The following is a 115,343-nucleotide window of genomic DNA, read 5'->3' on the forward strand; positions in this document are numbered from 1 at the left end:
CTCCAATGGGTGCGCAGCAGCCGCTTCCTCCGCAGATGCCCCCGCAGGCGCCTCCGCAACCGGTGGCTTATCCTCCCGAGGCGTATCCTGCCGCCGCATACCCGAACGGTGCGTATGTTCAGACCGGTCAGGTTCCCGTGGATGCTTCGGGCCGCCCGGTGGATCGTCCCGGTGAAGAGCAGGGGCACCACCTTCCGAGTACCGGCGTTTTGATGCGTCACGTGATGGCGTTGCTGTTCTTGGGCCTGACGCTCTACGGTGCGTTCGTGTTCTTTATTTACACGGCAACCGGTCAGCAGGTGGATGAGCAGGCGTACACCGAGTACGCGCACCAGTTCAAGAGCTACCGCGGCCCGACCCTGACCGCGCTGGATTCTCTTCCTGTGGTTGTCGGCGTGATTGCCGTTTTGGGTCTGGTTGCGGTGCTGATTTGGAAGCACCGGTTCCTGCCCTCGCTGATTGGTGTGCTGGTCGCGGCTGCCGCGGTGACGAGTACGTATCTGCTCAAGCACTATCTGATCGTGAAGCCCGACCTGGGCGTTCAGGAGGCGCTGAGCAACTCGGCGCCCAGCGGCCACACGACATTCGCTGCGGCGGCTGGCGCGGCGCTCTTCCTTGCGGCGCCTCGTTTCTTGCGGCCCACGGTGGCTCTGTGTGCGGCGTTTGCTACCTGCCTGACGGGTGCCTCCACGATTATTAATGGTTGGCACCGCCCGGCGGATGTGGTGACCGCTATCCTGGTCACCGCCATCTGGACGGTTGTGGGTATGGGCGTGCTGCGTTATGTGCGTCCGGCAGATTTTGCGGTGCCGGCGCGTGGCGGTTTGGTGCTGGTGCCGTTGATGACGATTGCGACGCTGTTCCTGTCGTTCTGCGCGGTCATCCTGTATCTGATTGCGATTTTTGCGCCGATTCCCGGTGGCGCGTTTACCGCGGCGACCTGCATGATTATTGCGGTGAGCTTTGGTACGACCGCGTTGATGGTGAACCTGTTGCGCCCGCGTAATAGTAATCGCTCCGCCTATTCGAAGGTGTGGAGTTACCAGTAAATGTTGTTCCCTTCCTTGCTCGGGGTGTTTCAGTTCGGTGTGAGCTGAGGTATTGTCCCGTTGCGGGGAGGGGAATACAATATAACTAATTTAGTATTTTATATACCAAATATAGGGAGGGGGTGCGCGCCCCCTTTCACTCATCCCTGACAAGAAAGGTTTGTACCATGGCAGGTACCCATGAAGGCCGCGTCCTCGTATTTCCCCAGCTCACCGAAGCGCTGACCCCCTTTGACGATAAGCCCCAGGCTCGCAAGATTGTTGATGCCGACGGCGGCAACCTGACCCTCATGGAATTGGCTGCGGGCCAGTCCTGGCACGAGCACCACAGCGTGCACCCCATCTTCGTGCAGGTGCTCAAGGGTGAGGTTATCTTCCACGTGAAGGACCGCGATATTACCCTGGTGCCCGGCAAGCCGATTCACGTGACCGCCAAGCTGCTGCACTCCCTGCGCGCCGTGAAGGACTCCACCCTGCTGGTGACCATGCTGACCGGCGAGTCGCACCCCGAACCCAAGGTCAATATTGACGTCGAAGAGGTCTAAACCACGACCCCTAAACCCCGACCTCAAAACATTAGCTCGCCGCCGTATCCGCACAGGATGCCGCGGCGAGCTTTCTATATGCCGTCCTGCCCTCACATATGTCGGAGAGAATCCCCCCACGCTACGCCCTGAGCTTTCTGCACGCCCGGACGCCGCGCGTGAGCGTACCCTAAGAAGTACCCCCAGCTAACACCTCCCCGCTAACACTGCAGGGAGCAACCCGAGGGGGGGTAACCCGAAAGGGGAGTAAGCCGAAAGGATACGCAATGCCCAAGTCACTGCAACGCCCCGTCGTTCTTCTCACCGGCGCCAGCTCCGGTATCGGCTACGACGTGGCGCCGCTACTGGTACGCTACGGCTACACCGTCTACGGTGCCGCCCGCCGCGTTGAGAAGATTGAAGAGCTCGCCTCCGAGGGCGTGAAAGCGCTCAGCATGGACGTTACCGATGAGGCGTCCATGGAAGCCGCCGTACAGCAGATCATTGACGCAGAAGGCCGCATTGACGTGCTCATCAACAACGCGGGCTACGGATCCTACGGCGCTATTGAAGACGTCCCCATCGACGAGGCACGCCGCCAGTTCGAGGTGAACCTCTTCGGCCTGGCGCGCCTCACCCAGCTGGTGCTGCCGCATATGCGCGCACGGGGTTGCGGGCGCATCCTGAACATCTCCTCGATGGCGGGGCGCATTACCATGCCCCTCGGGTCCTGGTACCACGCCACCAAGTACGCCCTCGAGGCGTTCAGCGATGCACTGCGCATGGAAGTTGAAGAGTTCGGTATTGACGTGGTCATTATCGAGCCCGGCGGCATCAAGACCCCCTGGGGACTCATCGCGGCAGACCACCTGGAGGAATCCTCCCGAAACGGTGTCTACGCTGAGCAGGCGCAGCGCGTTGCGGCAAATATGCGTAAGCTCTACTCGCCCTCCTCCAGCCTCTCAGAGCCCAAGGTGATCTCTAAGGCTATTCTGCGAGCCCTGGAGGCGCGCTGCCCCAAGACCCGCTACCTGGTGGGTTTCGGTGCTAAGCCCTCCGTGTTCCTGCATACCGTGCTGCCGGACCGTCTCTTTGACAAGGTTGCGCGCCGCATCTTCTAGGGCCGAAGTAGCCGCGAACTAGAATATTAAAAAGCGGGCGGTGCTGCGCGAAACAGAATGTTTCGTACAGCACCGCCCGCTACGTTTTTCAAGAGCTAGTACTAGTCTACTACGGCGTGGGTCGGATCGAGCACGCGCGCCAAGAAAGCCTGAGTACGTTCGTGCTGGGGGTTGCCAATCACCTGATCGGCGGGGCCCTCCTCCACGACCACACCATCGGCCATGAAGACGACCTTATCGGCGACCTCGCGGGCGAACGCCATCTCGTGAGTCACCACGATCATGGTCATGCCCTCGTCAGCAAGGTTGCGCATAATGCTCAGAACCTCGCCGACCATCTCCGGGTCGAGCGCACTGGTTGGCTCATCGAAGAGCATCAGATCCGGGTTCATGGACAGCGCACGCGCAATAGCCACACGCTGCTGCTGACCACCGGACAGCTGAGCCGGGAAGCGGTCTTCCTTGCCTTCCAGACCGACCTTGGCGAGCTGCTCGAGGGCAACCGCCTCCGCCTCTGCCTTGGAACGGCCCAGAACCTTAATCTGAGCGATCGTGCAGTTATCCAGAATGTTCAGGTGACCGAACAGGTTGAACTGCTGGAACACCATACCCATGTGGGTACGCACGCGGTTAATGTCTACGTCTGGGTCGGTGACCTCGGTATCGCCCACCATGATGGTGCCGTCGTTCGGCTCCTCCAGCAGGTTCACGCAACGCAGCAGGGTGGACTTACCGGAACCCGAAGGGCCAATAAGGCACACGACCTCGCCCGGCTCGACCTGCATGTCAATGCCCTTGAGAACCTGAACCTTGCCGTAGGACTTGTGCAGGTTAGAAATGCGCACCGAGGAGGCGGCCATGGATGAAGTTGAAGCAGTCATAGTATCTTCCGTAATCCGTATCTGTCGTTGCGCTTACTTGCGGCCGGCAAGCTGGGTGCGGCGCTCAAAGTATGCGGAGAGCTGGCCCAGCGGAACAGTGATAATCAGGTAGCACAGACCCGCAACCACCAGGGGAGTCAGACCCGCGTTAGCGGCGGTCAGGCCCTCACGACCGAACTTCGCCAGCTCGTACTGAGAAACCGTCACGCCCAGCAGGTACACGAGGGAGGAGTCCTTAGTCAGCAGGATAACCTCATTGGTCAGCGGCGGCAGAACCACGCGGAACGCCTGCGGAATAATGATCGAAATCATCGCGCGAGTGTGGGACATACCCAGGGAACGTGCCGCCTCCATCTGGCCCTTCGGAATCGCCTGCAGGCCCGCACGTAGAACCTCACTAATGTAAGCTGCCGAAACCATACCCAGGGACAGGGTCACCGGAATCAGGTTATCCACAAAGCGGATCTTGAACGCCAGAGGAATACCGTAACCGAACGCGAAGAAGACCAGCAGCGCCGGGATACCGCGGAAAAGCTCCACGTACAGGGTCGCAATCCAACGGTAAGGGGCGATGGAGGAAATACGCATGAGCGCCAGCAACAGGCCGCCGGAGAGGCCCACGATGAAGCCCAAGGCGGTGTACAGCAGGGTGTTCTTCAACGCCACGGTGATGACATCGGGGAACTGCCGCGCCGCAACGTCCAGGTTGAATACCTGCTGGCTGAGGGTCTTCCAGTCAGCCAGAAGAATGGCTGCCAGGGCGATAACTGCCAGAAGGGCGTACTGTGCGTAGCGGAAGAGCTTCTGCTTCTGGCGGGGTGAAAGTTTAGAGGACATGCGCTTTCTTATCCGTGTGCTGTTCGGTCAAGAGCGTTGTACACGCTCACAAAGGTAAAGGCCGGAGAATCCCCCAACCCAAAAGTAATAAGGGTACTCCTGAATTAGGGGAGAGGCTAGTGAATTGGGGGAGAAGCTAGCCGGCTAGACGCTTAGGAAGCGGAGGACGAGGCGCTCGCAGAGGTGGAGGAAGTGGCACCAACCCACTTGGCCTTCATCTTGTTGAGTTCGCCGTTTGCCTTGAGCTTGTCGATGGTGGCGTTTGCCTTGGTCAGCAGTGCCTTGTTGTTGGAGGAAACTGCTGCGGCAATCTGCTCGGTGTTCTCGGAATCCTGGTAGGCGATCTTGAAGGAGTCCGGGTCATTGGTCAGTGCCTCGGACACCACGGAGAGGTTCGCTGCGACTGCCTTGACCTGACCGGTCTTCAGCGCGGAGAACATGAGGGAGGTGTCTTCGTACTGGATGACCTCTGCGCCGTTTTCCTTGGCGTAGGTTTCACCGCTGGTTGCCTGCTGCGCACCAACGCTCACGCCCTTCAGATCTGCGGCGGAGGTGATGGAGGAACCCTTGGGGACCAGGATTGCCAGGTTGTCGTCGAAGTAGACGGTGGTGAATTCCATCTTGCTCTTCCGCTCATCGGTCACGCCGATACCCGCCAGGGCGATATCGCACTGACCGGTGGCAAGGCCGGTGCCGGAGTCCAGGCCCTCGAAGCTGATGGAGGTCAGCTGAGCCTTCACGCCCAGGTCAGCGGCAATAGCGTTGGCGATGTCTGCATCCAGGCCGACGATGGTGCCGTTTTCTTCGTATTCGAAGGGCTTGTAGGGGGTGTTTGTGCAGACGCTGAGGGTGCCGGACTTGACGAGGCTGACCTCGCCGTTGGGGTCGGTGTTCTCGTTGGCGGTGGAGACGCAACCGGTCAGCGCCAGGGGTAGCACTGCCAGCAGTGCGAGGGGCTTGAGGGAAGCCTTTTTGAGGATTGAGGTGTTCATGAGGTGCTCCTGTGTGAGGTGTGTTCTATGAAGTCTAGGCTCCATTGTGCGCCCCTATGTTAAAAAATGCAAGCAGACACATAAATATTCATAAATTTTTGCTGAATATGGATAAAACCCACCCCAAAAATTGAATAAAACACCGGATTGGCGGCTCAAAAACAACTCCAGAACGCACCTTAGCGCACCGTGCGACACTACTACGGTTTACCCAACTATCGAATCTGGTAACCTCCATGCCACAATTGAGAGCGTGAACGCAGAGAAGAACACCCGCGCCAACCGCGCAACCCTAGACAAGAAAACCGGCGATATTGCCGCCATGTTTGATACCGTCGCTGAACGCTACGACCTCATGAACGGTATCCTCTCCCTCGGCCAGCACATCTACTGGCGCAAGCAGGCAGTCGCCGCCGTAAACGCGCACCCCGGTCAGAAAGTGCTGGACGTAGCCGCAGGTACCGGCGTCTCCTCCGAACCTTTCGCCGACGCCGGCATAGATGTCATCGCAGCAGACCTCTCCGAAGGCATGCTCGACGTGGGCCGCCGTCGCCGCCCCGACATGACCTTCGTGCAGGCAGACGTCACCGCCCTACCCTTCGACGACGAAACCTTCGACGCAGTGACCATGTCCTACGGCCTGCGCAACGTCGCCAACTACCCCAAGGCACTGAGCGAAATCTACCGCGTACTCAAGCCCGGCGGACGCATCGTCATCCTCGAGTTCTCCACCCCGACCTTCGCCCCCTTCGGCGCGGTCTACAAGAACTACATCATGAAGGCAATCCCGCCGATCGCCCGCGCAATCTCCTCCAACCCCGAATCCTACGAATACCTCGCCGAGTCTATCATCGCCTGGCCCAACCAGCTGGAACTGGCGCAGAAGTTCAAGGAGGCGGGCTTCACCTCCGTGCAGTACCGCAACCTCACCGGCGGCATTGTCGCGATTCACCGCGGTTTCAAGCCCGAAGCGCATAGCGCCTAAACACCGCGTTCACACACCACCGAAGACACCAACACCAAGAAGATAGAAGACACCGTGAGCAACGCAGAGCAGCCCATCGCCGCAACCGACCTGCTGGGAGACCTCGACCTGAAGCTTCCCGCAGGCTTCGAACTCATCGCCGCAGACCCCAAGCTGGGTCCGCAGATTCTCTCCTCCCTCGCGCGTATTGAGGAGCGCCTGGCAGAGGCAATCGCCCAGACCGACCACCTGGCGGATGTCGCATCCCGACACCTGCTCTCCGCGGGCGGCAAGCGCGTGCGTCCCCTGCTGGCTCTGCTCTGTGCAGCCGTAGACGGTGAAATCAACGACGAGGTCATTGAGGCTGCCGTGGTCGTTGAGCTGACCCACCTGGCAACCCTCTACCACGACGACGTGATGGACGATGCCCCCAAGCGCCGCGGCGTGGACAGCGCCCAGATGATTTGGGGCAACTCCGTCGCGATTCTCACCGGTGACCTGATCTTCTCCCGCGCATCGCTGCTGGTGTCCGAGCTGGGCACCCGCCCCATGAAGATTCAGTCCCAGACCTTCGAACGTCTGGTGCTCGGCCAGCTCTTCGAAACCACCGGCCCCCGCGAGGGTCAGGACCTGCTGGACCACTACATTGCCGTCATTGAGGGTAAGACCGGCTCCCTGATTGCCGCAGCCGGCGAGTACGGCTCCCTGCTTTCGGCCGCTTCCGAAGAGGTCATCTCCATGGTCAAGGCGTACGGCGAGCTGGTCGGCGTGGCATTCCAGCTGGCTGATGACGTCATCGACATTGTCAGCGATGGCAAGACCAGCGGTAAGACCCGCGGCACCGACCTGCGCGAGGGCGTGCCCACCCTGCCGACCATCCTGCTGGACCGTGCGGTAGCCGCCGGCGACGAATCCGCTATTGCTGTTCGCGCCCTGCTGGATGCCGACCTGAGCTCCGACGAGGCACTGGAGGCAGCCGTGGAGGCGCTCGCCGCTCACCCGGTCACCCAGGAAGCATGGCAGATTGCCTACGACTGGGCGGATCGTGCAATCGCTGCGATTGCTCCGCTGCCCGAGTCCACCGCGAAGGCTGCACTGGAGTCCTTCGCGCACGCTGTGGTTCACCGCGAAGGCTAAAACCCGCCGTGTAGCGTGTGCGCTGGCGTAAGCGCTGATGCGTCTCATACTTCAAAACCCCCGCTGAATCTGCCCGGATTCGGCGGGGGTTTTCTGTGTTACGGCTAGTCAGCGCCGGTTTTTGGGGTTGCTTGGGGCTGCTCTCACCCTCCGAAAGCTTCCGCATGCTGGGGTCTTCTTGACCGCCATATGCCTTTAAGGTAATCCTTATAGGCATGCCTGAGGTACACATCCACCCCTCAGACCTCTGACGGCTCCCACGCCCAACCCGTGTTGGAGAGCCGTTTACTATTTCTGGACGCGAGCAGAGCCCCACCACCCCGCCGGGTTATTCTCGCACCAACCATCCGCGTCCCCACACATTCGAGGTTTACAACTATGGGAGCATCTACCCCTAAGGCGCCCACGAAGCGCGAAGGCTTCTCTAGCCGTCGCGTCTTCATCTTTGCCGCCATCGGTTCTGCTGTTGGTCTGGGCAATATTTGGCGTTTCCCCTACATCGCATTTGATAACGGCGGCGGCGCCTTCATGATTCCCTACATTGTCGCCCTGCTGACCGCCGGTCTGACCTTCCTGTTCTTTGACTACGCGATCGGTCACCGTGCGCGTGCGTCGTCCCCGCTGGCTTTCCGCCGTCTGAACCGTAAGACCGAGTTCATCGGCTGGTGGCACATGGGTATTAACTTCGTGATTGCTATCTACTACGCCGCTATTGTGGCGTGGGCTCTGCGTTACATGGTTTTCTCCTTCACTAACGAGTGGGGCGATAACCCGAAGGCGTTCTTCCAGGGCGAGTTCCTGAAGGTTGCGAAGGATCCCGGCGTCTCCCTGGACTTCAACATGAACGTCCTGATTCCTATGGTTCTGGTGTGGGGCGTTCTGCTTGCTGTGATGGCTCTGGGCGTTCAGAAGGGTGTGGGCGCAGCCAACATTATCTTCATCCCGCTGCTGCTGGTCATGTTCGTTGGTTTGGTGATTTACTCGCTGACCCTGCCCGGTGCTGTGGACGGTCTGAATGCTCTGTTCACCCCCAGCTGGGACTCCCTGGCTAACCCGGAGGTGTGGGTTGCTGCGTACGGCCAGATTTTCTTCTCGCTGTCCATTGGCTTCGGCATTATGGTCACCTACTCTTCCTACCTGAAGCCTAAGACTGACCTGACCGGTTCCGGTGCTGTGGTTGGTTTCGCGAACTCCGGTTTTGAGCTTCTTGCCGGTATCGGTGTGTTCGCTGCTTTGGGCTTTATGGCTCAGGCTGCTGGCACCCAGGTGAGCGAGGTTGCGACCAGCGGTATTGGTCTGGCGTTCATTGCGTTCCCGACCATTATTTCTCAGGCTCCCGGTGGCGTGCTGATCGGTATCCTCTTCTTCGGCTCCCTGCTCTTTGCTGGTTTCACCTCCCTCATTTCGATTCTTGAGGTGATTATTGCGGGTATTCAGGATAAGTTCGCGACCTCGCGTCTGGCATCTACCACTCTGGTGATTGTTCCGATGGCTCTGATTTCGTTGCTGCTGATGCCGACCACCACCGGTCTGTACGTGCTGGATATTCTCGATAACTTCGTGAACCTCTTCGGTATTCTGGCTGCTGGTCTGTGCGCCATTATCGTTGTGGCGTATGTGGTGCGCGCGCTGCCCGCTCTGGCTGAGCACCTGAACCGTTACTCCTCCATCAAGGTCGGCAAGATTTGGATGATTCTGCTGGCTGTCGTGACCCCGTTGGTTCTGGGCTACTCCCTGATTCAGAGCGTCATTAAGCTTGTGGCAACCCCCTATGAGGGTTACCCCACGGATCTGCTGGCAATCTTTGGTTGGGGCATGAGCGCGCTGATTCTGGTGGGCGCGATTGTTGTTTCTCTTCTGCCCTGGTCGAAGAAGTCTCGTGCGGCTGAAGAGCCTCCGGCACCTCCGGTGATTGCCGGTCAGGTTGAGCACGGCCACGTTGATTCGACCGTTACCCGTTAGGAGCCCTCATGTCTATCTCTGCAATTGTGATGCTCGTTGTGGCAATCCTGATCATTTGGGGTGGTCTGGGTTTGGCTCTGCTGAACCTGCACCGTCATCCGGATCTGGATGCTCTCGATGATGCTGCTGAGGCTCAGGGTTCTGAGCTTTAGCGTGTGAGCGTGATATAAAGTGATGCCCCGTAGGCTAACGCCTGCGGGGCATCACTGTGTTTTATGCACTGTGTTTTATGCGGATTTTGGGAGAGCTACTTGCTCTGTACGTCTTCTGCCTGCACGAGCGGGATTATGCCGGTTTCCGGGTCGGACAGCGCGGAAGCGCGGTAGGAGCGGGAGGCGCGCAACGCATCCACGGTGAAGATGATGAGAGCGATCCAGATGAGGCTCAGGCCCAGCACCTTATCGGCGCTCATCTGCTCGTGCAGAACGGTCAGCGCCAGAACAAACTGGATGGTCGGGCCCAGGTACTGCACCATGCCAATAATCGACAGCGGAAGGGCTTTGGTTGCCGCCGCAAAGAGCATGAGCGGCACAACGGTGACCACGCCGGTGGAGGCGAGAAGCCAGAAGTGTCCGGGACCTTCACTGAAGAGAGTCATCTGTCCCTGTGCGTTGAGAATAAACAATGCTGCGATGCCGAAGGGCGCCAGGATAAAGGTCTCCAGAGATAGCGAAACGATGGGGCTCACGTCGTGGGCAACGCGCGCCTTGAGCAGACCGTAGATGCCGAAGGAGAACGCCACGCCCAGACCCGTCCAGGGTACCTGGCCGTAGATGAGGCTCATCATCAGCACCGCAATACAGGAAATCGCGACGGACACCCACTGCGCCGGGCGTAGGCGCTCTTGCAGGAAAATCACGCCCAACACCACGGAGACCAGCGGGTTAATGAAATAGCCCAGGGACACGTCAATTGTGTGGCCGCTGGTTGTTGCCATCACGTAGATAAGCCAGTTCGCGCCGATGAGGAACGATGCCGCCGTCAGCACCAGCATGATGCGGCGGTCCCGTAGCGCGCGGCGGAAGTCAGCGGTTGCCCGCAAAATCGGTAGCAGCAGGGCGCAGAAGATGAGGGAGAAGACCACGCGCGCCACGACAATCTCAATCGGTCCCGCCGGTGCCATCATCACAAAATACAGGGGGAGCATGCCCCAAATAAGGTAGGTGCCGATGATGGTGATAAACCCGTTGCGGGTAGTGTGCTTCTGCGTTTCTGACATGGTTTCTTCTTCTGACCTGATTCTTTAGTTACGTTCTTCTAATGCTAATCGTCGGGATGCGCCAGCGGGGGCATTGATGCGCGCTGAGGCTACTCTAGCTGCCGGGCACGCCACAGGCGCGGCACCACGAGGATACCGCGCCTGAGGAATGTTGCGTATTCGGTTTAGAGGCCGAAGAAGCGGGAGAAGAAGCCCTTCTTCTTGGGCTGCTCTGCCTCGCGGCGTGCAGCTTCTGCCTGCTCGCGGCGGGCTGCCTCTTCGTGCTCTGCCTGCAGATCGGGAGCTGCACCAGCGTTGCGGATGGGCTCCACGTGCTGCTCCTCGTACTCTGCAGCCTGCTGCTCAACCTCGACGGGCTGCTCAGCAACAGGCTCAGCCGCGACCGGCTCCTCAGCGTGCTCGACGGAAGCCTCAACGGCCTCGTACTCGGGCTGCTCGGCACCGATGGATTCGTCGGTGTAGACGCGAGCCTGCTCGGTCTCTTCTGCCTCGTACTCGCCGGGCAGGGTTTCCACGGTGACCAGGCCGGGCTCTGCGTGCTCTACCGGATCCTGATCGAAGGGAGCCTCGTCGGCGGGGTAGAGGTTCTCGGTGCTCTCAACGCCGGCAACCTCGGTCTCTGCGACCGGTGCGTGCTCGGCAATTTCGACGGCGCGCTCAGCCTCAGCTTCGGCACGTGCGGCGGCGCGTTCTGCCGCCTCCTGCTCGCGCTGTGCGTTCTGTGCGGCTGCCTCAGCGGCTGCCACGCGCTCAATCTCGGCGCGCAGTGCCGCGAGGGATTCGCGACGCTGTGCGGCAGCGGCTGCGCACTGCTCCAGAACCTCGGGGCCAACCTGAGGTTCAGCCTGCTCGATGCCGCTGATGCGGCCCTCGTCGAACCACAGGCGCAGAGCACCGTCGGTTGCGGTCAGCACGGCGGTTGCCTCGGTGTCCCAGGCAATGTGGAAGCCACGCTGCTGAGCGTAGGAGTCCACCGCCAGAACCTGGTTGTGGATCTCTTCGCTCTGCAGGGTCTTAGCAATGACGCGGCCGATACCCTTGTAGGTCGGTGCTTCAAGGGTCAGCTCAGCGCCCTCCAGCAGGGTCCACGCGCGCACGCCAGCGCCGGCGGGCAACGGGTAGTGTGCGTACAGGCCGCTGACGGTCTTGGTCGCCAGGGTCAGGCGGCGTGCCAGGGACTCGGAGAGGGGCAGTTCGTCGGTGATCAGCTCAACCAGGCCGTCACGCTCACCGGTTTCACGCGCCTGAATAGCGGCAGAAACAACGGAGTCGGGGAAGTAGCCCAGCTGCTGCCACGACCAAATCCAAGTACCGCGGTTCTCAGATTCAGTGCCCAGCAGGTGCGGCTTGAGCGAGAGCGGGGGAGTGGTCTCAAAATCCAGAGACTGGGAGGTGAAATCCACGTTCCACTCGGAGGTACCCACGAGCTCAGCGAGTCGAGCCTGGTACTCGGTGGAGATAAAGATCGATGCGTCGATAAGGTCCTGCAGAGAATTCGTCATGCTTCAAGATTAGCAACCTTTTAGCGTTCACTATGCCGTGTATCCCCGGTTTTAGTGTGCACTTTAGGCGTATTGGGCTCTAAGGTGCCTGATTGAGCCGTGTCCAAGAGCTCTGAGGGAGAGATAGAGCATATATCTTTCGGCGTAAACTATCTGCTTTGAGTGCCTGTGTTCGTTAGAATCGAAGGGACGGCTTCTTCCGGCACCCTGTAAGCCGACACTACGACCGAACACGGATGCCTCCAGCCGCGCCGTATTCACACTCAAGGATGTATGAACTATGACTGAACCCCGCCTCCCCGAGACGAGTAGCCGCGCCGCGCGCATCCAGGACGCGCTGAACAACATTGGAAGCTGGCTGCTGGATGTCGTTAGTGTTGACCCCGGCTGGAGTGAAATGGTGCTGGACGTTAAACCTCTGGCAGGTCAGATTTTCGTGCGCGTGCGTGAATTCCGCGACGGTGAAGAGTTCATTGGCACCATCGGCCCGCTCAAGGACGGCTCGCCCATTATTGCTGAGGTCCGCAAGCTACAGCGCGCCGCCTACGACGGTAACCGCGGCACTTGGTTTACCGCCTCCATCGTGGTTGCGGCAACCGGCTGGCCCAACCCGCAGTTCAGCGTGGGTGCCTCCTATAACCGTGACGATGAGCCTGCAAGCTGGAAGAACGAAGGCACCCTGACCGCAACCGACGTGCGTGAGCACCTGGCTGAGTTCCCTCGCGATGCTTCGCGTATCCCGCAGTGGGCTCGTGAGCGTATGGAGGGGCGCGCCCGCCACTCTGCCGCCGCGACGCTGTCTTCGAGCGAGCATGAGATTCCGAACCCGTACCTGGTCGCCGCCCTGGAAACCTTCCGCAACGATGTGCAGGAGCGAACCCTCATTAACGTGGTTCGTACGATGCTCGGTGGTGACGTTCTGCTCGACGCTACCGGCTCCCTGCTCATTCCCTCCGAGACCGACCCGATGGGCCCCGACTCGGTGCTGACCCACCAGGTCATTCGCATGCCCGAGACCGGCATGCAGGCGCTGTGCGTGTTCTCTTCCTCCGAGCATATCGGTAAGAGCTACGTACGTCAGGAATCCGAGGGTGACGAGCTGATTCTGCGCGAACCGGCGATGAAGGTCTTCATTGACTTCCTCAGCAATGAGGCACTGGACCTGATTGTGGTTGACCCGGGCACCGATCACGAGTGCTACATTGAGCGCGCTCAGGTGCACTGGATTGTCACCTCTCCCCGCAATGACGGCGCGAAGATGGCGCTGGTGCAGGACAACATGCAGATGCTGCTCGGCTCGCTGGTGTCCCCGGCGTCCGTACTGCTGGTGGGCGTTGACCCGGCCGACCCGTCCGGCACCTCCTTCGTGTTTGACCCGGATGAGAACGGCAACCCGCAGAGCCTGCTGGTGTTCACCTCGCCCATTGAGATTGCGGCACTGGACCCGCATATTGAGGTGCGTTCGGCGAACGCTCTGGATATTCTGCGTTACGCCCTGGAGATTGGCGCACCGAGCGTGAAGGTGAACGCGATTAACCCGTCCACCGTGCTGACCGCGGCGCAGATTCGCGAGCTGCTGGAGATTGTGGGTTCGCAGCCCCATATGGGTGCCTAAGTTCCTGCTTCATATACCTTAAACCGTTGAGGCGGCGACACGAGTTGTGTCGCCGCCTCAACGGTTTTAAACGCTCATGACCGAGCCTGCCCGAATCCCCGGGCTATAGGGTTATGCCGCTAGGATGCGCGCTGCCGCTTCCTGCTGGGTGCGGGCGAGTGCCGCCTCCTGCTCGGTCTGGCAGTCCACGCACACGCCCTGATAGAGCACGTCTGCGCTGAAGAGCGCCATGCCGTGAAAATCGCTGGGGGTCAGGCAGGGCGCGGAGCCGACCGCGCAGTCCACGTCTTCGACCTTGCCGCAGCGTACGCAGAAGGCGTGGTGGTGGTTGTCACCCGTGCGGGTTTCGTAGAGGGCGGGGGTTCCCGGCGGCTCAAACTTGCGCAGTAGGTCGATATCGGTCAGGTCGGCAAGAATCACGTAGACCGACTGAACAGTGATGGCGGGGATGCGCTCGCGGACTGCCTGCACGATGGTGTCGGCGGTGGAGTGCGGGTGTTCCTGCACTGCGTGCAGTACGGCGAGGCGCTGCTTGGTGACGCGGCGGCCCTTGGCGCGCAGACCGGTGGTCCATGCTTCTTCGAGCTGTTCGGGGCTCATTGCGGAGAGCAGGGGCAGGCCGATGGTGTGGGCGCAGCCGGTATTGTGATGGTCTGGGTGCTGGGTCTTCTTCGTTTCGGAGGTTGTCTTTGCGTCGGTCATAGGTTTAAGTCTACACATTATTATGAGAAATTCATCATTATCTTATGAAAAACTCATAATAAGCCGGTGGGGCGTCCCTTTCATCCACTCTGTGGCACCCCTTCTCGCTCTGGCCTCGGGCGTGAAGAGATGCCGTACAATCAAAGAACCTAGAGTAACCCGCACCGGCGATCACCATCAAGGAGGATAGGGTCATGGTGTATGACTTCACAAACCCCATCTATATTCTGCTGATGATTCTGCTCTTTGGTGTGCCCATCGTGACCCCGGTGATTTACGGTCAGTACCGCAGTACTACCACCGGTTTTGATTTGGAGGGGCAGCTGATGCTCGGCCTGCTCTTCACCCTTTTCCTGGGTGCTTACGGCACGATTCTGCTGCTGGGTATTTTTCCGACTGCTACGGCGCAGGTGCTGGAACAGGTGCCCCTGGTGAATATTCCGGGCGCCATTCCCTGATCCTTCGTGCGCTTTTGGCATATGGGTGACGCTCTGGGTGAATCCGCGCGCCATAAGGTGCGCCGGCGGGTGCTTGCACGTATTCTATAGAGTCAAGTACACGCTGTACGCGCTGACCTATTTGCTCAGGAGGATACCCATGCACAGTCATAACAACGGACTGAAAACTGCCCTGTTGATGGGCTCCATGGTGGGCATGATGCTGCTCATCGGTGGTCTGCTTTCGGCGACCTTCCGCACCTCTTTTTTCATCTGGATTATGGGTCTGGTGAGTTTGGCTTCGGTCGCGTACACCTACTGGAACTCCGATAAGCTCGCCCTGCGCTCCATGAATGCGTACCCGGTCAGCCGTGAAGAGGTTCCGGTGCTTTACGACATTGTGGAGGAGCTGTCTTCCCGCGCGGGTCAGCCCATGCCCGCCCTCTACGTGGCACCGACCATGACCCCGAACGCGTTCGCAACCGGTCGTAACCCGCAGAATGCCGCGGTGTGCTGCACCGAGGGTATTCTGCAGCTGCTGGATGAGCGCGAGATGCGCGGCGTGCTCGGCCACGAGCTGATGCACGTGTACAACCGCGATATTCTGACCTCTTCGGTGGCGGCGGGCATCGCCTCCATTATCGGTACTGTTGCCCAGTTCCTTTCGTTTGGCGCGATGTTCGGTGGTTCCAACCGCGATGGTGAACGTTCGAACCCTCTCGCCATGTTCGTGGTTGCCATGCTGGCTCCCATTGCTACGCAGGTTATTCAGATGGCTATTAGCCGCACCCGCGAATTTGATGCCGACGAGGATGGCGCACGCCTGACCGGCGACCCGCTGGCTCTGGCTTCGGCACTGCACAAGCTGGAGAGTGGCGTGTCCATGTACCCGATGGACCCGAACAACCGCAACGCTGAGGCGGCGAGCGCCATGATGATTGCGAATCCCTTCGGTTCGCTGAAGGATATGCTCTCTACTCACCCGCCGATGGATCAGCGTATTGCGCGTCTGCAGCAGCAGGCTCGTGAGATGGGTCAGTACTAGGCCTTTTCTCGGCTGAACCATTCGGGCGCGCATGTGGCGCTGTGTGAAGTATTGCGCTGCATGAATATGGCGTTGCATGAAATATGACCCGGGGTGACGATTGTGACCCGCGATGACGGGTCGGCAGACAAAAAGTCTTCGGGGTGGCTACTGTGGAAGTAGCCACCCCGAAGACTTTTTGCATGAGGACTTTTGCGTTTCGGCTTCTAGTCGCCTCCCCTCACCCAGTGCGGGGCGGGGGAGGAGGGGCGAGCTTCGCCTGAGCTTAGCGGTAGTTGACGAACTGCAGGTCAACCTCAAGGTCGGCGGACTTGAGCATTGCAATGACTTCCTGCAGGTCATCGCGGGACTTGGAGGAGACGCGCAGCTCATCGCCCTGGATGTTTGCCTTCACGCCCTTGGGGCCCTCTTCGCGGATCATCTTGGAAATCTTCTTTGCCTGATCCTGCGCGATGCCTTCCTTGATGGAGCACTCGATGCGGGTTTCCTTACCGGATGCGTAGGGCTTGCCGGAGTCCAGGGACTTCAGGGAGATACCGCGCTTGACCAGCTTGGACTGGAAAACGTCGAGTACTGCCAGGGCGCGCTCTTCGGCGTTTGCCTTGATGAGGATCTTGTCGCCGGAGTAGTCGATTTCTGCACCAACGCCGCGGAAGTCGTAACGCTGGGAGATTTCCTTCTGCGCCTGGTGCAGCGCGTTGGAAACTTCCTGCTTGTCCACCTTGGACACAATGTCGAATGACGATTCGCTAGCCATGGGCTTTCCTTTCGTGAATGAGGTGCTACTGGCACCGGTTAGTACTAGCCTACCGGGTCGGGGCTCTTGTTCACAGCTAACTACCAGAATAACGGGCCTGTTTTACAGGCGTTACTAACCTAAAAAGAGGACAATAGAAATATGACCACTCCTAACCTGTCCGCAACGGACCTGCGCACGAGCGAGGAAGCTCGCGACCTGCAGACCCTCCTTTTCATCGACCTGCATACCTCTTTGGGTGCTGAGCCCGAGGGTATTCCTGAGGCGGAGCGTCTCAACGAATCTGATCGTCACGATATTCAGCTTGACCTGCATGAGGAAGATACTGAGCCTTCTCCCTTTGACGGTATCGGTATCACTCTGACGGAGCCTTCGCTGGTGGCACGTTTCCGCGGTGTTCGCCGTGACCTGGAACGTGAGATTGCCGGTGACATGTGCACTGTGGAGCAGGCGCGCCGCTACCTGGAGCACCTGGAGATTGTGCTTCTGCTGGAGCAGGATGGCGATACTCCTTCCCGCTCCTTCTAAAACTGCTGTAGGCGCTGGCTTTATTTACAGGCTTTATTCACGGCTTTACTTATAGGGTGAGAGCGCGGGCTGCGATAAATACAACCAGATATATAACCTTCGTCACAAAACCCTATGTGAAGTGTACAAGTTCCTAAAACTGCTGTAGAGTAGTCTCTGTTCGCTTGAGCGAGCAACTAGCACCTAGCTAGGCGGCAGGTTACCCGAGCGGCCAAAGGGGGCTGACTGTAAATCAGCTGGCACTGCCTACGGGGGTTCGAATCCCTCACCTGCCACAAATAGCCCGGTTACGAAAGTAACCGGGCTTTTGTGTATCTAAAACCAGTTTCACGGTGCCTCCCACTGTGGTCTTTCACCGCAACCGCCTTCTACGGTTGCGCTCGTATTTTCCCGATGCTCGCATCGGGATTTTCGTAAGGATGCTGTAGGTGGCCGCCCGGGGCTTCGGGAGCAGGGTAGAGCGCCTCCACCACCCGGCACGGAACCGTTCGCTGGATTAACCGCGACACGCCTAAAACCCGGCGGAACGTACCGCAGAAAGAACCAACTATGACGGCAAGTTGTCATATCTTTCACAATGTTTGAATCCCAGGGCGAACAATTCGCGATTAGGGTCTTGAGGGTGTAGCTTTATCTCATGGCTACTATTGAAATTACTCAGCAGAACCTGACTGCTACCGTCGAGAGCAACGACATCGTCTTCCTGGACTTCTGGGCAGATTGGTGCGGTCCCTGCAAGCAGTTCTCCCCCGTCTACGAGGCAGCTTCGGAGAAGCACAGCGACATTGTTTTCGGTAAGGTCGACACCGAGGACCAGGGCCAGCTTGCTCAGGCAGCAGGCATCACCTCCATCCCCACCATCATGGGCTTCCGTGGCGGTATCCTGGTTTACCAGCAGGCTGGCGCACTGCGTGAAGACCAGCTGGAGACCGTAATCGCTTCGATCCGTGAGCTCGACATGGACAAGGTCCGTGCAGAGATCGCAGCAGCAGAGGGCTCTGCAGAGAAGAGGTAAGCTCACCACCACAAAAGAGCTTGAACGGGGCGCACCCGCCGGCACAACCGGCAGGGGGCGCCCCGTACCCTTTTAAATCCGTCCCCTTTTAAAGCAGAGGCGCCCCGTACCCTTTTACTCTCGTGAGGGTGTAAGAGTGTTAGCGGTTGCGGTGATCCTCAATGCTCATGCGCGCCCCGTAGCGTTGCTTTGAGAAGCCCGAAGCGTGCATGAGCCGCACCAGACGCTGCCGATGCGGGCTGTAGGGTGCCAGCAGGGCGAGCATTCCCGCATCATCGGTGCGCTGACCTGTGAATAGCTCACCGATCGCGTGCGCCAGATGGTAGTCGCCCACGCTGATGGCGTCCGGGTGCCCGCACACGCGTTGCAGAGCCTCGGAAATGCTCCACGGGCCCACGCCGCGCACAGCGTGCAGGCTCCGCGCCAGTAGCGCGATGTCGCCTGTAGCCGCAATGTTTTTTAGAGACTCGGCGGAACGAGCGTAAGCGTACACGGCATCGTAGCGGCTTTTATCAACGCCCGCCCGATGCCAATCCCAGGTAGGAATCGTCGCCAGGGTCCGGGCGGTAGGGTAGACACGCATCCCTTCCGGCTGATGCCCCAACCCGGTCGAAGGGGCGGGGGAGCCGTACTTTCGCAGAACCCAGCCCAGGGTTCTGAACGCTTCGGTCTGGGTGATGCGCTGCTCCACAATGGCGTTGAGCATCTGCCGGTCCAGCTGCCCTGAGGCGCTGAGGCGGAGCCCCGGATTCTGCCGCCACGCCTGCTGAATACGCGGCGGAAGAGACTCAAAAGAAGATAGAGCGCCAAACTGCTCGGCGGGGTCGTGCAACCCCAGCCAGTACGTCATTTCCTGCGCTAACGCCTGAAGGTCGGCTCGCGCCCGCATCTGCTGATCAGCGGCACTATAAGAAACCCAGAGGCGAATACGCACCGGGCGCATCAGCAGACGATGAAGAGCGGCAAGACCCTCCGGAAGCTTAGCTGGCTGCGCCAACCGTTCGGCGTACAGCACCGCCGGGAACTCGTGAAACGGCGTGCGAGCTGTCAACCAGATTCTCTCGGCACCATCCGCACGGCTCAGTGCGCGATACGAAAGATCCTGAGCGCCGCGGCGTAGCGACCCCAACGTCTGCGCCAACTGCACCGGAACATGCGGCTCAATCACAACCTCGCACACCTCCGCACTCAGAGCGCCCGGAAGAGACGAAACAGCGGGGGAGAGAGTACGAATCTGAATGTGCGGTTCGTGAAAATCATCCGCAAGCGCCTGCGCATAGGGCACACCAGCTGCCGCCAAAGGATGCCGGATGCGCCGCGCATCCGCTGCCGGGCGGCTACCGGTAATCGCAACGCCGGGGGTTGCGCCGCTGGGGGTCGCGCCGCCGGGGGTTGAGGAAGGAAACGTACTCACCACACCAGTCTATGCGCCCAAACCGGGCGGCAACATTCGGGGTAGATATTTGAGGAATAAGATACAAAAAGTGCAGGAAGGGCAGGTATGCCACTAATGCGATACTCTAAAAGGTAGAGCGAGAACGAACGCCAACCCCGGCACGACAGCGGCGACGCGTTCCACCCGCTCACCGTTCCACCCGCTCACAAGGGCGCCTGTAGCCCGGATACACACCCCGAGAGAAGGACGCCTATGGCAGCGGAAGCACACGAAGTATCCTCGAAGACGGACGCACCTGAACAGAAGAGTCGCACCGCCACCAGTGCGGGCCGTACTCAGCGCGCCAAGAAACAGCCGCGTCAGTCCCTCACCGAGCGCGTCAAGAGCATCCGCCCCCTCGAACTACTACCCGGTCTGCTGCTTGCCGCCGCCGTCATGGCGTTGTACACCTACTACTCGCTGCAGCAGGTGAAGCACTGGATTACGCCCTCCTGGGACCTTGCGATTTTCACCCAGATGGCGCAGGCGTACGCGCACTTCTCCGTGCCCATCGTGCCCATTAAGGGACCCGACTTTAACCTCTGGGGTGACCACTTCCACCCGATTCTGGTGCTCCTGGGACCCTTTTACGCGCTGTTCCCATCGCCGACCACCCTGCTGGTGGTGCAGAACGCCCTGGTCGCTTTCGCAAGCTTCGCCATTGTGCGCTTCACCCAGCGTGCCTTCGCGCTCGCCCAAAAAACTGAAGATGCGCAGAAGAGCGACCCGGCGCAGAATGCTCAGTCCGCAAAACTTCAGGGCGTTATCCCGACCATCACCGGTCTGCTCCTCGGCGCCGGATTCGCCCTCAGCTTCGGCGTTCAGCAAGCTATCGCCGCCCAATTCCACGAAGTAGCCTTCGCCGTGCCTCTGCTCGCCATGAGCCTCGGCTACCTGGTGCTCGCCTCACGAGTGAGCGGCACCGAACGCGCACGCTACCTCGCCTACGCCTGCTGGTGGGCTCTACCCCTTGCCTTCGTCAAAGAAGATATGGGCATTACTGTCGCAGCCATCGGCCTGATTATCTTTATCCGCACCGGTTGGCTGAGCACCGCCGTCGACATTCTGATGCCGCGCCTCTCCGCAGGCACCCCCGCCCCCATGCGCACCCGCATGCAGCAGCTCTACTCCTCCTGGGCGCGCACCCCTGCCGTCGCCGAATCCACCCTGGTCATGATTTGGGGCGTCTTCTGGTCCGCCGTCGCTATCTACGTGATCCTGCCCTACTTCAATAGCGGCGGAAACTTCGACTACGCCGACAAGGTGAACTTCTCCGCAGCCCTGGGTGACCCCTTCGGTTCGGTGCTGCAGATGCTCAGCAATAACACCAAGCTGGCAACCCTCGGCCTGCTGCTCATTACCGGAGCGGTCCTCTGGGTGATTTCTCCTCTGGCGGCAATTGCCCTGCCGACCCTTGCATGGCGTCTGCTCTCCACCATGGAATCCTACTGGGCGAGCACCTGGCACTACTCGCTCGTGCTCATGCCCGTCGTCTTCCTCGCCCTGCTCGACGCTGTCATGCGGATACGCTACGACGTGGTTCCCGCAGCGATTCCGGTACGCTCGGCTGCGCGAGTAGCCGATAGCGCCCCCGCACAGGAACCTCAGAGCAACACTGAGCCCGGTCGCCTCACCGCCCTGGCACGCCGCATCCCCGTGTGGGCTCTACCCGCCGCGGCGCTCTTCCTTGCCGCATCCCCGATTTTCGTGCCCGGCTCCCAGCAACCCCTCGCATCCCTGGGTAATGCGCAGTTCACCGCCTCCGCGTTGACTACGACTGACCAGATGAAGCAGGACGCCGTGCAGAAGGTACCCGAAGGGGTGTCGGTTGCATCTGACCTGTCGATTCTGACCCAGCTGATTCCCGGCCGCACCGTCTACTGGATTGGCCACACCGGTGAGCCCGCACCCGATTACGTGGTCATTGACCGTAAGAGTAACTCCTGGGGCGGCAACCCGCCGACCAACGCCGCGCAGTACGCGGCTGACCGCTACGGCCACTCCTACGCGAAGTACGCGACCGTCGGCACGATTGATATTGTGCGACGGGTCGACTAGCCCCTCCTAGCCCCTCGGCTCAGCATCTTAATGAGCGCCCACCCCGCAATCGCTGGGGTGGGCGCTCGCCGTTAAGAGATGAGGTTTTAAGCACCTTTTTATAGCCTAGGTGGGCACCCTACTGTACACTGGATAGAACACGGGAACCCCCGATGAAGGTCTTGTGCGCACCCGGCACCCAAGGTGGTGCTGGAATTGTAGGTGCGCCGTACTCACCATCACCGATTGATACGCCCCATAAACTTGCGGTTCACACCGTACACGCGGGCTTCTCTTAACGATCTCTGGTCCAGCGTCTTTGCTGCGTCTGCTGTAACAGACACACCACCGCCGTAGAGCGGGAAGGCGAACCACCAGGAATACGTGACATTGCATGTGAGCATTACCCACCCTGTACACCCCTGAATCACAGGGACTACTGCGCGCCGAGCGTAGAGCACGAACAGGCGTGCGGATAATGTGCCGAGAAATTCAAGACCACCCCCAGCAAAGAGCCGCTACCCGCAGCATCCGCAGAACACCTCTGCAGAATGCGCCGGTAACGGAGGACCCCTGGACGCTCTACTCCCCAGGGGATGATGTGTGGCTGGGCCGTGAAGGGGACACCCGGTAAGCGCCGAAAAGCGTGCGCTATCCACCCCTACCGTATAGAGGAAAAATTGACTGAGAATACTGCTACCCCGGCCGAACTGAACGCCGAGGCAGAGACCGCTGTGACCACTGAGAACATCATCGAGAACACCGCAGAGAATATCGTTGAGAGCCCTGCTGTAGAAGCAGAAGAAACCACTGCAGAAGCACCCGCAGAAGAAACCGCGGCAGAAGAAACCGCCGAAAAGGCTGAAGAAGAGGGCGTACGCTTCACCGACCTGGGCCTGGACGCCCGCGTCCTGGCAGCCCTGGAAGAGGTGGGCTACGAGAAGCCGTCCCCCATCCAGGAACAGACCATCCCCCTGCTGCTTGAGGGCCACGACGTGGTTGGTCTGGCGCAGACCGGTACCGGTAAGACCGCAGCATTCGCGCTACCGGCACTGTCCCGCATGGCTGAACTCGCCGACGTCAACGGCGTCTCCCGTGATACCCAGGTCCTGGTCCTGGCACCCACCCGCGAGCTGGCTCTGCAGGTTGCAGAAGCCTTCTCCTCCTACGCAACCCACATGGAGGACTTCACCGTCCTGCCCATCTACGGTGGCTCCCCCTACGGCCCGCAGCTGGCCGGTCTGCGCCGCGGTGCGCAGGTCGTCGTCGGTACCCCCGGCCGCGTGATTGACCACCTGGAAAAGGGCTCCCTGGACCTGTCCAACCTGCAGTACCTGGTACTCGATGAGGCAGACGAAATGCTGCGCATGGGCTTCGCCGAAGACGTGGAAAAGATCCTCGAAGGCACCCCCGACAGCAAGCAGGTTGCGCTCTTCTCCGCAACCATGCCCAACTCGATCCGCAAGATCGCTCAGCAGTACCTGAACGACCCCGTCGAGATCCGCGTCAAGGCTAAGACCACCACCAGCGCAAACATTACCCAGCGCTACATGCAGGTCATGCACTCCCACAAGCTGGACGCAATGACCCGCGTGCTTGAGGTCGAGAACTACGACGGCATCATCGTCTTCGTGCGCACCAAGAAGGAAACCGAGGAAGTTGCCGACAAGCTGAAGGCACGCGGTTTCGCGGCGGCAGCGATTAACGGTGACATCCCCCAGCAGCTGCGTGAGCGTACCGTTGACGCCCTGCGTGACGGCCGCATCGACATCCTCGTGGCAACCGACGTGGCGGCACGCGGCCTGGACGTTGAGCGCATCTCCCTGGTCGTCAACTACGACATCCCCCACGACACCGAGTCCTACGTGCACCGCATCGGTCGTACCGGCCGTGCAGGTCGCGAAGGTGCCGCAATCCTCTTCGTCACCCCGCGTGAGAAGTACATGCTGCGTCAGATCGAGAAGGCAACCCGCCAGAAGGTCGAGCCGATGCACATGCCCACCGCAGAGGCAGTGAACGAGACCCGTAAGCAGCGCTTCGCACAGCAGATTACCGAGACCATCGAGTCTGAGGACCTGAGCTTCTTCCGCCAGATTATCGAGGACTACGAGAACGAGCACGACACTACCGCTGAGGACATTGCAGCTGCACTGGCTGTTATCGCCCAGCAGGGTCGCCCCTTCTTCCTTGATGAGAGCGAAGATATCGCCCACAAGTCTCGCCCCTTCTCCGACGATGATTCGGATCGCGGCGGCCGCAAGGCAAAGCGCGCGCATAACGACGAGGGCATGGTCAACTACAAGCTGAACGTTGGCCGTTCCTCCCGCGTGACCGCAGGCGCTATTGTGGGTGCACTGGCTAACGAGGGTGGCATTAAGGGCTCCCAGATTGGCTCCATCGACATTCGCCAGCACTTCACCATTGTTGGCCTGCCCGAGGACCTGCCCCGCGACTTCTTCGATCGCCTGCGCGACACCAAGATCGCTGGCGAGTTCATCAACATCCGTAAGGACAATGGTCCCAAGGGCGGCGGTGGCCGCGGCTTCGGTGGTGGCCGTCGTGAGGGCGGTTTCCGCGACTTCGATCGCCGCGAGGGTGGTCGTCGTGAAGGTGGTCGCCGCGAGGGTGGCTACCGCGGTAACCGTGACGGTGGCCGTGACTTCGGCGGTGACCGCGACTTCAAGCGCGGCGGCCGTGACTTCGGTGGCAAGCGCAATGACCGTGACTTCGGTGGTCGCGACTTCGGTGGCCGTGATAACCGCCGTGAGGGTGGCTACCGTGGCAACCGTGATGGTGGCCGTGACTTTGGCGGTCGCGATAACCGTCGCGAGGGCGGCTACCGCGGTAACCGTGACGGCGGTCGCGACTTCGGCGGTCGCGGCAAGCGCTACTAAGATTTCGGCTAAGCCTGGATTCGCGGTATGAGGGGCTTGCTGAGGCTATCGGCTAGCAGCCTTGTCTAGTAGCCTTGTCATCCGCATATGATTCAAAGACCGGCAGGGGAGTGATGAGCTCTCCTGCCGGTCTTTATGTATTTGTGTGTTGATGCGTTTGCATTAGCTGTTGCGGTGGCGCCTGGTCAATGCGATGGTGCCGGGGCAATGTTGGGCTCTCAGGCGGCAGCGTGAAGAACAACCAAACATAAATGTGGCATATGCCATAGCTTCTCCGCTTGCGAGCATTCGTGAAGACCTGTATAGTTTTACCTGTTGCCCCGATAGCTCAGTGGTAGAGCGCCATCTTGGTAAGATGGAGGTCCCGGGATCGATTCCCGGTCGGGGCTCTCTCATTAATTCATGCGAGAGCACGTATTAATGATGTGGCGGTGTAGCTCAGCTGGTTAGAGCGCACGACTCATAATCGTGAGGTCGACGGATCGAGCCCGTCCACCGCTACGCCCCGATAGCTCAGTGGTAGAGCGCCATCTTGGTAAGATGGAGGTCCCGGGATCGATTCCCGGTCGGGGCTCAGATAAGCCTGTCTCTTCGGAGGCAGGCTTTTTTGTTTGCCTAATGTGTGGGCCCCAAGCCCGGTCTGCAAGTGCCCGGCGCACGGCTCGACGCCTGGTAGAAGAGCATGCCGGGTAGAGCAAAGCCCCCGAGAAAAACTCGGGGGCTTCGTCTTTATGCTCTGATCAAAGCGTTAGGAAGCGCGGCGCACCACCGGCAGCTGGGACAGCAGCTCGTAGGAGCGCAGGCGGTCCTCGTGCTCCCACGCCTCGGTCATGACGATGAGCTCGTCAGCGCCCGTGCGCGCCACCAGGTCCTCAATACGAGCCTGAGCGGTGGCGGGGGAGCCTACGATGGCTTCGGCGGTCATGCGTTCAATGTGCATCTTCTCCGCGTCGGTCCAGACGGCGTCCATATCTTCCACAGGAGGTGCGAAAGACAGATTGCCGCGCACCACGCCCAGGAAATGCTGCTGCTGGGTCGTGTACAGGTAGCGTGCGCGTTCGTCGGTATCGGCGAGCATTGCGGTCGCACCCACCATGACGTAGGGCTGCTCCAGGTGTTCCGAGGGCTTGAAGTTCGCGCGGTAGGTGTCCACCGCCTCCTGCAGCATTGCGGGCGCAAAATGCGAAGCGAATGCGTAGGGCAGGCCCAGCTGTGCGGCAAGCTGTGCACCAAACAGGGAAGAACCCAGAATGTACATAGGCACCTTCGAGCCCTGACCGGGAATGGCGTGCACGCGGTGCATGGGGGAGGGCTCGCCCAGGAAACGCTGCAGCTGCTGCACCTCGGCGGGGAAGCTCATGGCGGCAGAATCGTCGCGGCGCAGAGCGGCGGCGGTCATCGGGTCGGTGCCGGGCGCACGGCCCACACCCAGGTCAATACGGCCGGGGTGGAACGCGTTGAGGGTACCGAACTGCTCAGCCACCACGTAGGGTGCGTGGTTGGGGAGCATGATGCCGCCCGAACCCACGCGAATACGCTCGGTTGCGGCGGCAATCTCCGCCATGACCACGACGGTCGCAGAGGACAGCAGGGAACCGGCATTGTGGTGCTCGGCGACCCAGAAACGCTCGTAGCCGTAGGACTCAGCCGCGCGGGCGGCATCGATGGTGTTGAGCATGGTCTGGTGCTGACTCTGATCGGGGCGGTGCGGCATCAGGTCAAGTACCGAAATTTTTACGTTGGAAGACATAACTTTTCCTTCTTGATAGATTGCGAGTACCCGTTCAGACTACGCCTGCTCAGACTGTAAGGGAAGGGGTGCGCGTGCTGCCTTCGCTAACAGGTAAAAATGCGACGAAATACTTCAGAGCTGCACGCTGGTTGCCTGCATGCCGGTTACTTGCACAGTGTTCTGTCCACTCTGTGCGTTCGAGCTGAACACTGTGCACAAGAGCGGTAGACTGAAATCATGAGCATTAACCCTGAGATTGTGGGCAGGGTCTACCCGTCCGAGAACACCTACGTTGTCGGTCGTGAAAAGATCCGCGAATTTGCCCGAGCAGTTCACGCAGAAAACCCCCTCCACCACGACGTTGAGGCAGCCCGCGCGGCAGGGTACGCAGATGTGATTGCCCCGCCGACCTTCGCCATTATCCTGGCGCAGGCAGCTGACGCGGCACTCATCAACGACGATTCCGCCGGTATTGATTTCTCCCGCGTGGTGCACGCCGACCAGCGCTTCACTCATCACCGCCCCATCGTTGCCGGTGATGAGCTGCGCACCGAAGTTCACGTGGACTCCGTGCGCGTGATGGGTGCCGGCGCAATGCTGACCACCCGCGAAGAAATCGTTGACGCGCAGGGCGAGCCGGTCACCACCTGCATTTCTTCCCTGCTGGTTCGTGCTGAGGAGGAGAACTAATGGTGCGTTTTGAAGATCTTGAAAAGGGTCGGGAGATCGGTTCGCGTACCGTGGAGCTCTCCCGCGCTTCGCTGGTGCGTTACGCTGGCGCATCCGGTGACTTCAACCCGATTCACTGGAACGAGCGTTTCGCTCAGTCTGTGGGCCTGTCCGGCGTGATTGCTCACGGCATGCTGACCATGGGCACCGCCGTGCAGCTCGTGAGCGACTGGGTGGGTGACCCCGGTGCGATTGTGGACTACCAGACTCGATTCACCAAGCCCGTTCCCGTAGCGGATGCGCCCGGCGGCGAAAACCCCGACGCCCCCACGAACGCCCTGACCATCAGCGGCAAGGTGGGCGCCCTGAATGAGGAAGAGCGCACCGCCCGCATTGACCTGACCGTCACCGCTCGTGATGAGGAAGGCAAGGAGCAGAAGGTTCTGATGAAGAGCCAGGCTGTGGTTCGTTTCTCGGCATAGAGCTTCTGCGTGTGCGGATAACTGCGTAAAAGCAACAGCGTGAAAGCCCTGGGGCTACCCGATGCGGTGGTGCCGGGGCTTTTGTGCGCTCGGCTGTGTACTCGGATGCGCGCTCGCCGGCGGGTGGTGGTGCTTCTTCTTTGTGGGAGGAGCACCGGAAAATGAAGGCAAAATCACCATAAGGTTTTCGTGACTTTAACGTGTGGCGGGTGTTGACCCCGCACAACGACCGGTATTCTTAACCTATGACTGAAAAGCTGTTGAGCGAACTGACCACCGCCCAGGTAGGCGGCCCCGCCAAGACCTACGTCCGTGCTACCTCCGAGGCAGAAATCATCGAGGCGGTCTCCGCTGCAGACGCCGCAGGCGAACCCGTCCTCATCGTGGGTGGCGGCTCCAACCTCCTAGTTTCCGACGAAGGCTTCAACGGAACCGTCGTGCACATCGCCTCCGAAGGCGTAGAGGTTCTGCCCATCCCCGCATGCGGCGGCGCGAACGTGCGCGTGCAGGCGGGCACCATCTGGGACGACTTCGTGAAGCTCAGCATCGAGAATGAATGGGTTGGCCCCGCGGCTCTCTCCGGCATTCCCGGCACCGTGGGTGCAACCCCCGTGCAGAACGTCGGCGCATACGGCGTTGAGGTGGGCGAGTTCATCGCCTCCGTACGCACCTGGGACCGCGAAAAGAACACTCGGAAGACCTTCGCGAGCGCAGACCTGCGCTTCGGCTACCGCGACTCGGTACTCAAGCGCGCAACCGTCAACGGCTCGCCCCGCTACGTGGTGCTGACCGTTGATTTCCAGTTCACGCTCGGTAGCCTGTCCTCCCCGATTCGTTACGCTGAGCTGGCGAAGAGCCTGGGCGTTGAGCCCGGTCAGCGCGCCGAATCCGCACTGGTACGCGAAAAGGTGTTGGAGCTGCGCGGCTCCAAGGGCATGGTGCTCAACCCCGAGGACCGTGACACTTTCTCCACCGGTTCCTTCTTCACCAACCCGATTGTTCCGCGTTCTACTCTGGAGTCTCTGCCCGAGGGCGCCCCGAACTTCCCGGTGGTTGTGAAGACTTCCCCGTTCACCGCGGGTGTCGAGGACCCTGATCACGTGAAGCTTTCGGCTGCTTGGCTGATTCAGCATGCAGGCTTCGATAAGGGCTTCGGTCTGGAGGGTGAGTCCCGCGAGATTGCTCAGGGCCGTGCAAGCCTGTCGACCAAGCACACCCTGGCCATTACGAACCGCGGCGGCGCCTCCGCCGAGGATATCTTCGCGATTGCCCGCGCCGTGCGTGACGGCGTGCGCAAGCGTTTCGGTGTGACCCTGGTTCCCGAGCCTGTCGTGGTCAACGGCGAAATCTAGATTCTCAACTTCTCGCCTTTCGTAGCGTGAGGACGCATAGAATAAACACTTCAGAATAAACGCTTCGGGCGGTCTCTTCATCGGGAGACCGCCCGAAGCGTTGTATTGACCCGCTGAGCTAGTGGCGAGGCGAAGAGACGCGCGCCTGCCCCGGCAGGTACGGCCTGCGCTTGGGCGCTGTGCGCGTTGCTGCCAGGGGAGCGGCGGGTAGGTGCTCCATCAACACCTGAACCGCCAGGGGAAGCTTCTGCGGCGGGCTGGGGGCGTGGAAAATCGGCTTATGGCGCGTGGGCCGGTAGGGGTAGTATTCCGCGTCCTCGCTGTGGGACCAGACAAGGTTGCCGAACTCGCCGGGGACGGGGGAGAGCACGTTGGCGTAGTAGGCGCGTGCCTGCAGGTCGGTGCGCTCGGAGGCGCCGGTAGATACGCCGCCGGGTACCCGGTCCTGCTCGATGATGAGGGCGCGGACCATGCCGCCTACGGTGCTGACCGCGTTCACGTGCAGGGCGAGCAGGTCCCCGTCCTTGTGATCGACCTGTACCTGCCCGTCCGCGAGGATTCGGGTGTCCATTGTGATACTGCTGGCGATTCCTTCGCAGAGGGCGCGGATGAGTGCCATGCGTGCCGGGTAGAGGTCTGCGATATCCCAGCCGATGAGGGCGGGCGCGGCGGAATTGCCCGCGTATTCCGCGCGGGATTCGTAGGAGGCGACGTCCACGTAGCCGCGGGCGATGGGCTCGCGGTCGTAGGGGCGGCCGTCGCGCTGCTCCCAGAAGCTGAGGGCGGTTGCGGTAAAGACAGCCTGGCCGTCGCGTACGACGACGCTGAGCGTAAAGTCCTGCGGGTAGCCGTTTTTGGTGCGTGGGCGCAGGGTGATTGCGCGGGTGTCTTCGTTGAATTCCTCGGGCCAGTCCAGGTAGTAGCTCATTTTTGCCCCGTCGCCACGGTGCACGGTGAGTTCGCCCGGCAGCAGCATGGCTTCGGGCACGCCGCCGGCGCGTTCTGCGGCGTAGTGTTCGCTCACGGGCCAGGGGCTGAACTCTGTGCGGTAGAGGTTGGAGAGGAAGGAATCGAGCATAGAACGTATCCTCTCATAGTTTGAGGTTGTGGTGCATGGTTAGAGGGCTTAAATGACAAATGAGCTGTCCCTTCTGGCTACTCGGAAAGAGCGTTCAGAAGGGACAGCTCATCGTGTAGGGTGGGCGACTCGTTAGAGAGATTCGCCGCGGCGTTCAGGCAACAGGAACACGGTGGTTGCCGCTACCAGGAACGCGGTGGAGAAGAGCGTAAAGAGCAGCGGGGTTCCACCGAATGCGACCAGCGGCGGCACAATGAGCGGTGCCGCGATGGAGGCGATACGACCAATACCGGCGGCGGCACCGGTGCCGGTTCCGCGCAGGTGGGTCGGGAAGATCTCCGGGCTCAGGGCGTAGAGGGCACCCCACGCACCGAGGTTGAAGAAGGAGAGCATGCAGCCGGCGAGGATAATGAATACCTCGGCGTGCGCCATACCGTAGCCAGCCGCCGCCAGTGCAGAGCCGAGCAGGAAGGCCGCCAGGGTTGCGCGTCGACCCCACTTTTCGATGAGGTAGGCGGCGACCGCGTAGCCGGGCAGCTGGGCGAGGGTCATAATGAGCGTGAACGCGAAGGACTTCACGAGGCTGAAGCCCTGGGCGTTCAGCAGCGCCGGAATCCAGATGAACGCGCCGTAGTAGGAGAGGTTGATGCAGAACCAGATGACGCACAGGGCGATGGTCTTGCGGCGCTGACCGGCAGCCCAGATCGAGTGGATCTTCGCGGATTCTGCGTTGTCGGCGCTTTCTGCCGCGCCATGTACGGAAACGTCTTCGGTCTGCTTCTTGTCGGTTCGGGAGAAGAGCGCGGGGGAGGCCTCGAAACGTTCAACAATCTGGCGTGCCTGATCGTGCTTGCCGACCGACTCCAGGAAACGCACCGATTCGGGGGTTCCCATACGGATTACGAGCGAGTAGATGGCGGGAATCAGGCCGATGGCAAGTGCCCAGCGCCAGCCGTTCGCCTGCGGAACGATGAAGGTGCCGATGAGAGCGGCGAGGATCCAGCCCAGAGCCCAGAAAGCCTCCAGGGCGACCACGACGCGGCCGCGAATAGCGCGCGGCGAGAACTCAGAAATCAGGGTGGATGCCACGGGAAGTTCCGCTCCCAGACCCAGACCGACCAGGAAACGGAAGACGAGCAGCACGCCCAGGGAGGTTGCCAGGGCGGAGGCGCCAGTCGCCAGACCGTACACCAGCAGGGTGAGGGCGAAGATGTAGCGGCGGCCGAGCTTATCGGCGAGTAGACCGCCGAAGGTTGCGCCGAGCGCCATGCCTACGAATCCGATGGAGCCGAGCCAGGAGGCTTCGGTGGGGCTGAGCTGCCATTCCTTGATGAGTGCTGCCATGACGAAGGAGATGAGGCCGACGTCCATGGCGTCTAGAGCCCAGCCGAGACCCGAGATGCCCAGGAGCTTGCCGTGGGCGCGGGTGAAGGGCAGGTTTTCGAGGCGTTCGTTGAGAGTCGGTGCGGCATTGCGTTCAGCAGCGGGTGCAGAGGTGCCAGCGGGCGCAGCAGCGTTGGTGCGGAGTGAGTCCGTCGATGCGGGACGTGAGGAGGACACGGTGGTGGGTCGCTTCCTTAGTGTTTAGGCGTAGTGCCGGGTGAATTGGTCCTTTACAGTGTATAAAGGTACTTTCGACTTGAACACCATTGAAACGAAAAAATTTTAAAGATGACGGAAAAATCTCATCATGAAGAAATCTTTCACAGCCGCAACCCAGCTGTGAATGCTATTCTCTAACCACCGCCGCCCGGTGAAACTCACCTACGGCACGTTTGGAAGGACCACCCCTGAAAACCATTGAAGATGAAGTCAAAGAAAGCGAGACCAGCCGCTTTCACCGCTGGCTCGAAGCCCGCAAGGAGCGCATGCACGCGCATCCGGTCATGCGTCATCTCTACAAGCCCCTCGTCATCGGCGTGGGCGCCTTCTGCTTTATCGCCGGACTGATTATGCTCGTCACCCCCGGCCCCGGCTGGCTGTTCATCTTTATCGGCCTGGGCATTTGGGGTACCGAATTCACCTGGGCACGCCGCGCCAATATTTTCATGAAGCACGTGGTGCTCACCGCCTGGTACCGCTACCGCGCCTGGCGACAGCAACGCAAGGAACGCAAAGCTGCACGCAAAGCAGAACGTAAGGCGGCCGCCGCAAACCAGCGCTAACCCAGCTCTCATTAACCCGGTCCGCGCAAGATATACGCAGACACAAAAGCCCTCGCTCCCATCCGATAAGAATGGTAGCGAGGGTTTTTGTTATAGCTTGTCAGTGAGCTTTAGAGCTTGCCAATAGCAATCTGCAGCATGCGGCGAATCGGCTCAGCAGCACCCCAGAGCAGCTGGTCACCCACGGTGAACGCGCTAATGTACTCGGGGCCCATCGCGAGCTTACGCACGCGACCAACCGGAATCTCCAGAGAACCGGAAGCAGCCACGGGGGTCAGCTGCTCCATGGAAGCCTCACGCTCGTTCGGCACGAAGCGAACCCAGGGGTTGTCCTCAGCGATGATGCGCTCAATCTCCTCGAGCGGCAGGTCCTTCTTAAGCTTGATGGTCAGCGCCTGAGAGTGCGAGCGCATCGCAGCGATACGGACGCACAGGCCGTCCATGGTGATCTTCTCGTCCTCGGAGCGGCCCAGGATCTTGTTGGTCTCAACCTCAGCCTTCCACTCCTCGCGGGACTGGCCGTTACCCAAATCCGAGTCAATCCAGGGAATCAGGGAGCCGGAGAGCGGCACACCGAACTGGGTGGAATCCAGCTCACCGGAACGCTGCTTCGCGAGAACCTTGCGGTCGATGTCCAGAATTGCGGATGCGGGGTCGTTCAGCTCCTCGGAGACCTCGTTGCCCAGGTCGCGGAACTGTGCGAGCACCTCGCGCATGTGGCGGGCGCCGCCGCCGGACGCTGCCTGGTAGGTCATGGAGGTAGCCCACTCGACCAGGTCATTCTTGAAGAGGCCGCCCAGACCCATCAGCAGGCAGGAGACGGTGCAGTTACCGCCGACGAAGTCCTTCACGCCGGATGCCAGGCCGCGGTCGATGACGTCGCGGTTGATGGGGTCCAGCACGATGATAGAGTCATCGTTCATGCGCAGGGTGGAAGCTGCGTCAATCCACAGGCCGTCCCAACCGGCCGCACGCAGCTTCGGGTGCACAGCCTCGGTGTAGCCACCGCCCTGAGCGGTCACAATAATCGAGTGCTTACGCAGCTCGTCAATGTCGTATGCGTCCTTCAGCTCGGACGGCTCAATCACGCCGTCGAAAGTGGGCGCAGCGCCACCAACATTAGAGGTAGTGAAGAAGACGGGGGTAATGCCCTCGAAGTCGCCTTCCTCAACCATACGCTTCATGAGGACCGAGCCCACCATGCCGCGCCAGCCAACAAAACCTACAGAGTCACCGGGATTAAAGTTCATGGTTCCCAGTGTACTCTCAGGTTGGCGGGTGCGGACTGACACCGTACAAAAAATTTGATATTCGGAACGGTCCGGTACCGGCACGTGCGCGAGAGCTACAGACGCTCCAGAAGCTGGAACGAGAAGTACATGGGGTTCTTCGTGCCCGACTCATCGAGCAGGTAACCCTTCTCGCTCTTCTCCCAGGCACTCTCGGAGGTGACCCGCCAGCACCCGTTCGGGGAGCTGCCCTCGCAACTGCCCGCAGAATTTGCAAGCTGCAGTTCGGGCGCTCGCGTATCGCCGGTGATCTCGTTACCTTCCTGGCAGTAGAAGAGGGTACGCTCCACCGTCTCTACCCGACCGAAGGCGGGCAGATCGGTGCGGGAGAGCGCCTCCGCGTACACGGAGCCGCCGCCAATAATCCAAGCATCAACTTCGGCGGTATCTGCGGGGATATCTTCGACCGCTGCACCCGCGGCGTCACGCGCCGCGTACAGCGCCGCATCCAGCGAAGGAACCCACAGCGCACCATCGCGTTCTTCCGCCTCGGCGACCGAACGGCTAATCACAATATTCGTACGACCCGGCAGGGGGCGAAAACGCGGCGGGAACGACTCCCAGGTGCGGCGACCCATAATCACCGGAGCACCCAGCGTCACTTTCTTAAAATGCGCCAAATCTTCCGGAGCGTACCAGGGCATATCCCCGTTACGACCAATGATGCCGGCATCAGTTTGAGCCCAAATAGCGCCCAGACGATACATCATGACTCCTCACAACCTGCAATTAGACCGCAATCGGGGCGGCAATACCGGGGTGGTGCTTGTAATCCACCAGCTCAAAGTCTTCATACTCGTAATCGAAAATAGAAGGCTTCTTGGTCTTAATAACCAGCTTCGGGTAGGGGTACGGTTCGCGCGGCGGGTAGGGGTTGCCCTCCGGATCGGTGCCGTAGCCCAGCTGCTTCTTCACCTGCTCCAGGTGGTTTGAGTAGATGTGGCAGTCGCCGCCGGTCCAGATGAACTCGCCCGGCTCCATGCCCACCTCCTGCGCAATCAGGTAGGTCAGCAGCGCGTACGAGGCGATGTTGAAGGGCACACCCAGGAACATGTCCGCGCTACGCTGGTACAGCTGGCAGGACAGCTCTTTCACACCGTCTGCGCGTTCGTGCACGTAGAACTGGAAGAGCGCGTGGCAGGGCGGAAGCGCCATGTTATCCACCTCAGCGGGGTTCCACGCCGAAACAATGTGGCGGCGAGAGCTCGGGTTGTTCTTCAGCGAATCAATAACCTTCGCAATTTGGTCAATCGTGCCGCCGTCGGGGGTCGGCCACGAACGCCACTGCACGCCGTAGACCGGGCCCAAATCGCCGTTCTCATCAGCCCACTCATCCCAAATGGTCACGCCGCGCTCCTGCAACCAGCGCACATTCGAAGAACCGCGCAAGAACCACAGCAGCTCAATAGCAACGGACTTAAAATGCACGCGCTTGGTGGTAATCAGCGGGAACGACTCACGCAGATCAAAACGCATCTGACGGCCAAACACGCCGAAGGTACCGGTGCCGGTACGGTCGGAACGCTGCGCGTCCGCCGCAATGGCGTCCTTGTTCTCCTCGAGGATTTCGCGCAGAAGATCTTCGTAAGGGGTGGGGATTGCATGAGTCATAAGAAAAACCTTGAATCCTATTTAGTAGGCGTCAGAAGCGGCACAATCAGCCGCCCCTCTATTGTAAAACTCTCGAAGATGTACGGATATAGCAAACGCGCTGAGCATAAAGCCCAGCGCGCTCGCCAGCAGAAGCTAAAAATCTAGCTCAGAAGTCTAGTCCAGGGCCGCGCGGACTCGCTCCACCGAGACAATACGCGGGTCATCGCCCTCAGTTACCTGCAGAACCAGGGCATCGCCGGGCTCCAGGTACGGGTCCTCGGTCGGAAGAACCTCCGCGGAACCCTCAAACAGGTACTCGCGCAGAACATCCATCACCCGAGGCAGCACCGGGCGGTGCGTGCACAGCAGCGAGGAAGAATCCTTATCGAACAGGGACGCCACGGTACGGGCAACACGCGCCGGGTGACGCTGAGCGCCCGCCTCAGACAGGGACTTCTTCTCCTTCACCGACACACCATAATCCACCGAGTACGGGGTCACAGTCTGAACGCAACGCAGCCACGGGGAAGAAATAATGCGGCTCGGAGCCCACGCCGCAAAGAGACGGCTAGAAGCCAGTGCCTGACGCTTGCCGGTCGCCGCGAGCGGACGGTCATCCTCAGCGGCCGCCCAATTCGAACGCGGCTTAGCCTTCGCGTGGCGGGCAATGAGAATCGGGCGGGTACGCAGCGCATCCGCCTCAGCCAGGGCTTCCAGAGATTCCAGAGGCGCCAGGTCATCCTGATTGGTCAGCAGCGCGCGAGCCGCGTCAGTGGTTACCCAGCGCAGCTCATCCACTTCACCCTCATCAGCCAGGGCACGGGCACCATCGGGCAGCTCAGCAGCCCAGTAGAAAACATCCTTCGGGCGGCCACCCACCGGGTAAGACGTCACCGCCAGGGGCACACCCAAAACAACCTGCAGGCCGACCTCTTCGCGGATCTCGCGAATAGCAGTCTCTGCCAGGGACTCGCCCGGATCCTGCTTGCCCTTAGGCCAGGACCAGTCATCGTAGCGGGGGCGGTGAATAATCAGGACCTCAAGCGCACCATCGCGCATGCGCCAAATCAGTGCGCCAGAAGCAACAATATCCGCAGTGTTTGTGGGGGCGCGGTCAATGCTGTTGACCGCATCAAAACGTCGTGCCGAGTAGTAGATGGAGGGGGAATCCAGCGGTGCCATATCTCTCTCTGATCCTCTTCGCTAGGCTGCGCACAATGCCAACGGGCACCATGCTCCGCGTCTAATTGTAGGGGAGAGAAGCGTCAAGTTGTAATCTCAACGTAACCTGTTGTTCACTTTTGCGCTAAGTGCACTAGTCCACCGCACGTTTTTGCACGACACGCGGAAAACCCCGCCTGCCCCACACCATAAAGCGCGAGAACAGACGGGGTTCACCACCAGAAATCACCGGTAGGTCAGCGGCAAATCCTTAGACCTTATCCACCACGTTCTTACGGGAACGCGAGCTCAGGTAGTACGACTGCACATCCTGCAGCGGGTTGCCCTGATCATCGGTGTCGTGGCGGGTCCAGTTACCCTCAGAATCCAGGTGCCAAGTACGCGAAGAATCACTCATGTAGATGGTGAACATGTCACGCAGGTACTTCACGTGGCGCGGATCCTTCACCGGTACCAGAGCCTCAATGCGGCGGTCCAGGTTACGGTGCATCATATCGGCAGAGCCAATGTAGACAATCGGATCGCCACCGTTCTCAAACGCAAACACGCGCGAGTGCTCCAAGAAGCGGCCCAGCACCGAACGGACGCGAATATTCTCGCTCAGACCCTTAACGCCCGGGCGCAGCGCGCAAATACCGCGAACCACCACATCCACCGGCACACCAGCCTGCGAAGCACGGTACAGCGAATCGATGATGGCCTCATCCACCATGGAGTTGCACTTAATCTGAATCTTCGCCGGACGGCCTGCCTTGTGGTTCTCAATCTCCTGATCGATGCACTCAATCAGGCCGCTACGCAGAGTACGCGGCGCCACCAGCAGCGACTGGTAGTTGGTCTTCGGCGCGTAACCAGACAGCTGGTTGAACAGGCGGGAAACATCCTCACAAATCTGCTCATCGCAGGTGATGATGCCCAAATCCTCGTAGAAACGAGCGGTCGACGGGTGGTAGTTACCGGTACCAATGTGCGCGTAACGACGCAGGTGGTTACCCTCGCGGCGCACCACCAGCGACAGCTTGCAGTGAGTCTTCAAACCCACGATGCCGTACACCACGTGCACGCCCGCGCGCTCCAGCTTACGAGCCCAGGAGATGTTGGCTTCCTCATCAAAGCGAGCCTTAATCTCGACCAGCGCCACAACCTGCTTGCCAGCCTCAGCCGCCTCAATCAGCGCATCCACGATGGGGGAGTCGCCACTGGTGCGGTACAGAGTCTGCTTAATCGCCTGAACACGCGGGTCAGCGGCAGCCTGAGCCAGGAACGCCTGCACACTGGTCGCGAAGGAATCGTAGGGGTGGTGCAGCAACACGTCGTGGTCGCGGGCGGCAGCGAACACGTCCGCAGCCTTCGCCGTCTCGGTGGCGTTGAGCCAGCGGGAAGTGTGCGCAATGTGCTTGGGGTAGTGCAGAGCCGGGCGGTTCGCACGAACAATCGCGCTCATGCCGCGCAGATCCAGCGGAGCCGGCAGGCGGTACACCTCAGACTCATCAATATTCAGCTCAGAAATCAGCAGATCCAGGATGGTCGGGTTGATGGTGTCCTCAACCTCCAGACGGACCGGCGGACCGAAACGACGGCGCAGAAGCTCCTTCTCCAGAGCCTTCAGCAGGTTCTCGGCGTCGTCCTCTTCCACCTCGAGATCCTCGTTACGAGTCACGCGGAAGACGTGGTGCTCCACAACCTCCATGCCCGGGAAGAGCGTATCCAGGTGTTCAGCAATGATGTCTTCGAGCGCAATGTAGCGGCTCTCGCGGCCAGCAGTGTTGGCGGCACGCGAACCATCCACAGAGACCATACGGTCCAGCTGATCGGGCACCTTCACGCGAGCGAACAGCTCCTTGCCGGTCTGCGGGTTACGCACCAGCACCGCAAGGTTCAGCGACAGGCCCGAAATGTACGGGAAGGGGTGCGCCGGGTCAACCGCCAGCGGAGTCAGAATCGGGAAGATGTCCTGCATGAACTCCTGACGCAGACGCTGCTTAGCGTCCGTATCCAGGTCGTTCCAACCCACGATACGGATGTTCTGCTCCTCCAGAGCCGGCAGCACCTGGTTGTGGAACACATCAGCGTGACGAGCCTGCAGCTGGTGAGCGCGCTCAGCAATCTCTTCCATCTGCTCCTCGGGGCTCAGACCGGCAGCCGAAGGAACCGCCAGACCGGTCGCAATGCGACGCTTCAGACCCGCCACACGCACCATGAAGAACTCGTCCAGGTTAGAGGCCACAATCGCCAGGAAGTTCAGACGCTCCAGCAGGAACAGGTTCGGGTCCTCCGCGAGCTCCAGCACGCGGGTGTTGAAGTCCAGCCAGCTGCTCTCACGGTCAAAGAAACGCTCCGGACCGAACTCCTCTTCAAGGCTGAAGTAGGAGCGCTTCTCGCCCTTCTCAATGCGGTCACCGCGAGATTCGGCGCGCTCAATCTTCGAAATATCGTGGCCAATGTGAATGACACCGGTCATGGGCGCAGGCTCAGACGGCTTGGGCTTAGGCGCCTTATTCAGGCCATTGGGGGCGGGTACCATACTGTACTTGCCTTTCTGATCGGGGATAAGTCGTGAAGAAGCACGCCGGAGACGGCGCACAGAAAACTAGGCGGCAGGCTCACCCTGCTGCGCGGGAGCGTACATGCGGTCAACCGTCGCCACGCCAAAGCCCAGGGACGTGTAGAGGGCGTAGGCGGCGTCATTATCGGCGTCCACGTACAGGTCGATGGCGCGCAGCGGCTCACCGTTCTCATCCTCAGCGCACGCCAGGTATGCCAGCGCGCGCAGAGTGAGGGTGCGACCCAAGCCGCCTCCCTGCGCCTGCGGGCTCACACCCACCACATAAATCTCGCCGGAGGGGGACAGCTCGCCCTGCTCCTGACCGGTCGGGATCTTCGTCCAAGTGAATGCCGCAATGGCGGAGTCATCATCCACCTCGGAGGCGATGAAGAAACCCTCGGGACGGAACCAGGGGGAGCCGGTGCGCTCGCGCAGATCAGCAAGGGTGAGCTTGCCCTGCTCCGGGTGGTGCGCAAAAGCGGCGGCGTTCACGCGCAGCCAGGGGAATTCGTCCGCGCCGGTGAAGGTGCGCATCCGCAGGTTTTCCGGCAGGGTGCGCGCATCGGAGCGTTCCACGAGCTCTTCGCGGGTCTGTGCGTCCAGGGGCAGAATCATCTTGTACAGCACGCGTACCGGCTCAAAACCGTGCAGGGTCGCGAACGCGTGGGCGGGGCTTTCAATGCCGGTGTCGGTGGCGCTACCGTGAACCCAGAGGCGGTATCGTACGGCGTCTTCACCCAGCTGGCGGACGGCGTGGTCGAAGAATGCGCTACCGGCGCCTCGTCCGCGGTATTCGGGGGCGACGGCTGCCTCAATCACGCCGGTATCTTCGTCGTTGGCGGGGGTGAGCGCCACAAACACGGCGGCGAGGGTGCCGTTATCCTCAGCGACAAAGAAACACGGAGGGGTCAGGGTGCTTTCGTGGAGTGCCTTACTCAGCTCAATGCGGGTCTGCTCAGAGAACGCCGAGACGCCGTCATGGCTGGCAACCTTCTGCGCGAAGGAATCGAAGCGTTCCAACAGCTCTTCGGTGAGCTGCGGTTCCGCGTAAACAAGGGAGCTTTCAGCGGGCAGGGTGGAGGAATCGGGTGTCTGACTGTGTACCATCATCGCCTTCTTTCGTAGCCTTCTGATTCAACTCTACCGGGGATAGTTGCTCTTTGGAGAGTTTGTTCTCCGTCCTGGGCGAATATGACAAGAACCGGAACATTTACGCATTCTGGTACTCGGCTCAGCGGCGAGGCTACTTAAGAACGGGCACACCAAAACAGCGGTTGGCACCGCAAAATTTAGCGGGTGCTGTTGAAGGAATAGCCCACGTTACGCACGGTCGAAATCATCTGCTCGTATTCGGTGCCGAGCTTGGAACGCAGACGACGCACGTGCACGTCCACGGTGCGGGTGCCGCCGTAATAGGAGTCGTAACCCCACACCTCAGAGAGTAGCTGGGCACGGGAGAAGACGCGTCCGGGGTGCTGAGCCATGAACTTGAGCAGTTCAAACTCTTTGAAGGTCAGGTTCAGTGCGGTACCGGAAAGGTGCGCGGAGTACGCCTGGGTGTCAATAACGAGGTTGCCCGCGCGCACGATGCGCTCTTCGGTGTTCTCTTCTTCTGCACCGGCGTCGCTCTTGATGGCGAGGCGCAGGCGCGCATCCATTTCGGAGGGGGACGCCTGGTCAGAAACAATATCGTCAACCTGCCAGGAGGCTGCAACCGCCGCCATACCGCCTTCGTTCAGGAGCGCGATGAGCGGCAACTGTACGCCGGCGGCGCGCAACAGCTGGGCGCATTGGCGTGCCTGTACGAGTGCGGTGCGGGCGTCGACCATGAGCAGGTCGAAAGCCTCGGATTCGAGGGCGGTGTGGGCGGTGTCGAGCGGGAAGACGTGTACCTTGTGGCTGAGTAGACTCAGCGAGGGGATTATATCCTGCGCGGCGGTATCGCTCATGAGCGCAATACGGTACACACCCTCTCCTTTCCCAGTAAAATATTAGGCTCTTTCTAGTGTACTAGCCCGCCTATGCTGCAGCTGTGGAGGCGGTAAAGAGCGGGAGCAGATATCGTATGCCGGACTGTTTACCCACCCCTCTGAGCAGGTCGTTGCCGATAGCTCTGTCCAGTATGTCTTTAGCACCGATTCTGCACCCTTTTCAGGGGGAGTCTATGGTAGGTTTAAGGCATGGAAAACAATCTTATGGCTCTTGAAGCTCTCTTCATGTCGCTGATGGCTATTATCTCCGTGTGCATCGGTATCGGTGCATTCGCAGTGTTGCGTGGCCTCTTCAGCGGTCAGAAGTAATCTTCCCGCACAGAGCAGAAGCATCGCCCACAGAGGGCTTTAGGCGGTTGCCTCATACGGTTCGTACCGCCTCGCCAATGACGGCGTGAACCCCCACCCGGTCCCCTCCGGTTGGGGGTTTTCTTTATGTCGCCCACCGCACCGTTCACTTCACTCTGCAGGCGGCGACGCTACCCCGTGCCGTGGACGAACGAATAGGGCACTGTTTTACCCACGGGTACTAGAATAGAAGGTATGGCTATTGAAATCCCTACTAACCTAACCCCTGAACTTGTTCCCTTCGCATGGCTGCTCGGCACCTGGGAAGGTACCGGAACCATGTGGTACGAAGGCCAGGAAAACACCCCCTTCGGCCAGATTATTACTTTTGAGCAGGACGGTCTGCCCTTCATCGAATACCGCGCTGAGTCTTTCCTGCTCGATGACGAGGGTCAGAAGCTGCGCCCCATCACCGTTGAAACCGGTTTCTGGCAGATTGACCGCCCCCTGACCGACGCCGACGGCGGCTTCGGTATTGTCCCCAAGGATGTTGTACCCGCCTTCCCCGACGCCGAGAGCGTTGAAACCCTGCGCAACGAGGACGACGGCTTCTCCCTGCTGGCGACCATCGCGCACCCCGGCGGCATTAGCGAAAACTACGTGGGTATGGTCAAGGGCCCGGTTATTCGTATGCAGACCGGCAACCTGCTGCGCGACGACATCTCCCACGACTACGTGGGCTCCGTGCGCCTGTGGGGCCTGGTCAACGGTAACCTCATGTGGGACTGGGAGGTTGCGGACGCCGAGGGTAAGCTGCACAAGCACGCTTCCGCTGAGCTGCGTAAGACCTCGTCGATGACCGGTGATTCCCTGGGCACCTCGATGTTCGGTTCTCTGGACGGCGAAGAGCCCACTGGCGAGCCCGGCTCCGAGCCCACCGCCTAATAACTAACGTGTGTCTGCCCCGCTGGTCGGCGGGGCAGACTCTTTGTGTGAAAGGTGCACCTTCCGTGACTGAATCTTCGCTTGAAGCGCCTCAGGGTGAGGTATCCCAGCCCGATGCTACCCGTCCGGCGAGCCCCCTGCTGAGCCTGCACGGCGCTTTTGCCGCCTCCGGGCTGGATGCCAGCGTCGCCGCGCACTACGGCAACCCCATGCTGGAGCAGCGCGCCCTCAGCTTTGACCGCTCCGCAGAAGCAGGCGAACCGCTGGTGCTGGTGGATCGCTCCTCCCTGGGCGTGGTGCGCGTTGAGGGGCCGGACCGCCAGAATTGGCTGACCTCCATCGCCTCGCAGATTCTGACCGGTATGACCGCGGGGGAGAGTCGCGAGTTCCTGCTTCTTTCCCCTCAGGGGCGCGTGGAGTATGCACCCGCCGCTATCGAAGATGGCGAGGCACTCTGGCTGATTGTGGAGGGAAACCAGGCCCAGCCGCTGACCGATTACCTGAACCGTATGAAGTTCATGATGCGCGTTGAGGCGCAGAACCTCAGCGACGAGTACGCCGTGCTGGAGAGCGCCCGCAACCCGATCCTTCAGGACGGTTCGGTGCATCCGGCGCTCGCTGAGGCTCAGCCGCTGGTGTGGGAGGATCCTTGGCACACTCCGGCACCGGGTAGCTACCGTTACGATGAGGCGGGCGATAACCACCCGGGTGCGGACTACGTGCGTTTCTTGAGCATTGTGCCGCGCTCTGTTCTGCCCGCCCTAGCTGAATCTTCGGACGCGCGTTTTGCGGGTCTGTGGGCTGCGGAGGCTCTGCGTATTGAGGCGTGGCGCCCGCGCTACGGCACCGAGGCTGACGATAAGACCATCCCTCAGGAGCTGGATTACACCCGTACCGCGGTGCATTTCGATAAGGGCTGCTACAAGGGCCAGGAGACGGTGGCGCGCGTGCATAACCTAGGTCGTCCGCCGCGCCGTCTGGTGTTCTTGGATATTGACGGTTCGGAGCACACCCTGCCGGCGGCAGGTAGTGAACTGTTTGTGGAGGGCAAGTCGCGCCCGGTCGGTCGCATTACCTCTGTGGCGTTGCATTATGAGGCGGGCCCGATTGCGTTGGCTGTGATTAAGCGCGGCGTTGATCCGCAGGCGCCTTTGCGTGCGGTTGATGGCGGCGACTTCCTGCCCGATGGTTCGCCGGCGCCGGCGACCGAGTACGCGGTGGCTCAGACGACGGTGGTTTCGCCGGAGTCCGGTGAGGTGGCGCGTCGTTCTTTGGCGGGTCAGGACTTCTTGAAGCGCTAGAGCATCTGACTGGGCAATAGCATCTGACTACCTGCATAAAACCGCGGAGGCGGACACTCGTTGCGAGTGCCCACCTCCGCGGTTTTAGTATGCGCGCCCAGCTAATATGCTGAGGCTGCCTCATGTGCTGAGGCTGTGGGGTTTAGCGGCCGAAGAGGACGGCTGCTTCTTCCCAGCGTTCCTGAGGTACGGACTTCAGACCGTCCAGTGCCTCTTCGAGGGGTACGTACTTGATTTCGGTGCCCTGAACGGAGACCATCTTGCCCCACTGCTTCTGAGCGACCATGTCGACTGCGCCCATGCCCAGGCGGGTTGCGAGCACGCGGTCGTAGCCGGTGGGTGCGCCACCGCGCTGGATGTGGCCCAGGATGGTGTTGCGGGTTTCGATGCCGGTCATCTTCTCGATCTCGTGGGTGATGTATTCACCGATGCCACCGAGGCGGGGACGACCGTCCTTTTCGGTACCCTTGTTTGCCATGACGTCGTCGAAGCCTTCGGGGATGAAGCCTTCAGCAACAACAACCAGGGGAGAGCGGCCGCGGTCGTGTACTTCCTTGACCCATTCAGCAACCTGCTCCATGGAGACCTTGACCTCGGGGATCAGGATTGCATGTGCGCCTGCTGCCATGCCGGAGTGCAGTGCAATCCAGCCGACGTGGCGGCCCATGACCTCGGCGACCATGCAGCGGTGGTGCGATTCGCCGGTGGTGCGGATGCGGTCCATTGCCTCGGTTGCGATGGACACTGCGGTGTCGAAGCCGAAGGTGTAGTCGGTTGCGCGCAGGTCGTTGTCGATGGTCTTGGGGACACCGATGACGGGCAGGCCTGCGTCTGCCAGGCGCTTTGCGCCTGCGAGGGTGCCTTCACCGCCGATAGCGACGATTGCGTCGATGCCGTGGCGTTCCATCATGATTTCGATGTTTTCGGGGCCACCGTTGGGACCGTCGAAGGGGTTGGTGCGGGAGGTACCGATGATGGTACCGCCCTGGGATGCCAGGCCGCGGACCTTCTGGCGGGGCAGGTCCATGTAGTCGCCTTCAACGACGCCGCGCCAGCCATCACGGAAGCCGACGAACTCGTAGCCGTACTTCTTGACGCCGTTGAGGACAGCGCCGCGGATGACAGCGTTCAGGCCGGGGCAGTCGCCGCCGGAAGTAAGCAGACCGATCTTCATGGTTGGCTCCTAATGTCTGCGCGTTTTAGGTGTTGTGCGCGCGTGTATATAACTATGACCTCCACAAATTCGGCGCGCGGATGTACACCGGTCGGGAGGTCGTTCTCTTGGTCTCTATTTTAGCGATGTTTGGGTTGTGTGGGTAGTGGTGGAAAGCCGTGGGAACGCCCGTTTTGGTGCTGAAAAGTTCAGGTTTTTGGTACCTGTATGTTTGGGTTTGAAACACAAATAGCCGCCCTTTCCCACCTATGGCACCGAAGAGACGAATGAGGCTTCCTCGCATCTGTAAAGATGCGGGAAGCCTCATTCGTTTTAAAAATATTTTTAAATATTTGTGGGATTCTCGGTTTCTAGGGCAAAAAACGGTCAATAGCCCTGTGATTGATCGTTTTGTGCCGGTTCATCCCACGTCTGAACCGCCGTCCCTACCGAACCGCAGCCTCCATCGAGGTGAGTTGCACGGTTCAGTGAGCGGGGTCAGGGGTAAGGAACTAGTCGCGTGCCTGACCGAGGAACTTCTGCAGGCGCGCCAGGCCCTCTGCCAGGTCCTCATCGCTCAGTGCGTAGGAGAGGCGCAGGTAGCCACTGGGGCCGAACGCCTCACCGGGAACCACGGCGACCTCAGCCTTTTCGAGGATGAGCTCAGCCAGTTCTGCACTGGTCTGCGGGCGTACGCCTTCAATTTCCTTGCCGAGCAGTTCGCGTACGTCCGGGTAGGCGTAGAACGCGCCGGTGGGTACGGGGCAGTGAACGCCTTCAATAGCGTTCAGGCCCTCCACAATGGTGCGGCGGCGGCGATCGAAGGCGGCGTGCATGATTTCCACGTCATCCTGCGGGCCGGTCAGTGCTTCAAGAGCGGCACGCTGGGCGATGTTGTTGACGTTGGAGGTCATGTGGGACTGCAGGTTGGAGGCTGCGGCGATAACGTCGCGCGGGCCAATCATCCAGCCCACACGCCAACCGGTCATGGCGTAGGTCTTTGCCACGCCGTTGAGAATGACGCACAGGTCGGCGAGCTCGGGTACTGCCTTCAGGATGGAGACTGCCTTAACACCGTCATAGGTGAGGTGTTCGTAAATCTCGTCGGTCAGCACGAAAATACCCTTGGACAGTGCCCATTCGCCGATGGCGCGGGTTTCCTCTTCGGTGTAGACAGCACCGGTCGGGTTGGAGGGGGAGACGAAGATGAGTGCCTTGGTGGCGGGGGTGTATGCGGCTTCGAGCTGCTCGACGGTGACCTTGTAGTGCTGGTCGCTACCGGCGAACACCTCGATGGGGTTGCCGCCTGCCAGGCGGATGCACTCGGGGTAGGTGGTCCAGTAGGGTGCGGGCAGTAGGACGTCGTCGCCTTCGTCGATGACGGTTGCGAAGGCCTGGTAGACCGCCTGCTTGCCGCCGTTGGTGACGATAACCTGGGAGGGGTCAACCTCTACGCCGGAGTCGCGCAGGGTCTTTTCGGCGATGGCCTTCTTCAGCTCGGGAAGACCGGAGGCGGGGGAGTAGCGGAAGTTCTTGGGGTCGTTGAGCGCTTCGCGTGCTGCGTCAACAATGTGCGCGGGGGTGGGGAAGTCCGGTTCGCCTGCGCCGAAACCGATGACGGGGCGTCCCTGAGCCTTGAGTGCTTTTGCCTTTGCGTCGACGGCAAGGGTTGCGGAGGGTGCAATGGCACCGATGCGGCTTGAAATACGCGCCATGGGGCTCTCTTCTCTTTCTTCTTGTGCGCTGCCGGCGTGAAGTCGACAAGGAAATAGGTGATGGGAATACGCGTGGGGGACCAATTCGCGCGTGATGGGCGCGGGTGTGAGCGGCGTTCCTTAGTAATAGAATACGGGTCACTAGTGGTGATGCGGAACCCTTCGTCAAGGTATCTCAAGAGGTTTTTCGAAAAAATATTACATTCTGAAGTTGCATCGGCCCCGAAAGATGGTTTACAGTTAGTTCTGCACCCGAAAGGGTGTAATTGTTTGCCCCTCTAAAGCCACGGCTTAGGAGGCAGTGGAGGAGTAAGCACGTGAGAAGCAACTCTCACACCTGAAGTGAAAACTTCAAAGGGTGGTGGCTCAATTGGTAGAGCAGCGGTCTCCAAAACCGCAGGTTGCAGGTTCGAGTCCTGTCCGCCCTGCTTTTATTGCCTCAATAACATCTTCGTACGCCCGTTCCCCGGGCGTACTTTTTTAGACTCAGAAAGGGGCAGAAGAAATGGCATCGTCTGCTACCGCCGAGAAGGCTGTTCAGCCCGGCGCATCGTCGAAGAGCGATAAGAAGCTCGGTTTCTTCGGCCGTATTTTTGCATTCCTCCGTGAAGTTATTGCGGAGTTGAAGAAGGTTACTACTCCCACCGGACGCGAACTGGTTGGTTACTTCTTCGGAGTTCTGTTCTTTGTCGTGGTGATGCTCCTGCTTATTTCTGGTCTGGATTATCTTTTTGGCCAGGGAGCATTCTGGATTTTCGGTAACGGAACGATTCAGCGTAACTAGTACTGGCTGCATCCTTATTCTGGGTGCCCCATCAGTGATTTCCCTCAGCGTATTGGTGAGTGGGAGTCCCCTCTGGATGATTAACGATAGAAAGTAGGAGCGACGTGTCCGAGCAGGAACTGGTATCCGAGATTGAAGAGGTCGAGGTAGCCGCTGCTGAGGCTACTGAGGAGTCTGCGGCTATTGAGCAGCAGGCTGAGGAAGCTACCGAGGCTGTCGCGGCGGCTGAAGCAGCTGCTGAGGCGGCTGAGGAAGTCGACGCTCTGGAAGAATTCAAGTCCAAGCTACGCCGTCAGGCGGGCGACTGGTACGTGGTGCACACCTACTCCGGTTACGAGAACAAGGTGAAGACCGGTATCGAGACCCGCATCCAGAACCTGGAAGCTGAAGATGAGATCTTTGAGGTTCAGGTTCCCATGGAGACCGTGGTTGAGTTCAAGAACACCGTGAAGAAGACCATCCGTCGCGTGCGCGTTCCCGGTTACGTTCTGGTGCGTATGGAACTGACTGACCACTCGTGGGGCGTTGTCCGCCACACCCCCGGTGTGACTGGCTTCGTGGGTCAGGATGCGTACAACCCGGTCCCGCTGCGCATGGACGAGGTCTTCGACATGCTCCTGCCGGTCTTTGAAGAGCAGCAGCAGAGCCAGGGCTTGCCCGTTTCCAAGCCTGTTATCGAGTCCGACTACACTGTGGGCGAGAACGTCCGCGTGAAGTCCGGTGCTTTCGAGGGCATGGACGCTACCGTTTCGGAGATCAAGGGCGAGTCCCAGCAGATTGTCGTGATGATTTCCGTCTTCGGCCGCGACACCCCGGTGACCTTGAGCTTCACCGAGATCGAAAAGATTTAACGCTTTTAGCGTGTGAATATGAGCCTCGCACTTCGGTGCGGGGCTCATATTTTGTGGTGGCGTTATTAGCGGCGGCTGTGCGGACGAGGTTTAACCTTTCTGCTAGCTGGCGCTGGATTAAGTCGCTGATTAACGCTAGAATGTTGGTTTGTGTATGCGCATGTCACGCTTTCATGCGGATGCACGGGTGACCGCGCCACGGTCACCGTCTTGCCGGCGTACGCTCCTGTGCGTCGGTTCCCAGCTAAGAAAAGGACCCTACATTGGCTCCCAAGAAGAAGGTCACTGGCCTCATCAAGCTGCAGATCCAGGCAGGCGCCGCTAACCCGGCTCCCCCCGTCGGCCCCGCACTGGGCTCGCACGGTGTGAACATCATGGAGTTCTGCAAGGCATACAACGCTGCAACTGAGTCGCAGCGCGGTAACATCATCCCCGTTGAGATTACCGTCTACGAGGATCGCTCCTTCACCTTCATCACCAAGACCCCTCCGGCTTCCCAGCTGATCAAGAAGGCTGCTGGCGTTGCTAAGGGCTCCGCTGTTCCTCACACCACCAAGGTTGGTTCGCTGACCGAGGCTCAGGTGCGCGAGATCGCTGAGACCAAGATGCCCGACCTGAACGCAAACGACCTGGATGCTGCTTCCAAGATCATCGCAGGTACCGCTCGTTCCATGGGTATCACCGTCGAGTAATTTCGGTTCGCCGAATAGCCGAGTAATCGGCACCGTAGATTTTTCTACACAGAACTTGTAAATGCCCGTCGTATGGACGGGATGTGGCAGAGCCGAGCGCGGCTCACGAGACCACAACTGCATAAGGAGAAAAGCAGATGGCAAAGCGCAGCAAGGCGTACAAGGCAGCTGTAGCCAAGATTGAAGAGGGTAAGCTCTACACCCCCGCTGAGGCAGTTGCCCTGGCGAAGGAGACCTCTTCCACCAAGACCGACGCAACCGTTGAGGTTGCAATGCGTCTGTCCGTTGACCCCCGTAAGGCAGACCAGATGGTTCGCGGTACCGTGAACCTGCCTCACGGCACCGGTAAGACCGCTCGCGTGGTTGTTTTCGCAGCAGGCCCCAAGGCTGCTGAGGCTGAGGCAGCTGGCGCTGACTACGTTGGTTCCGACGAGCTGATCGCAAAGGTCGCTGGCGGCTGGACCGACTTCGATGCAGCGGTTGCAACCCCCGACATGATGGGCAAGGTCGGCCGCCTGGGTAAGATCCTGGGTCCCCGTAACCTGATGCCGAACCCCAAGACCGGTACCGTGACCATGGATGTTGCAAAGGCTGTTGCAGACATCAAGGGCGGTAAGATCGACTTCCGCGTTGACCGTAACTCCAACCTGCACTTCATCATCGGTAAGGCTTCCTTCACCGCTGAGCAGCTCGAGGAGAACTTCCAGGCAGCTCTGGAAGAGGTTAACCGTCTGAAGCCCTCTTCGGCTAAGGGTCGTTACATCTCCAAGGCAACCGTTGCTACCACCTTCGGCCCCGGCATCCCCGTTGATCCGGCTGCCGTTGCTGCCTAAGGTATGCACCTGTAGCTTCTAGCATTTAGCTAGTAGTCGCCCCCGACGTTTAGGCGTCGGGGGCGATTTTTATGCGCGGATTTATATGAAGAAACACGACGTTACGTGGCGAGCATCGGTTAATGTACGTCATAGACTTCCAGCTTGTATAAGGTTAAAACGTAGAATGAACCCCTGGCTGTGATTGCTTCTTCCGGTATCTGAACCGTTGACGGAAGAAGCCCGTACGCTTCCTTATCACCCCATCCATGACGAGAGAGAGTTTATGTCTTCTTCTACCCAGAATGCGCAGATAGCCCGTCGAGGCCTTAGTGTGCCGGTTAATTATTTTGCGGTGGCGCTGGGTACCGGCGCATTGGGTGCCGCTTGGCGCACCGGTGCGTCGAAGGGAATGGCACCCGATTGGGTGGGCGAGAGCATCCTGGCTTTTAACGCCGTGGTGTGGCTGCTCCTTGTGGGTTTCCTGGTTCACTCGGTGGTGAAGTACCGTGCGTGGGTGCGTGGTTTTTGGGAGCACCCGGCGCGTACCTGCTTCTTTTCGCTGATTCCGGCGACGACGGCGCAGGTGGGTGCGGCTCTCTACCCCTATGCTGAGGCTCCGGCTCTGACCCTGGTTGTGCTGGGAGCTGTGGGTCAGCTGTACTTTGCCTCTCACCGTATCGCCGGCACGTGGCGTGGCGGGTATGCGCCCGAGGCCGCCTCGCCGGTGCTGTATCTGCCGACCGTTGCGACAAACTTTGCGACCGCTACGGCGATGGGTTTTGTGGGGTGGCGCGATATGGCGATGCTTTTCTTTGGTGCGGGCCTGATTTCGTGGTTCAGCATCGAGGCTGTGATTCTGAGCCGCCTGCGCACCCTGACTCCGCTGCCTCAGGGGGAGCGCGGCATTATTGGTATCCAGATGGCACCGCCTTTTGTGGGTGGTAACGCGTACTTGGCGGCTAATGGCGGCACGGTTGACTGGTTCTTCCTGGTGCTGACCGGTTACGGCATTCTGCAGCTGATTTTCCTGATGCGTTTGCTCCCGTGGGTGCTTGAGGGCGGCTTCTCGATGAGCATGTGGGGCTTCTCCTTCGGTATGGCTTCCATGGCGGCGAGTGGTATTCGCTTGACGGCTGCTGGCTCGCTGGGGCTGGTGGGTCCTGTCTTGACGGTGGCGGGTACGGCTTTCCTCATCTTCCTGTGGGCGGGCACGCTATATCTGGCGTTGAAGGGGCGTTTGCTGGTGCGCCCGAGCTAGGGCGCTCACATAAGACTCTGGCGTGAGGTTCACGCACCGTTTTATGACGGCGCTTATCTTCTGCGCCCCTGCCGGATGTGAGTTTCGGCGATAATAGGGGAATGACTTCTGCATCCCACTCTTCTGCCGAGGCGGAGCCCTTTGAGGGCCTACGTATTCGAGGCGTCGCTAAGACCTTTGGCTCCGATACGACGGTTCTGAACGAGATTGACCTGGATGTGCACCCCGGCGAGCTGATTTCTCTGGTTGGTTCCTCGGGTACGGGTAAGTCCACTCTGCTGCGCATTATTGCCGGCCTGGAGGAGCCGAGCGCCGGTCGGGTGACCTATGCCGGGCAGCCTCTGGAGCGCGGCTCGGTGGGTGTGGTTTTTCAGCGCCCTATTCTGTACCCGCACCTGAGTGTGAAGGACAATATTCTCTTCCCGACCAGGCTGGGCGCGTTCTCAGGTGGGGCTGATATGGACTACTACCGTGAACTGCTGGAGGCTTTGAAGCTTGAGGGTTTGGAGTCTCGTAAGCCTTCGCAGCTGTCTGGCGGTCAGGCGCAGCGTGTGGGTATTGCGCGTGCTTTGATTCGTCGTGCTCCGGTGGTTCTTTTCGATGAGCCGCTGGCGAGTGTGGATGAAGAGATGAGCGCGAGTATCCGCGCGGATATTGTGCGTCTGCACGAGCGCTACGGTTTTACGGGTCTGTACGTGACCCATGATCAGAATGAGGCGCTCATGCTGGGTCAGCGGGTGGCGGTGATGGACGCCGGTTACCTGGTGCAGGTGGATACTCCGGAGCGTCTGCTGGCGCATCCGCATACTCTGCAGGTGGCGAAGCTTATGGCGGCGCCCGCGCTGAACCTATTGGCTCTTGAGGATTCTGAGGCTCTTCCTGCTGGGTGCGAGTTGGCTATTCGAGCGACCGCATTGCACCCCGTGGCGGCAGATGCTGCTCATTCCCTGCCGGTGCAGGTGCTCGGTCACCGCCACCTGGTGGGCGGCATGCTGTATCGTGGGCGTCTGCTGGATGCGGTTTCCCTACCTCTGGAATCTCGGCGGGCTTCGGTGGATTCTGAGCCGAGTGACCGAGTGTATGCGCGAGTGCGTGCCGGTCAGGAGCTTGAGTTCTTTATTCCCGATGCGCAGAGCGGCTCCTCCCTAAACGTGGGGGAGCGGGTGCACCTGGGTGTGGCTGCTGAGCGTTGCTTCGTGTTCTCGAATGGAAAGCGTTTTTACCTCTAAAACGCGTCTTTACTGGCTTTTAGCCGGACCTTTCAGGCGGGAGAAAGCGCGGGTTAATCGGCTTAAAGAGGAGCTTTAAGTGATTAACCCCGCTTAATCACGTTTTTAACTTGCGACTCGGGCTTTAACCTGAGATGATGAATAAACCAAAGACCGCCGGTCTAGAACTATGTCCTTTATCGCCATCTCGGTGGAGACGAAGAACAGAGTTCTGATAAGAGCAGATTTCACTAGAAATCGCCGCCCGCGTAGGTAACTCGAAGTGAATAGCCGTTGCCCTCATTCAGGGTGCCGTCTATCGTGCCTCGTACGCCTACGCGTCGGGGCATTTTTTATTGCTTGCAATAAATGCTTCGAGGCTCTACCGGCGACCTTACAAGAATCGGAAGAAGGAACTACCATGGCGACTCAGGAAAAGATCGCTGCAGTATCCGAGCTGAAGGAACTCTTCGAAGCTTCGAACGCAGTCATCCTGACCGAATACCGCGGTCTCACTGTTGCACAGCTCAAGGAGCTGCGCCGCGCACTCGGTGCAGAGACCGAATACGCCGTGGTGAAGAACACGCTGGCTGCTATCGCAGCTAAGGAAGCTGGCATCGACGCATTCGAAGGCCACCTCCAGGGTCCCTCCGCACTGGCATTCATCAAGGGCGACCTGATTGATGCTGCTAAGGGCCTGCGTGACTTTGCCAAGGCTAACCCCCAGCTGATTGTGAAGAACGGTTACTACGAAGGTGCCGCTCTGACCGAGGACGACGTCAAGCGCTACGCTGACCTGGAATCCCGCGAGGTTCTGCTGTCCAAGGTTGCAGGTGGTGCAAAGGCTACCATCGCACGCATCGCACAGGTTGTGGACGCACTGCGCGTCAAGCTGGAGGAGCAGGAAGGCGCAGCTCCCGCTGCTGCCGAGGAGGCTTCGGAAGAGGCATAAGCCCCTTTCGTGCTACTGCACCAGCGCTGAGATACTCAGCAGCGTGAACGCGAACAGCGTGTAACGCACCCTAAATTTGACCGACCCTTTCGGGTAGGTACTGAAGATTTACACCGCGGGCGTCAGCCCGCACCAGATAGTGAAGGAGCCAAACAATGGCTAAGCTGTCCATCGAAGAACTCATTGCAGCATTCAAGGAACTGTCCCTGGTTGAGGTTTCCGAGTTCGTTAAGGCATTCGAGGAAGAGTTCGACGTCACCGCAGCAGCTCCCGTTGCTGTTGTAGCAGGCGGCGCAGCAGGCGGCGACGCTGCTGAAGAGAAGTCCGAGTTCGACGTTGTCCTGGAGTCCGCTGGCGACAAGAAGATCGCAGTGATCAAGGAAGTTCGTGCCCTGACCTCCCTCGGCCTGAAGGAAGCAAAGGACCTGGTCGACAGCGCTCCCAAGGCTCTGCTCGAGGGCGTTTCCAAGGAAGACGCTGAGAAGGCTAAGGAACAGCTCGAGGCTGCTGGCGCAACCATCACCCTCAAGTAATCGACTTCTTCTCGATTCTTACGCGGGGCGGTGCATCCAATGGATGCGCCGCCCCGCGGCTTTTAACGGCACCCGCCGCTTCGCCCCACTATGCTTAGGCGAGGCTGCGGGTTTTGCCGTATCAGCCCTTTTTCTCCTGTAGCAAACGGGGTATGTGCTATCTCCTCGGCAGGTGGCGGTATAAGCCGCTGTGACCGCCCTGTGCCTTGGATGAGAGAAGCTGAGAGCATTGTGGTGCCTCTCTCCTAGAGCCCAGCAGCGGGGGAGAGGTGCCGTATGATGGGATGAGATAACCCAGACATTCCCCATACACGAAAACGGATAGACATGAGCGAGCAGAAGAAAAAGAAGAAGAGCGCAACCGAGCGACCCGCCCGCGACTTGGCTGCTGAAGCGCAGCAGATCTTGGATGCCTTCGGCGCTGGTGTGCGTGAAGACCGCGACTACCCGGCACTGCACCTGGCACCTCCCGTGGGCCGTCTGAACGACCCGAACGGCCTGGTCTTCGACGGCAAGCGTTACCACGCCTTCTACCAGTACTCGCCCCTGCACCCGGAGCGTATGGTCTATTGGCGTCACGCCGTGAGCGAGGACCTGACTCACTGGACCGATGAGGGTACCGCCCTGGTTCCCGACAGCCGCTACGACTCGCACGGCTGCTACTCCGGTTCCGGCATTAAGGTGCCCGGCGGTTTTGAGTTCTTCTACACCGGTAATGTGAAGGATGAAGAGGGCAACCGCGAAACCTACCAGATCCTCGCAACCGCGGGTGAGGACGCGAAGCCGACCCGTCAGCTGCCCCCGCTGATTTCCGGCCCCGAGAAGGGCTATACCGCGCACTACCGCGACCCGCACGTCTTTGAACGTAATGGTGAATGGTGGATGGTCATTGGTGCTCAGCGTGAGGACCTGACCGGCGCCGTGGTCGTGTACACCTCCGCTGACCGCCGCGAGTGGACCTTCCGCGGTGAGCTGGGTATCAAGGATAAGACCCTCAAGGGCACCTACATGTACGAGTGCCCCTCGCTGCTGAGCATGCGTGATGAGCTGACCGGCGAAATCCGCGACGTGCTGATTTTCAGCCCGCAGGGCATGCAGCCCCTCGGTGAGAAGTACAACAACATTTTCCAGAGCGGCTACATTGTTGGTTCGCTGGATAACGAGACCCTCAAGTTCACCGTGGAGACCCCCTTCACCGAGCTGGATGCAGGTTTCGAGTTCTACGCCCCGCAGACCATCTCCGGCACCGGCCTGACCGCCGACCCGAAGGCACCGCACGATGTATGCGGTGACGCCCCGGTAATGATTGCTTGGCTGGGTAATGCTGACCAGGACGACCTGCCCTCGTGGAGCCACCGCTGGGTGCACATGTTCACCTACCCGCGTGAGCTGCACCTGCGTAACGGCAAGATTTTCCAGCGTCCGGTGCCGCAGCTCAACGACGCGATGAAGATGACCCCGCTGTACCGCGAGGAGGAGAAGGGCAAGCTCGTTGAGCTGAAGAATGCCCTGACCTTCCGTCTGCGCGGCCGCGTGAATGTCTCTGATGAGCGCGTGAAGCTGAAGATTAAGGACACCCACGGCGTGGCTCTGAGCATCGTTCTGGATAAGGACTTTGTGCAGATGGACCGTGGCGGTACTCGCTACACCGAGGGTGGTAGCTTGCGCCGCCGTACCCTGAAGCGTTCGAAGATTCGCGAGTTTGACCTGCTCGTGGACGGTTCGGCTACCGAACTGTATGTGGGCGGCAAGCTGATTGCCTCCATGGGCGCTGAGGTTATGACCGCTCGCACCTTCTTCAAGGGCGATAAGCGTCGCGTCCGCCTGACCGGTGGCGAGGTGCTGTCCCTGGAGTATGGCCGCCTCTAAGCCGTTTTCTACGCGTTGGGAGCCGCCTACGCGGGGGCTTTCCGGTAATTTCTGAATATGTCTGAGGGCTCACTCTCCGTATGGAGGGTGGGCCCTCGCTTTTAAGAACTTTCCCGTGATACCATGTTTTACATCTGATATGTCAAACGTATGACATACACATGACATGCACACACAGACATGTCACCCCACCCCATTCACAAAGCATCATACGGTGGTGCTCCAAACAAAGGAGAGCGAGCGTGGACCACAAGTCAGTGGCACAGCGCGTGCTGAAGGACGTCGGTGGCGTCGGCAACATTCTTGCTGCCGCACACTGCGCAACCCGCCTTCGCCTCGTCCTGAAGAACCAGGACAAGGTCGACCAGGCAGCAATCGACAACGACGAAGACCTCAAGGGCAGCTTCCTCAACGCTGGCCAGTTCCAGATCATCGTCGGCCCCGGCGACGTCAACGAGGTGCACAAGCACCTCATCGCCGCTGGCGCACCCGAAGCCTCCAAGGATGAGCTCAAGGAAATTGCCTCCAAGCAGGGCAACATCGTTTCCCGCTTCATCAAGACCATCGCTGACATCTTCGTCCCGCTGATCCCGGTTCTGGTCGGTGGCGGTATGCTGATGGCGCTGAACAGCGTGCTCACCTCCAAGGACATCTTCGGCCCCGAGAGCTTCATTGCAATGCACCCCGAGTGGGCTGACTTTGCAGACATTGTTAACCTGCTCTCCGCAGCTCCCTTCGCCTTCCTGCCCGTGCTGGTCGGCTTCTCCGCTACCAAGGTCTTCGGCGGTAACCCCTACCTCGGTCTGACCATGGGTGCCGCAATGGTCTCCCCGGCACTGATGAACGGCTACAAGGTCGCAGCATCTCTGGCGGGTGCTGAAGGCACCGACCCGATGAAGTACTGGAACCTCTTCGGTCTGCAGGTTCAGCAGGCGGGTTACCAGGGTACCGTGCTGCCCATTATGCTGGTCGCCTTCATCCTGGCGAACATTGAGAAGTTCTTCCACAAGGTCCTCAAGGGCACCATCGACTTTATCTTCACCCCGACCCTCACCATCCTGATTACCGGCTTCCTGACCTTTATTCTGGTCGGTCCGCCCATGTTTGCAGCCGGTACCTGGCTGGGTGAAAGCATCAACTGGCTCTACACCGTTGCTGGCCCGCTGGGTGGTCTGATCTTCGGTACCGCTTACGCCTTCATCGTGATGACCGGTATGCACCAGGCATTCCCGCCCATCGAGATGAGCCTGTGGGCAACCGGCGGTTCCTTCATCTTCGTTGTTGCCTCCATGTCTAACGTGGCTCAGGGTGCTGCCGCAGCCGGTGTCGCGCTGACCACCAAGAACAAGAAGATCAAGGGTGTTGCTACCGCATCTGCACCCTCCGCATTCCTGGGTATTACTGAGCCCGCAATGTTCGGCGTGAACCTGGCGCTGCGCTGGCCTTTCTACATTGCAATCGTCTCCGCTGGTATCGGCGCAATGGCCGCCTCCATCCTGAATGTGAAGGCAAAGGCACTGGGTGCTGCTGGCTACATCGGCTTCCCCTCCATTAACGCTAGTGTTGGTGCCGGTTGGGCCGGCTTCTTCGGCTGCCTCATCCTGACCACCGTCATCGCTTTCGTTGCCTCCTTCATCTGGGGCAAGAAGGTTGAGGCTGGCAACACTGAGGAAGCTGAGGCACCCGCTGCAGCCGCTCCCGCCGCTCCCGCTGCAGCCGCTCCCGCTGCCGCTGTAGCGGCTGAGGCTGGCGAGAGCGTCGAGATTGGCTCCCACATGGTCGGTTCCGTGGTTCTGCTGGCTGACGTCAAGGACCCCACCTTCTCCTCCGGCGCACTGGGCGCAGGTACCGCAGTGGAGCCCACCGAAGGTAAGCTCTACGCACCGGCTGACGGCAAGATTACCGTTGCATTCCCCACCGGCCACGCATACGGTCTGCGCACCGAGGACGGCCTGGATCTGCTGATGCACATCGGCATGGACACCGTTGAGCTCGACGGCAAGCACTTCGAGCCCAAGGTTGCTAAGGGCGACACTGTCAAGCGCGGCGACGTCATCGCCGAGTTCGATATTCCCGCCATCAAGGCGGCTGGCTACCCGCTGGCAACCCCCATGGTGATCACTAACGCCAAGAAGGCAGCTGCTTCGGTTGAAGATGTCCAGGTTTCGGGCGCATCTGTGACCAGCGCAGATTCGCTTCTGAAGGTTGCACTGAAGGCAAAGGCTAACGCATAGTCTGCACTCTTAGTGAGTAGATAACCTCAACGTGATGTACACCCCGTACCGCTCTTCCTAGAGTTGGTACGGGGTGTGCGATTTTTCCTGCAAAAACATGTAAAAATAGTGTGAATAAATATGCATAAAAATTATGCATAATAGTGCAATATAAGTTGGCACATATTCGGTGCATGGCGATGAAAAATGTCTTGATAAGGCAGAATTTATTAGCCAGGAGTGAATAATCCAGCTAATATTTATGTATAGTTTCAAGCTTTTGTAAAGGGTGAATATGACCTCAGCTCCCTATACCGTCCGCACCGCCGAGTCTCATGAATATGCAGATGCGCTCGAGGTGCTGATTGCCGCATTCGACGGAGATCCCGCCATGATGGCAGTCATTGCAGGCGGTAGCCGCCGACAGGAACTTGCCAAGCTCCGCGCTATCATGACCCTGCAGGTCTACGGCAACTTCCAGGGTCGCGGACGTATCGACATCGCTATTGATGACTCCACCGGCAAGATCGTGGGTGTCTGCCTCTGGAACACCCCCGAATCTCACGAAGGTTCCTTCGCTAACGAGCTCAAGCAGTTTGGCGCCTACTACAAGGCGCTCGGTTGCAAGACCCTGCTGAAGGCGATCCTGATGGAGCTGCACCTGCTCAAGTACCGCCCCGCCTACAAGCACTGGTACCTCTTCAACATCGGTGTTCTCGAAGAGTACCGAGGCCGCGGCATCGGCTCCCGGCTACTCGATTACGGTACCGAACGCATCGGTGATTACCCCGCCTACCTCGAAGCATCGACCTACGACAGTGCACGCCTCTACGAGCGCCGCGGATTTTTCTCCCTCGGCCCGCTCCACGGCATCTTCTCTGACGCACATGCCGTCGGTATGGTCTACCCCGGAACCGGCCCGACCGAGATTGTGCAGCGCACCTCCTAAACTTCCGGATGCCAACACAAACCGATAAATACATAAACGAAAGCCGCCCCACCGTGAGCACTCGCACGGTGGGGCGGCTTTTTATGGTCAAAGGATGAGGCTTCTTATTGCAGCTCATCCGGGGCAGAGGTATCAGGCTGAATCTGATCCAGGTTTGGGATAGAACGCACCGTTGCCCCCAGGTGGAGCTCAACGGGGAGTACATCCTCAGGTTGGCTGATCGGGGGAGTATCTTCCTCAGCAGATTCTCCCTGCTGCAGCTCAATGAGTTCCACCAGACGCTGCGCGGTACGCTTCGCCATACCCTCAATCGGCTGAACCACGGTTGCAAGTTCCGGCATGAGCAGTTGAACGCTCTGCGTGCCGTCATAGCCAACCACCTGGAAATCCTCGGGAACGCGGATGTTTCGAGCACGTGCCCACCCCAGCGCCAACGCGGCGTAACTATCGTTGGAAGCAAAGACCGCGTCCACCGGCTCGGGGCTTTCGGCGCGTTCATCCAGGTAACGGTAGAGCACCTCGCGCTTAATACCCAGCGAGGGGCGGAAGCCCAGCTCCACAAACTCCGGTATGAGTCCCGCCTCAAGCATTGCCTCGCGGTAGCCACGCTGACGCTCATTGTGCTCACCCAGAGTCGACGTCACGTGGACGATATTCTGCGCACCCGTGGCAATGAGGTGCTCCGTGGCGGCGCGGGCGCCTCCGTAGTTATCGGAGCGAATATTCGGGTAGAAACCGCTTTCGAGGCGGTCTACGGTCACCAGAGGAGCCTGTGCATGCGGAATATTGACCAGGGCGTCTGAGTGGGCGCCGCTAATGATGCCGTCCACCTGATTGGCAAAGAGCATCTCCAGATAGCGCTTTTCCTGTTTGGGGTGATCGTCGCTATTGCAGAGAATGACCCGGTAGCCTTCTTCGGCGAGGTGGCTTTCGAGGCGGTACACCATCTCCCCGTAGAAGGGGTTCGCGACCGTGGGGAAGATGAGGCCCACCATCTGCGAGCGCTGACCCTGTAGGCTACGGGCGATGGCGTTGGGTCGGTAGCCGAGCTCCCGCATGGCCTCGTGGACCTTGGTGCGGGTGCTTTCGCTCAGGTAGCCGCGGTTATTGAGCACGCGGGAGACCGTGGTGGGGGAGACACCCGCTAGTGCTGCAACGTCGCTGAGTTTGGGCTTTGCCACGGGGGCTCCCTTCGATATGCTAAACGATTGACATATCTCTCTACTATACCCTCTCCACGGAATCTACCTGAGCCCGAAAAACGAGAAAAGCGCTTTTCGGCTGCACCCTCTACCGCATCGGCTGACAGCACCGGCCTTACAGCACCGGAATAATCGGCACCCGAGTTCCTACCTCGTGGGCAGAACCCCGAACCGAAGAATCATCCAACACGGCACAATGAGTAGCCGCCGCCAACGACGACAACATATGCGACGCCGACTTCGGCAGAGGATACGCCACACCATCACGCACCGACACCGGAAGCAGGCGAACTCCCGCCGGCTTACGCAAAGTATCCACCGGCCCGCCCAAAACCGCCGAATCCAGCTCAGGCAGGGGCATATTCCGCATACCAGCCAAAAGCGGCGGCAAATACGAATACAAAGCCGTGTACGCAGCCAAAGGATTACCCGGCAGACCCAACACAAAACGCTCACGACCAGAATTCGGGCCCGTCTCCGGAACCGGCAAACGCGCAGCCAACGCAGGATGACCCGGACGCACATCCACCGACTCAAACAGGTACGTTGCACCTATATCGTTGAGTACCTTACGCACCAAATCAACACCCGAGGTGCTCGACCCACCCGTAAACACCAACACACGAGCCGTCGACGTAGACAAGAACGTGCGGAACTCAGACTCAACATCCGCCAGGCGAATCGAAGGGCGCGCCTCGCAGCCAGCAGAAATAATCGCATGCTCCATAAAGCCGCCAAACGCATCACGCACCTGACCCGGCGCAGGCACACCAAACGTAATGACCTCGTTACCCGTAAACGCGCAACGCACCGGAATCGGGGCGTACACCGGCAACTCATCAAAACCATTTGTGCCCAAGAACGCCGCCATACGCGCAGAAATACGGTCACCGTGGCGCGCCAACAACTCGCCACGCTCCAGCTCAGCACCGGCATGGCGAATATCAGCACCCACGGCTGGAGGCTCAAAACCCTCCGCCATATCCAGGTAATGAATGCTCGACGCAGTCTCCAAATGAGCAGCAACACCAGGGCGAGAAGAAGCCTCCGCACCCTCATACAGGCGCGAATGCTCCTCACGCACAATCGCCTCAGTGCCCTCAGGAATCAACCCGCCCGTCAGAATCGGGGTCGCCTCACCCGGAGCAATCGGCACCGTCAGACGGTGAATATTCGCGCGAGAATCCTCCGGGTACGCGGGGGTCACCAGACGCCACGGAGGCGCACCCGCCACAGCGTAACCGTCCATCGCCGAAGAGCTGTAGTGGGGTACCGGCATGACCGAATGAATATCAGCCGCCAAGTAGTGGCCAATCGTCGCCAGCAACGGCAAAGACTCCGTCTTCACATGGTGAGCAATATCCAGGCCCTGCTCATGCAGAATTTGGCGGGCCTGGTACCACGAAACAGAAGGAATATGGTGAGACATCGTACCTCGTAAAAGTGTGTGCGGGACGCGCAACAGCGCACGGGGCTCATAAAAACGCCACATGTACACGGCATCTAGAGCAAAGACTTATCCCCTAGGGTACTCGTAGTCAGGCTCTAATATCACACCGCGGTAGCTCAGCTACTAATAACTTGACCACAGCGAAGTCGTATAGCCGAGCGCCTGCGCCTGCTCCCAGGTATCAACATCGGCGGTGTCAGCGGCAGACATCTGAACTGCTGCGGGGTTTAAACGACGCAAAAAAGAACGAACAGAAGCGTCGGTGGTACCGGTCGAAAAGACCGAACGGATCGCCTCAAAACGGTAAATACCCACCAGCGGCTGATAGATGCCCTCAGCGACACCCCAAAAACCTGCAGACGATTCAGAACCCTCAGATGCTTCAAAACCGGCGGGCGCTTCAGAATCGGTGGGGGAGAAGTCCGCCGCACGCTCAGCACACGTCTGCTCAACGCCCCGCGCCGCAGCAATCAGCTGCTGAACCGCCGGAGCAATACGCGGAGTGTCCACGCCCAAAATCAGGCACCATTCAGGCATGGGAGCCTGCGAGCGCTCGCAAGCCGCTGCAATACACTCCAACCCGGCATGAATCGCCGCGGCAGGACCCGAAAACGGCGGATCCTCGCGAGTACGCAACACCTCGGGCGGCAACGGCAAGCTCTCAGGACCCACCACCACGCGCGGGGATGCGGCGGCCACCGCCTCCAGGGCACAATCCAGCAGGGTACTCGTGCCATCAGAGAGGGACGCCTTCGGCACGTGGTTCAGGCGGCGAGAAGCGCCTCCGGCAACAACAACCGCGGCGCACGAAAAATTGGCAGAGCCCTCAGTGGGAAGCGCAGAACCGGGCATCTTATCCGCCCGCATTATCCACCCGCAAAGGGAGGCAGAACATCCACGCGGTCGGCATCCTGCAGGGGAGCTTCCGCATCCGAACGGGCACCGTTGACCAGGAACGAGCACTGCTCCATCACCTGCGCAAGAGTCAGACCCGACGGGGTCGTACCCTCCAGGCTCTGACCCAGATGCTCAACGAGCGCGCCAAGAGTCGCAGACGACAGCTGCGCCAGGGGCACCGACAGCTGCGCGGTACCTGCCGCAGAACGCGCAGCAGCGAAAAAATGAACCTGCATAATGCTCCTCAATCCTTACGTCAGGGGACAACCGAGAATCACGGGCGCAAGAAGCCAGTAAAACGCCTTATCCGTGCATCTTCGGCTGAGAACAGTGGCTTCCTTAGCCACCAATAGCGCTCATCGAGCGGCTCGCCTTAGCGAACTCCTCAATATCGAAGTCAGCGTCTTCCTTGCCGTGGGCGCGCGGCTTGAACCACATGCCCTCACGCCAACGCAGAGCCAGCTGCTTATCGTCAGCGCCAGAACGCAGAAGCTGCATCAAATCAGTCTCGGTATCAGAGAACAGACAGGAGCGGATTTTGCCGTCCGCAGTCAGACGGGTGCGGGTGCACGCACCGCAGAACGACTCCGTCACCGACGCGATAATACCCACACGGCCCAGCGACTCGGTACCGTCAGCCGGGAAGCCAGCCTCGTCCAGGGCAGTACCGAGCGGGTACACCTCCCACAGCTGGGCGGGGGAGTCGCCACGCGCCTCCGCCACCGAACCCAGAACATACTCAGCCGACAGTTTCTCGCGAATCTCAGCGGCAGTAATCGTGCCCTCACGGGTCCAGCGGTTATCGGCATCCAGCGGCATCTGCTCAATGAAACGCAGCTGATAGCCGCCCGCCAACGCCCAACGCAGAAGCTCCGGAGCCTGATCATCGTTCAGGCCCGGCATCAGAACAGCATTAATCTTGATGGGCCACAGGCCAGCCTCCGCAGCACCGTCAATACCCTTGAGCACTGCGTCGAGCTTATCGCGGCGGGTCAGTTCGGCAAAGGTTTCACGGCAAATCGTATCCAGAGAAACATTGATGCGGGTCAGACCAGCCTCCGCCAGGGCGGCGGCACGCTTCTCCAAACCAATACCGTTCGTCGTAATAGCAAGCGGAACATCCGGATGCGCCTGGTGGATGCGGGAAATAATGTCCACTAGATCGGCGCGCACCAGCGGCTCACCACCGGTAAAGCGGATCTCCTCAACGTCCAGCTCAGTAATCGCAATGTCGGCAAGGCGCGCAATCTCCTCGGCGGAGAGCAGATTTTCCTTCGGGAGCCACTGCAAACCGTCCGCCGGCATGCAATAAATGCAACGAAGATTACATTTATCGGTCAGAGAGATACGCAGATCAGTCGCCACGCGACCCCAACGGTCCAAGAGCGGACCGCTATTCGTAATATTCGGGAGCTTACGCTGGGCCTTTACGCCACTCTCAGATTTTTTGGGCGTCACAAAAGCAGCCCCGTTATCCTCCGCAGAAGATAAGGTGCTTAACGTTGGGCCCGCAATGAGCTCAGAAGAGGCCGAATTCGCCGTGTACGCCATGTAAAACCTATGTGGAAAATTTGCATATTTCAGGTGACAATATGATTATTCCATGTTCAGGCGCCCCGTACATAGTGTGTGCAGGGTAAGTTACAACTGCGCCACCGCAGACCACAGTGGCAAAACAACACCACGTGTACAAGCTAGGGACGTACACGAAACGTCATATTAAAGCCCGCACATGGACGCACCTCACCTCCAATAGCAGTACGAACCAACCAAGGAAATACCTCATGAAGAGCCCCCTCGCAGCCCTCAGTGCGCTCGCTGCAGCAACCCTCGCCCTCACCGGATGCGGCGCCACCCAGAGCTCCTCTTCTTCTACCGCCTCTGCAACGAGCAGCCAGGCAGCCTCCGGAAAGATCGAAGTCTTCGCCGCTGCCTCCCTGAACAACGCCGGCGCAGACCTCGAAAAGGCATACGAAGCCGCCAACCCCGGCGTAGACATCACCTTCGTCTACGAAGGCTCCGCAAAGCTCGTCAACCAGATCGAGCAGGGCGCAACCCCCGACCTGCTCATCACCGCAGACACCAAGAACATGGACAAAGCAAAGAAGCTCGACCAGTTCTCCGACTCCAAGACTGACGTCCTCGTCACCAATAAGCTCGTGCTCGTCACCGCCGAAGGCAACCCCGGCAAAATCAACAGCCTCGACGACCTCAAGACCACCGACGGCGTCGTTGCAGTCTGCAAGGAAGACGTCCCCTGCGGCACCATCGCCCACCAGGAACTGAAGAAGCACGACATCACCCTCAAGAACGCAACCACCGAAAGCAAGGTCACCGACGTAGCCACCAAGGTCACCACCGGTAACGCCGATGCGGGCTTCATCTACACCACCGACCTCGCCGCAGCCAAGAAGAAGGGTGCCAACCTCGGCTCCATCGAACTGACCGACGTGGAACGCAACGAATACCCCGCAGCGCTCAGCAAGACCGGCTCCTCCTCCGAAACCGCCAAGAAGTTCAACGAATGGCTGAAGAACTCCGACGAGGCGAAGAAGATTCTCACCGAGTACGGCTTCAGCACCGCAAAGTAATTCAACACAGTAGGGAACAACCCGCGTCTCACCACCCATGACAGACACTACCGCTACCCATCGCAACGCCGGAACCTCACGCACACCCGGAAGCAGACTCTTCGCCTCCGTGCCCGTGCTCTTCCTGGTTCCGGCGTCGCTGGGTATTTTCCTCATTGCCGGACCGCTCCTCGGGCTCTTCCTCAACATCCCCTGGAGCCAGCTCAGTAGCATCTTCACCCCGCAGGTGCTCGGGGCGGCGAACCTCTCCCTCAGTACAGCCGCCGCCTCCACCCTCATCTGCGGGCTTCTTGGTGCACCCCTGGCGCTCGTGCTCTCCAAAGTGCTCAACCGCTCGCGGCTGCACCGGTTCGGGTCGGTCCTCTACGCCATCATCTACACCCCGGTGATTCTCTCCCCGGTCGTCTCCGGCCTCGGGTTGCTCTTCTTCTGGGGACGAAAAGGCATGATCGGCACCTACCTCTACCAGGCAGGAATCTCCATCCCCTTTACCCCCAACGCGGTGATTATCGCCCAGGTATTCGTCGCCCTACCCTTCTTCGTTGCTACCGCGGTCACCACCCTGCAGGCTATTCCCCGCGAATACGAAGAAATCGCCCTCGTCGAAGGTGCTAAACCCGCAGAAATCACCTTCAAAGTGCTACTACCCCTCGCCGCGCCCGGCCTTGCCACCGCCTTTCTGCTCTCCTTTGCCCGCGCTCTCGGCGAATACGGCGCAACCGTCACCTTCGCCGGTAACGTGCAAGGCAAAACCCAAACCATCCCACTTGCCATCGACCTGGCCATCAACAGTAGCGACATCCCCAGTGCCCTCGGAAGCGCCCTGATTCTCATCAGCCTCTACCTAGGCATCTTCGGGGTCCTCGGCCTGATCCGCGCCCTGAAAAAACTACGCGAAAGCACCCGATAAGCCGCCCCGTCGCTTGCCCGGCACACCACCCGGCCCACACCGGCCCTTAGGTAAAACTGCATTTACCAGCCCGCAAACACACACCTACACTAGTTATAACTGCCGCCGCACGATTGGAATCGCCATGATTTCCCCCGAATTCAACGGAACCCCCAGCACCGAAGAATACCGCGCCTACCTGGCACTACTGCTACGCGAAGTCTTCATCGGCACCGCAGAAACGGTTCCCCTCTACCAAGCGGCAGGACGCGTCCTCGCCCAAGACGTCACCGCACGCATGGACGTACCCAGCTTCGACAACTCCCAAATGGACGGCTACGCCCTCACCGCCGAAGCCGCAGAACGCGAAGACCGCATCTTCACCGTCGGACGCGAAATCCCCGCCGGCCGCCCCCTTCAGCGTTCCCGCTCTTCCGACGACCTGACCTACCCCATCATGACCGGCGCACCCATGCCCAAGGGCTACGACGCCGTCATCCCCGTCGAACAGTCCGAACGCATCGAATACCCCGACCTACCCGAATCCTTCGGCCGCCCCAGCGAAAAGGTTAAACTCGCCCCCGGCAAGCCCGGACAGTTCGTGCGCCGCCGCGGCGAAGACGTCGTCACCGGCCAGATCCTTGCACGCGCCGGTGAACGCATCACCCCCGCCCTGCTTGGTGCGCTCGCATCCCAGGGCTATGCGCGCCTGACCGTTGCGGCCGGCCCCCGCGTGCTCGTGTGCACCGGCGGCGACGAGATCCTCTCCGGTGTTGAAGAAGATGGAAGCGCCACCACTCAGGAGCTCGGTCAAGGCCAGATTTTTGATGCCAACGGCCCCATGCTCACCGCCATGCTCCGCGAAGACGGGGCGGAGGTGCGCCGCATCGCTATCGGTGACGACCCCGTAGAGCTGCTGCACCGCCTCGCAGCAGAGTACGAGAGCTTCAAACCGGACATCATCATCACCTCCGGCGGTATCAGCCACGGCAAATACGAGGTGGTCCGCAACGCCATCGCCAAGGCACACGAAGCCGATATTCTGGTGCCCATCTCCTGGTTTGGCCACGTCAGCCAGCAGCCCGGCGGCCCCCAGGGCGTGAACCTGCTCGACTTCAAGGGCCACCGCGTGCCCATGATTTCCTTCCCCGGAAACCCTGTGAGCACGCTCATCTCGTACGCGCTGATTCTTCGCCCCTACCTGCGTGCCGGCGGCCCCTACGGCGTGCCCTACGCGGTCGCCTCCGAACAGGCAACCCTGAACAACGCACCCCGAGGCGTGCTCGTCACCGAAGCCCCGCTCACCGCACCTGCGACTAAGCGCCAGTTCCTGCGCGGCACCCTCGCCATGGTCGAGGTGGAACCCGGAACCTACCGGGTGGAGCTCTACCCGGACGTCCTCTCGGGATCGCACCTGCTGCACCGCGCCGCTCAGGCGGATGTGCTCATTGAGCTGGCGCCCGGAACCACCTACACCGGGGGAGAGGCGGTGCCCTACCACCGCATTCGCCTCACCGATAACTAAGCGAAATGCCCCCGCATTGTTCCTTGCGTCAACGACAAGGAATAATTGAGACTCACACTAAGTAACGATTCGCGGCAGAAGAATACCGCGCAGAAGCCAGGAGAAACGATGACCTCTACCTCGCAGCCCAACCAGGAACTGACCCACGTGCGCGCCGACGGCTCGGCGCACATGGTGGACGTTACGGAGAAGTCGGTCACTACCCGTACCGCCCTGGCCGAGGCAACCGTGCGCACCCGCGAAGACGTTATCGCCATGATTTTTGACGCTGACCTGCCCAAGGGGGATGCGCTTCCGGTCGCACGTGTTGCCGGCATCATGGGCGCTAAGCGCACCCCGGAAATCATTCCCCTCTGCCACCCGCTGCCGCTGGGCAAGATCACGGTGGACTTTGAGCGTGGGACCGACTTTGTGCGTATTGAGGCGTCCGTGAAGACCCGCGGCGTCACCGGCGTAGAGATGGAGGCGCTGACCGCTGTCTCCTCGGCGGCACTGACCGTTTTCGACATGATTAAGGCAGTCGATAAGCACGCCGTCATTACTAATATTCGTGTTCTGGAGAAGAGCGGCGGCAAGTCCGGCGACTGGTCCGTCCGCGAGGACTCCTAAGCTACAGCAGCACACCCCCGTCATCTGATAGATACAGAAAAGGAAAGCCAATGAGTAGCGAAGACTACACCATGCCGGAGAACCTCACCGGCCTGGTCATTGTCGCCTCCACCCGCGCAGCCCGCGGCGTGTACGAGGATAAGTCCGGTCCCATCGCCGTGGAGTGGTTGCGCTCGCGCGGCTTTGATACCCCGGATGCCGTGGTCATTGAAGACCGCGATATTGTCGAGTACTTCAACACCCTGGTGGCCGAGGGCAAGAAGAACGGTAACCTGCCGACGTTCATTCTGACCAGCGGCGGTACCGGTCTGAACTCTGACGACCAGACCGTGGAGGCGGTTCGCCCCCACCTGGATAAGGAAGTGCCCGGCATCATGCATGCCTTCTGGATGAACGGTCTGAAGAACGTCCCCGCGGCGGTGCTTTCACGCGGCGTGGCGGGCGTCATTGATCGCACCTTCGTGATGACCCTGCCCGGTTCGCGCGGTGGCGTGAAGGACGGCGTGGCAACCCTCGACCCGCTTGTTGAGCACATTTGCCGTCAGATGGAGGACTACCATGACCACTAAGTCGCAGAAGGAAGAATCCCTGGACCATTCGGGCGCGCACGGTGCTGAGCCGAGCGGCTCGACCGTGGTGTTCACCGATATTACGGAAGCTCCCCTGGAACCGCTGTACGCGGCGGCTAAGGCGGAGGTCATGACTGACGCCATGGGTGCCCTGGTAATTTTTGATGGCATTGTGCGCAACCATGATCACGGTAGCGCGGTGCGCGGGCTGTCCTATAGTGCGCATCCGCAGGCTCGTGAGTATATTGCGGAGGTTGCCGCCGAGGTTGCTGCCGAGCTGGACGGCGTGCGTCTGTGGGCTGTGCACCGTGTGGGGCCGATTGCTATTGGTGAGTCGGCTCTGACCGTAATGGCTTCTGCTGCTCACCGTGGCCGCGCATTTGATGCCTGTGAGCTGGTGGCTGACCGGGTGAAGGCTCGTGTGCCGATTTGGAAGGAACAGGAACTGCTCGATGGAAGCATCGAGTGGGTTGGTGTGGATACTTCGCCCGCTTAGCCTTCTGAGTATTCTGATATCGCTATATAAGTCTGCCAGGGGGATTTCTCTCGGGCAGGCTTATTCTCCTTGAGGCTTAGATTCCTGAAATTGCAAGCTACCTCTACTACTTGATGCGAGGAACCCTTATGTCTTCTCACACCTCTCGCAGTGCGAGCGAGCTCTCTGCCGCTGAGCGTGCGTTCTATTCTCGTCAGCTGATTCTGCCCGAAATGGGGTATGAGGCTCAGCTGGCGCTCAAGGGCGCACGCGTGGTGGTGTTGGGTGCTGGTGGTTTGGGCGCTCCCGCGCTGCTGTACCTGGCGGGTGCCGGTGTCGGTCAGATCGTGGTGGTTGATGATGACTTCGTGGATGCTTCGAATCTGCACCGCCAGGTGATCCATACGCATGCCAGGGTGGGTAATTCTAAGGCTGAGTCTGCCGCTGAGTCTTTGCGCTCGCTGAATCCTTTGATTGAGGTGTTGCCGGTACGTGAGCGTCTGACGGAGGCGAATGTTGATGAGCTTTTGTCTGGTGCTGATGTGGTGCTGGATGGTAGCGATAATTTTGAGTCTCGTTATGTGGTGTCGGCGGCGGCTGCGCGTGCTGGGATTCCGCATGTGTGGGCTGCGATTCTTGGCTTTGATGCGCAGTTGAGCGTGTTTTGGGCGGGGCACGGTCCGGTGTATGAGGATTTGTACCCTCAGGCTCCTGCGGCTGGCAGCGTGCCGTCGTGTAGTACCGCCGGTGTGGTGGGTGCTATGGCTGGCGTGGTGGGTGCCGCGATGGCTATGGAAGCCGTTAAGTTGCTGACCGGGGTGGGGGAGCCGCTGATGGGTGAGGTTGGCCTATATTCGGCGTTAAGCGGGAGGTGGGAATATATACCTCTTGTAGCTAGCGTGCAAGCTCAGCCTAAGAAAAACGCTGATTTGCCGGCTAAAAAGAGTCATAACCCCAAAAATAATGTAACAATTCGTAATATTTCTCAGGATTTTACAAGCACTTCTGCCGACTCAAAACCTCGCTCGATAAGCGCTCAGGACCTTAAAAAGGTGTCATTGGGTGAAAATATTGCCCTTTTGGACGTTCGTGAGCAGGTGGAATTCAATGCTTTCGCCATTGAGGGCGCTATTAATCTGCCCCTCACTGAACTGCTTGAGGCGGCACGAAATGGCTCTCTCAAGGCCCTAATTGAGCGTAAAATCCCCGCAAATGCCCAGAAAATCGTTATTTACTGCACTGGATACACTCGAACGGTCGAGGCTGCTCGTGAAATAGCCCCTCTGGAGGAGCGTTCTGTGTACATGCTTGAGGGTGGAATTTCTGCCTGGCTTACGGTCTAAAACACCCTTATTTCGTATGAATTAGGCAAGGTTTTTATCTCGTATTTTCCATGCCAATTTTCAGATATATTGGGCAGTATGGAACAAGCATCACAGATTAAGGGCCCGGATGGCCCCCTTACCGATCAGCTGATCAAGTTCGGTAAGTTCTTCTCCCGCTGGGATGAGACTGAAGACGGCCGCGCCGTCTTCCGTGAAGGCGGCCGCGAAGGTGACGCCTTCTACCGAGACCGTTGGAGCCACGATAAGGAAGTTCGCTCTACCCACGGCGTGAACTGCACCGGCTCCTGCTCCTGGAAGGTGTACGTCAAGGACGGCATTATCACCTGGGAAGCACAGGAAACCGACTACCCCTCGGTTGGTCCCGACCGCCCCGAGTACGAGCCCCGTGGTTGCCCCCGCGGTGCAGCATTCTCGTGGTACACCTACTCTCCCACCCGCGTTAAGTACCCCTACGTTCGCGGTCTCCTGCTGGAGATGTACCGCGAAGCGAAGGCAATCCACAACGATCCCGTGGACGCCTTCCACTCCATCGTGTCCGACCCCGCCAAGCGTGCACGCTACGTTAACGCACGCGGTAAAGGTGGTCTGGTGCGTTCGACCTGGGCTGAGGCTCTCGAGCTGATGGCTGCTGCTCACGTGCACACCATCAAGTACTACGGTCCCGACCGTAACACCGGCTTCACTCCGATTCCGGCAATGTCTATGGCCTCCTTCAGCGCGGGTGTTCGCTACATCCAGCTGACCGGTGGCGTCATGACCAGCTTCTACGACTGGTACGCCGACCTTCCCGTGGCTTCCCCGCAGGTCTTCGGCGACCAGACCGACGTTCCCGAGTCCGGCGACTGGTGGGACGCTGCATACCTCATCATGTGGGGTGCAAACGTTCCGCTGACCCGTACCCCGGACGCTCACTGGGTCTCCGAGGTTCGCTACCGCGGTACCAAGGTTGTCACCGTGAGCCCCGACTACGCCGACAACACCAAGTTCGCTGATGAGTGGCTGCCCGCACAGGCAGGTACCGACGCGGCACTGGCTATGGCAATGGGACACGTCATCCTCAAGGAGAACTACGTCGACCAGCGTGTCGAGTTCTTCGAGGACTTCTCCCTGACCTACACCGACCTTCCCTTCCTGGTCACCCTGGAAACCCGCGAAGACGGCGTGAAGGTCCCCTCCAAGTTCCTGACCGCAGCTAAGCTCGCTGGTGAGGCTGAGCAGGCGAACGCTGACTTCAAGCCCGTCCTGATGGACCGCGAGACCGGCGAGGTCTTCGTGCCCAACGGCACCATGGGCCACCGTTACGCTCAGGAAGACCAGGGCAAGTGGAACCTGGACCTGCAGGGTCGTAAACCGATTCTGTCGATTCGCGACCTGCCCCAGGGTCAGTCTGCAGCTGTTGAGATTAAGATGCCGACCTTCGATAACCCGAAGGGTCACGGCGACGTCATTACCCGCGGTGTGCCCGTAGCCTACGTTGAAGGCCACGAAGTCACCACCGTCTTCGACATCATGCTGGCACAGTACGGTGTGGGCCGTGAGGGTCTGCCCGGTACCTGGGCTAAGGACTACGAGGACTGGAACGTTCAGAACACCCCGGCATGGCAGGAGCAGATTACTTCTGTCCCCGCCGAGGCTGTTATCCGCGTTGCCCGCGAGTTCTCCAAGAGCGCCCTGGATTCCGGCGGTCGCTCCATGATTATCTTCGGTGCAGGTATCTGCCAGTGGTACCACGCTGACACCACCTACCGCGCTATCCTCGCCCTGCTGAACCTGACCGGTTGCCAGGGCCGTAACGGTGGCGGTTGGGCTCACTACGTGGGCCAGGAGAAGGCACGTCCGCTGACCGGTCTGACCAACATTGCGAACGCTCTGGACTGGAGCCGCCCGCCGCGTCACATGATCGGTACCGGCTTCTGGTACATGCATACTGACCAGTTCCGTCAGGATGCATACTCCACCGACTACCTGCAGTCCCCGCTGGCTAAGGGCGAGCTGCGCGACGTTCACACTGCTGACGTTGTGGCACGCTCCGTGCGCATGGGCTGGATGCCGTTCTACCCGCAGTTCCCCGAGAACTCATTGGAACTGGCTGAGAAGGCAGAGCAGGCAGTGGCACGCGGTGAGGCTTCCTCGAACGCGGACTACATCGCAAAGCGCCTGAACTCCGGTGACCTGGAGTTCGCCGTTGAGGACGTCGACAACCCCGTCAACTGGCCTCGTACCCTGACCCTGTGGCGTTCGAACCTGTTCGGTTCCTCCGCTAAGGGTGAGAGCTACTTCCTGAAGCACCTGGTCGGTAGCATGGACAACGTCCAGGGCTCCGATTCGGAGAAGCTGCCGAACGAAGTGAAGTGGGTTGATGAAGCACCTCAGGGCAAGCTGGATCTGCTGGTCACCTCGGACTTCCGTATGACCTCCACTACCCTGCTGTCTGACATCGTTCTGCCGACTGCAACCTGGTACGAGAAGCACGATATCTCCTCGACCGATATGCACCCGTTCCTGCACGCGTTCTCCCCGGCGATTGACCCGCCGTGGGAGGCAAAGACCGACCACGAGACCTTCAAGGCTCTGGCATACGAGTTCACTCGCCTGGCTAAGAAGCACCTCGGCGTCCGCAAGGACATCGTTTCGGTCCCGCTGCTGCACGACACCCCCGGCCAGATTGCTCAGCCCGGCGGCCACGCACCCGACTGGAAGAACACCCCCGGTATGGAGGGCGTACCCGGCAAGAACATGCCGAACTTCGTCACTGTCGAGCGTGACTACGGTGCCCTGTACGACATGTACACCACCGTTGGCCCGCTGTTCGATAAGCTCGGTGCTACCACCAAGTTCATCACTTACGATCTGAAGGACGAAGTCGCGAAGATGGCTAAGGAATTCGGCGTGATGGACTCCGGTAAGGGCGCAGGCCGTCCGGCACTGGATACCGACGTGAAGATTTCTGAAGCAATCCTCATGATTTCCGGTACCTCTAACGGTGAGGTTGCTATCAAGGGCTTCAAGGAGCTCGAGAAGCAGACCGGTCTGCACCTGATGGATCTGGCAGAAGGTAACGAGGAACGTCGTATCACCTTCCCCATGACCCAGTCCGCACCGCAGCCCGTGATGACCTCCCCCGAGTGGTCCGGTTCGGAGACCGGCGGTCGCCGCTACGCTCCGTTCACCGTCAACATCGAGAAGAAGAAGCCGTTCCACACCCTGACCGGCCGTATGCACTTCTTCCTCGACCACGACTGGATGCACGAAATGGGCGAGGCTCTGCCGATTTACCGTCCGCCGCTGGATATGACCGGCCTGTACAACGAGCCCGAGCTCGGTACTACCGATGGTGTTTCGGTTGCTGTTCGCTACCTGACCCCGCACAACAAGTGGGCAATTCACTCGCAGTACTTCGATAACCACTACATGCTCAGCATGTTCCGTGGTGGTCCGACTGCGTGGATGAGCCCGCAGGACGCTGAGAAGATTGGCGTCAAGGACGGCGAGTGGATTGAGTGTGTGAACACCAACGGTGTCTTCGTCGGTCGTGCGGTCGTTTCGCACCGTATGCCCGAGGGTATCTGCTTCGTTTACCACGCTCAGGAGCGTATGGTTAGCCCGAAGTCTGAAGTCACCGGCAAGCGCGGTGGTATTCACAACTCGGTGACCCGTATTCTTCTGAAGCCCACCCACATGATTGGTGGCTACGCTCACCAGGCGTTCGCCTTCAACTATCTTGGACCGACCGGTAACCAGCGAGACATCGTCTCGTACATCCGTCGCCGTAAGTCCCAGGAGGTAACTTTCTAATGCGCGTTATGGCACAAGTTGCGATGGTGATGGCGCTCGATAAGTGCATCGGCTGCCACACCTGCTCCGTGACCTGTAAGCAGGCATGGACGAACCGAGCCGGTACCGAGTACGTCTGGTTCAACAACGTTGAGACTCGTCCCGGTCAGGGTTACCCCCGCCGTTACGAGGATCAGGAGAAGTGGAAGGGCGGCTGGGTGCTGAACAAGCGCGGTCGTCTGGAGCTCAAGAGCGGTAACCGCTTCCAGAAGCTCTTCACGATTTTCGCTTCCCCGATTCAGCCCGAGCTGAACGACTACTACGAGCCCTGGACCTACGATTACCAGAACCTGACCAGTGCTCCTCTGGGTGATGACTTCCCGGCTGCTAAGCCGGTCTCCCTCATCACCGGTGAGGACACCAAGGTCGAGTGGGGTATGAACTGGGACGACAACCTGGCTGGTGCGACCGAGTACGGTCACCTGGACCCGCTGGTTGAGAAGGTTCGCAAGAAGGCTGAGGACAAGATTAAGTTCGAGTTCGAGCAGACCTTCATGTTCTACCTGCCTCGTATTTGTGAGCACTGCCTGAACCCCTCCTGCATGGCTTCTTGCCCCTCCGGCGCTATCTACAAGCGTGCTGAGGACGGCATTGTTCTGGTTGACCAGGACCGTTGCCGCGGTTGGCGTCAGTGCATCACCGGCTGCCCCTACAAGAAGGTGTACTTCAACCACAAGACGGGTAAGGCTGAGAAGTGTACCTTCTGCTACCCCCGTATTGAGGCTGGTATCCCGACCGTGTGTGCTGAGACCTGTGTTGGTCGTATGCGCTACATCGGTATCTTCCTCTACGATGCAGACCGCGTGACTGAGGCTGCTTCGGTTGAGGATGAGAAGGACCTTTACGAGGCTCAGCTGTCGCTGATGCTTGATCCTTCGGATCCGGCTGTGATTGAGCAGGCTCGTAAGAACGACATCCCCGAGGCGTGGATTACTGCAGCTCAGAAGTCGCCCGTGTACAAGCTGGCGAAGGAGTGGAAGGTGGCTCTGCCCCTGCACCCCGAGTACCGCACCATGCCGATGGTTTGGTACGTGCCGCCGCTGTCTCCGATTGTTGACCTGCTCAAGGAGCAGGGCCACGATGCAGAGAACAGCAACAACCTGTTCGGCGCTATTGAGTCTCTCCGTATTCCGGTTGAGTACCTGGCTGAGCTGTTCACCGCTGGTGACACTGAGGTTGTTACTAACGTTCTGCGCCGCCTGGCTGCGATGCGTTCGTACATGCGTGACATCAACCTCGGTGGCGAAGGCAACGAGGAGATCGCTCAGGCTGTCGGCATGACCGGTCAGCAGGTGTACGAGATGTACCGTCTGATGGCTATTGCTAAGTACAACGAGCGTTACGTCATTCCTAAGGCTCACATGGAAGACGCCCACAACCTTGAGGAAATGGGCTGCTCCCTGAGCGTGGATGGCGGACCCGGCATGTACGGCGATGCGTTCAACGACATGGAGGGTCGCCCGACCCCCGTGTCCACCGGTGTCTACGAGGCTAACAACAAGGTCAGCTTGTTCAGCTGGGACGGTTCTTCCCGTCCTGACGGCCTCTTCCCGAATACCACCGGAAAGAAGTAATAAGTGGCTGGATTCTTTTCCAAGCTCATGGGCAAGGCCGGTTCCGAGGCTGCTGTCTCGGAGCCGGCTCAGCCGGAGAACCCGTTCGATATCGATTACGGTCCCGGCGAGGATAAGGACTCGGTAATCTACCAGGTGAGCGGTATGCTCCTGGGCTACCCCGATGAGGAAACTCTGAAGGTTCTGCCCGAACTGGTCGAGATTGCCGCTTCCACCCAGGATGAGGCTTTCATTGCTGCCGTTGATGCGGTTCAGCAGTGGCTGACTTCTAAGGACCTGGAGGATGTGCAGTCCGAGTACGTGCAGGAATACGACCTTTCCCGTCGTCATTCGTTGCATCTGTCCTACTGGACCGATGGCGATACCCGCCGCCGTGGTGAGACTCTTCTGCGTTTCAAGCAGATGTACCGCGACTCCGGTATGTTGACCGTTTTGAATGGTGAGCTTCCGGATTACCTGCCGCTGGTGCTGGAGTTCTGTGCGTTGGTGGATCGCCGTAAGGGCCGTTCTGCTTTGCAAGCGTACCGTCCGTCCCTTGAGCTTCTTCGTCTGTCCATGAAGGACGGAAATCTGCCCCACTACGGGTTGTTGCAGAGCATCTGCGATACCCTTCCTGGCGTCTCTCCGCAGACTCAGGAGGAGGTTCAGAAGATGGCTGGCTACGGCCCTCCCGTCGAGACTGTTGGCTTGAATGGTTACGCTGATCATCAGCTGCTCCAGCAGGCTTCGGCTCGTTCTAACTAGTTTTATCCCTTGTGAGGAGACAACACGTGTACGTACTTGCTTCTGAGAACGCAGGACATGCTGCACAGGCTGTAGCCGATCCGGGTATTGTTGACATCCTGCTGTGGGGCGTTCTGCCCTATGTTGCACTGGTCGTTCTGATTGGTGGCACCATTTGGCGTTACCGTACTGACCAGTTCGGATGGACTACCCGCTCGTCCCAGGTCTATGAGTCGAAGCTGCTGCGCATCGCTTCGCCCCTGTTCCACTACGGTCTTGCGGCCGTGTTCCTTGGCCATGTTGGTGGTCTGCTGGTGCCTAAGGCACTCACTGACCTGGTCATTTCGGAGGACACTTACCACATTGTGGCGCTGGCTGGCGGTTCTGTTGCCGCGGTTGCGACCATTATTGGTATGTTCGTTCTGATTGGTCGTCGTGTTTCGAACTCTCGTGTGCGTTCGGCTACCACTCGTAATGACGTTCTGATGTATGTCGTTTTGGTTCTGGTGATTCTCGCTGGTACTGCGGCTACTCTGCTTTCGGCTGTGAACCCCTCGGGCGGTTTGCCTCCGGTAAATGGTCACGAGGTTCACTTCAACTACCGTGAGACCATTGCTGTTTGGTTCCGTTCGCTGTTCTACTTCCACCCTGAGGTGGCTCTGATGGTGAATATTCCTGTGGCTTTCAAGATTCACATCGTGGTGGCTATGGTTCTGTTCATCATTTGGCCCTTTACCCGCCTGGTGCACGCACTGACTGTGCCCCTGCACTACCTCTTCCGCCCCTACACCGTGTACCGCTCTCGTGGCGGCCAGCGTGTTGGTGCACGTCGAGGTTGGGACCCGGTAGGCACTCTCCCGCGTGAGCGCGCCGACCGCTAATACACACATCCATATTGCAAAAGAGGAAATATGAGCACCCCTGCTGCACCGAGCTACGACCTGAAGAATGGTCAGCTCCGTAACGTTTTGCTTGCAACCTTCGCCTCAACCATTGGTTTCTGGGCGTGGACCGTTGTTGGCCCGCTGGCGAAGATGTATGCAAAGCAGATGCACCTGGACGCTGGTATGACCAGCCTTCTGGTTGCTATGCCGATTTTTATCGGCGCTATTGGCCGTATTCCCGTTGGCGGTCTGACTGACCGCTACGGTGGTCGTATCATGTTCACCGTTGTTCTGGCGATTAGCGCGCCCCTGGTCTTCCTGGTTGGTGTTGCTGGTCAGCTGAACTCGCTGCCCATGCTGCTTGTTGTGGCATTCTTCCTGGGTATTGCGGGTACCGTGTTCGCTGTGGGTATTCCCTTCAGCTCCGCATGGTATGACGCTTCCAAGAAGGGCTTTGCGACCGGTGTGTTCGGTGCCGGCATGGTGGGTACTGCAATTTCTGCATTCGCTACCCCCCGCCTGGTGCAGGGTATTGGTTACTTCCAGACTCACGTTCTAATTGCTGTTATCTGTGCTGTGACCGCTGCTATTTCTTTCTTCTTCCTGAAGGATTCTCCGGCAACTGTAGGCCGTGAGGTTACTCCGCTGATGCCGAAGATTATTCAGGCATTCAAGGTGAAGACCACTTGGCAGCTGTGCTTCCTCTACGCTGTTGTGTTCGGTGCGTTCGTGGCATTCTCGAACTACCTGCCTACTTACCTGAGCAACATCTACAGCTTCAACGCTAACGACGCTGGTATGCGTGCGGCTGGCTTTGCGGCTGCTGCTGTGATCGCTCGTCCCTTCGGTGGTGTTCTGGCTGATAAGTTCGGTCCGAAGGTTATCTCCCTCATCTCCCTGGGTGGTGTGGTGATTCTGGCAGTTATTACCGCGTTCCAGCCTAATGCTGAGCACGTGTATGGTGCTGTCTTCATTCTGATGGCTGCTCTGCTGGGTCTGGGCCACGGCTCGGTCTTCGGCTGGGTGGGTCGTGCAGCTGACCCGAAGAACGTTGGCGCGGTGTCCGGTGTGATTGCTGCTGCTGGTGCTCTGGGTGGCTTCTTCCCGCCGCTGGTGATGGGTGCAACCTACAACCAGGAGCACAACAACTACTTTGTTGGTCTGATGCTGCTGGCTGTGACTGCGGCTCTGGCTTTCCTGTCGGCATTCCTGGTGCCGCACGGTGGCAAGCTCAACCACGCTAAGTAGGGTCTTCTAGTACATCCTTCTGCGGGATGTATGTGAAGTTTGCTTTGGCTGAGTCCGGCTCGTTTTCTCTTCGGAGAGAACGGGCCGGACTTTGTGTTTTCTGCTGTTTTTCGTCTAACGGGGAGGGGGTTTAGCGGGCAGATTAGCGGGCAGAAGAGCTTGATATTCTGGCATGTCGAATGCTGATAAAGCTGGCAAAACTTTGTGGAGATGTGGGACACTTAAGATGTTCGACTCGTCGCAATAGCGCGACGTGACCCCTCTACGGTTTGCGCCGACCAATAGGAGAACCCTATGTCCTTTATTGAACGTCATCTCGGCCCCCGTTCCGCAGACGCAGAGCAGATGCTCGAAACCCTGGGATATTCCTCCCTGGATGCGCTGATGGACGCTGTTGTCCCTTCTCAGATTCGCCTTGACGGCGATCTGCAGCTGCCTGCTCCGCTGTCGGAGCATGAGGCTCAGGCAAAGATTGCCGGCTATGCAGCGAAGAATAAGGTTCTCGCCCAGATGATTGGTGCCGGATACTACGATGCTGTAACTCCCGCAGTTCTGCGCCGTAACATTCTGGAAAACCCCGGTTTCTATACTTCTTACACCCCGTACCAGGCTGAGATTTCTCAGGGCCGTCTGGAGGCTCTGCTGAACTTCCAGAACACCGTGATGGAACTGACCGGCTTGGAGATTGCAAACTCCTCCCTGCTGGATGAGGCTTCTGCCGTGGCTGAAGCAGCTGTCATGATGCACCGCGCAAACCGCAAGGTCAAGAACGGCTTCTTCGCCATTGACTCCCGTTGCCTGCCTCAGGTTATTTCGGTGACTCGTGGTCGTGCAGAGATGCTCGGCATTCCTTTCGTGATTACTGATTTCTCTGAGGGCCTGCCCGAGGGCGACCTGTACGGTATCGTCCTGGCGTACCCCGGCAACGAGGGCGAGATTCGCGATATTGAGCCGCTGATTAAGGCCGCTAAGGAGCGTAATGCTCTGGTCACCGTTGTCGCTGACCTGCTGGCTCTGACCCTGCTGAAGTCCCCGGGTGAGCTGGGCGCTGATATCGCTGTGGGTAACACTCAGCGTTTCGGTCTGCCCTTCTTCTTCGGTGGCCCCCACGCTGCGTACATGGCTGTTCACAAGGGTATGGAACGCACCATGCCCGGTCGTCTGGTGGGTGTTTCTAAGGACTCTGCCGGTAAGCCCGCGTACCGTCTGGCTCTGCAGACTCGTGAGCAGCACATCCGCCGTGAGAAGGCTACTTCCAATATTTGTACTGCTCAGGCTCTGCTGGCGATTGTTGCTGGCGCTTACGCGATGTACCACGGTCCTGAGGGTCTGCGCGCTATCGCGAACCGTCTGCACACCAACGCCGCTCGTGTTGCTACCGCGCTGAAGGCTGCGGGCTACGGCATTGCTCACGACACTTTCTTCGACACGGTCGTGGTGGAGGCTCCTGGCCGCGCTGACGAGCTGGTTGCGAAGGCTCTGGAAGCTGGCGTGAACATCCGCCGCTTCGACGAGAACCGTGTTGGTATTTCCGTGGGTGAGTCTCACGGTGAGGAACTGCTCAAGAGCCTGGTTGAGGCTCTGGGCGGTACCCTGGGTGAGGCAGATGCACAGTACGATCTGCCCGCTGAGCTGCTGCGTACCGACGACTACATGCAGCACCCGATTTTCCACAAGTACCGCTCCGAGACCGAGATGATGCGCTACCTGCGTCACCTCGCCGATAAGGACCTGGCGCTTGACCGCACCATGATTCCGCTGGGTTCGTGCACCATGAAGCTGAATGCAGCTGCTGAGATGGAGCCCATCTCCTGGCCCGAGTTCGCGAACATTCACCCGCTGGTCCCGGAGGATCAGGCTGAGGGCTGGCACGAGCTGATTAAGGACCTGAGCGAGTGGCTGGTTGCTATTACCGGTTACGATGCTATTTCCCTGCAGCCGAACTCGGGTGCGACCGGTGAGTACGCTGGTCTGCGCGCTATCCGTTCCTTCCACGAGGCTAACGGCGACCACGAGCGCGATACCGTCCTGATTCCGCTGTCTGCTCACGGCACCAACGCGGCATCTGCTGCTCTGGCTGGTCTGAAGGTTGCCGGTGTGGCAACTGCGGCTGACGGTTCTATTGATGTTGACGACCTGAAGGCAAAGATCGAGAAGTACGGTCCCAAGGTTGCCGGCATCATGATTACCTACCCCTCCACTCACGGTGTGTTTGAGGAGCAGGTTGCTGAGGTTTGCCAGCTGGTTCACGAGGCTGGCGGCCAGGTGTACCTGGACGGTGCGAACCTGAACGCTCAGATGGGCTTCGCTCAGCCCGGTAAGTTCGGCGGCGATGTTTCGCACCTGAACCTGCACAAGACCTTCTCCATTCCTCACGGTGGTGGCGGCCCCGGTGTTGGCCCGCTGGCTGTTCGTGAGCACCTGGCGAAGTTCCTGCCCGGTGACGCATACCGCGCTGATGCTGAGGGTAAGCTCCCCAACGATGCTGCACTGCCGATTTCGCAGGCGTTCTTCGGCTCTGCCGGCGTTCTGCCGATTAGCTGGATGTACATTGCGATGACTGGCGCTCAGGGTCTGAAGGACTCTTCGCAGTACGCGGTGCTGAACGCTAACTACATTGCGAAGAAGCTCAACGACAAGTACCCGGTGCTGTACACCGGCCCCGGCGGTCTGGTCGCTCACGAGTGCATCCTGGACCTGCGCCAGCTGACCGATCAGTCTCACGTGACTGCTGAGGATGTCTGCAAGCGTCTGATGGACTTCGGCTTCCACGCTCCGACCCTGGCGTTCCCGGTTCCGGGCACCCTGATGGTTGAGCCGACTGAGTCTGAGTCGAAGGAAGAGCTGGACCGCTTCATTGAGGCAATGGAGACCATCTACGACGAGATTATCGAGGTGGCTGAGGGCAAGGTCGCTGTGGAGGATTCGGTTCTGCGCAACGCACCGCACACCGTTGATGTGGTGAGCGCTGATGAGTGGGATCGCCCCTACAGCCGTACTCAGGCCGCTTTCCCGGTTCCGAGCCTGCGCGCTAACAAGTACTTCACTTCGGTGGGTCGTATTGATGGCGCGGGCGGTGACCGTAACTTCGTGTGCGAATGCCCCCCGATGGAGGCTTTCGACCTGGAAGCATAAGGAGCCTATAACGCTCCTGGGTAGGCTGTAGCGGTCTACCTGCCTCACCCGTCCTCAGGTTTCTGGGGGCGGGTGGGGGTCGCCTCCGCAGCGTATCTCGTGTCTGTGGGGGCGAATCAAATCTACGACGATTGAACGATAACAGCACAAGGCTGTGCGTGAGGAGAATCTAATGTCCCCCAAGAAGACCTCTCTGTACTCTGTCCACGAGAAGCTTGGCGCTTCTTTCACCGACTTCGGCGGCTGGGATATGCCCCTGAAGTACGCTAACGACGTTGCTGAGCACGAGGCTGTCCGTACCCGTGCCGGTATTTTCGACCTGTCCCACATGGGTGAGTTCCGTGTGACCGGTCCGGATGCGGGTGCGTTCCTGGATTACGCTCTGGTGTCGAACATGTCCATCCTGAAGGTCGGTAAGGCGAAGTACTCGATCCTGGTTAACGACAAGGGCGGCGTGATTGACGACCTGATTACTTACCGTCTGGGCGATGAAGAGTTCATGGTTGTTCCGAACGCTTCGAACATTGACACTGACTTTGCTGCGATGAGCGAGCGCCTGGGTGATTTCAATGTTGAGTTTGTGAATGAGTCGGATCAGACCTCTCTGATTGCTGTTCAGGGTCCTCGTGCTGAGGAGATTCTGCTGGCTGCTGGCGTCTCTGATGAGGAGGCTGTCCGCGAGCTGAAGTACTACGCTTCGGTGCCGCTGACTGTTGCTGGCGTTGATGTTCTGCTGGCTCGTACCGGTTACACCGGTGAGGATGGCTTTGAGCTGTTCGTTCCGAATGAGAAGGCTGTTGAGCTGTGGGATAAGCTGGCTGTTGCAGGTGAGCCTTTCGGCATGATTCCTGCCGGTCTGGCTTCTCGTGACTCCCTGCGTCTTGAGGCTGGTATGCCGCTGTACGGTCATGAGCTGGGTCTTGAGATTACTCCGTTTGAGTCCGGTCTGGGCCGCCTGGTTGAGATTGCTCTGGAGAAGAAGGCTGCTGACTTTGTAGGTCGTGAGGCTTTGGCTGAGCTGGCTAAGAGCGATTCGAAGCGTATCCTGGTTGGTTTGAAGGCTCAGGCGAAGCGTCCTGCTCGTGCCGGTTCTAAGCTGGTGGATGCTGAGGGCAATGAGATTGGTGAGGTTACCTCCGGTATTCCTTCCCCGACTCTGGGCTTCCCGATTGCTATGGCGCTGGTGAACCGTGAGTTCTCTGAGGTTGGTTCTACTGTGGATGTTGATATCCGCGGTAAGCGTGCTCCGTTTGATGTTGTGGCTCTGCCGTTCTACAAGCGTGAGAAGTAAGAGTTTTTCTGCAGGTAATCTGTAGGGGAGAGGCGCCGTGTCCTGTGTGGGCACGGCGCCTTTTCTGCGCTGTAACGTGGGGTTGAGGGGCGGGGAAGGGCGCGAAGTGTTCCTAGCCTTAGTTTGTGATGGTTCTGAAGTGCGTTAGGATTAGAGCGGCCAGTCAAGGGTGATTGTCCGCACGCATAGACCGCAGATTGGTGCGTGGTTCCTCCGTTGAGGGGTGCGTATTTTTTGGTGCGGTGCATAGACATTTTTATTTGAAGGACAGAACGTGGCTATTGACCAGAGCGCACCCAGTAGTGCCCAGAAGAAGGCAGAGGCTCTGCCGTATGACATCAGCGTTTTTGAGATGTTCAGCATTGGTGTGGGTCCTTCAAGCTCGCATACGGTGGGGCCGATGCGCGCTTCGAATCGTTTTGTGGCGGAGCTGATTGATGAGGGCCTGCTGGACCATGTGACGGGTGTGCACATTGACCTGTATGGTTCGTTGGCGGCTACGGGTGCTGGTCACGGTACGATGAGCGCTGCGTTGAAGGGTCTGTGTGGTTTTGTTCCGGAGACGATCAATATCGCTGATTCTGAGGCGATGATTGAGCGTAATAGTGTGGACGGTACGCTGCCTCTGGCGGGTTACCCGTCTTCTGCTTACGGTGTGACTGCGCCCGGTGGTGAGGAGCAGAAGGTGTACGGCCCGGTGGTGAAGTACCGTGAGCTGGATATGACTCTGCGCCCTCTGACGGTTCTTCCGCGCCATACGAATGGTATGAAGATCGCGGCGTTTGCGGGTGAGCAGCTGCTGTTGGAGCGCACCTACTATTCCATTGGTGGCGGCTTCATTGTTGAGGGTGATGAGGAGGCGACCGGTGGCGCGTCGCTGATGAATCCTCCGTATCCGTTTGGTTCGGCCGCTGAGTTGCTGGAGATGGCGAATGAGTCTGGTCTGTCTATTGCGCAGTTGAAGATGGCGAATGAGTGTTCGCTGCGTTCTGAGCAGGAGGTCCGTGACGGCATCTTGCATATCTACCGTGTGATGAAGGAGTGCATTGGCTCTTCTTTGGCGCGTGTGGGTTATTTGCCGGGCCCGCTGAAGGTGCGTTGCCGTGCGGGTGCGTGGCATCGCGATCTGATGGTGGAGGATCCTTCGAAGTCTCCTGAGTTCGCTATTGACTGGGTGAACCTGATTGCTTTGGCGGTCAATGAGGAGAACGCTTTTGGTGGTCGCGTGGTGACTGCTCCGACGAATGGTGCTGCGGGTATTATTCCGGCAGTGTTGCATTATGCAATGAACTACACGCAGGGTATTCGTCATTGCGGTCAGGCTGCTCGTGATCAGGCGGTTGTTGATTTCTTCTTGGCGTCTTCTGCTGTGGGTGTGCTGTATAAGAAGCGCGCGTCGATTTCTGGTGCTGAGGTTGGTTGCCAGGGTGAGGTGGGTAGTGCCTCCTCGATGGCTGCTGCCGGTTTGGCGCAGGTGATGGGTGGTACTCCTGAGCAGGTTGAGAATGCTGCTGAGATTGCGATGGAGCACAACTTGGGTCTGACGTGTGACCCGGTGGGTGGTTTGGTGCAGATTCCGTGTATTGAGCGTAATGCGATGGCTGCGTCGAATGCTGTGACGGCGGCTCGTATGGCGTTGCGTGGCGATGGTACGCATCGTGTGTCGTTGGATCAGGTGATTGAGACGATGCGTCAGACCGGTTTGGATATGTCTCACCGTTATAAGGAGACGTCCATGGGTGGTTTGGCTGTGAATGTGGTGGAATGCTAGGTGCACGCTGTGGCAGGTTTGCACTCCTGATGAGGGTGTGGTAGACAGAAGGGATTTCTTCCTGTATCGTTAGTATTTACGCTTTCCCTAACCTTTGTGCCTTCATATAGCGGTGGGCACGGGCTGAAGGTGACGTTTTTCCGTCCGACTCTATAGCTTCGAGCACCGTTTTATTCGGGGGCTGAGGTTGTCGTGTCGCCGGTAATGTCGCCGGGAGGCTGATTGCTAACAGACATGTCTGTGGAAGGATCCCCATTTTGGTCGCTTCGAGCACCTCTAACCATGACGCCGCTAACGGCGCAGAGAACGTCTCGCGCCGAATTTCATTCGCGAAGATTAACGAACCGCTGAAGGTTCCCAACCTGCTTGCTATCCAGACCGATAGCTTCGACCGCCTCGTGGGTAACGAGCGCTGGGCGGAGCGTCTGGAAAAGGCGCAGGCTGCTGGTGACACTTCTGTCCCCGCTCAGTCCGGTCTGGCTGAGATTTTTGAAGAAATCTCCCCGATTCGTGACTTCCAGGAGACTATGCAGCTCTCCTTCTCTGAGCCTGAGTTTGCTGACCCCAAGTACTCTGTTGAGGAGTGCAAGGACCGTGACGCAACCTACTCGGCTCCGCTGTACATTAAGGCTGAATTCATGAACCTCGCTACTGGCGAGGTCAAGCAGCAGACCCTGTTCATGGGTGACTTCCCCCTGATGACCGAGGCCGGCACCTTCGTTATTAACGGTACTGAGCGTGTGGTCGTTTCTCAGCTGGTGCGTTCCCCCGGTGCTTACTTCGAGAAGGCTCCGGACCGTACCTCCGATAAGGACATTTACTCTGCCCGCGTGATTCCTTCCCGCGGTGCATGGTTCGAGCTTGAGATTGATAAGCGCGACCAGGTTGGCGTGCGTCTGGACCGTAAGCGTAAGCAGTCCGTGACTGTTCTGCTGAAGGCTCTGGGCTGGACCGAGTCCAAGATCCTGGCTGAGTTCGGTCAGTACGATTCCATCCGCGCAACCCTGGAGAAGGACTCCGTCAAGGACCGCGACGAGGCTCTGCTGGACATCTACCGCAAGCTGCGTCCGGGCGAACCCCCGACGGTTGAAGCTGCCCAGGCTCTGCTGGACAACATGTACTTCACCCCGCGCCGCTACGACCTGGCGAAGGTTGGCCGTTACAAGCTGAACCGTAAGCTCGGCGTGGACGTTCCCATGGATTCCCCCGAGGCTTCCGTTCTGAGCCAGGACGACATCGCTCAGATGATTCGTTACCTCTGCGCTCTGCACGCAGGCGAGACCAGCATCCCCGGCGTCCGCGACGGCGAGGAAATCTCCCTCAAGATCGATATCGACGACATTGACCACTTCGGTAACCGTCGTATCCGTACCGTGGGTGAGCTGATTGAGAACCAGATCCGTACCGGTCTGTCCCGTATGGAGCGCGTGGTTCGCGAGCGCATGACCACCCAGGACGTGGACGCTATCACCCCGCAGTCCCTGGTGAACATCCGCCCCGTCGTGGCAGCTATCAAGGAGTTCTTCGGTACTTCTCAGCTGTCGCAGTTCATGGACCAGAACAACCCGCTGGCAGGTCTGACCCACAAGCGTCGTCTGTCCGCACTGGGCCCGGGCGGTCTGTCCCGTGACCGTGCAGGCATGGAAGTTCGAGACGTCCACCCCTCGCACTACGGTCGTATGTGCCCCATTGAAACCCCTGAAGGCCCGAACATTGGTCTGATTGGTTCGCTGGCAACCTACGGTCGCATCAACTCCTTCGGTTTCATTGAGACCCCCTACCGCGTGGTGACTGACGGCCGCGTGACTGATGAGGTCCGCTACCTGACCGCTGACGATGAGAAGGGTGTCGTCATTGCGCAGGCAAACGCACCGCTGAACCCTGACCGCACCTTCGCTGAGAACGAGGTTCTCTGCCGTGCGGGTGACGGTTCTGGTGAAGCTGTTATGGTTGCTCCCGGCGCCGTACAGTACATGGACGTTTCCCCGCGCCAGATGGTGTCTGTGGCTACCGCCCTGATTCCTTACCTGGAGCACGACGACGCTAACCGAGCACTGATGGGTGCTAACATGCAGCGTCAGGCTGTGCCCCTGCTGGAGTCTGAGGCTCCCGTGGTTGGTACCGGTATGGAGAAGTACGCAGCACTGGATTCCGGTGACTCCGTGCTCGCGAAGAAGCCCGGTGTGGTTTCCTCCGTGGACGCTAAGACCGTTATCGTCCGTAACGACGACGGCTCTGTCTCCACCTACCCGATCATGAAGTTCTCCCGCTCGAACCCGGGTAACTGCTACAACCAGCGCGTTGTGGTGAAGGAAGGCCAGCGCGTCGAATACCGCGACGTTATTGCTGACGGCCCCTCCACCGACGGCGGCGAGCTGGCGCTGGGCAAGAACCTGCTCGTGGCATACATGCCGTGGGAAGGCCTGAACTACGAGGATGCGATTATCCTCTCCCAGCGCATGGTTTCTGAGGACGTGCTGACCTCGATTCACATTGAGGAGCACGAGATTGACGCCCGCGACACCAAGCTGGGCCCCGAGGAGATTACCCGCGATATCCCGAACGTGTCCGAGGATGTTCTCTCGGCTCTGGACGAGCGCGGCATCATCCACATCGGTGCTGAGGTTGAGGCTGGCGACATCCTGGTTGGTAAGGTCACCCCCAAGGGCGAGACCGAGCTGACCCCCGAGGAGCGCCTGCTGCGCGCAATCTTCGGTGAGAAGTCTCGCGAGGTTCGCGACACCTCCCTGAAGGTTCCTCACGGCGAGTCCGGTACCGTTATCGGTATCCGCATCTTCGACCGCGAGAACAATGATGAGGACGATCTGCCCCCGGGCGTGAACCAGCTGGTCCGCGTGTACGTGGCTCAGAAGCGTAAGATTACCGACGGCGACAAGCTTGCAGGCCGCCACGGTAACAAGGGTGTTATTTCCAAGATCCTGCCGATCGAGGATATGCCCTTCCTGGAAGACGGTACCCCCGTGGACGTTATCCTGAACCCGCTGGGTGTGCCCGGTCGTATGAACATTGGTCAGGTTCTGGAAGTCCACACCGGTTGGCTGGCTAAGCAGGGTTGGAAGATTGAGGGCGAGCCCGAGTGGCTCAAGCGCATGCCGAACTTCCCGAAGGAATCCGGCCCGACCCGCCTGGCAACTCCGGTGTTCGACGGTGCCCACGAGGATGAACTGTTCGACCTCCTGGATCACTCGAATCCGAACCGCGATGGTGACCGTCTGATCAACCGTTCCGGTAAGGCACGTCTGATTGACGGCCGTTCCGGTGAGCCGTTCCCGGACCCGATTTCGGTTGGTTACCAGTACATCCTGAAGCTGCACCACCTGGTGGATGACAAGATTCACGCTCGTTCCACCGGTCCGTACTCGATGATTACCCAGCAGCCCCTGGGTGGTAAGGCTCAGTTCGGTGGTCAGCGCTTCGGTGAGATGGAAGTGTGGGCGCTGGAGGCATACGGCGCCGCATACACCCTGCAGGAAATCCTGACCGTCAAGTCCGATGACGTGGCGGGCCGTGTGAAGGTTTACGAGGCTATCGTGAAGGGCGAGAACATCCCTGAGCCGGGTATCCCCGAATCCTTCAAGGTTCTTATCAAGGAAATGCAGTCTCTGTGCCTGAACGTCGAGGTGCTCTCCACCGACGGCAAGATTATTGAGATGAGCGACTCGGAGGAAGAAGGCTTCCGGGCAGCAGAAGATATGGGCGTGAGCCTGACCCACGACGAGCCTAGCTCCGTCGACGAGGCATAAGCACCGCCTCCTTCTAGGGTGGGGAACCCCGCATGCGCTCGCGTGCGTTGTGGGGTTCCCGCCCGCTAACCCAAGTCTTCAGAAACTTACAGAAAGAGATTAGGACCGATATGTCCAACGAATCTTCGCTTGGTTTGATGCGAATTGGCCTCGCCACCGCCGACGACATCCGTCGTTGGTCTTTTGGCGAGGTTAAGAAGCCCGAGACCATCAACTACCGTACCCTGAAGCCCGAGAAGGACGGTCTCTTCGACGAGCGTATCTTCGGCCCCACCAAGGACTGGGAGTGCTACTGCGGTAAGTACAAGCGCGTGCGCTTCAAGGGCATTGTGTGTGAGCGCTGTGGTGTTGAGGTGACTCGCTCTAAGGTACGTCGTGAGCGTATGGGCCACATTGAGCTGGCTGCTCCTGTTACCCACATTTGGTACTTCAAGGGTGTTCCTTCCCGCCTGGGTTACCTGCTGGATCTGGCTCCGAAGGACCTGGAGAAGGTCATTTACTTCGCTGCGTACATGATCACTAAGGTTGACGAGGAAGCTCGTCACGAGGATCTGCCGATGCTGCAGGCTGCTCACGACCGTGAGAAGCAGGAGCTTGAGGCTGCTCTGAACGCTGATGTGAACGCTATCAGCCGTGAGGTTGAGGCTGAGCTGGCTCGTATTGAGGCAGAGGGCGGTAAGGCTGCTGAGAAGCGCAAGCTGCGCGATAACGCTGAGCGTCAGCTCGCGTCGGTGCGTAAGCGTTACGAGCGTGAGGCTGAGCACCTGGACCGCGTGTGGGATCGCTTCAAGAACCTGAAGGTCGCTGACCTTGAGGGTGACGAGGCGCTGTACCGTTCCATGATTGATAAGTACGGCCTGTACTTTGAGGGCGCGATGGGCGCGGAGGCTATTAAGAAGCGTCTGGAGTCCTTTGACCTGGAGGCTGAGGCTGAGGCTCTCAAGGAGATCATTCAGACCGGTAAGGGTCAGAAGAAGACCCGCGCTCTGAAGCGTCTGAAGGTTGTTAACGCCTTCCTGACCACTAACAACTCCCCGCTGGGTATGGTCCTGGATGTTGTTCCGGTTATTCCGCCGGAACTGCGCCCGATGGTTCAGCTGGATGGTGGCCGTTTCGCGACCTCCGACCTGAACGACCTGTACCGTCGTGTGATTAACCGTAACAACCGTTTGAAGCGTCTGCTGGAGCTGGGTGCTCCCGAGATTATCGTGAACAACGAGAAGCGTATGCTGCAGGAAGCTGTGGACTCGCTGTTCGATAACGGTCGTCGCGGTCGACCGGTGACCGGCCCCGGTAACCGCCCCCTGAAGTCTCTGTCTGACATGCTGAAGGGTAAGCAGGGTCGTTTCCGTCAGAACCTGCTTGGTAAGCGTGTTGACTACTCGGGTCGTTCCGTGATTGTGGTTGGTCCTCAGCTGCAGATGCACCAGTGTGGCCTGCCCAAGCAGATGGCTCTGGAGCTGTTCAAGCCCTTCGTTATGAAGCGTCTGGTGGAGCTGAGCCACGCTCAGAACATTAAGAGCGCTAAGCGTATGGTTGAGCGTTTCCGCCCGCAGGTTTGGGACGTCCTGGAAGAGGTTATTGCTGAGCACCCGGTTCTGCTGAACCGTGCACCTACTCTGCACCGCCTCGGTATTCAGGCGTTTGAGCCGAAGCTGGTTGAGGGTAAGGCTATTCAGCTGCACCCGCTGGTTTGCTCCGCGTTCAACGCTGACTTCGATGGTGACCAGATGGCAGTTCACCTGCCGCTGTCTCCTGAGGCTCAGGCTGAGGCTCGTATCCTCATGCTGTCCTCGAACAACATCCTGAAGCCTTCGGATGGCCGCCCTGTGGCTGTTCCTTCGCAGGATATGATCATTGGTCTGTACCACCTGACTACTCCTCGTGATGGTCAGAAGAACGAGGGTCACGCATTCTCCTCGGTGTCTGAGGCTCTGATGGCGATGGATCGTCACGAGATTGAGCTGTACACCAAGGTGAAGATTCGCCTTGATGGTGACCAGTTTGTTGCTCCTGAGGGCTGGGAAGCTCCCGAGGGTTACAAGCCTGGCGACCCCGTTCTGCTGGACTGCACCGTTGGTCAGGTTCTGTTCAACCAGGCTCTGCCGAAGGATTACCCCTGGTTCTCCGGTGTGGCAGATAAGAAGGGCCTGGGTAGCCTGATTAATGATTTGGCTGAGCGTTACCCGATGGATGTTGTGGCTCGTGCTCTGGACAACCTGAAGAACTCCGGTTTCTACTGGGCTTCTCGTTCGGGCGTGACCGTGGCTGTTTCTGATATTGCTACTCCTGCTGAGAAGCCGGCAATTATGGAGCGCTACGAGAAGCAGGCTGCTGCAATTCAGGATGACTTCGAGATCGGTACCATCGATGACGAAGAGCGTCGTCAGGAGCTGATTAAGGTTTGGACCGAGGCTACCGACGTGGTCGCAGAGGCTATGCGTGAGAACCTGAGCTCTCACGGTGGTCTGAACACCATTTACCGTATGGTGACCTCCGGTGCACGTGGTAACTGGATGCAGGTCCGTCAGATTGCGGGTATCCGTGGTCTGGTGTCGAACCCGAAGGGTGAGATTATGCCTCGCCCGATTAAGTCCTCGTACCGTGAGGGCCTGTCGGTTCTGGAGTACTTCATCGCAACCCACGGTGCACGTAAGGGTCTGGCTGATACCGCGTTGCGTACCGCTAACTCGGGTTACCTGACCCGTCGTCTGGTGGACGTTTCGCAGGATGTTATCGTTCGTGAGCACGACTGTGGTACTCGCCGCGGTCTGGTTCTGCCTCTGATTGATGAGGACGGCGGTCTGCACCAGGATGTTGAGACTTCGATTCACGGTCGTACCCTTGCGGTTGACGTGAAGGACGAGGCTGGCAACGTTCTGGCTGCTGCTGGCTCGGATGTCTCTGATGAGCTCATTGAGAAGCTCTTCAAGGCAGGCGTGAAGGAAGTTCGCGTCCGTTCGGTTCTGACCTGTGAGTCCGCTATTGGTGTGTGTGCACTGTGCTACGGTCGTTCGATGGCTTCGAACGTTCTGGTGGACATTGGTGAGGCTGTTGGTATTATTGCGGCTCAGTCGATTGGTGAGCCCGGTACCCAGCTGACCATGCGTACCTTCCACACCGGTGGTGTGGCTTCGGCTGACGATATTACTCAGGGTCTGCCCCGTATTCAGGAGCTGTTCGAGGCTCGTACCCCCAAGGGTGTCGCCCCGATTTCTGAGGTGTCCGGTCGCGTGACCATTGAGGATACCGAGAAGTCCTACAAGATTGTGGTGACCCCGGACGATGGTTCTGAGCCCCAGTCCTACACTGTTCTGCGTCGTGCAGCTTCTAAGCTGCAGAACGGCGATCACGTTCAGGTTGGCGATCAGCTGGCTACCGGTTCTGTTGATCCGAAGGAGGTTCTGCGTATTCGTGGTCCTCGTGAGGCTCAGAAGCATCTGGTGAGCGAGGTTCAGGGCGTGTACAAGTCGCAGGGTGTGGAAATCCACGACAAGCACGTTGAGGTTATTGTTCGCCAGATGCTGCGTCGCGTGACCGTGATTGAGTCCGGTGATACCGATCTGCTGCCCGGTGAGCTGGTTGATAACATTGCTTTCCAGACTGCTAACCGCAAGGCACTGGCTGAGGGTAAGAAGCCCGCAGCTGGCCGTCCGGAAATGATGGGTATTACCAAGGCTTCGCTGGCTACCGAGTCCTGGCTGTCGGCGGCCTCCTTCCAGGAGACCACCCGCGTCCTGACTCAGGCAGCTATGGAGGCGAAGACTGACCCGCTGCTCGGCCTGAAGGAGAACGTGATCATCGGTAAGCTGGTTCCCGCCGGTACCGGTCTGGCACGTTACAACGATATTGAGGTTGAGCCCAGCGCCCAGGCTACTGCTGAGCGTATGCAGGCTCTGGACACTTTTGGTGGTTACCCGAGCGCATTCCAGATGGATAACGAGGTGTACACTTACGGCAACGGCGGCTTTATGGCTGTTTCGCTGGATGAGTACGGTCGTGGTCTGGACTAAGGCTTCTGCCGTGAGGGTTGGGTTGGGGGTTTAGAACTCCGACCCGCTCCTTGATAAAGAACGCGGATACTCGAGTTGTTTCGGGTATCCGCGTTCTTTGTTTATCGAATAGGTGGGGGAGGGGAGAGTCTTTCTTTTAGGCAGTGCTTTAGTATTCTTTATCCTTCAGGTGAAGGTTGTATATTTTTTGCCTAGTGGGTGAAATTTATTTATAAAAAAATCATTGGAGTGCATTATTTTTCAAATTGGGAAAATTTCTTGACTGGGCAAGAAATTAGGTGGTGATCAAATTTTGTGGAACTCCCTGTAATTCGCCCCAATACTGCTATAAATAGAATATTTACTCGTTTTTCTTTGAGGTATAAAAAGAAGGAATATTCTTCATTTGAACAGTGCTAATTCGACTGGAAAGCCTTTTGACTAGGTTCTATTCTTGAAGGCATGCATATCACTCCATTCTCTTCCGGACGGGTGACTACTGGCGGCACCCGACTGTCTTCCGGAATGTCACAGCTTCACGAATCTGAACAGAATTCCTCCTTGTCTGCAGGGGAGCAAAAGCGCTCTTCTGTTTTTTCGCGTTTTAAGGCACCTGCGCATTCTCTTGCTCGTATTGGCGCGGCCTGCCTTATTGCTGCTTCTGCAATTCTTCCCGCAGGTCAGGTTGCAACTGCGGCCCCTGTTTCTCAGAGTGCTAGCGCTACCCCCTACCTGGTTGGTGCGGGTGCAGCGGATATTACCGGTGAGCCTGGTGAAGTCGGCTTCATGGGCTATGGCGACTCTTCACAGAAGGGTAGTGGCGTGCATACTCGTCAGTATGCGCGTGCTTTCATCGCTGTGGATCGCGCTTCGGGCAAGCGCAACCTCATTGTTGTGCTCGATACGCTGACCAGCTGGCAGTCGCTGCGCGATGAACTGGTTAAGCGTATCCGCGCTGAGTTTGGCCCCGCGTACGATGAGTCGAACATTATGATTACCGCGACCCACACCCACGCAACTCCGGGTGGCATTACGCACCAGAGCCTGTACAACATTACGACTCTGGGTTTCCATCAGGACACCTTCAACGCCCAGGTGGATGGTTCGCTGAAGGCAATCCGCCAGGCGACCAAGGATCTAGCTCCGGGTAACCTGACGATTTCTTCTTCGAAGCTGACTGGCGTGGGTGTTAATCGCTCCCGTGAGGCATTCAATCTGGACTCTCCTGAGCTTCGTTTCAAAATGCCCGGTGGTACCGATCCGACCAATATGACTCTGCGCCTGGAGCGTAACGGTAAGACTCGTGCGGTTCTGAATTGGTTCGCGATTCACCCGACGTCTTTGACCTCGAAGAATACTCTGATTTCGAGCGATAACAAGGGTTATGCGGAGTACCTGCTGGAGACTGAAGATCACGGCGTTGATCGCAATGTTCCCGGCAGTGGTGATGGTTTCGTTGCGGCGTTTGCAAATGCTAATGCTGGCGATGTTTCTCCGAATACCTGGCTGAAGCCGGGTCAGGGCCCGACTAATGATCAGTTCAAGAACGTGAAGATTCAGGGTGAGAAGCAGGCTAATGCAGTGCGTTCTCAGCTCAAGAGTGTGGGCACTCCGGTGGGTAAGGGCCTGGATTCGCGTATCTCGTACTTCAATTTCTCGGGTATGAACGTGGATGCCAAGTACACCGGTAGCGGCCATAATGAGCGTACCTGCCAGGGCTTCCTGGGTACTCCGTTTGGTGCCGGTTCCACTGAGGATGGCGGCGGTGGCTGGGCTGTCTATAAGGAAGGTTCGGGTCGCCCTTCTATTCTGGGTACTTTGGTGTTCACCCCGAGCGCGGCGCAGACGCGTTGCCAGCAGCCGAAGGGTATTCTCTTCTCTGCAAAAAATGGAACGATCATTCAGGAAAAGTATCCGGTGCAGATTATGCGCTTCGGTGACTACTACCTGCTGGGTATGCCCGGTGAGTTCACCGGCGCGGTGGGTGTGCAGTACCGCCAGGATGCTGCCAAGCTCTTCGGTGTTCCCGAATCGCACATTATTCTGCAGGGTTACACCAACGCCTACGACCACTACGTGACGACCCCTGAGGAGTATGACTCTCAGCAGTACGAGGGCGGTGCGACCCTCTTCGGTCGTTACACCTCCAGTGCGTTCCGCCAGACCATTAACATTGTCGGAACTTCGCTGAAGAACGGCACTCCGCTGGGCATTGGTGACCGCCCGAATGATCGCCGCCCGGTTGCCAGCCTGCAGGGTAAGGTCGTCTACGATACCCCCATGTTTGGTATGCGTTACGGCCAGGTCACTCAGCAGCCCCAGGATGCTATTGCCGGCCGCGAAGAGGTGACGGCTCGTTTTGCTGGTGCTCACCCGAATAACAACATGCATCACGATGGTAGCTACTTCGTGATTGAGCGTCGCGTGGGTAATACCTGGAAGTACTACACCGCCGATAACAACCCGGATACCTTCTTTGAGTGGAAGCGCATTGGTGTTTCGGCTTCTCAGGTGACGGTTCGCTGGAAGGTGCCGGCTAATACTCCTAAGGGGCAGTACCGCATCCGCTACTACGGCAACGCCAAGAAGAACTCGAAGACTATTACCCCGTTTGAGGGCCAGACTCGAGTCTTCCAAGTGGCATAGCCCAGTAGCCTCAGCGGACCTATAACTGAATACTCTCTTTCGGGAGGCGGGTGTAGCTAGGCGCTCGCCTCCCGTATTTGTTGATGCCGCCAAGAACCGTCGAGAGGGCTCTTGGCGGTTTTCTGCTTTAGATTGTGTCAAGGAGTCAAAGGAAGCAGGGGGGCAGTAGGGAACAGTAGGTGGAGTGATAAATCCCAAAGATGTAATTTAAGTGAGGCAAATCATTGGCTTTTAGCCTTAGATGGGGGCTTAAAAGCAAAGAATCCCAGCTCTAGCGCTAGATTAAGCGGGATTTAACCTGTATAGTCTTATCCGAAGTACTTGAGCTCGGTGCACAAGGATCCACCTCCGGTGGGTTTACGCGGGATATTTCCCGAGGGCACGGGCATGATGAATCAATGGCAGTATGGATACCGTCCTTTGGCGTTGCTTTTTGCTGACGCCTAAATGCCATTTTTAAGCGTGCCCAAAAACTTTTTCACCTCTGATGGTGGGGATTTTTAGCCCTGAGAACTCGCCGAGATGTCGAGGAACCTATAGAAACCAACCGGATATGCATCCGAGCGTTTCTGATAACCGAGAGCACCCATCCAACGTGATGGGGGCCAGTAAGTTTACACGGGATTTTCTAACGAAGAACCCGATCAAGCAACGGAGAAAACGTGCCTACTATTCAGCAGCTGGTCCGTAAGGGCCGGACTCCCAAGGTCGTTAAGACCAAGGCGCCCGCACTGAAGGGCAACCCCATGAAGCGTGGCGTGTGCACCCGTGTGTACACCACCACCCCGAAGAAGCCGAACTCGGCACTGCGTAAGGTCGCTCGTGTCAAGCTCAACGGCGGCGTCGAGGTTACCGCATACATTCCCGGTGAGGGTCACAACCTGCAGGAGCACTCGATCGTGCTCGTTCGCGGTGGTCGTGTGAAGGACCTCCCCGGTGTTCGCTACAAGATCGTTCGTGGCGCTCTGGATACCCAGGGTGTTAAGGGTCGCGGCCAGGCTCGCTCCCGCTACGGCGCTAAGAAGGAGAAGAAGTAATGCCTCGTAAGGGTCCCGCTCCCAAGCGTCCCCTCGTAAACGATCCTGTTTACGGTTCTGCACTGGTCACCCAGCTGATCAACAAGGTTCTGCTGGACGGCAAGAAGTCCGTCGCAGAGCGCATCGTCTACGGTGCCCTCGAGGGCGTCGAGAAGAAGACCGGTTCTGACCCGGTCGCAACCCTGAAGAAGGCTATGGACAACATCAAGCCTTCTCTCGAGGTTCGCTCCCGCCGCGTTGGCGGTGCAACCTACCAGGTTCCGGTTGAGGTTCGCCCCGGCCGTTCCACCGCTCTGGCTCTCCGCTGGCTCGTTGGCTTCTCCAAGCAGCGCCGCGAGAAGACCATGACTGAGCGTCTGATGAACGAGATCCTGGATGCATCCAATGGTCTCGGTGCCGCTGTGAAGCGTCGCGAGGACACTCACAAGATGGCCGAGTCCAACAAGGCCTTCGCACACTACCGCTGGTAATTCTCCGTTTAGAGCCTGCCGAGTCGATTCGAGTCGGCAGGCTTTCGGAGTATCTCATTTAGGGAGAATAACGTGGCACTTGACGTGTTCACCGACCTTAACAAGGTCCGCAACATCGGTATTATGGCGCACATCGACGCCGGTAAGACCACCACCACTGAGCGCATTCTGTTCTACACCGGTATTAACCACAAGATCGGTGAGACCCACGACGGCGCTTCCACCATGGACTGGATGGCTCAGGAGCAGGAGCGAGGTATTACCATTACCTCCGCAGCAACCACCTGCTTCTGGAAGGACAACCAGATCAACATTATCGACACCCCCGGTCACGTCGACTTCACCGTTGAGGTTGAGCGCTCCCTGCGCGTCCTCGACGGCGCAGTTGCTGTGTTCGACGGCAAGGAAGGTGTTGAGCCCCAGTCTGAGACCGTTTGGCGCCAGGCTGACAAGTACGATGTCCCCCGTATCTGCTTCGTCAACAAGATGGACAAGATGGGTGCTGACTTCTACTTCACCGTTCAGACCATCATCGACCGCCTGGGTGCACGCCCGCTGGTTGTTCAGCTCCCCATCGGTGCTGAGAGCGACTTCCTCGGTGTTGTCGACCTGCTCGAAATGAAGGCATACGTCTGGCCCGGCGACGCCAAGGGTGACGTGACCATGGGCTCCTCTTACGAGGTTCAGGAGATTCCTGCTGACCTGGTTGAGAAGGCTGAGCAGTACCGTGCTGAGCTGGTTGAGGCTGTTGCTGAGGCTAGCGAAGAGCTCATGGAGAAGTACCTCGAAGAGGGCGAGCTGACCATCCCCGAGATCAAGGCTGGTATCCGTCAGCTGGTTATCTCCGGCGAGGCATTCCCCGTTCTCTGTGGTTCTGCATTCAAGAACCGCGGTGTTCAGCCCATGCTGGACGCTGTGATCGAGTACCTGCCCTCCCCGCTGGACGTTCCGGACGTTGTCGGCTCCAACCCCTCCAACGAGGAAGAGAAGCTGACCCGTAAGGCATCCGCAGACGAGCCCTTCGCAGCACTGGCGTTCAAGGTTGCAGCTCACCCGTTCTACGGTCAGCTGACCTACACCCGTGTGTACTCCGGTACCGCAGCTCAGGGCCAGCAGGTTCTGAACTCCACCAAGGGTAAGAAGGAGCGCATCGGTAAGCTCTTCCAGATGCACTCCAACAAGGAGAACCCTGTTGAGGAGATCACCGCAGGTCACATTTACGCTGCGATCGGTCTGAAGGACACCACCACTGGTGACACCCTGTGCGACCCCGCACACCCGATTGTTCTCGAGTCGATGACCTTCCCCGATCCCGTGATCTTCGTGGCTATTGAGCCCAAGACCAAGGGTGACCAGGAGAAGATGTCTACCGCTATCCAGAAGCTTTCCGCTGAGGACCCCACCTTCACCGTTTCGCTGAACGAAGAAACCGGTCAGACCGAAATTGGTGGTATGGGTGAGCTGCACCTGGACATCATCGTTGACCGTATGAAGCGTGAGTTCAAGGTTGAGGCTAACGTTGGTAAGCCTCAGGTTGCTTACCGCGAGACCATCAAGAAGGCAGTCGAGAAGGTCGACTACACCCACAAGAAGCAGACCGGTGGTTCCGGTCAGTTCGCAAAGGTGCAGGTCTCCTTCGAGCCCCTGCCCCTGGATGGCGAAGAGCTGTACATGTTCGAGGACAAGGTCACCGGTGGCCGCGTTCCTCGCGAGTACATCCCCTCGGTCGACGCTGGTATCCAGGACGCTATGAAGTTCGGTGTCCTCGCTGGCTACCCGATGGTGGGCGTGAAGGCAACCCTGATTGATGGCGCTTACCACGACGTCGACTCCTCCGAAATGGCGTTCAAGATCGCTGGTTCGATGGTCTTCAAGGAAGGCGCTAAGCGCGCTAACCCGGTCCTGCTCGAGCCGCTGATGGACGTTGAGGTTCGTACCCCCGAGGAGTACATGGGCGACGTTATCGGCGACCTGAACTCCCGCCGTGGCCAGGTTCGTTCCATGGAGGACGCATCCGGCGTTAAGATCATCAAGGCTATCGTGCCCCTGACCGAAATGTTCGGTTACATTGGCGACCTGCGTGGTAAGACCCAGGGTCGTGCAGTGTTCTCGATGGCATTCGACAGCTACGGCGAGGTTCCCAAGAACGTCGCTGACGAGATCATCCAGAAGAGCCGCGGCGAGTAATTTCCGCGTCTCACCCGTGGGCCACGGGTCAAAAACCTGTGGCCCACGCTAAAATTTTCAATTAAATCCATTATTGAGAGCATGAACAGTTTCATCTCTGCGGCGTAATCCGCTATTGTAGACGCTAGACCGTTTTATAACGGGATGCGCCGGAGCGAAGATCCGCGTGCATGTTTTCAATCGTTCTAGGAGGAACACTCTTGGCTAAGGCTAAGTTCGAGCGCTCCAAGCCTCACGTTAACGTCGGTACCATTGGTCACGTTGACCACGGTAAGACCACCCTGACCGCAGCAATCTCCAAGGTTCTGGCTGACAAGTACCCGGACCTGAACGAGAAGCGTGACTTCGGTATGATCGACTCCGCTCCCGAGGAGCGCCAGCGCGGTATTACCATTAACATTGCTCACATCGAGTACCAGACCGAGAAGCGCCACTACGCACACGTTGACGCTCCCGGCCACGCTGACTACGTCAAGAACATGATTACCGGTGCGGCTCAGATGGACGGCGCAATCCTCGTGGTTGCAGCTACCGACGGCCCCATGGCACAGACCCGCGAGCACGTTCTGCTCGCTCGCCAGGTTGGCGTCCCCACCCTGCTGGTTGCACTGAACAAGGCAGACATGGTTGACGACGAAGAGCTCCTCGACCTCGTCGAGATGGAGGTCCGTGACCTCCTCTCCTCGCAGGAGTTCGACGGCGACAACGCTCCCGTTGTTCGCGTTTCCGCACTGAAGGCTCTCGAAGGCGACCCCGAGTGGGTTGCTAAGGTCGAGGAGCTCATGGACGCAGTCGACACCTACATTCCGGACCCCGTGCGTGAGAAGGACAAGCCCTTCCTCATGCCCATCGAGGACGTCTTCACCATCACCGGTCGTGGCACCGTTGTTACCGGTCGTGCAGAGCGCGGTACCCTGAAGATCAACTCCGAGGTCGAGATCGTCGGTATCCGCCCGATCCAGAAGACCACCGTTACCGGTATCGAGATGTTCCACAAGCAGCTCGACGAAGCATGGGCAGGCGAGAACTGTGGTCTGCTGCTGCGTGGTCTGAAGCGTGACGATGTTGAGCGTGGTCAGGTTGTCGTGGAGCCGGGCTCCATCACCCCCCACACCGAGTTCGAGGCAAACGTCTACATCCTCTCCAAGGATGAGGGTGGCCGTCACAACCCCTTCTACTCCAACTACCGTCCTCAGTTCTACTTCCGTACCACTGACGTGACCGGCGTTATCACCCTCCCCGAGGGCACCGAGATGGTTATGCCCGGTGACAACACCGAGATGACCGTTACCCTGATCCAGGAAATCGCAATGGAAGAGGGCCTCGGCTTCGCTATCCGTGAGGGTGGCCGCACCGTTGGTTCGGGTCGTGTTACCAAGATCATCAAGTAATTGCCGTAAATTTACGACAATTCGCTAAAGATCTGCCGGAGGGGAAACCCTCCACCAGGTAGCGATACTCAAGGACCCCCGCATCTGCGGGGGTCCTTTTGTTATGCCCTTCTGAAGAAACGGGGGAAGGTGAAGCTCTGTCTGCTTTTCTGCTGTGGAACCCATACACACGCGGTCATGGGCGCATAGTAGCCGCTGAGAGCTTCTGAGAGCTTCTGAGAGCCGCTGAGAGGAGCAAGAGGATAAAGCCCCGAAAGTCACGGTAGAAAACGCCAAGGGCAAGGGTTACGAGAGCTATCTATGCTGCACGGCTGATATTTCTTCTTAGGGACTTATCAAGGGCCTCCTACAGCGATGCGCCTTCGACGCCGGGACCGCAGATACAAGCCGCAGCGAATCTTCTCATTTCCCGCGTACTGCGAAGCCCCACGGGGCCCTACAGACAGAGAACGCTAACCTCCCTATAAGTGACTCAGGAACCGCACAAGCGCTCTTGCAGAGCACAAGCTGAGATGGTGAAGATAGGGAATCTGAGAAGCGAAGAACCAAAGCTGATTTCTCGGCGTGGTTCTCGGCGTGGAGAAAAAACTAAAGCTGGCTGCTTGAGAGTAAAGAAAAAACGGTTCCCAGCCCGAAGGCTGGGAACCGCAATTCGAATGACTGCCCCTCGGAAGGGACATAGGTAATCCTACTACAGAATGCTGTAGGAGCAGAACCTATACCTGCAACAGGCTAGATATTTTCTCCGTCACGAGGCTGGTAGCACTGCGGAGCAACCTGGTGCTGCTGTACCTGAGCGTTAGCCACCTGGTTCTGAGGGGAGGTACCTTCAGCCTGGGGCTCCTGAAGCTCCTGGGGGTAGTCAACAATCTGAGCGGAATCCTGCTGGGGTGCGACAGCATCCTGTTTATTCTGTCGAGCCAGCAGACGCCAGATAACGCCTGCGATGAGCAGAATAGAGATGATGAACAGGGTGAGCGGGTTCAGACCGTTGAGCAAAATTGCCAGGTCGAGGGTGACCAGGGCTGTTGCAATATAGGTCCAGACTCGGTCGAGCAGCAGAGCACTCAGGAGAGTCAGGGTGATGCCGAGGACCAGCACCACGATATCCGGGCCGTCAGCGGGAACTGCCCACGTTACCAGGGTGAGGAATACCTGCAGACCCAAAGCCCAGTACAAGGGAGCGTCCGATACCTGCGTATCCAACGGCTTCTTTGCAATGAGGTTGCTGAGGACCTTTGCAGTGGTGAACGCCAGGAGCGCCAGAAGAATAACCTCAAGAATCACACTCAGCGGGTTGTAGCTTAGGTAGTCAAGGACCAGACGGGCAATGAAAAGGGTAAACGCAACGGTGCCAATAGCCGGCAGGCTCTTAGGCTTAGAGACCGATACGAAGGACAGAGCAAACAAACCCCAGAGAAGGGCGTTGAGTTCCACCTGCTCGTAATCGAAAATCAAGCCGAAGAAGGTCATGAGTCCCAATGCGTACACTGCCGGAATCATAAGCAACGTATTGACCGGAGCGTAGATGGCTTGAGCCAAGGGACGGCGCGGCATAAAACGCGGATAGGGTGAACCAAGCGGACCGTGCATCGGCAGTTCAACCCTCCTGTTACCGGCGGGTACAGAGATGTACGGGCGAATAGTAGCCTTTGCGCCAGATACCTCGACCGGGAGCATCACCTTCAGAACGAAAAGGATAATAACGGCAAAGAGCGTGTAGTACCCCAGAAGAGTGACTTCCATGGTGCTCTTCTCTGCGTGGAAGAGATTCCACAGGGAGCCAATGCAGAAAACGGTAACGCTGATTGAAGCGCCAATCTGCATGTGAGGCGCCTTGAAGAAGATCGCCACCGCCCAGAGAACAACCAGGAGAGCCGGAGCAGCTACTGAAAGTAGAAGCTGATCAATATCTGCCACAGTGTGGATTGCGCTCAGTACAGCGCCAAGGGTGAAGAAGGTAGTGGCTGCGTACGCCTCGTAGATTCGCTTGGAACGTGCGTAGAGCAGTACGCTACACAGAGCTTGACCAGCCAGCAGAACAATGATGAGGAAGCTGACTACCGAATCCTTCACGTTGCCGCTGATGGCCAGCAGAACAACAGACCAGCAGATGGGGAAGCGAGCAATAGTGAGTAGCTCGGAACGGACCGAAGAACCTGCAGCCATGAAGAGGCCAAGTGCCAGGTAAATGACAGTCAGAACGGCAGGCAAAGCTACCGCAACATATTCTTTCTGCGGACCGAAGAGCAGATAGTGTCGAGAGCCAATCATGGCGATGGCGAGGGCTGTGTAAAGTGCGATACGCACGGCGCTGACCACGGTGGAGCGGGCAGACCCAACAACATCCGGAAGTTGCAGGGCTCGACCCAGCAGAAGAGCGCTCAGAGTGCTGACGAAAAGAACAGCTCCAGCGAACAGGGAGAAACTGATCCAGAAGCGGTCATGTACGGCACCATCAATAATGCTGATGCTATATCCGGCAAACAATGCGAAAACGCTCAAGATGAGGTATGCCGACATCTCGTTGAGTCGGTAGCTCACATTCTGCGCTGCCCCATTCTGAGAGAACGCAAAGGTCAAGAGCGCGATAGCTGAGCAGACCATAGCAAACATCAGAAGCGATTCAGAGGTCCGCATCTCAGGGATAAGAGCAAGGAAAAGCTGAATCATGCCGATGGCATAACCAATATTGCTGAGCACAGCTCCAGCAGTGCGCACCTCTGGGGCTTTAGTGCTGAGCAGGTAGATAACAATAGCAGCGGCAAAGAAGAGGTAGAAGGTGCCCTGATTATTGGGGGAGAGGTACATGGCAATCACAGGAATGATTGCCGCAAAAATCATGAGTACCAGAGGCTGAACTGCCTTGCGGTAGAGCAAGAAACTCACAATGCAGAGAACGCCAATAACCCAGGGAGCGGGGAAGAGCCCCTGCCGGCCTTCTGCATAGGGGAGGAAAGTGCTCCAGCGCGTTACATGTGCCGAGCTGTGAGTCGCATAGGCTGCGTAGAACGCATCCAGGACCGCCAAGAAGGAGAAGAAAACACCAACGCACGCGTCAACGGCAGGCAGCCATGCTTTCTTGTCGGCGCGAGGCTGAAGAGCATCCTGAGCCCAGGGAATAAGGGGCATCTGCTGATTCGGCGCTGCATGATCCTCGTGAGAGTCAACGCCCTCACCAAGGTTCTGCTGCAAACGCGGAACAAAAGCGTATACGGAAATCACGTTCACAAGCAGAACTGAAACGAAGAAAATGCTGGGGAACCACGGGCCGTGATTCGAATCCAGAACGAAGCACAGGACTGAAGCAATGGGGTAGACACGTGCCTGAGCGTAGTAATCCGCCGTGCCGTTCAGCCAGGTGAAAAGAATGGCGTGCACAGACATAACTGCGAAAGCAATACCCGTGTCTGCATAGCTCAAATCGCTGGTGAAAAAGAAAATAGCGATGGCGGTGGCAGGAACAAAAATGCGGGAAGAATCAACAAGACCTTCGCGGATACCCTTCGGGGCAGCGTTCGGGGCAAAGTGCAGAATCAGTCCCAGTACGGTGGCAACAACGGTCAACGAGACGAAATACCAAACGAACGGTAGAGCTGCCACCTTCGTAGCTGCCAACGAGTCCGAAACGATAAACGAAATCAGCAGGTACGCCATCACGCGGTTACGCATGAGAGTGCAGGCTCCCACAATGGCGGCTGTGCCAACCAGGGAGGTGAGAAGCCAGATGTAACGTCCCTCTGTCCAAATCTCAAGGACATAGACGGCGATACCGGTCAGAGGAATAAACGCCAGACCGGTTGCTGCAAAAGAGTAGGAAGCGATACGCAGACGCTCAACGAAACGGTAGGTGAGCAGACCAGCTCCGTAGAAGATAACTGCTCCAAGCGCCATTGCGAGGACACGGAAGATTGCCGTTTCATCCTGAGAAGAAGTCACTGAGGTGACAAAAAGACCCGCGGCGCCGATGAGCAGGAGCGAACCAATGTACAGAACAATATTGAGGAAGATATCCTCATTGACTCGGCGTCGCTGCGTAGGAGCCTGAGTATACGCACCCGATAGGGATGGGGGAGCATACAACCCGAGACCTTGCTGCTGAGCATACTGAGGGCTCTGAGACGAAGAATGAGAGCTAGAGGATGCCTGATGAGGTTGTGTCGGCTGAGACATGGTTTCTCCTTAGGCTGTAGTGATACTTCTACAATACGAGAGTCTTTAGGTCTAAAAGCTTTATTAAGAGCAATAAAGCGCATGGAACTTACTGAAAGTAGATTGAAAGCTCCCTGAGAGTTACATCGCGGGAGTACCCCCGGGTTGACAGAGATAGTTAAGTGTTCTTAAGCACTTAACTTGTGTTCGTATTGCATAAGGGCTCTATCTCTGAGAGAATTGACGACGTTGTCAAAGCGTCTACCTGCACTAAAGGTAGGCCCACGTATGACCCGGTCCGAAGGATGACGGGACGAGTTTGTCTAGAGCATAGGCGACACGCCCGAGTTCGGGGGTCGGTACTCAGACGGGGTGAGGAACCCGGCAAAGCCGGATTCAGTCCGTTCTGAGTGGCGCACGTGATGAATATATCGCGTTCCTTAAGCGCTATAACAAAGGGGCAAAAGCTCCGATACAGGGAATACATCAAGAAAGAGAGTCCGACAGATGGCGGGACAGAAAATCCGCATCCGTCTGAAGTCCTATGACCACGAGGTCATCGATTCTTCGGCACGGAAAATCGTCGAAACGGTAAAGGGCGCAGGCGCAACTGTAGTTGGCCCCGTGCCGCTGCCGACCGAGAAGAACGTTTACTGTGTTATCCGTTCTCCCCACAAGTACAAGGACAGCCGCGAGCACTTCGAGATGCGTACGCACAAGCGTCTGATCGACGTTGTTGATCCGACCCCCAAGGCTGTTGATGCCCTCATGCGTCTTGACCTGCCGGCAGACGTAAACATCGAGATCAAGCTGTAGAGGATCGCATCTAATGACTAACAAATTCGAGCGCCAGGTGAAGGGCCTGCTGGGCACCAAGCTCGGCATGACCCAGGTCTGGGACGAGGACGGCAAGTTTGTGCCCGTCACCGTCGTCAAGGCTGATTCTAACGTTGTTACCCAGATCCGTAACCAGGAAACTGACGGCTACGAAGCTGTTCAGATCGGTTTCGGTGCAATCGACTCTCGCAAGGTTACCAAGCCCCTGGCTGGTCACTTCGAGAAGGCCGGTGTTACCCCCCGTCGCCACCTCGTCGAGCTGCGTACCGCAGATGCTTCTGAGTATTCCCTCGGTCAGGAACTGACCGTTGAGCTCTTCGAAGCAGGCCAGAAGGTCGACGTCGTTGGTAAGACCAAGGGTAAGGGCTTCGCAGGTGTTATGAAGCGTCACGGCTTCAAGGGTGTTGGCGCGTCTCACGGTCAGCACAAGAACCACCGTAAGCCCGGTTCCATCGGTGGCGCATCCTACCCCGCACGCGTGTTCAAGGGTATGCGCATGGCTGGCCGTATGGGCGCAGCACGTCACACTACCTTGAACCTGACTATCCAGGGTGTGGACGCAGAGAACAATGTCCTGCTGATCAAGGGCGCAATCCCCGGTCCCAAGGGCGGCGTTGTTCTGGTTCGTACCGCTGTGAAGGGAGCCTAATACATCATGGCTGTTAAGACCCTTAAGGTAGACCTGCCCGCAGAGATTTTCGACGCGCAGGCATCCGTGCCCCTGCTGCACCAGGTTGTTGTTGCACAGCTCGCTGCTGCACGCCAGGGCACCCACAAGACCAAGAACCGCGGCGAGGTTTCCGGTGCAGGCCGTAAGCCCTTCAAGCAGAAGGGTACCGGTAACGCACGTCAGGGCTCCATCCGTGCACCGCACATGACCGGCGGTGGCGTTGTTCACGGTCCGACCCCGCGTAACTACGCACAGCGCACCCCCAAGAAGATGATCGCCGCTGCACTGCGCGGTGCTCTCTCCGATCGCGCTCGTCACGACCGCGTCCACGTTGTCGAGAACTTCATCTCCGGTGAAACCCCCTCGACCAAGGCTGCAAAGGCTGCATTCGCAGCTATCACCGAGCGCAAGAACATCCTTCTTGTGATTGCTCGTGCAGAGGACGTTGTGGCTCTGTCCGCACGTAACCTGGAGAACGTCCACGTTCTGTACGCAGATCAGCTCAACACCTACGATGTGCTGGTTTCTGACGACGTGGTCTTCACCAAGGCAGCATTCGACGCATTCGTTGCTGCAGCTCAGAAGAAGGAGGGCGCTAAGTAATGAGCGTTTCCACCAAGTCTGTATACGACGTGATCATCGCTCCCGTCGTTTCCGAGAAGAGCTACGGTCAGCTCGACGAAGGTAAGTACACCTTCGAGGTCGCAACCGATTCCAACAAGCTGGAAATCAAGCAGGCCATCGAGAAGATCTTTGACGTCAAGGTTGCTTCCGTCAACACCATCAACCGTCAGGGCAAGCGCAAGCGCACCCGTTTCGGTTGGGGCGCTCGCAAGAACACCAAGCGTGCGATTGTGACCCTCAAGGAAGGCACCATCGACATCTTCGGCGGTCCGCAGGCATAAGCCCCGCGGAGACCACTTTAACGAAGGAAGAAATATCTAAATGGGTATTCGTAAGTACAAGCCGACGACCCCGGGTCGCCGCGGTTCGAGCGTTGCTGATTTCTCCGAGATCACCCGCTCCACCCCGGAAAAGTCCCTGCTTCGTCCGCTTCACAAGACCGGCGGCCGTAACAACACCGGCCGCATCACCACCCGTCACAAGGGTGGCGGCCACAAGCGCCAGTACCGTCTGATCGACTTCCGTCGTCACGACAAGGACGGCGTTAACGCACGCGTTGCACACATCGAGTACGATCCCAACCGTACCGCTCGCATCGCGCTGCTGCACTACGTCGATGGTTCCAAGCGCTACATCATCGCTCCGAACAAGCTCGCTCAGGGCGACATCGTCGAGTCCGGCCCCGCAGCTGACATCAAGCCCGGTAACAACCTGCCCCTGCGCAACATCCCCGTTGGTACCGTGATTCACTGTGTCGAGCTCCGCCCCGGTGGCGGCGCAAAGCTGGCACGTTCCGCAGGTGCTTCTGTACAGCTGGTTGCTAAGGAAGGCAAGTACGGTCAGCTCCGTCTGCCCTCCGGCGAAATCCGCAACGTGGATGTTCGCTGCCGCGCAACCGTTGGTGAAGTTGGCAACGCTGAGCAGTCCAACATCAACTGGGGTAAGGCAGGCCGTAACCGCTGGAAGGGCATCCGCCCGACCGTCCGTGGTGTGGTCATGAACCCGGTTGACCACCCGCACGGTGGTGGTGAAGGTAAGACCTCCGGTGGTCGTCACCCGGTTAACCCCAACGGTAAGCCCGAGGGTCGTACCCGCCGTCCCAACAAGGAAAGCGACAAGCTCATCGTTCGTCGCCGTCGTACTGGCAAGAAGCGCTAAGGAGCCTGAAACATGCCTCGTAGTTTGAAGAAGGGCCCTTTCGTTGATCAGCACCTCTACCTGAAGGTTGCAGCTCAGAACGAGAAGGGCACCAAGAACGTAATCAAGACTTGGTCGCGTCGCTCGATGATTATCCCCGACATGCTCGGTCACACCATCGCAGTGTACGACGGTCGCAAGCACGTGCCGGTGTTCATCACCGAGTCGATGGTTGGTCACAAGCTCGGTGAGTTTGCTCCGACCCGCACTTTCCGCAGCCACGTGAAGGACGACCGTAAGGGCAAGCGTCGCTAATCGGTTCACACCGATAAGCTAACGTTTCCCTTTCGGCAATAGACGAAAGAGAGATAGGCAATGGAAGCCAAGGCATCAGCGCGTTTCGTTCGCGTTACGCCTATGAAGGCCCGCCGTGTCGTCAACCTGATCCGTGGTAAGCAGGCGGAAGAGGCTCTGGCGATTCTGAAGTTCGCCCCCCAGGCAGCTTCGGAACCGGTATACAAGATCGTTGCTTCGGCAGTAGCTAACGCTCGTCAGAAGGCAACCCAGCAGGGTCTGCCCTTCCGCGAGGAAGAGCTGTTCATTAGCGAAGCATTCGTGAACGAGGGCCCGACCATGAAGCGCATTCAGCCCCGCGCTCAGGGTCGCGCATACCGAATCAACAAGCGCACCAGCCACATCACCGTGGTAGTTGCTACCCCGGAGAAGGAGGAGGACCGCTAAATGGGTCAGAAAATTCACCCGAACGGTTTCCGACTGGGCATCACCACTGACCACGTCTCCAAGTGGTTCGCTGATTCCAACAAGCCCGGCGAGCGTTACGCTGACTTCGTCCGCGAGGACGTAAAGATCCGCGAGCTGCTGGCAAAGAACCTGGATCGCGCAGGCGTTGCAAAGGTCGAGATCGAGCGTACCCGTGACCGCGTGCGTGTGGACATCCACACCGCTCGTCCCGGTATCGTGATTGGCCGCCGTGGCGCAGAAGCAGACCGCATCCGCGGCGAGCTCGAGAAGCTCACCAACAAGCAGATTCAGCTGAACATCCTCGAGGTTGCTAACCCCGACCTCTCCGCTCAGCTGGTTGCACAGAGCATCGCAGAGCAGCTCGCATCGCGTGTTGCATTCCGCCGTGCAATGAAGAAGGCAATCCAGTCCGCACAGCGTGCAGGCGCAAAGGGTATCCGTATCCAGTGCTCCGGCCGTCTGGGTGGCGCTGAAATGTCCCGTTCCGAGTTCTACCGCGAAGGCCGTGTGCCCCTGCACACCCTGCGTGCGAACATCGACTACGGCTTCTTCGAGGCTAAGACCACCTTCGGTCGCATCGGCGTGAAGGTCTGGATCTACAAGGGCGACCTGACCGACAAGGAGCTGGCAGCTCAGCAGGCAGCAAACAACCGCCGTGGCAACCGCCGCGATGGTGACCGCCGCCGCCAGGGCAACCGTGGTCCTCGTCGCGAGCGCCGCAACGAGAACGCTTCGGCAAAGGTCGAGGCCAAGACTGCAGAGAACGGTGAGGCATAAATGCTTATTCCCCGTCGAGTAAAGTACCGCAAGCAGCACCACCCCAAGCGTAGTGGTCTCGCAAAGGGCGGCACCGAGGTTAGCTTCGGTGAGTGGGGTATTCAGGCCCTGTCGCCCGCATACGTGACCAACCGCCAGATTGAGGCTGCACGTATCGCAATGACCCGTCACATCAAGCGTGGCGGTAAGGTCTGGATCAACATTTATCCCGACCGTCCGCTGACCAAGAAGCCTGCTGAAACCCGTATGGGTTCCGGTAAGGGTTCGCCCGAGTGGTGGGTCGCAAATGTCAAGCCGGGTCGAGTCATGTTTGAACTCTCCGGTGTGTCCGAAGAAGTGGCTCGCGAGGCAATGCGCCTGGCAATCCACAAGCTCCCGATGAAGGCACGTGTTGTGCGTCGCCGCGAAGGTGGTGAATAAGCGAGATGGCAGTAGGATCCAAGGACCTGAGCATCGATAAGCTCGCAGAGCTCTCCAACGAAGAGCTGGCTGCAAAGCTGAGCGAAGCGAAGAAGGAACTCTTCAACATCCGCTTCCAGGAAGTCACCGGTCAGGCTAACGCAGGTCGTCGCCGCACTATCAAGCGCGACATCGCACGTATCTACACCGTGCTGCGTGAGCGCGAGCTCGGTATTCGTCCCGCAACTGAAGGTGAGTCCAAGTGAGTGAAGTAAAGAACGAAGAGCGCGGCTACCGCAAGACCCGCCGCGGCTACGTTGTCTCCGACAAGATGGACAAGACCGTTGTCGTCGAGGTCGAGGACCACGTTAAGCACGCACTGTACGGCAAGGTCGTTCGCCGTAGCTCCAAGATCAAGGCACACGACGAGCAGAACACTGCTGGTATTGGTGACCTCGTTCTGATTGCAGAGACCCGTCCGCTGTCCGCTTCCAAGCGCTGGCGTATCGTGGAGATCATCGAGAAGGCTAAGTAAGCCCTTTTCATGACTCTCTGCTAGAGCAATAGAAGAACCCCTCTCTTACCTAGGTAGGAGAGGGGTTCTTTGCGTTTAACCTTGTGCGGGAAAACCCGGGAAGGTGCCCTAGGACATGGGGCAATAACAGGCGCTATGACAACAGCTGTCATAAATGCCTTGATATGTCATACGAGAAAGTAATATTTTTTCTCTCGATTCGCTGGTGTAGCCCATGAGTAGACGCTGCTAGGCAAGAAAAGCGCATGTGGAGACGGAATTGTGGTGAAAAAATGAAAAATAGTGCGTGAGTAAGGTGCCTAGAAACTATGACTTCTGAGGAACAGCACTTGAAAATAACCTGATTGGGCACTTATTATCAACTTTATAGTTGCTTAGCATAACCTTGCCTAATAATTGGTGGGGTGGCTCTGCACCTTCCGGAGGTTGCACGACCTTTGGAGAAGTACCACTACACATCATCGAGGATCAGCATGACTTCTTCACCCAAGCCCTCACGTAAGTTGCTCGCCATTGCTGGCGCACTTTCCGTTGTTGCAGGCTCTTTTGCTACCGTTCCCGCTACCTTTGCGGCAAATGTCTCCGCATCCGTTCCCGGCGGGAACTCCCAGACCGCTACTGAGGAATGCCGTCACATCGCAGTAAGCGCTACCCAGTACCAGGGTCTGCCCGGCCAGTACCAGCTGGCATACTCGGCAGCAACCTCCTCCCTCTACACTTCCTTCTCCTCCGGACGCCCGCCGATTCTGACCGGTGGCGTCGGCACCTGGAACGTTGCATCCACCCCGAGCCTTGCCACTGTCTACCAGTTCCCGACCGCGGACTTTATTGGACGTGGTGCTACCGCACCGACCGGTAAGCAGATCGAATCTCCCTACGGTATTGCCTACGACGAAGCAACCGGATACGTATGGGTGACCCAGACCCGTGTCAACAAGGTATCTGTCTTCGATCCCGCGACCAACAAGATTATTTGGAGTAGCGCAGAAGGCGATGTCAACCACCCGCGTGAGGTACGCATCGACCCCTCTAGCGGCAAGGTCTTCGTATCTGGCTCCGGCGGCATTAGCGTCTTCGACACCACCCTGCACGCCCTGGTCAAGAAGATTGAATTCACCGACGCCAAGGGTGAATCTGACATCGCAATGAACATGCACGTAGACTCCGCTGACGGCAAGCTCTACGTGCCCTCCCTGAGCGCCGGCACCGTGAAGGTGATTGACACCAAGAGCTACGAGGTCGAGAAGACCATTCAGCTGCACAAGGAAAATGCTGAAGCTGCTCTGAACCCCTCGGACGTCACTATTGACAAGTCCCTGAAGGAAATCTACGTCAGCTCCCAGGGTGACCGTAAGGGCGCTAACTCCGGTATCACCGTCTACGACCTGGAAACCGGCGCCTACAAGAAGACCATTCCTTTCGGCACCCAGGCCCTCGCCCTCGCCTCCGACGAAGCCCGTGACCTGCTGTACGTGACCGATTACGGCACCGGTAACGTCGGTGTTGTTGATGCACGAACCGGCACCGTTGTTTCTCAGGTGTCTACCGGCGCAACCAGCGGCGCAAATGATGTTCTGGTCACTGCAGACGGCAGCGCATACGCTGTAGCACGCAGCATCGAAGGCGCTTCCGCTATCGAAACCGACTACACCATCGATAAGACCACCGGCGAATACCGCACCTCTAGCACCGAGCCCAAGGGTAAGGACAACGCAGATTCCCCGATCGTTCCCGGCGTCATGGTGAAGATCAACACCACCGTTGAAACCACCGCAAAGCCTGCCGCACAGACTTCTTCTGAAGAACTGGTGAAGACCTACGCCGACGGCGCTAAGCTGTACGCTACGAAGGACTGGACCACCGGCGAAACCCTGAAGCTGCGTGGTGAAGGCTTTAAGACTCAGGACGGTTCAAAGGGTTCCGTACTCGCAGTCAAGCTGAACAAGGGCCGCATCTCCGCGAAGGAAGAGCCGAAGTTCAACGGCGCTGACGGTAACAGCGCAGGCGTCTGGGCGTACATCCAGGCAGATGAGAATGGTAACTTCACCACTGAGCTGCCGTACCCGACCACTGAGAACTCCAACCTGACGGAAAACCTGAAGAGCGGCGATAAGGTATCGGTCTTCCTGCTCTCCGGCTCCATGGTTGAAGGTGATACCGCACGTGGTGGTGAAGCGCTCTCCGCAACTGTTGCAGAGAAGAAGGCAAACACCGCTGAGACCTGCGCACCGGCAGAAACCACCCAGGTCGCTGCTGCTCCTTCTGGCGTGACTACCACTTACCCCGCCGGCACTAAGCTGAGCCTGCCTGATAGCAACGAGCCCACCCCGGCTCCGAGCGAGTCTGCTAAGCCTGAGCCGACTACTCCGGCTCCGAGCGAGTCTGCTAAGCCTGAGCCGACTACTCCGGCTCCGAGCGAGTCTGCTAAGCCTGAGCCGACTACTCCGGCTCCGAGCGAGTCTGCTAAGCCTGAGCCGACTACTCCGGCTCCGAGCGAGTCTGCTAAGCCTGAGCCGACTACTCCGGCTCCGAGCGAGTCCGCTAAGCCCGAACCCAGCACCCCGGCACCCTCCGAAAGTGCAGAGTCCAATGAAGTTGTACACGAGTACAAGGACGGCGCTAAGGTTTACTTCCCCAAGACCTGGGACGGCCAGAAGCTGACCTTCCGTGGTGAAGGCTTCAAGACTCGGGATGGCAAGGGCTCCATCATCGCCGTCAAGCTGAACAAGGGCGCTATTTCTGCAAAGGAAGAGCCTAAGCTCGAAGGCGTTGAAGGCAATAGCGCAGGAGTCTGGGCTTACATCAAGGCGGACGAAAACGGTAACTTCACCGCAACTATCGACCGCCCCACCGTGGCAAACTCTAACCTGACTGAAGAACTGAAGACCGGCGATCGCATTGCTATCTACCTGCTCTCCGGCTCTCTGGCAGAGAACGATAATGCACGTGGTGGTGTGGCTGCAGAGTACACCTTCAGCATCGAGAACCAGGCACCTGCGCCGAAGGCCTCTGAACCGAAGGCATCCGAGTCGGCTAACGCACCTGTAGCTAACCCCTCTGCTGCTCCGTCTGCACCTGCAGATGCCAAGGAACAGGCAAAGGACCAGCCTGCTAAGGATCAGTCCAAGGCTCCCGCAGATTCTCTGAACTCCGAGACCCAGAAGAAGGACAGCACCGCCCCGAAGACCTCCGGCTCTTCGTCGCAGAATGTCACCTCTTCCAGCAACGGCTCCACCTCTTCGAACTCCTCGAAGTCTTCGCTGGCTAACACCGGTGCTTCGGGCGTAGTCGTTGCAGCCGGAATTGGCGTCCTTGCCCTGGTCGTTGGTGCAACTGTACTGGTAGCACGTCGCCGCAAGGCATAGTCCGTACCCCACGGTAGCCCACGCTACTGCCGCTCGGTAGTAGTGAAAGAGGTAGAGCGGGATCTGCTAGATAATCAAGCACCCGATTGACTCTCTGAAACTGCCGATACACACTGAAAGGGGCGGTACCCATCAAAGCGATGGGTACCGCCCCTTTCAGTTTGTCCGTATGCCTGTTATTTAGGCGGAAGGCCTCGACCAGGGTCAGAAGTAGCAGCGGGGAAGAGGGAATGAGTAGAGATGCAGGAAGGCGAGGCGCCCCCCTGTACTAGCCCCGCCTATATTTGACGAGTTAACAGCCCCCAGAGAATGAAATGTAGGGTTCTAGCGCCTCAGATATAAAGAAAACCCGCACCGAAGTGCGGGTTTAGTGTCAAAGCGAGGTTCGGTCCCTAGACAAACGGATTAGCGAGGAAAAAGGGACCCAAGAAATCTGTCCGATAAGGACCGAACCTCTTATTTGACGCATGCGTCTCTTCTATTATGGTACATCTCGCTGATTTTCGCACCTCGAAGCGCGTTTATTACCAAAAAACTTGTTTTTTGAAAAAACGACCCTTAATTTCTAAATTTTTGAGCAGATTTTTTCAGAATACTGCTTTGATAGGGGGTCAGAGGTGACGAAATATTACGGAATTCATGGCTCTAGACACCTCAGGGTAAGCTTATAAATTCTCTAAGCTGTCAACATCTCTAGTTTGATGTCTATTGTGGTTATTATATGTAGAATGCAAAGCCTTCCTTGAGTAAATCCACCCTGCTCAGAGCCTGGGGGAGAGCAATATGTACTGCTGATAGAGGGTGTCTTAAATATCAAAGGTGCAGTGCATGGAGTGCGCTAGAAAAGCCTCAAAATGGAGGGTAAAGCGTAAAATATACAGCAGAAAGCTCCGGAGGCTAAGCTCGCAAAATATGAGACGAGCTAGCCTCCAAACTACATAACTCTGGAGATATCTATGCTTCCCTCGGCTGCTGGAGAAGAACAGAAGAATACGCTGGATACCAAGCGTTTTTCCGTAGATCGTTCTGCGGGACTCGCCGGTCAATATCAGGTGGCATACAACCCCGAAGAGAACGTTCTTTTTGTGAGCGGAAGCTTCAACCATGCAAAGACCCACGGCACTCTCTGCGCCACAATTGCTCGTATCAATGCAGATACCCTGCAGATTGAGAAGACGGCTGTTCTGCCTGCTATCCCGGAAAATAAACCCGAGCTAGAAAACCTCTTCCAGATTCAAGCTGCCTATGGTCTAGCTGTAGACAATCAGCGAGGGCTTCTTTGGACCGGAGGAACCCGTACAAACTCGGTAACTGCATACTCCCAAAAAGACCTATCGCTCGTATGGGATTCTCTCACTCTAGGGGAGGAGATGCTGACGCCGCGCGAGCTATACGTTGCACCCAACGGCGCCGTACTCGTTACCGGAATGGGTGGTTACCAGGTAATCTCTGCATCCACCGCGGAGGGGGAACGCACGGTTAGTCCCCTTCAAGGGGAAGGCCTCGCCATGCTGCTAGGACCCATAGCGGATGAAGCTCGTAGCCGTCTGTACATCCCGAATATTTTGCGAGATGAAATCTGGGTTGTGGACATGAATACCTGGGGTCTCGTGCACAGACTGCCCGTAACTGGTGGGGAAGACTCCAATACTCCAGTTGGCGTTCACGGCGTAGAGATTGATCCGACCCGTGGTGAACTTTATGTCTCTGCACAAGGACGCGAGGGTAAAAATGGCGGTCTATACGTTCTGAGTATTGAGGGTGAGCACCTCGCTTATCTTCCATTTGGCAAAATGCCCACCGATATCTTGCTCGATACAGAACGTCATCTGCTCTACGTTGCTGATTTTGGAGGTAAGGGAGAGTCGGCAGTCGCCGGTGGCGGAACCATCACCGTCATTGACACGCTCAATCGAACCATCATCGAGACCTTGCAGGTAGCCCCGACCCGTATTAATCACCAAGTTCTGCTGGAGGACGGGAGCGTTATTGCTATCGACAAGGCGGGGGATTACCCCGCAGTTGAGGTTCCCTACGTGCTGGATGCGCGCTCTGGCGAATACTACGAGGCAGCGGAAGAAAATCGGCCGGGAGAAGCCCCTCGTCCTATTGTTCGTGACGGTATCGCGAAAGTATATGTGTCCTAGCTGCTGAGTGAAGAGCAGCTGAGAGCAGCTGATATATCAACGTAGCGCGTGCTGTGCTTTTGTGCTGTGTGTACGCTCTCGGGGTGGGGAGTAGGGGCGGGGTGGTCTCTTGCTCATCCCGCGGCAAGTCTGTCGTAGAGGGACATTAAAGCGTAGTAAAATATAAATATCTATCATCCTT

Annotated in this window: 92 protein-coding genes and 5 tRNA genes (1 of these 97 cut by a window edge); 71 read left to right on the forward strand and 26 right to left on the reverse strand. The window is 58.6% G+C overall.

Features of this window, described 5'->3' with window-relative positions; all coding sequences use genetic code 11:
* The 3 genes from ACP3RB_RS00965 to ACP3RB_RS00975 form a co-directional block, all read left to right on the forward strand.
* Positions 1-1,049, forward strand: the 3' portion of a protein-coding gene (locus ACP3RB_RS00965) for a phosphatase PAP2 family protein (protein ID WP_426699194.1). The gene continues 667 nt to the left of window position 1, outside the view; 1,049 of the gene's 1,716 nt are visible here — the last part of the coding sequence; the start codon falls outside the window, past its left edge; the stop codon is at positions 1,047-1,049.
* Positions 1,050-1,216: 167 nt separating this feature from the next.
* On the forward strand, positions 1,217-1,594 hold the full coding sequence (locus tag ACP3RB_RS00970; RefSeq protein WP_311446234.1) for a cupin domain-containing protein: 378 nt from the start codon (positions 1,217-1,219) through the stop codon (positions 1,592-1,594).
* Between the two features lie 266 nt (positions 1,595-1,860).
* The gene (locus ACP3RB_RS00975; RefSeq protein ID WP_426699195.1) at positions 1,861-2,694 is read left to right on the forward strand and encodes an oxidoreductase; all 834 of its coding nucleotides are present in this window, start codon (positions 1,861-1,863) and stop codon (positions 2,692-2,694) included.
* Between the two features lie 101 nt (positions 2,695-2,795).
* Here ACP3RB_RS00975 and ACP3RB_RS00980 read toward each other — a convergent pair whose 3' ends face one another.
* From ACP3RB_RS00980 to ACP3RB_RS00990, 3 genes are all read right to left on the reverse strand, one after another.
* Positions 2,796-3,575, reverse strand: a complete 780-nt coding sequence (locus ACP3RB_RS00980) for an amino acid ABC transporter ATP-binding protein (RefSeq protein WP_049349160.1) — start codon at positions 3,573-3,575, stop codon at positions 2,796-2,798.
* A gap of 33 nt (positions 3,576-3,608) precedes the next feature.
* Positions 3,609-4,412: an amino acid ABC transporter permease gene (locus tag ACP3RB_RS00985; RefSeq protein ID WP_426699196.1), complete on the reverse strand. Its 804-nt coding sequence runs from the start codon at positions 4,410-4,412 to the stop codon at positions 3,609-3,611.
* A 152-nt stretch (positions 4,413-4,564) separates the two neighbouring features.
* Positions 4,565-5,404, reverse strand: coding sequence for an ABC transporter substrate-binding protein (locus tag ACP3RB_RS00990; protein WP_426699197.1), 840 nt, complete (start codon positions 5,402-5,404; stop codon positions 4,565-4,567).
* A gap of 253 nt (positions 5,405-5,657) precedes the next feature.
* Here ACP3RB_RS00990 and ACP3RB_RS00995 point away from each other — a divergent pair, with 253 nt between their 5' ends.
* From ACP3RB_RS00995 to ACP3RB_RS01010, 4 genes are all read left to right on the forward strand, one after another.
* Positions 5,658-6,389 (forward strand): demethylmenaquinone methyltransferase, encoded by a 732-nt coding sequence (locus tag ACP3RB_RS00995; RefSeq protein WP_426699198.1) that lies wholly within the window; start codon positions 5,658-5,660, stop codon positions 6,387-6,389.
* A 54-nt stretch (positions 6,390-6,443) separates the two neighbouring features.
* Entirely contained in the window at positions 6,444-7,505 is a 1,062-nt protein-coding gene (locus ACP3RB_RS01000) for a polyprenyl synthetase family protein (RefSeq protein ID WP_426699199.1), read from the forward strand.
* A gap of 378 nt (positions 7,506-7,883) precedes the next feature.
* Entirely contained in the window at positions 7,884-9,467 is a 1,584-nt protein-coding gene (locus ACP3RB_RS01005) for a sodium-dependent transporter (RefSeq protein WP_060824372.1), read from the forward strand.
* Positions 9,468-9,475: 8 nt separating this feature from the next.
* Positions 9,476-9,619 (forward strand): methionine/alanine import family NSS transporter small subunit, encoded by a 144-nt coding sequence (locus ACP3RB_RS01010; RefSeq protein ID WP_005504798.1) that lies wholly within the window; start codon positions 9,476-9,478, stop codon positions 9,617-9,619.
* Positions 9,620-9,714: 95 nt separating this feature from the next.
* Here ACP3RB_RS01010 and rarD read toward each other — a convergent pair whose 3' ends face one another.
* Complete coding sequence (gene rarD / locus ACP3RB_RS01015) at positions 9,715-10,686, reverse strand: EamA family transporter RarD (protein WP_426699200.1); 972 nt, start codon at positions 10,684-10,686, stop codon at positions 9,715-9,717.
* Positions 10,687-10,850: 164 nt separating this feature from the next.
* Positions 10,851-12,188, reverse strand: coding sequence for a DUF6882 domain-containing protein (locus ACP3RB_RS01020; RefSeq protein ID WP_426699201.1), 1,338 nt, complete (start codon positions 12,186-12,188; stop codon positions 10,851-10,853).
* 280 nt (positions 12,189-12,468) lie between these two features.
* Here ACP3RB_RS01020 and ACP3RB_RS01025 point away from each other — a divergent pair, with 280 nt between their 5' ends.
* Positions 12,469-13,803 carry an SseB family protein gene (locus tag ACP3RB_RS01025; RefSeq protein WP_314604168.1) on the forward strand — a complete coding sequence of 445 codons (1,335 nt, stop codon included), beginning with the start codon at positions 12,469-12,471 and terminating at the stop codon, positions 13,801-13,803.
* 111 nt (positions 13,804-13,914) lie between these two features.
* Here ACP3RB_RS01025 and ACP3RB_RS01030 read toward each other — a convergent pair whose 3' ends face one another.
* Entirely contained in the window at positions 13,915-14,505 is a 591-nt protein-coding gene (locus tag ACP3RB_RS01030; protein WP_424826482.1) for a Fur family transcriptional regulator, read from the reverse strand.
* Positions 14,506-14,699: 194 nt separating this feature from the next.
* On the opposite strand from ACP3RB_RS01030, the gene ACP3RB_RS01035 reads away from it, so the two are divergent.
* A complete protein-coding gene (locus ACP3RB_RS01035; RefSeq protein ID WP_060824377.1) occupies positions 14,700-14,963 on the forward strand; it encodes a hypothetical protein in 264 nt (87 codons plus the stop codon).
* A gap of 139 nt (positions 14,964-15,102) precedes the next feature.
* Positions 15,103-15,987, forward strand: a complete 885-nt coding sequence (gene htpX / locus ACP3RB_RS01040) for a zinc metalloprotease HtpX (protein WP_060824378.1) — start codon at positions 15,103-15,105, stop codon at positions 15,985-15,987.
* A 265-nt stretch (positions 15,988-16,252) separates the two neighbouring features.
* On the opposite strand, the gene ACP3RB_RS01045 is transcribed toward htpX, so the two are convergent.
* Positions 16,253-16,744 carry a YajQ family cyclic di-GMP-binding protein gene (locus ACP3RB_RS01045; RefSeq protein ID WP_005508322.1) on the reverse strand — a complete coding sequence of 164 codons (492 nt, stop codon included), beginning with the start codon at positions 16,742-16,744 and terminating at the stop codon, positions 16,253-16,255.
* A gap of 141 nt (positions 16,745-16,885) precedes the next feature.
* On the opposite strand from ACP3RB_RS01045, the gene ACP3RB_RS01050 reads away from it, so the two are divergent.
* From ACP3RB_RS01050 to ACP3RB_RS01060, 3 genes are all read left to right on the forward strand, one after another.
* Positions 16,886-17,272 (forward strand): hypothetical protein, encoded by a 387-nt coding sequence (locus ACP3RB_RS01050; protein WP_426699202.1) that lies wholly within the window; start codon positions 16,886-16,888, stop codon positions 17,270-17,272.
* Positions 17,273-17,465: 193 nt separating this feature from the next.
* Positions 17,466-17,547, forward strand: a tRNA-Tyr gene (locus ACP3RB_RS01055).
* 362 nt (positions 17,548-17,909) lie between these two features.
* Positions 17,910-18,287, forward strand: coding sequence for a thioredoxin family protein (locus ACP3RB_RS01060; protein WP_426699203.1), 378 nt, complete (start codon positions 17,910-17,912; stop codon positions 18,285-18,287).
* Between the two features lie 139 nt (positions 18,288-18,426).
* On the opposite strand, the gene ACP3RB_RS01065 is transcribed toward ACP3RB_RS01060, so the two are convergent.
* Positions 18,427-19,701 carry a DNA-3-methyladenine glycosylase family protein gene (locus ACP3RB_RS01065; protein WP_426699204.1) on the reverse strand — a complete coding sequence of 425 codons (1,275 nt, stop codon included), beginning with the start codon at positions 19,699-19,701 and terminating at the stop codon, positions 18,427-18,429.
* A gap of 234 nt (positions 19,702-19,935) precedes the next feature.
* Between ACP3RB_RS01065 and ACP3RB_RS01070 the strand changes: the two genes are divergently transcribed.
* From ACP3RB_RS01070 to ACP3RB_RS01090, 5 genes are all read left to right on the forward strand, one after another.
* Positions 19,936-21,780: a DUF2079 domain-containing protein gene (locus ACP3RB_RS01070; RefSeq protein ID WP_311449362.1), complete on the forward strand. Its 1,845-nt coding sequence runs from the start codon at positions 19,936-19,938 to the stop codon at positions 21,778-21,780.
* Positions 21,781-22,439: 659 nt separating this feature from the next.
* On the forward strand, positions 22,440-24,653 hold the full coding sequence (locus ACP3RB_RS01075; protein WP_426699205.1) for a DEAD/DEAH box helicase: 2,214 nt from the start codon (positions 22,440-22,442) through the stop codon (positions 24,651-24,653).
* Between the two features lie 317 nt (positions 24,654-24,970).
* Positions 24,971-25,042: transfer RNA gene (locus tag ACP3RB_RS01080), tRNA-Thr, on the forward strand.
* A gap of 38 nt (positions 25,043-25,080) precedes the next feature.
* Positions 25,081-25,154: transfer RNA gene (locus ACP3RB_RS01085), tRNA-Met, on the forward strand.
* Between the two features lies 1 nt (position 25,155).
* A tRNA-Thr gene (locus ACP3RB_RS01090) sits at positions 25,156-25,227 on the forward strand.
* Between the two features lie 174 nt (positions 25,228-25,401).
* On the opposite strand, the gene ACP3RB_RS01095 is transcribed toward ACP3RB_RS01090, so the two are convergent.
* On the reverse strand, positions 25,402-26,403 hold the full coding sequence (locus ACP3RB_RS01095; RefSeq protein WP_426699206.1) for an LLM class flavin-dependent oxidoreductase: 1,002 nt from the start codon (positions 26,401-26,403) through the stop codon (positions 25,402-25,404).
* A gap of 219 nt (positions 26,404-26,622) precedes the next feature.
* On the opposite strand from ACP3RB_RS01095, the gene ACP3RB_RS01100 reads away from it, so the two are divergent.
* The 3 genes from ACP3RB_RS01100 (at position 26,623) to ACP3RB_RS01110 (ending at position 28,888) form a co-directional block, all read left to right on the forward strand.
* Entirely contained in the window at positions 26,623-27,075 is a 453-nt protein-coding gene (locus ACP3RB_RS01100; RefSeq protein ID WP_005504824.1) for a MaoC family dehydratase N-terminal domain-containing protein, read from the forward strand.
* The gene (locus tag ACP3RB_RS01105; RefSeq protein ID WP_315339716.1) at positions 27,075-27,536 is read left to right on the forward strand and encodes a MaoC family dehydratase; all 462 of its coding nucleotides are present in this window, start codon (positions 27,075-27,077) and stop codon (positions 27,534-27,536) included. Before ACP3RB_RS01100 ends, ACP3RB_RS01105 begins: the two co-directional genes overlap by 1 nt.
* Before the next feature lie 245 nt (positions 27,537-27,781).
* A complete protein-coding gene (locus tag ACP3RB_RS01110) occupies positions 27,782-28,888 on the forward strand; it encodes a UDP-N-acetylmuramate dehydrogenase (RefSeq protein ID WP_315339714.1) in 1,107 nt (368 codons plus the stop codon).
* A 118-nt stretch (positions 28,889-29,006) separates the two neighbouring features.
* Here the strand turns inward: ACP3RB_RS01110 and ACP3RB_RS01115 are convergent, their stop codons facing one another.
* Together ACP3RB_RS01115 and ACP3RB_RS01120 are read right to left on the reverse strand one after the other, a co-directional pair.
* Positions 29,007-29,966 carry a histidine kinase gene (locus tag ACP3RB_RS01115; protein WP_311452700.1) on the reverse strand — a complete coding sequence of 320 codons (960 nt, stop codon included), beginning with the start codon at positions 29,964-29,966 and terminating at the stop codon, positions 29,007-29,009.
* Between the two features lie 132 nt (positions 29,967-30,098).
* Positions 30,099-31,526, reverse strand: a complete 1,428-nt coding sequence (locus tag ACP3RB_RS01120; RefSeq protein WP_426699207.1) for an MFS transporter — start codon at positions 31,524-31,526, stop codon at positions 30,099-30,101.
* A gap of 308 nt (positions 31,527-31,834) precedes the next feature.
* On the opposite strand from ACP3RB_RS01120, the gene ACP3RB_RS01125 reads away from it, so the two are divergent.
* The gene (locus ACP3RB_RS01125; RefSeq protein WP_005504836.1) at positions 31,835-32,131 is read left to right on the forward strand and encodes a PGPGW domain-containing protein; all 297 of its coding nucleotides are present in this window, start codon (positions 31,835-31,837) and stop codon (positions 32,129-32,131) included.
* Positions 32,132-32,241: 110 nt separating this feature from the next.
* Here ACP3RB_RS01125 and asd read toward each other — a convergent pair whose 3' ends face one another.
* The 7 genes from asd to ACP3RB_RS01160 all read right to left on the reverse strand — a co-directional run bounded on the left by asd (position 32,242) and on the right by ACP3RB_RS01160 (position 40,707).
* Positions 32,242-33,381 carry an aspartate-semialdehyde dehydrogenase gene (gene asd / locus ACP3RB_RS01130; protein WP_060824389.1) on the reverse strand — a complete coding sequence of 380 codons (1,140 nt, stop codon included), beginning with the start codon at positions 33,379-33,381 and terminating at the stop codon, positions 32,242-32,244.
* Positions 33,382-33,476: 95 nt separating this feature from the next.
* Complete coding sequence (locus tag ACP3RB_RS01135) at positions 33,477-34,127, reverse strand: dihydrofolate reductase (protein ID WP_426699561.1); 651 nt, start codon at positions 34,125-34,127, stop codon at positions 33,477-33,479.
* A gap of 22 nt (positions 34,128-34,149) precedes the next feature.
* A complete protein-coding gene (locus tag ACP3RB_RS01140) occupies positions 34,150-35,031 on the reverse strand; it encodes a thymidylate synthase (protein WP_049327533.1) in 882 nt (293 codons plus the stop codon).
* A gap of 156 nt (positions 35,032-35,187) precedes the next feature.
* Positions 35,188-36,195, reverse strand: a complete 1,008-nt coding sequence (locus tag ACP3RB_RS01145; RefSeq protein ID WP_426699208.1) for an NUDIX hydrolase — start codon at positions 36,193-36,195, stop codon at positions 35,188-35,190.
* 250 nt (positions 36,196-36,445) lie between these two features.
* Entirely contained in the window at positions 36,446-38,719 is a 2,274-nt protein-coding gene (locus ACP3RB_RS01150; RefSeq protein ID WP_314608567.1) for an RNA degradosome polyphosphate kinase, read from the reverse strand.
* Positions 38,720-38,785: 66 nt separating this feature from the next.
* Positions 38,786-39,850: a mycothiol synthase gene (gene mshD / locus ACP3RB_RS01155; protein WP_426699209.1), complete on the reverse strand. Its 1,065-nt coding sequence runs from the start codon at positions 39,848-39,850 to the stop codon at positions 38,786-38,788.
* 179 nt (positions 39,851-40,029) lie between these two features.
* A complete protein-coding gene (locus ACP3RB_RS01160; RefSeq protein WP_311647089.1) occupies positions 40,030-40,707 on the reverse strand; it encodes a winged helix-turn-helix transcriptional regulator in 678 nt (225 codons plus the stop codon).
* A 567-nt stretch (positions 40,708-41,274) separates the two neighbouring features.
* On the opposite strand from ACP3RB_RS01160, the gene ACP3RB_RS01165 reads away from it, so the two are divergent.
* Together ACP3RB_RS01165 and ACP3RB_RS01170 are read left to right on the forward strand one after the other, a co-directional pair.
* Positions 41,275-41,964 (forward strand): FABP family protein, encoded by a 690-nt coding sequence (locus tag ACP3RB_RS01165; RefSeq protein ID WP_314672256.1) that lies wholly within the window; start codon positions 41,275-41,277, stop codon positions 41,962-41,964.
* 65 nt (positions 41,965-42,029) lie between these two features.
* Positions 42,030-43,265, forward strand: a complete 1,236-nt coding sequence (locus ACP3RB_RS01170; protein ID WP_426699210.1) for a YgfZ/GcvT domain-containing protein — start codon at positions 42,030-42,032, stop codon at positions 43,263-43,265.
* A 142-nt stretch (positions 43,266-43,407) separates the two neighbouring features.
* On the opposite strand, the gene ACP3RB_RS01175 is transcribed toward ACP3RB_RS01170, so the two are convergent.
* The gene (locus tag ACP3RB_RS01175) at positions 43,408-44,439 is read right to left on the reverse strand and encodes a 6-phosphofructokinase (RefSeq protein WP_303981293.1); all 1,032 of its coding nucleotides are present in this window, start codon (positions 44,437-44,439) and stop codon (positions 43,408-43,410) included.
* Positions 44,440-44,930: 491 nt separating this feature from the next.
* Positions 44,931-46,133, reverse strand: a complete 1,203-nt coding sequence (locus tag ACP3RB_RS01180) for a pyridoxal phosphate-dependent aminotransferase (RefSeq protein WP_311473402.1) — start codon at positions 46,131-46,133, stop codon at positions 44,931-44,933.
* Between the two features lie 355 nt (positions 46,134-46,488).
* Between ACP3RB_RS01180 and ACP3RB_RS01185 the strand changes: the two genes are divergently transcribed.
* From ACP3RB_RS01185 to ACP3RB_RS01240, 12 genes are all read left to right on the forward strand, one after another.
* Positions 46,489-46,561, forward strand: a tRNA-Trp gene (locus ACP3RB_RS01185).
* A 77-nt stretch (positions 46,562-46,638) separates the two neighbouring features.
* Complete coding sequence (secE, locus tag ACP3RB_RS01190) at positions 46,639-46,917, forward strand: preprotein translocase subunit SecE (RefSeq protein WP_304193838.1); 279 nt, start codon at positions 46,639-46,641, stop codon at positions 46,915-46,917.
* A 104-nt stretch (positions 46,918-47,021) separates the two neighbouring features.
* Positions 47,022-47,768, forward strand: coding sequence for a transcription termination/antitermination protein NusG (gene nusG, locus ACP3RB_RS01195; RefSeq protein WP_426699211.1), 747 nt, complete (start codon positions 47,022-47,024; stop codon positions 47,766-47,768).
* Between the two features lie 263 nt (positions 47,769-48,031).
* Complete coding sequence (gene rplK / locus ACP3RB_RS01200) at positions 48,032-48,460, forward strand: 50S ribosomal protein L11 (RefSeq protein ID WP_005504870.1); 429 nt, start codon at positions 48,032-48,034, stop codon at positions 48,458-48,460.
* Positions 48,461-48,597: 137 nt separating this feature from the next.
* Complete coding sequence (rplA, locus tag ACP3RB_RS01205) at positions 48,598-49,293, forward strand: 50S ribosomal protein L1 (protein WP_294630381.1); 696 nt, start codon at positions 48,598-48,600, stop codon at positions 49,291-49,293.
* A 265-nt stretch (positions 49,294-49,558) separates the two neighbouring features.
* Positions 49,559-50,533 carry a TDT family transporter gene (locus tag ACP3RB_RS01210; RefSeq protein WP_426699212.1) on the forward strand — a complete coding sequence of 325 codons (975 nt, stop codon included), beginning with the start codon at positions 49,559-49,561 and terminating at the stop codon, positions 50,531-50,533.
* A 101-nt stretch (positions 50,534-50,634) separates the two neighbouring features.
* Complete coding sequence (locus tag ACP3RB_RS01215) at positions 50,635-51,762, forward strand: ABC transporter ATP-binding protein (protein WP_426699213.1); 1,128 nt, start codon at positions 50,635-50,637, stop codon at positions 51,760-51,762.
* A gap of 400 nt (positions 51,763-52,162) precedes the next feature.
* Complete coding sequence (rplJ, locus tag ACP3RB_RS01220) at positions 52,163-52,693, forward strand: 50S ribosomal protein L10 (protein WP_005504882.1); 531 nt, start codon at positions 52,163-52,165, stop codon at positions 52,691-52,693.
* A gap of 155 nt (positions 52,694-52,848) precedes the next feature.
* The gene (rplL, locus tag ACP3RB_RS01225) at positions 52,849-53,226 is read left to right on the forward strand and encodes a 50S ribosomal protein L7/L12 (protein WP_060824400.1); all 378 of its coding nucleotides are present in this window, start codon (positions 52,849-52,851) and stop codon (positions 53,224-53,226) included.
* 327 nt (positions 53,227-53,553) lie between these two features.
* Positions 53,554-55,095 (forward strand): glycoside hydrolase family 32 protein, encoded by a 1,542-nt coding sequence (locus tag ACP3RB_RS01230; protein WP_311452688.1) that lies wholly within the window; start codon positions 53,554-53,556, stop codon positions 55,093-55,095.
* A gap of 242 nt (positions 55,096-55,337) precedes the next feature.
* Positions 55,338-57,329 carry a glucose PTS transporter subunit IIA gene (locus tag ACP3RB_RS01235; protein WP_426699214.1) on the forward strand — a complete coding sequence of 664 codons (1,992 nt, stop codon included), beginning with the start codon at positions 55,338-55,340 and terminating at the stop codon, positions 57,327-57,329.
* A gap of 274 nt (positions 57,330-57,603) precedes the next feature.
* Positions 57,604-58,257: a GNAT family N-acetyltransferase gene (locus ACP3RB_RS01240; protein ID WP_426699215.1), complete on the forward strand. Its 654-nt coding sequence runs from the start codon at positions 57,604-57,606 to the stop codon at positions 58,255-58,257.
* 104 nt (positions 58,258-58,361) lie between these two features.
* Here the strand turns inward: ACP3RB_RS01240 and ACP3RB_RS01245 are convergent, their stop codons facing one another.
* From ACP3RB_RS01245 to moaA, 5 genes are all read right to left on the reverse strand, one after another.
* A complete protein-coding gene (locus tag ACP3RB_RS01245; RefSeq protein ID WP_426699216.1) occupies positions 58,362-59,438 on the reverse strand; it encodes a LacI family DNA-binding transcriptional regulator in 1,077 nt (358 codons plus the stop codon).
* Between the two features lie 136 nt (positions 59,439-59,574).
* A complete protein-coding gene (locus tag ACP3RB_RS01250; protein ID WP_426699217.1) occupies positions 59,575-60,888 on the reverse strand; it encodes a molybdopterin molybdotransferase MoeA in 1,314 nt (437 codons plus the stop codon).
* 144 nt (positions 60,889-61,032) lie between these two features.
* Positions 61,033-61,761, reverse strand: a complete 729-nt coding sequence (gene mobA / locus ACP3RB_RS01255; RefSeq protein ID WP_426699218.1) for a molybdenum cofactor guanylyltransferase — start codon at positions 61,759-61,761, stop codon at positions 61,033-61,035.
* A 14-nt stretch (positions 61,762-61,775) separates the two neighbouring features.
* On the reverse strand, positions 61,776-62,042 hold the full coding sequence (locus ACP3RB_RS01260) for a MoaD/ThiS family protein (protein ID WP_311473420.1): 267 nt from the start codon (positions 62,040-62,042) through the stop codon (positions 61,776-61,778).
* A gap of 103 nt (positions 62,043-62,145) precedes the next feature.
* Positions 62,146-63,357, reverse strand: coding sequence for a GTP 3',8-cyclase MoaA (moaA, locus tag ACP3RB_RS01265; RefSeq protein ID WP_426699219.1), 1,212 nt, complete (start codon positions 63,355-63,357; stop codon positions 62,146-62,148).
* A gap of 233 nt (positions 63,358-63,590) precedes the next feature.
* Between moaA and modA the strand changes: the two genes are divergently transcribed.
* The 22 genes from modA (at position 63,591) to tuf (ending at position 99,757) form a co-directional block, all read left to right on the forward strand.
* Entirely contained in the window at positions 63,591-64,397 is an 807-nt protein-coding gene (gene modA / locus ACP3RB_RS01270) for a molybdate ABC transporter substrate-binding protein (protein WP_314643414.1), read from the forward strand.
* A 109-nt stretch (positions 64,398-64,506) separates the two neighbouring features.
* Entirely contained in the window at positions 64,507-65,307 is an 801-nt protein-coding gene (locus ACP3RB_RS01275) for an ABC transporter permease (protein WP_426699220.1), read from the forward strand.
* Between the two features lie 124 nt (positions 65,308-65,431).
* Entirely contained in the window at positions 65,432-66,811 is a 1,380-nt protein-coding gene (locus ACP3RB_RS01280) for a molybdopterin molybdotransferase MoeA (RefSeq protein WP_426699221.1), read from the forward strand.
* 108 nt (positions 66,812-66,919) lie between these two features.
* On the forward strand, positions 66,920-67,420 hold the full coding sequence (moaC, locus tag ACP3RB_RS01285) for a cyclic pyranopterin monophosphate synthase MoaC (protein ID WP_314672284.1): 501 nt from the start codon (positions 66,920-66,922) through the stop codon (positions 67,418-67,420).
* A gap of 50 nt (positions 67,421-67,470) precedes the next feature.
* Positions 67,471-67,989, forward strand: a complete 519-nt coding sequence (locus ACP3RB_RS01290; protein WP_005508377.1) for a MogA/MoaB family molybdenum cofactor biosynthesis protein — start codon at positions 67,471-67,473, stop codon at positions 67,987-67,989.
* Positions 67,979-68,485, forward strand: coding sequence for a molybdenum cofactor biosynthesis protein MoaE (locus ACP3RB_RS01295; protein WP_296705142.1), 507 nt, complete (start codon positions 67,979-67,981; stop codon positions 68,483-68,485). Before ACP3RB_RS01290 ends, ACP3RB_RS01295 begins: the two co-directional genes overlap by 11 nt.
* A 128-nt stretch (positions 68,486-68,613) precedes the next feature.
* Positions 68,614-69,807, forward strand: a complete 1,194-nt coding sequence (locus tag ACP3RB_RS01300; protein WP_311473432.1) for a ThiF family adenylyltransferase — start codon at positions 68,614-68,616, stop codon at positions 69,805-69,807.
* Between the two features lie 78 nt (positions 69,808-69,885).
* Positions 69,886-73,605 (forward strand): nitrate reductase subunit alpha, encoded by a 3,720-nt coding sequence (locus ACP3RB_RS01305; protein ID WP_311647133.1) that lies wholly within the window; start codon positions 69,886-69,888, stop codon positions 73,603-73,605.
* Positions 73,605-75,218, forward strand: a complete 1,614-nt coding sequence (gene narH, locus ACP3RB_RS01310; protein WP_254755292.1) for a nitrate reductase subunit beta — start codon at positions 73,605-73,607, stop codon at positions 75,216-75,218. Before ACP3RB_RS01305 ends, narH begins: the two co-directional genes overlap by 1 nt.
* A 3-nt stretch (positions 75,219-75,221) precedes the next feature.
* Entirely contained in the window at positions 75,222-75,962 is a 741-nt protein-coding gene (gene narJ, locus ACP3RB_RS01315; RefSeq protein WP_219100824.1) for a nitrate reductase molybdenum cofactor assembly chaperone, read from the forward strand.
* A gap of 26 nt (positions 75,963-75,988) precedes the next feature.
* The gene (gene narI, locus ACP3RB_RS01320; RefSeq protein ID WP_060824416.1) at positions 75,989-76,822 is read left to right on the forward strand and encodes a respiratory nitrate reductase subunit gamma; all 834 of its coding nucleotides are present in this window, start codon (positions 75,989-75,991) and stop codon (positions 76,820-76,822) included.
* 30 nt (positions 76,823-76,852) lie between these two features.
* Entirely contained in the window at positions 76,853-78,073 is a 1,221-nt protein-coding gene (locus ACP3RB_RS01325; RefSeq protein ID WP_426699222.1) for an MFS transporter, read from the forward strand.
* A 294-nt stretch (positions 78,074-78,367) separates the two neighbouring features.
* Complete coding sequence (gene gcvP, locus ACP3RB_RS01330) at positions 78,368-81,208, forward strand: aminomethyl-transferring glycine dehydrogenase (protein WP_311452673.1); 2,841 nt, start codon at positions 78,368-78,370, stop codon at positions 81,206-81,208.
* 172 nt (positions 81,209-81,380) lie between these two features.
* Positions 81,381-82,499, forward strand: a complete 1,119-nt coding sequence (gcvT, locus tag ACP3RB_RS01335; protein ID WP_311452672.1) for a glycine cleavage system aminomethyltransferase GcvT — start codon at positions 81,381-81,383, stop codon at positions 82,497-82,499.
* Between the two features lie 274 nt (positions 82,500-82,773).
* Complete coding sequence (locus ACP3RB_RS01340) at positions 82,774-84,270, forward strand: L-serine ammonia-lyase (RefSeq protein WP_311452671.1); 1,497 nt, start codon at positions 82,774-82,776, stop codon at positions 84,268-84,270.
* A 257-nt stretch (positions 84,271-84,527) separates the two neighbouring features.
* Positions 84,528-88,034, forward strand: coding sequence for a DNA-directed RNA polymerase subunit beta (rpoB, locus tag ACP3RB_RS01345; RefSeq protein ID WP_314934910.1), 3,507 nt, complete (start codon positions 84,528-84,530; stop codon positions 88,032-88,034).
* 110 nt (positions 88,035-88,144) lie between these two features.
* A complete protein-coding gene (locus tag ACP3RB_RS01350) occupies positions 88,145-92,047 on the forward strand; it encodes a DNA-directed RNA polymerase subunit beta' (RefSeq protein WP_426699223.1) in 3,903 nt (1,300 codons plus the stop codon).
* Between the two features lie 540 nt (positions 92,048-92,587).
* The gene (locus ACP3RB_RS01355) at positions 92,588-94,672 is read left to right on the forward strand and encodes a neutral/alkaline non-lysosomal ceramidase N-terminal domain-containing protein (RefSeq protein WP_426699224.1); all 2,085 of its coding nucleotides are present in this window, start codon (positions 92,588-92,590) and stop codon (positions 94,670-94,672) included.
* Positions 94,673-95,334: 662 nt separating this feature from the next.
* The gene (gene rpsL / locus ACP3RB_RS01360) at positions 95,335-95,709 is read left to right on the forward strand and encodes a 30S ribosomal protein S12 (protein ID WP_005504939.1); all 375 of its coding nucleotides are present in this window, start codon (positions 95,335-95,337) and stop codon (positions 95,707-95,709) included.
* Positions 95,709-96,179, forward strand: a complete 471-nt coding sequence (rpsG, locus tag ACP3RB_RS01365) for a 30S ribosomal protein S7 (RefSeq protein WP_005504941.1) — start codon at positions 95,709-95,711, stop codon at positions 96,177-96,179. Before rpsL ends, rpsG begins: the two co-directional genes overlap by 1 nt.
* A 72-nt stretch (positions 96,180-96,251) precedes the next feature.
* Positions 96,252-98,366 (forward strand): elongation factor G, encoded by a 2,115-nt coding sequence (fusA, locus tag ACP3RB_RS01370; RefSeq protein WP_311447070.1) that lies wholly within the window; start codon positions 96,252-96,254, stop codon positions 98,364-98,366.
* 200 nt (positions 98,367-98,566) lie between these two features.
* Complete coding sequence (tuf, locus tag ACP3RB_RS01375) at positions 98,567-99,757, forward strand: elongation factor Tu (RefSeq protein WP_005504946.1); 1,191 nt, start codon at positions 98,567-98,569, stop codon at positions 99,755-99,757.
* Between the two features lie 732 nt (positions 99,758-100,489).
* Here tuf and ACP3RB_RS01380 read toward each other — a convergent pair.
* Positions 100,490-103,930 carry a Fe2+/Zn2+ uptake regulation protein gene (locus ACP3RB_RS01380; protein WP_426699225.1) on the reverse strand — a complete coding sequence of 1,147 codons (3,441 nt, stop codon included), beginning with the start codon at positions 103,928-103,930 and terminating at the stop codon, positions 100,490-100,492.
* 486 nt (positions 103,931-104,416) lie between these two features.
* On the opposite strand from ACP3RB_RS01380, the gene rpsJ reads away from it, so the two are divergent.
* The 13 genes from rpsJ (at position 104,417) to ACP3RB_RS01445 (ending at position 115,162) form a co-directional block, all read left to right on the forward strand.
* Entirely contained in the window at positions 104,417-104,725 is a 309-nt protein-coding gene (gene rpsJ / locus ACP3RB_RS01385; RefSeq protein WP_004005287.1) for a 30S ribosomal protein S10, read from the forward strand.
* Between the two features lie 13 nt (positions 104,726-104,738).
* Positions 104,739-105,395, forward strand: coding sequence for a 50S ribosomal protein L3 (gene rplC / locus ACP3RB_RS01390; protein WP_219100842.1), 657 nt, complete (start codon positions 104,739-104,741; stop codon positions 105,393-105,395).
* Between the two features lie 6 nt (positions 105,396-105,401).
* Positions 105,402-106,019, forward strand: coding sequence for a 50S ribosomal protein L4 (rplD, locus tag ACP3RB_RS01395; protein ID WP_005504957.1), 618 nt, complete (start codon positions 105,402-105,404; stop codon positions 106,017-106,019).
* Positions 106,019-106,321, forward strand: coding sequence for a 50S ribosomal protein L23 (rplW, locus tag ACP3RB_RS01400; protein ID WP_005504959.1), 303 nt, complete (start codon positions 106,019-106,021; stop codon positions 106,319-106,321). The genes rplD and rplW overlap by 1 nt, the downstream gene beginning before the upstream one ends.
* Positions 106,322-106,361: 40 nt before the next feature.
* Complete coding sequence (gene rplB / locus ACP3RB_RS01405; protein WP_060824424.1) at positions 106,362-107,198, forward strand: 50S ribosomal protein L2; 837 nt, start codon at positions 106,362-106,364, stop codon at positions 107,196-107,198.
* A gap of 12 nt (positions 107,199-107,210) precedes the next feature.
* Complete coding sequence (gene rpsS, locus ACP3RB_RS01410) at positions 107,211-107,492, forward strand: 30S ribosomal protein S19 (protein WP_004005282.1); 282 nt, start codon at positions 107,211-107,213, stop codon at positions 107,490-107,492.
* A 60-nt stretch (positions 107,493-107,552) separates the two neighbouring features.
* Positions 107,553-107,918 (forward strand): 50S ribosomal protein L22, encoded by a 366-nt coding sequence (gene rplV, locus ACP3RB_RS01415; RefSeq protein WP_005504964.1) that lies wholly within the window; start codon positions 107,553-107,555, stop codon positions 107,916-107,918.
* The gene (gene rpsC / locus ACP3RB_RS01420) at positions 107,919-108,716 is read left to right on the forward strand and encodes a 30S ribosomal protein S3 (RefSeq protein WP_005504966.1); all 798 of its coding nucleotides are present in this window, start codon (positions 107,919-107,921) and stop codon (positions 108,714-108,716) included. It abuts the gene before it with no gap.
* Positions 108,717-109,136, forward strand: a complete 420-nt coding sequence (gene rplP, locus ACP3RB_RS01425; RefSeq protein WP_005504968.1) for a 50S ribosomal protein L16 — start codon at positions 108,717-108,719, stop codon at positions 109,134-109,136.
* A 5-nt stretch (positions 109,137-109,141) separates the two neighbouring features.
* The gene (gene rpmC, locus ACP3RB_RS01430; RefSeq protein ID WP_005504969.1) at positions 109,142-109,381 is read left to right on the forward strand and encodes a 50S ribosomal protein L29; all 240 of its coding nucleotides are present in this window, start codon (positions 109,142-109,144) and stop codon (positions 109,379-109,381) included.
* Complete coding sequence (gene rpsQ / locus ACP3RB_RS01435) at positions 109,378-109,650, forward strand: 30S ribosomal protein S17 (RefSeq protein ID WP_012903053.1); 273 nt, start codon at positions 109,378-109,380, stop codon at positions 109,648-109,650. Before rpmC ends, rpsQ begins: the two co-directional genes overlap by 4 nt.
* A gap of 473 nt (positions 109,651-110,123) precedes the next feature.
* The gene (locus tag ACP3RB_RS01440; protein WP_426699226.1) at positions 110,124-113,015 is read left to right on the forward strand and encodes an LPXTG cell wall anchor domain-containing protein; all 2,892 of its coding nucleotides are present in this window, start codon (positions 110,124-110,126) and stop codon (positions 113,013-113,015) included.
* Positions 113,016-113,971: 956 nt separating this feature from the next.
* On the forward strand, positions 113,972-115,162 hold the full coding sequence (locus ACP3RB_RS01445) for a YncE family protein (protein WP_426699227.1): 1,191 nt from the start codon (positions 113,972-113,974) through the stop codon (positions 115,160-115,162).
* Positions 115,163-115,343: the final 181 nt, after the last annotated feature.

The organism is Rothia mucilaginosa, assembly GCF_049990865.1.
Taxonomy (GTDB): domain Bacteria; phylum Actinomycetota; class Actinomycetes; order Actinomycetales; family Micrococcaceae; genus Rothia; species Rothia mucilaginosa_I.

Excerpts from the sequence above, each read along its gene's own strand:
- ACP3RB_RS00970 (WP_311446234.1), top strand. The coding sequence starts at position 1,217 with ATGGCAGGTACCCATGAAGGCCGCGTCCTCGTATTTCCCCAGCTCACC.
- ACP3RB_RS00975 (WP_426699195.1), top strand. The coding sequence starts at position 1,861 with ATGCCCAAGTCACTGCAACGCCCCGTCGTTCTTCTCACCGGCGCCAGC.
- ACP3RB_RS00980 (WP_049349160.1), bottom strand. The coding sequence starts at position 3,575 with ATGACTGCTTCAACTTCATCCATGGCCGCCTCCTCGGTGCGCATTTCT.
- ACP3RB_RS00985 (WP_426699196.1), bottom strand. The coding sequence starts at position 4,412 with ATGTCCTCTAAACTTTCACCCCGCCAGAAGCAGAAGCTCTTCCGCTAC.
- ACP3RB_RS00990 (WP_426699197.1), bottom strand. The coding sequence starts at position 5,404 with ATGAACACCTCAATCCTCAAAAAGGCTTCCCTCAAGCCCCTCGCACTG.
- ACP3RB_RS01005 (WP_060824372.1), top strand. The coding sequence starts at position 7,884 with ATGGGAGCATCTACCCCTAAGGCGCCCACGAAGCGCGAAGGCTTCTCT.
- ACP3RB_RS01010 (WP_005504798.1), top strand. The coding sequence starts at position 9,476 with ATGTCTATCTCTGCAATTGTGATGCTCGTTGTGGCAATCCTGATCATT.
- rarD (WP_426699200.1), bottom strand. The coding sequence starts at position 10,686 with ATGTCAGAAACGCAGAAGCACACTACCCGCAACGGGTTTATCACCATC.
- ACP3RB_RS01020 (WP_426699201.1), bottom strand. The coding sequence starts at position 12,188 with ATGACGAATTCTCTGCAGGACCTTATCGACGCATCGATCTTTATCTCC.
- ACP3RB_RS01025 (WP_314604168.1), top strand. The coding sequence starts at position 12,469 with ATGACTGAACCCCGCCTCCCCGAGACGAGTAGCCGCGCCGCGCGCATC.
- ACP3RB_RS01030 (WP_424826482.1), bottom strand. The coding sequence starts at position 14,505 with ATGACCGACGCAAAGACAACCTCCGAAACGAAGAAGACCCAGCACCCA.
- ACP3RB_RS01035 (WP_060824377.1), top strand. The coding sequence starts at position 14,700 with ATGGTGTATGACTTCACAAACCCCATCTATATTCTGCTGATGATTCTG.
- htpX (WP_060824378.1), top strand. The coding sequence starts at position 15,103 with ATGCACAGTCATAACAACGGACTGAAAACTGCCCTGTTGATGGGCTCC.
- ACP3RB_RS01045 (WP_005508322.1), bottom strand. The coding sequence starts at position 16,744 with ATGGCTAGCGAATCGTCATTCGACATTGTGTCCAAGGTGGACAAGCAG.
- ACP3RB_RS01050 (WP_426699202.1), top strand. The coding sequence starts at position 16,886 with ATGACCACTCCTAACCTGTCCGCAACGGACCTGCGCACGAGCGAGGAA.
- ACP3RB_RS01060 (WP_426699203.1), top strand. The coding sequence starts at position 17,910 with ATGGCTACTATTGAAATTACTCAGCAGAACCTGACTGCTACCGTCGAG.
- ACP3RB_RS01070 (WP_311449362.1), top strand. The coding sequence starts at position 19,936 with ATGGCAGCGGAAGCACACGAAGTATCCTCGAAGACGGACGCACCTGAA.
- ACP3RB_RS01095 (WP_426699206.1), bottom strand. The coding sequence starts at position 26,403 with ATGTCTTCCAACGTAAAAATTTCGGTACTTGACCTGATGCCGCACCGC.
- ACP3RB_RS01100 (WP_005504824.1), top strand. The coding sequence starts at position 26,623 with ATGAGCATTAACCCTGAGATTGTGGGCAGGGTCTACCCGTCCGAGAAC.
- ACP3RB_RS01105 (WP_315339716.1), top strand. The coding sequence starts at position 27,075 with ATGGTGCGTTTTGAAGATCTTGAAAAGGGTCGGGAGATCGGTTCGCGT.
- ACP3RB_RS01110 (WP_315339714.1), top strand. The coding sequence starts at position 27,782 with ATGACTGAAAAGCTGTTGAGCGAACTGACCACCGCCCAGGTAGGCGGC.
- ACP3RB_RS01115 (WP_311452700.1), bottom strand. The coding sequence starts at position 29,966 with ATGCTCGATTCCTTCCTCTCCAACCTCTACCGCACAGAGTTCAGCCCC.
- ACP3RB_RS01125 (WP_005504836.1), top strand. The coding sequence starts at position 31,835 with ATGCACGCGCATCCGGTCATGCGTCATCTCTACAAGCCCCTCGTCATC.
- asd (WP_060824389.1), bottom strand. The coding sequence starts at position 33,381 with ATGAACTTTAATCCCGGTGACTCTGTAGGTTTTGTTGGCTGGCGCGGC.
- ACP3RB_RS01135 (WP_426699561.1), bottom strand. The coding sequence starts at position 34,127 with ATGTATCGTCTGGGCGCTATTTGGGCTCAAACTGATGCCGGCATCATT.
- ACP3RB_RS01140 (WP_049327533.1), bottom strand. The coding sequence starts at position 35,031 with ATGACTCATGCAATCCCCACCCCTTACGAAGATCTTCTGCGCGAAATC.
- ACP3RB_RS01145 (WP_426699208.1), bottom strand. The coding sequence starts at position 36,195 with ATGGCACCGCTGGATTCCCCCTCCATCTACTACTCGGCACGACGTTTT.
- ACP3RB_RS01150 (WP_314608567.1), bottom strand. The coding sequence starts at position 38,719 with ATGGTACCCGCCCCCAATGGCCTGAATAAGGCGCCTAAGCCCAAGCCG.
- mshD (WP_426699209.1), bottom strand. The coding sequence starts at position 39,850 with ATGATGGTACACAGTCAGACACCCGATTCCTCCACCCTGCCCGCTGAA.
- ACP3RB_RS01165 (WP_314672256.1), top strand. The coding sequence starts at position 41,275 with ATGGCTATTGAAATCCCTACTAACCTAACCCCTGAACTTGTTCCCTTC.
- ACP3RB_RS01175 (WP_303981293.1), bottom strand. The coding sequence starts at position 44,439 with ATGAAGATCGGTCTGCTTACTTCCGGCGGCGACTGCCCCGGCCTGAAC.
- ACP3RB_RS01180 (WP_311473402.1), bottom strand. The coding sequence starts at position 46,133 with ATGGCGCGTATTTCAAGCCGCATCGGTGCCATTGCACCCTCCGCAACC.
- secE (WP_304193838.1), top strand. The coding sequence starts at position 46,639 with ATGGCATCGTCTGCTACCGCCGAGAAGGCTGTTCAGCCCGGCGCATCG.
- rplA (WP_294630381.1), top strand. The coding sequence starts at position 48,598 with ATGGCAAAGCGCAGCAAGGCGTACAAGGCAGCTGTAGCCAAGATTGAA.
- ACP3RB_RS01210 (WP_426699212.1), top strand. The coding sequence starts at position 49,559 with ATGTCTTCTTCTACCCAGAATGCGCAGATAGCCCGTCGAGGCCTTAGT.
- ACP3RB_RS01215 (WP_426699213.1), top strand. The coding sequence starts at position 50,635 with ATGACTTCTGCATCCCACTCTTCTGCCGAGGCGGAGCCCTTTGAGGGC.
- rplJ (WP_005504882.1), top strand. The coding sequence starts at position 52,163 with ATGGCGACTCAGGAAAAGATCGCTGCAGTATCCGAGCTGAAGGAACTC.
- rplL (WP_060824400.1), top strand. The coding sequence starts at position 52,849 with ATGGCTAAGCTGTCCATCGAAGAACTCATTGCAGCATTCAAGGAACTG.
- ACP3RB_RS01230 (WP_311452688.1), top strand. The coding sequence starts at position 53,554 with ATGAGCGAGCAGAAGAAAAAGAAGAAGAGCGCAACCGAGCGACCCGCC.
- ACP3RB_RS01240 (WP_426699215.1), top strand. The coding sequence starts at position 57,604 with ATGACCTCAGCTCCCTATACCGTCCGCACCGCCGAGTCTCATGAATAT.
- ACP3RB_RS01250 (WP_426699217.1), bottom strand. The coding sequence starts at position 60,888 with ATGTCTCACCATATTCCTTCTGTTTCGTGGTACCAGGCCCGCCAAATT.
- mobA (WP_426699218.1), bottom strand. The coding sequence starts at position 61,761 with ATGCCCGGTTCTGCGCTTCCCACTGAGGGCTCTGCCAATTTTTCGTGC.
- ACP3RB_RS01260 (WP_311473420.1), bottom strand. The coding sequence starts at position 62,042 with ATGCAGGTTCATTTTTTCGCTGCTGCGCGTTCTGCGGCAGGTACCGCG.
- moaA (WP_426699219.1), bottom strand. The coding sequence starts at position 63,357 with ATGGCGTACACGGCGAATTCGGCCTCTTCTGAGCTCATTGCGGGCCCA.
- modA (WP_314643414.1), top strand. The coding sequence starts at position 63,591 with ATGAAGAGCCCCCTCGCAGCCCTCAGTGCGCTCGCTGCAGCAACCCTC.
- ACP3RB_RS01280 (WP_426699221.1), top strand. The coding sequence starts at position 65,432 with ATGATTTCCCCCGAATTCAACGGAACCCCCAGCACCGAAGAATACCGC.
- moaC (WP_314672284.1), top strand. The coding sequence starts at position 66,920 with ATGACCTCTACCTCGCAGCCCAACCAGGAACTGACCCACGTGCGCGCC.
- ACP3RB_RS01290 (WP_005508377.1), top strand. The coding sequence starts at position 67,471 with ATGAGTAGCGAAGACTACACCATGCCGGAGAACCTCACCGGCCTGGTC.
- ACP3RB_RS01295 (WP_296705142.1), top strand. The coding sequence starts at position 67,979 with ATGACCACTAAGTCGCAGAAGGAAGAATCCCTGGACCATTCGGGCGCG.
- ACP3RB_RS01300 (WP_311473432.1), top strand. The coding sequence starts at position 68,614 with ATGTCTTCTCACACCTCTCGCAGTGCGAGCGAGCTCTCTGCCGCTGAG.
- ACP3RB_RS01305 (WP_311647133.1), top strand. The coding sequence starts at position 69,886 with ATGGAACAAGCATCACAGATTAAGGGCCCGGATGGCCCCCTTACCGAT.
- narH (WP_254755292.1), top strand. The coding sequence starts at position 73,605 with ATGCGCGTTATGGCACAAGTTGCGATGGTGATGGCGCTCGATAAGTGC.
- ACP3RB_RS01325 (WP_426699222.1), top strand. The coding sequence starts at position 76,853 with ATGAGCACCCCTGCTGCACCGAGCTACGACCTGAAGAATGGTCAGCTC.
- gcvP (WP_311452673.1), top strand. The coding sequence starts at position 78,368 with ATGTCCTTTATTGAACGTCATCTCGGCCCCCGTTCCGCAGACGCAGAG.
- gcvT (WP_311452672.1), top strand. The coding sequence starts at position 81,381 with ATGTCCCCCAAGAAGACCTCTCTGTACTCTGTCCACGAGAAGCTTGGC.
- ACP3RB_RS01350 (WP_426699223.1), top strand. The coding sequence starts at position 88,145 with ATGTCCAACGAATCTTCGCTTGGTTTGATGCGAATTGGCCTCGCCACC.
- rpsG (WP_005504941.1), top strand. The coding sequence starts at position 95,709 with ATGCCTCGTAAGGGTCCCGCTCCCAAGCGTCCCCTCGTAAACGATCCT.
- ACP3RB_RS01380 (WP_426699225.1), bottom strand. The coding sequence starts at position 103,930 with ATGTCTCAGCCGACACAACCTCATCAGGCATCCTCTAGCTCTCATTCT.
- rpsJ (WP_004005287.1), top strand. The coding sequence starts at position 104,417 with ATGGCGGGACAGAAAATCCGCATCCGTCTGAAGTCCTATGACCACGAG.
- rplC (WP_219100842.1), top strand. The coding sequence starts at position 104,739 with ATGACTAACAAATTCGAGCGCCAGGTGAAGGGCCTGCTGGGCACCAAG.
- rplD (WP_005504957.1), top strand. The coding sequence starts at position 105,402 with ATGGCTGTTAAGACCCTTAAGGTAGACCTGCCCGCAGAGATTTTCGAC.
- rplW (WP_005504959.1), top strand. The coding sequence starts at position 106,019 with ATGAGCGTTTCCACCAAGTCTGTATACGACGTGATCATCGCTCCCGTC.
- rplB (WP_060824424.1), top strand. The coding sequence starts at position 106,362 with ATGGGTATTCGTAAGTACAAGCCGACGACCCCGGGTCGCCGCGGTTCG.
- rpsS (WP_004005282.1), top strand. The coding sequence starts at position 107,211 with ATGCCTCGTAGTTTGAAGAAGGGCCCTTTCGTTGATCAGCACCTCTAC.
- rplV (WP_005504964.1), top strand. The coding sequence starts at position 107,553 with ATGGAAGCCAAGGCATCAGCGCGTTTCGTTCGCGTTACGCCTATGAAG.
- rpsC (WP_005504966.1), top strand. The coding sequence starts at position 107,919 with ATGGGTCAGAAAATTCACCCGAACGGTTTCCGACTGGGCATCACCACT.
- rplP (WP_005504968.1), top strand. The coding sequence starts at position 108,717 with ATGCTTATTCCCCGTCGAGTAAAGTACCGCAAGCAGCACCACCCCAAG.
- rpmC (WP_005504969.1), top strand. The coding sequence starts at position 109,142 with ATGGCAGTAGGATCCAAGGACCTGAGCATCGATAAGCTCGCAGAGCTC.
- ACP3RB_RS01440 (WP_426699226.1), top strand. The coding sequence starts at position 110,124 with ATGACTTCTTCACCCAAGCCCTCACGTAAGTTGCTCGCCATTGCTGGC.
- ACP3RB_RS01445 (WP_426699227.1), top strand. The coding sequence starts at position 113,972 with ATGCTTCCCTCGGCTGCTGGAGAAGAACAGAAGAATACGCTGGATACC.